107 protein-coding genes, 1 other RNA gene, 3 pseudogenes and 1 riboswitch are annotated in these 110,280 nt (G+C 71.5%); of the genes and pseudogenes, 60 read left to right on the top strand and 51 right to left on the bottom strand.

Going from position 1 to position 110,280, the window contains the following annotated elements; translation table 11 throughout:
* Window positions 1-940 (bottom strand): BTAD domain-containing putative transcriptional regulator (locus KUM49_RS33255; RefSeq protein WP_254402115.1); only part of this gene is annotated, 940 nt, incomplete at its 3' end.
* A 452-nt stretch (window positions 941-1,392) separates the two neighbouring features.
* A complete protein-coding gene (locus KUM49_RS33250; protein ID WP_217240670.1) occupies window positions 1,393-2,115 on the bottom strand; it encodes a DUF6578 domain-containing protein in 723 nt (240 codons plus the stop codon).
* 104 nt (window positions 2,116-2,219) lie between these two features.
* Here KUM49_RS33250 and KUM49_RS33245 point away from each other — a divergent pair, with 104 nt between their 5' ends.
* Window positions 2,220-3,020 carry a site-2 protease family protein gene (locus KUM49_RS33245; RefSeq protein WP_217240669.1) on the top strand — a complete coding sequence of 267 codons (801 nt, stop codon included), beginning with the start codon at window positions 2,220-2,222 and terminating at the stop codon, window positions 3,018-3,020.
* On the opposite strand, the gene KUM49_RS33240 is transcribed toward KUM49_RS33245, so the two are convergent.
* Both KUM49_RS33240 and npdG read right to left on the bottom strand, forming a co-directional pair.
* Window positions 3,010-3,189 carry a hypothetical protein gene (locus tag KUM49_RS33240; protein WP_217240668.1) on the bottom strand — a complete coding sequence of 60 codons (180 nt, stop codon included), beginning with the start codon at window positions 3,187-3,189 and terminating at the stop codon, window positions 3,010-3,012. The genes KUM49_RS33245 and KUM49_RS33240 overlap by 11 nt on opposite strands.
* Window positions 3,190-3,265: 76 nt before the next feature.
* A complete protein-coding gene (gene npdG, locus KUM49_RS33235; protein WP_217240667.1) occupies window positions 3,266-3,970 on the bottom strand; it encodes an NADPH-dependent F420 reductase in 705 nt (234 codons plus the stop codon).
* Window positions 3,971-4,168: 198 nt separating this feature from the next.
* Between npdG and KUM49_RS33230 the strand changes: the two genes are divergently transcribed.
* Complete coding sequence (locus tag KUM49_RS33230) at window positions 4,169-4,771, top strand: hypothetical protein (RefSeq protein ID WP_217240666.1); 603 nt, start codon at window positions 4,169-4,171, stop codon at window positions 4,769-4,771.
* A gap of 60 nt (window positions 4,772-4,831) precedes the next feature.
* On the opposite strand, the gene KUM49_RS33225 is transcribed toward KUM49_RS33230, so the two are convergent.
* Complete coding sequence (locus KUM49_RS33225) at window positions 4,832-5,062, bottom strand: hypothetical protein (RefSeq protein WP_217240665.1); 231 nt, start codon at window positions 5,060-5,062, stop codon at window positions 4,832-4,834.
* A gap of 58 nt (window positions 5,063-5,120) precedes the next feature.
* On the opposite strand from KUM49_RS33225, the gene map reads away from it, so the two are divergent.
* A complete protein-coding gene (gene map / locus KUM49_RS33220; protein ID WP_217240664.1) occupies window positions 5,121-5,978 on the top strand; it encodes a type I methionyl aminopeptidase in 858 nt (285 codons plus the stop codon).
* A gap of 183 nt (window positions 5,979-6,161) precedes the next feature.
* Entirely contained in the window at window positions 6,162-6,809 is a 648-nt protein-coding gene (locus KUM49_RS33215; protein ID WP_217240663.1) for a heme oxygenase (biliverdin-producing), read from the top strand.
* Window positions 6,810-6,812: 3 nt separating this feature from the next.
* Here KUM49_RS33215 and KUM49_RS33210 read toward each other — a convergent pair whose 3' ends face one another.
* Window positions 6,813-7,457 carry a PhzF family phenazine biosynthesis protein gene (locus KUM49_RS33210; protein WP_217240662.1) on the bottom strand — a complete coding sequence of 215 codons (645 nt, stop codon included), beginning with the start codon at window positions 7,455-7,457 and terminating at the stop codon, window positions 6,813-6,815.
* Between the two features lie 48 nt (window positions 7,458-7,505).
* Here KUM49_RS33210 and KUM49_RS33205 point away from each other — a divergent pair, with 48 nt between their 5' ends.
* The 6 genes from KUM49_RS33205 to KUM49_RS33180 all read left to right on the top strand — a co-directional run bounded on the left by KUM49_RS33205 (window position 7,506) and on the right by KUM49_RS33180 (window position 13,980).
* Window positions 7,506-8,591, top strand: a complete 1,086-nt coding sequence (locus KUM49_RS33205) for an iron ABC transporter permease (RefSeq protein ID WP_217240661.1) — start codon at window positions 7,506-7,508, stop codon at window positions 8,589-8,591.
* A 140-nt stretch (window positions 8,592-8,731) separates the two neighbouring features.
* Window positions 8,732-9,553 carry a heme ABC transporter ATP-binding protein gene (locus KUM49_RS33200; RefSeq protein WP_217240660.1) on the top strand — a complete coding sequence of 274 codons (822 nt, stop codon included), beginning with the start codon at window positions 8,732-8,734 and terminating at the stop codon, window positions 9,551-9,553.
* 187 nt (window positions 9,554-9,740) lie between these two features.
* A complete protein-coding gene (efeO, locus tag KUM49_RS33195; RefSeq protein ID WP_217240659.1) occupies window positions 9,741-10,880 on the top strand; it encodes an iron uptake system protein EfeO in 1,140 nt (379 codons plus the stop codon).
* Window positions 10,881-10,889: 9 nt separating this feature from the next.
* Window positions 10,890-12,143: an iron uptake transporter deferrochelatase/peroxidase subunit gene (efeB, locus tag KUM49_RS33190; RefSeq protein WP_217240658.1), complete on the top strand. Its 1,254-nt coding sequence runs from the start codon at window positions 10,890-10,892 to the stop codon at window positions 12,141-12,143.
* A gap of 3 nt (window positions 12,144-12,146) precedes the next feature.
* Window positions 12,147-13,019 carry an iron uptake transporter permease EfeU gene (gene efeU / locus KUM49_RS33185; protein WP_217240657.1) on the top strand — a complete coding sequence of 291 codons (873 nt, stop codon included), beginning with the start codon at window positions 12,147-12,149 and terminating at the stop codon, window positions 13,017-13,019.
* Complete coding sequence (locus KUM49_RS33180; protein WP_217240656.1) at window positions 12,979-13,980, top strand: hypothetical protein; 1,002 nt, start codon at window positions 12,979-12,981, stop codon at window positions 13,978-13,980. The genes efeU and KUM49_RS33180 overlap by 41 nt, the downstream gene beginning before the upstream one ends.
* Window positions 13,981-14,007: 27 nt before the next feature.
* Here the strand turns inward: KUM49_RS33180 and KUM49_RS48845 are convergent.
* Both KUM49_RS48845 and KUM49_RS33170 read right to left on the bottom strand, forming a co-directional pair.
* Window positions 14,008-14,253 (bottom strand): annotated as a pseudogene (locus KUM49_RS48845) (antibiotic acetyltransferase); the annotation flags it as partial.
* 86 nt (window positions 14,254-14,339) lie between these two features.
* Complete coding sequence (locus KUM49_RS33170; RefSeq protein ID WP_217240654.1) at window positions 14,340-15,074, bottom strand: bifunctional DNA primase/polymerase; 735 nt, start codon at window positions 15,072-15,074, stop codon at window positions 14,340-14,342.
* Between the two features lie 170 nt (window positions 15,075-15,244).
* On the opposite strand from KUM49_RS33170, the gene KUM49_RS33165 reads away from it, so the two are divergent.
* Entirely contained in the window at window positions 15,245-16,111 is an 867-nt protein-coding gene (locus KUM49_RS33165; protein ID WP_217240653.1) for a glycerophosphodiester phosphodiesterase, read from the top strand.
* Here the strand turns inward: KUM49_RS33165 and KUM49_RS33160 are convergent.
* From KUM49_RS33160 to KUM49_RS33135, 6 genes and pseudogenes are all read right to left on the bottom strand, one after another.
* Window positions 16,081-16,698 (bottom strand): TetR/AcrR family transcriptional regulator, encoded by a 618-nt coding sequence (locus KUM49_RS33160; protein WP_217240652.1) that lies wholly within the window; start codon window positions 16,696-16,698, stop codon window positions 16,081-16,083. The genes KUM49_RS33165 and KUM49_RS33160 overlap by 31 nt on opposite strands.
* Before the next feature lie 189 nt (window positions 16,699-16,887).
* Window positions 16,888-17,871, bottom strand: a complete 984-nt coding sequence (locus KUM49_RS33155) for a small ribosomal subunit Rsm22 family protein (RefSeq protein WP_217240651.1) — start codon at window positions 17,869-17,871, stop codon at window positions 16,888-16,890.
* Window positions 17,868-18,083, bottom strand: a complete 216-nt coding sequence (locus KUM49_RS33150) for a hypothetical protein (protein ID WP_374200223.1) — start codon at window positions 18,081-18,083, stop codon at window positions 17,868-17,870. Before KUM49_RS33150 ends, KUM49_RS33155 begins: the two co-directional genes overlap by 4 nt.
* A gap of 53 nt (window positions 18,084-18,136) precedes the next feature.
* Window positions 18,137-18,295: pseudogene (locus KUM49_RS33145) on the bottom strand (rRNA methyltransferase); the annotation flags it as partial.
* 101 nt (window positions 18,296-18,396) lie between these two features.
* On the bottom strand, window positions 18,397-19,608 hold the full coding sequence (locus KUM49_RS33140; RefSeq protein WP_374200222.1) for a serine hydrolase domain-containing protein: 1,212 nt from the start codon (window positions 19,606-19,608) through the stop codon (window positions 18,397-18,399).
* A complete protein-coding gene (locus KUM49_RS33135; RefSeq protein ID WP_217240650.1) occupies window positions 19,524-20,855 on the bottom strand; it encodes a multidrug effflux MFS transporter in 1,332 nt (443 codons plus the stop codon). The genes KUM49_RS33140 and KUM49_RS33135 overlap by 85 nt, the downstream gene beginning before the upstream one ends.
* 87 nt (window positions 20,856-20,942) lie before the next feature.
* Here KUM49_RS33135 and KUM49_RS33130 point away from each other — a divergent pair, with 87 nt between their 5' ends.
* Window positions 20,943-21,983: a Gfo/Idh/MocA family protein gene (locus KUM49_RS33130; protein WP_217240649.1), complete on the top strand. Its 1,041-nt coding sequence runs from the start codon at window positions 20,943-20,945 to the stop codon at window positions 21,981-21,983.
* Here the strand turns inward: KUM49_RS33130 and KUM49_RS33125 are convergent.
* Complete coding sequence (locus tag KUM49_RS33125; RefSeq protein ID WP_217240648.1) at window positions 21,970-23,610, bottom strand: alkaline phosphatase; 1,641 nt, start codon at window positions 23,608-23,610, stop codon at window positions 21,970-21,972. The genes KUM49_RS33130 and KUM49_RS33125 overlap by 14 nt on opposite strands.
* 145 nt (window positions 23,611-23,755) lie before the next feature.
* Here KUM49_RS33125 and KUM49_RS33120 point away from each other — a divergent pair, with 145 nt between their 5' ends.
* Window positions 23,756-24,607 carry an SDR family oxidoreductase gene (locus KUM49_RS33120; protein ID WP_217240647.1) on the top strand — a complete coding sequence of 284 codons (852 nt, stop codon included), beginning with the start codon at window positions 23,756-23,758 and terminating at the stop codon, window positions 24,605-24,607.
* 237 nt (window positions 24,608-24,844) lie between these two features.
* On the opposite strand, the gene KUM49_RS33115 is transcribed toward KUM49_RS33120, so the two are convergent.
* Together KUM49_RS33115 and KUM49_RS33110 are read right to left on the bottom strand one after the other, a co-directional pair.
* A complete protein-coding gene (locus KUM49_RS33115; protein ID WP_217240646.1) occupies window positions 24,845-25,870 on the bottom strand; it encodes an aldo/keto reductase in 1,026 nt (341 codons plus the stop codon).
* 83 nt (window positions 25,871-25,953) lie between these two features.
* Window positions 25,954-26,280 carry a nuclear transport factor 2 family protein gene (locus KUM49_RS33110; protein WP_217240645.1) on the bottom strand — a complete coding sequence of 109 codons (327 nt, stop codon included), beginning with the start codon at window positions 26,278-26,280 and terminating at the stop codon, window positions 25,954-25,956.
* Between the two features lie 142 nt (window positions 26,281-26,422).
* On the opposite strand from KUM49_RS33110, the gene KUM49_RS33105 reads away from it, so the two are divergent.
* Both KUM49_RS33105 and KUM49_RS33100 read left to right on the top strand, forming a co-directional pair.
* Entirely contained in the window at window positions 26,423-26,980 is a 558-nt protein-coding gene (locus KUM49_RS33105) for a DoxX family protein (protein WP_217240644.1), read from the top strand.
* Between the two features lie 53 nt (window positions 26,981-27,033).
* Window positions 27,034-27,417: a MazG-like family protein gene (locus tag KUM49_RS33100; protein ID WP_217240643.1), complete on the top strand. Its 384-nt coding sequence runs from the start codon at window positions 27,034-27,036 to the stop codon at window positions 27,415-27,417.
* On the opposite strand, the gene KUM49_RS33095 is transcribed toward KUM49_RS33100, so the two are convergent.
* Window positions 27,414-29,273 (bottom strand): NAD(P)/FAD-dependent oxidoreductase, encoded by a 1,860-nt coding sequence (locus tag KUM49_RS33095; RefSeq protein WP_217240642.1) that lies wholly within the window; start codon window positions 29,271-29,273, stop codon window positions 27,414-27,416. The genes KUM49_RS33100 and KUM49_RS33095 overlap by 4 nt on opposite strands.
* A 372-nt stretch (window positions 29,274-29,645) precedes the next feature.
* Here KUM49_RS33095 and KUM49_RS33090 point away from each other — a divergent pair, with 372 nt between their 5' ends.
* Both KUM49_RS33090 and KUM49_RS33085 read left to right on the top strand, forming a co-directional pair.
* The gene (locus KUM49_RS33090; protein WP_217240641.1) at window positions 29,646-30,059 is read left to right on the top strand and encodes a VOC family protein; all 414 of its coding nucleotides are present in this window, start codon (window positions 29,646-29,648) and stop codon (window positions 30,057-30,059) included.
* Between the two features lie 417 nt (window positions 30,060-30,476).
* Entirely contained in the window at window positions 30,477-31,538 is a 1,062-nt protein-coding gene (locus KUM49_RS33085) for a sugar ABC transporter substrate-binding protein (RefSeq protein ID WP_217240697.1), read from the top strand.
* 357 nt (window positions 31,539-31,895) lie between these two features.
* Here KUM49_RS33085 and KUM49_RS33080 read toward each other — a convergent pair whose 3' ends face one another.
* Window positions 31,896-32,903, bottom strand: a complete 1,008-nt coding sequence (locus KUM49_RS33080) for a helix-turn-helix domain-containing protein (RefSeq protein WP_217240640.1) — start codon at window positions 32,901-32,903, stop codon at window positions 31,896-31,898.
* Between the two features lie 442 nt (window positions 32,904-33,345).
* On the opposite strand from KUM49_RS33080, the gene KUM49_RS33075 reads away from it, so the two are divergent.
* The 3 genes from KUM49_RS33075 to KUM49_RS33065 are packed head-to-tail and all read left to right on the top strand — an operon-like array spanning window position 33,346 to window position 35,491.
* Window positions 33,346-33,795, top strand: a complete 450-nt coding sequence (locus KUM49_RS33075) for a hypothetical protein (RefSeq protein WP_254402113.1) — start codon at window positions 33,346-33,348, stop codon at window positions 33,793-33,795.
* The gene (locus KUM49_RS33070; RefSeq protein WP_217240639.1) at window positions 33,792-35,180 is read left to right on the top strand and encodes a hypothetical protein; all 1,389 of its coding nucleotides are present in this window, start codon (window positions 33,792-33,794) and stop codon (window positions 35,178-35,180) included. Before KUM49_RS33075 ends, KUM49_RS33070 begins: the two co-directional genes overlap by 4 nt.
* Window positions 35,180-35,491: a hypothetical protein gene (locus KUM49_RS33065; RefSeq protein ID WP_217240638.1), complete on the top strand. Its 312-nt coding sequence runs from the start codon at window positions 35,180-35,182 to the stop codon at window positions 35,489-35,491. Before KUM49_RS33070 ends, KUM49_RS33065 begins: the two co-directional genes overlap by 1 nt.
* A gap of 242 nt (window positions 35,492-35,733) precedes the next feature.
* On the opposite strand, the gene KUM49_RS33060 is transcribed toward KUM49_RS33065, so the two are convergent.
* Window positions 35,734-36,273, bottom strand: a complete 540-nt coding sequence (locus KUM49_RS33060; RefSeq protein WP_217240637.1) for an ATP-binding protein — start codon at window positions 36,271-36,273, stop codon at window positions 35,734-35,736.
* 147 nt (window positions 36,274-36,420) lie between these two features.
* Between KUM49_RS33060 and KUM49_RS33055 the strand changes: the two genes are divergently transcribed.
* The 5 genes from KUM49_RS33055 to KUM49_RS33035 all read left to right on the top strand — a co-directional run bounded on the left by KUM49_RS33055 (window position 36,421) and on the right by KUM49_RS33035 (window position 40,559).
* On the top strand, window positions 36,421-37,353 hold the full coding sequence (locus KUM49_RS33055) for a helix-turn-helix transcriptional regulator (RefSeq protein ID WP_217240636.1): 933 nt from the start codon (window positions 36,421-36,423) through the stop codon (window positions 37,351-37,353).
* Window positions 37,350-37,565: a DUF397 domain-containing protein gene (locus KUM49_RS33050; RefSeq protein ID WP_217240635.1), complete on the top strand. Its 216-nt coding sequence runs from the start codon at window positions 37,350-37,352 to the stop codon at window positions 37,563-37,565. Before KUM49_RS33055 ends, KUM49_RS33050 begins: the two co-directional genes overlap by 4 nt.
* Window positions 37,566-37,644: 79 nt before the next feature.
* A complete protein-coding gene (locus tag KUM49_RS33045) occupies window positions 37,645-37,791 on the top strand; it encodes a hypothetical protein (RefSeq protein WP_254402172.1) in 147 nt (48 codons plus the stop codon).
* Window positions 37,792-37,890: 99 nt separating this feature from the next.
* Entirely contained in the window at window positions 37,891-38,388 is a 498-nt protein-coding gene (locus tag KUM49_RS33040; protein WP_217240634.1) for an NUDIX domain-containing protein, read from the top strand.
* Window positions 38,389-38,666: 278 nt separating this feature from the next.
* On the top strand, window positions 38,667-40,559 hold the full coding sequence (locus KUM49_RS33035; protein ID WP_217240633.1) for a DUF2075 domain-containing protein: 1,893 nt from the start codon (window positions 38,667-38,669) through the stop codon (window positions 40,557-40,559).
* Between the two features lie 643 nt (window positions 40,560-41,202).
* Here the strand turns inward: KUM49_RS33035 and rnpB are convergent.
* The 4 genes from rnpB to KUM49_RS33015 all read right to left on the bottom strand — a co-directional run bounded on the left by rnpB (window position 41,203) and on the right by KUM49_RS33015 (window position 44,046).
* Window positions 41,203-41,606, bottom strand: an RNA gene (gene rnpB, locus KUM49_RS33030) — RNase P RNA component class A.
* An 18-nt stretch (window positions 41,607-41,624) separates the two neighbouring features.
* Window positions 41,625-42,593 (bottom strand): DMT family transporter, encoded by a 969-nt coding sequence (locus KUM49_RS33025; protein WP_217240632.1) that lies wholly within the window; start codon window positions 42,591-42,593, stop codon window positions 41,625-41,627.
* Between the two features lie 18 nt (window positions 42,594-42,611).
* A complete protein-coding gene (locus KUM49_RS33020; protein WP_217240631.1) occupies window positions 42,612-43,433 on the bottom strand; it encodes an AraC family transcriptional regulator in 822 nt (273 codons plus the stop codon).
* Between the two features lie 46 nt (window positions 43,434-43,479).
* Window positions 43,480-44,046: a Uma2 family endonuclease gene (locus KUM49_RS33015; RefSeq protein WP_374200221.1), complete on the bottom strand. Its 567-nt coding sequence runs from the start codon at window positions 44,044-44,046 to the stop codon at window positions 43,480-43,482.
* Window positions 44,047-44,167: 121 nt separating this feature from the next.
* Here KUM49_RS33015 and KUM49_RS33010 point away from each other — a divergent pair, with 121 nt between their 5' ends.
* Window positions 44,168-44,920, top strand: coding sequence for a MerR family transcriptional regulator (locus KUM49_RS33010; protein ID WP_217240629.1), 753 nt, complete (start codon window positions 44,168-44,170; stop codon window positions 44,918-44,920).
* Complete coding sequence (locus KUM49_RS33005) at window positions 44,917-45,531, top strand: hypothetical protein (protein ID WP_217240628.1); 615 nt, start codon at window positions 44,917-44,919, stop codon at window positions 45,529-45,531. Before KUM49_RS33010 ends, KUM49_RS33005 begins: the two co-directional genes overlap by 4 nt.
* Here KUM49_RS33005 and KUM49_RS33000 read toward each other — a convergent pair.
* Window positions 45,473-46,915, bottom strand: coding sequence for an RNB domain-containing ribonuclease (locus KUM49_RS33000; protein WP_217240627.1), 1,443 nt, complete (start codon window positions 46,913-46,915; stop codon window positions 45,473-45,475). The genes KUM49_RS33005 and KUM49_RS33000 overlap by 59 nt on opposite strands.
* Window positions 46,916-47,216: 301 nt before the next feature.
* Between KUM49_RS33000 and yaaA the strand changes: the two genes are divergently transcribed.
* Both yaaA and eda read left to right on the top strand, forming a co-directional pair.
* Window positions 47,217-48,020, top strand: coding sequence for a peroxide stress protein YaaA (gene yaaA / locus KUM49_RS32995; RefSeq protein WP_217240626.1), 804 nt, complete (start codon window positions 47,217-47,219; stop codon window positions 48,018-48,020).
* Window positions 48,021-48,122: 102 nt separating this feature from the next.
* Window positions 48,123-48,758: a bifunctional 4-hydroxy-2-oxoglutarate aldolase/2-dehydro-3-deoxy-phosphogluconate aldolase gene (gene eda / locus KUM49_RS32990; RefSeq protein ID WP_217240625.1), complete on the top strand. Its 636-nt coding sequence runs from the start codon at window positions 48,123-48,125 to the stop codon at window positions 48,756-48,758.
* On the opposite strand, the gene KUM49_RS32985 is transcribed toward eda, so the two are convergent.
* Genes KUM49_RS32985 through KUM49_RS32975 form a run of 3 tightly spaced genes read right to left on the bottom strand, consistent with a single transcriptional unit; the run spans window position 48,733 to window position 51,969 of the window.
* A complete protein-coding gene (locus tag KUM49_RS32985; RefSeq protein ID WP_217240624.1) occupies window positions 48,733-50,331 on the bottom strand; it encodes a bifunctional RNase H/acid phosphatase in 1,599 nt (532 codons plus the stop codon). The two genes, eda and KUM49_RS32985, sit on opposite strands and share 26 nt — an antisense overlap.
* A 31-nt stretch (window positions 50,332-50,362) precedes the next feature.
* Window positions 50,363-51,106, bottom strand: coding sequence for a zinc ribbon domain-containing protein (locus KUM49_RS50365; RefSeq protein ID WP_217240695.1), 744 nt, complete (start codon window positions 51,104-51,106; stop codon window positions 50,363-50,365).
* Complete coding sequence (locus KUM49_RS32975; RefSeq protein WP_217240623.1) at window positions 51,103-51,969, bottom strand: Nif3-like dinuclear metal center hexameric protein; 867 nt, start codon at window positions 51,967-51,969, stop codon at window positions 51,103-51,105. Before KUM49_RS32975 ends, KUM49_RS50365 begins: the two co-directional genes overlap by 4 nt.
* Window positions 51,970-52,156: 187 nt before the next feature.
* Between KUM49_RS32975 and KUM49_RS32970 the strand changes: the two genes are divergently transcribed.
* Window positions 52,157-53,401 (top strand): hypothetical protein, encoded by a 1,245-nt coding sequence (locus KUM49_RS32970; RefSeq protein WP_217240694.1) that lies wholly within the window; start codon window positions 52,157-52,159, stop codon window positions 53,399-53,401.
* 95 nt (window positions 53,402-53,496) lie between these two features.
* Complete coding sequence (locus KUM49_RS32965) at window positions 53,497-53,667, top strand: hypothetical protein (protein WP_217240622.1); 171 nt, start codon at window positions 53,497-53,499, stop codon at window positions 53,665-53,667.
* A 131-nt stretch (window positions 53,668-53,798) separates the two neighbouring features.
* Here KUM49_RS32965 and KUM49_RS32960 read toward each other — a convergent pair whose 3' ends face one another.
* The 5 genes from KUM49_RS32960 to KUM49_RS32940 all read right to left on the bottom strand — a co-directional run bounded on the left by KUM49_RS32960 (window position 53,799) and on the right by KUM49_RS32940 (window position 59,776).
* On the bottom strand, window positions 53,799-54,737 hold the full coding sequence (locus KUM49_RS32960) for a 3-oxoacyl-ACP reductase (RefSeq protein ID WP_217240621.1): 939 nt from the start codon (window positions 54,735-54,737) through the stop codon (window positions 53,799-53,801).
* Between the two features lie 9 nt (window positions 54,738-54,746).
* The gene (locus KUM49_RS32955; protein ID WP_217240620.1) at window positions 54,747-55,823 is read right to left on the bottom strand and encodes a Zn-dependent alcohol dehydrogenase; all 1,077 of its coding nucleotides are present in this window, start codon (window positions 55,821-55,823) and stop codon (window positions 54,747-54,749) included.
* Window positions 55,824-55,891: 68 nt separating this feature from the next.
* Entirely contained in the window at window positions 55,892-56,749 is an 858-nt protein-coding gene (locus KUM49_RS32950) for a MaoC/PaaZ C-terminal domain-containing protein (RefSeq protein ID WP_217240619.1), read from the bottom strand.
* A 301-nt stretch (window positions 56,750-57,050) separates the two neighbouring features.
* Window positions 57,051-58,175, bottom strand: a complete 1,125-nt coding sequence (locus tag KUM49_RS32945; protein ID WP_217240618.1) for a bifunctional 2-polyprenyl-6-hydroxyphenol methylase/3-demethylubiquinol 3-O-methyltransferase UbiG — start codon at window positions 58,173-58,175, stop codon at window positions 57,051-57,053.
* A 173-nt stretch (window positions 58,176-58,348) separates the two neighbouring features.
* A complete protein-coding gene (locus KUM49_RS32940; RefSeq protein WP_217240617.1) occupies window positions 58,349-59,776 on the bottom strand; it encodes an MFS transporter in 1,428 nt (475 codons plus the stop codon).
* A gap of 190 nt (window positions 59,777-59,966) precedes the next feature.
* Between KUM49_RS32940 and KUM49_RS32935 the strand changes: the two genes are divergently transcribed.
* From KUM49_RS32935 to KUM49_RS32915, 5 genes are all read left to right on the top strand, one after another.
* On the top strand, window positions 59,967-61,706 hold the full coding sequence (locus tag KUM49_RS32935; protein ID WP_217240616.1) for an MFS transporter: 1,740 nt from the start codon (window positions 59,967-59,969) through the stop codon (window positions 61,704-61,706).
* Between the two features lie 138 nt (window positions 61,707-61,844).
* Entirely contained in the window at window positions 61,845-62,495 is a 651-nt protein-coding gene (locus tag KUM49_RS32930) for a class I SAM-dependent methyltransferase (RefSeq protein WP_217240615.1), read from the top strand.
* A gap of 97 nt (window positions 62,496-62,592) precedes the next feature.
* Window positions 62,593-63,555 (top strand): N-acetylmuramoyl-L-alanine amidase, encoded by a 963-nt coding sequence (locus KUM49_RS32925; protein ID WP_217240614.1) that lies wholly within the window; start codon window positions 62,593-62,595, stop codon window positions 63,553-63,555.
* Between the two features lie 159 nt (window positions 63,556-63,714).
* Window positions 63,715-64,548: a DUF5336 domain-containing protein gene (locus KUM49_RS32920; RefSeq protein WP_217240613.1), complete on the top strand. Its 834-nt coding sequence runs from the start codon at window positions 63,715-63,717 to the stop codon at window positions 64,546-64,548.
* A 92-nt stretch (window positions 64,549-64,640) separates the two neighbouring features.
* A complete protein-coding gene (locus KUM49_RS32915) occupies window positions 64,641-65,651 on the top strand; it encodes an LLM class F420-dependent oxidoreductase (protein WP_217240612.1) in 1,011 nt (336 codons plus the stop codon).
* Between the two features lie 60 nt (window positions 65,652-65,711).
* Here KUM49_RS32915 and KUM49_RS32910 read toward each other — a convergent pair whose 3' ends face one another.
* Genes KUM49_RS32910 through KUM49_RS32900 form a run of 3 tightly spaced genes read right to left on the bottom strand, consistent with a single transcriptional unit; the run spans window position 65,712 to window position 69,221 of the window.
* Window positions 65,712-66,461, bottom strand: coding sequence for a hypothetical protein (locus KUM49_RS32910; RefSeq protein WP_217240611.1), 750 nt, complete (start codon window positions 66,459-66,461; stop codon window positions 65,712-65,714).
* Window positions 66,448-68,013 (bottom strand): substrate-binding domain-containing protein, encoded by a 1,566-nt coding sequence (locus tag KUM49_RS32905; protein WP_217240610.1) that lies wholly within the window; start codon window positions 68,011-68,013, stop codon window positions 66,448-66,450. The genes KUM49_RS32910 and KUM49_RS32905 overlap by 14 nt, the downstream gene beginning before the upstream one ends.
* Window positions 68,010-69,221, bottom strand: a complete 1,212-nt coding sequence (locus KUM49_RS32900) for a hypothetical protein (RefSeq protein WP_308406850.1) — start codon at window positions 69,219-69,221, stop codon at window positions 68,010-68,012. Before KUM49_RS32900 ends, KUM49_RS32905 begins: the two co-directional genes overlap by 4 nt.
* Window positions 69,222-69,391: 170 nt before the next feature.
* Here KUM49_RS32900 and KUM49_RS32895 point away from each other — a divergent pair, with 170 nt between their 5' ends.
* Window positions 69,392-69,685: a hypothetical protein gene (locus KUM49_RS32895; RefSeq protein WP_217240692.1), complete on the top strand. Its 294-nt coding sequence runs from the start codon at window positions 69,392-69,394 to the stop codon at window positions 69,683-69,685.
* An 18-nt stretch (window positions 69,686-69,703) separates the two neighbouring features.
* Here KUM49_RS32895 and KUM49_RS32890 read toward each other — a convergent pair whose 3' ends face one another.
* The 3 genes from KUM49_RS32890 to KUM49_RS32880 are packed head-to-tail and all read right to left on the bottom strand — an operon-like array spanning window position 69,704 to window position 72,914.
* Window positions 69,704-70,774: a prenyltransferase/squalene oxidase repeat-containing protein gene (locus tag KUM49_RS32890; RefSeq protein ID WP_217240609.1), complete on the bottom strand. Its 1,071-nt coding sequence runs from the start codon at window positions 70,772-70,774 to the stop codon at window positions 69,704-69,706.
* Window positions 70,771-71,520, bottom strand: coding sequence for a class I SAM-dependent methyltransferase (locus KUM49_RS32885; protein WP_217240608.1), 750 nt, complete (start codon window positions 71,518-71,520; stop codon window positions 70,771-70,773). The genes KUM49_RS32890 and KUM49_RS32885 overlap by 4 nt, the downstream gene beginning before the upstream one ends.
* Entirely contained in the window at window positions 71,514-72,914 is a 1,401-nt protein-coding gene (locus KUM49_RS32880; protein WP_217240607.1) for a glycosyltransferase family 4 protein, read from the bottom strand. Before KUM49_RS32880 ends, KUM49_RS32885 begins: the two co-directional genes overlap by 7 nt.
* Before the next feature lie 209 nt (window positions 72,915-73,123).
* Here KUM49_RS32880 and KUM49_RS32875 point away from each other — a divergent pair, with 209 nt between their 5' ends.
* Both KUM49_RS32875 and KUM49_RS32870 read left to right on the top strand, forming a co-directional pair.
* On the top strand, window positions 73,124-73,780 hold the full coding sequence (locus tag KUM49_RS32875) for a TetR family transcriptional regulator (protein ID WP_217240606.1): 657 nt from the start codon (window positions 73,124-73,126) through the stop codon (window positions 73,778-73,780).
* Window positions 73,781-73,895: 115 nt separating this feature from the next.
* A riboswitch (TPP riboswitch) is annotated at window positions 73,896-74,071 on the bottom strand.
* Window positions 74,072-74,389: 318 nt separating this feature from the next.
* Window positions 74,390-74,812: pseudogene (locus KUM49_RS32870) on the top strand (RNA-guided endonuclease TnpB family protein); the annotation flags it as partial.
* 56 nt (window positions 74,813-74,868) lie between these two features.
* On the opposite strand, the gene KUM49_RS32865 reads toward KUM49_RS32870, so the two are convergent.
* A complete protein-coding gene (locus KUM49_RS32865) occupies window positions 74,869-75,102 on the bottom strand; it encodes a ferredoxin (RefSeq protein WP_217240605.1) in 234 nt (77 codons plus the stop codon).
* Between the two features lie 6 nt (window positions 75,103-75,108).
* Complete coding sequence (locus KUM49_RS32860; protein WP_217240604.1) at window positions 75,109-76,566, bottom strand: aldehyde dehydrogenase; 1,458 nt, start codon at window positions 76,564-76,566, stop codon at window positions 75,109-75,111.
* Between the two features lie 171 nt (window positions 76,567-76,737).
* Between KUM49_RS32860 and KUM49_RS32855 the strand changes: the two genes are divergently transcribed.
* The 3 genes from KUM49_RS32855 to KUM49_RS32845 all read left to right on the top strand — a co-directional run bounded on the left by KUM49_RS32855 (window position 76,738) and on the right by KUM49_RS32845 (window position 79,027).
* Complete coding sequence (locus KUM49_RS32855; RefSeq protein WP_217240603.1) at window positions 76,738-77,763, top strand: MBL fold metallo-hydrolase; 1,026 nt, start codon at window positions 76,738-76,740, stop codon at window positions 77,761-77,763.
* A gap of 64 nt (window positions 77,764-77,827) precedes the next feature.
* Window positions 77,828-78,289 (top strand): nuclear transport factor 2 family protein, encoded by a 462-nt coding sequence (locus KUM49_RS32850; RefSeq protein WP_217240602.1) that lies wholly within the window; start codon window positions 77,828-77,830, stop codon window positions 78,287-78,289.
* Window positions 78,290-78,334: 45 nt separating this feature from the next.
* The gene (locus KUM49_RS32845; protein ID WP_217240601.1) at window positions 78,335-79,027 is read left to right on the top strand and encodes a hypothetical protein; all 693 of its coding nucleotides are present in this window, start codon (window positions 78,335-78,337) and stop codon (window positions 79,025-79,027) included.
* A 219-nt stretch (window positions 79,028-79,246) separates the two neighbouring features.
* Here the strand turns inward: KUM49_RS32845 and KUM49_RS32840 are convergent, their stop codons facing one another.
* Window positions 79,247-79,906: a phosphotransferase gene (locus KUM49_RS32840; RefSeq protein WP_217240600.1), complete on the bottom strand. Its 660-nt coding sequence runs from the start codon at window positions 79,904-79,906 to the stop codon at window positions 79,247-79,249.
* A 323-nt stretch (window positions 79,907-80,229) separates the two neighbouring features.
* On the opposite strand from KUM49_RS32840, the gene KUM49_RS32835 reads away from it, so the two are divergent.
* The 6 genes from KUM49_RS32835 to KUM49_RS32810 all read left to right on the top strand — a co-directional run bounded on the left by KUM49_RS32835 (window position 80,230) and on the right by KUM49_RS32810 (window position 86,597).
* The gene (locus KUM49_RS32835) at window positions 80,230-81,450 is read left to right on the top strand and encodes a prenyltransferase/squalene oxidase repeat-containing protein (protein ID WP_217240599.1); all 1,221 of its coding nucleotides are present in this window, start codon (window positions 80,230-80,232) and stop codon (window positions 81,448-81,450) included.
* Window positions 81,447-82,085 carry an SCO2322 family protein gene (locus KUM49_RS32830; protein WP_217240598.1) on the top strand — a complete coding sequence of 213 codons (639 nt, stop codon included), beginning with the start codon at window positions 81,447-81,449 and terminating at the stop codon, window positions 82,083-82,085. The genes KUM49_RS32835 and KUM49_RS32830 overlap by 4 nt, the downstream gene beginning before the upstream one ends.
* Window positions 82,086-82,236: 151 nt before the next feature.
* Window positions 82,237-83,331: an energy-coupling factor transporter transmembrane component T gene (locus tag KUM49_RS32825; protein ID WP_308406848.1), complete on the top strand. Its 1,095-nt coding sequence runs from the start codon at window positions 82,237-82,239 to the stop codon at window positions 83,329-83,331.
* Window positions 83,328-85,010, top strand: coding sequence for an ABC transporter ATP-binding protein (locus KUM49_RS32820; protein ID WP_217240596.1), 1,683 nt, complete (start codon window positions 83,328-83,330; stop codon window positions 85,008-85,010). Before KUM49_RS32825 ends, KUM49_RS32820 begins: the two co-directional genes overlap by 4 nt.
* Window positions 85,007-85,831 carry an ECF transporter S component gene (locus tag KUM49_RS32815; RefSeq protein WP_217240595.1) on the top strand — a complete coding sequence of 275 codons (825 nt, stop codon included), beginning with the start codon at window positions 85,007-85,009 and terminating at the stop codon, window positions 85,829-85,831. The genes KUM49_RS32820 and KUM49_RS32815 overlap by 4 nt, the downstream gene beginning before the upstream one ends.
* 346 nt (window positions 85,832-86,177) lie before the next feature.
* Window positions 86,178-86,597, top strand: a complete 420-nt coding sequence (locus KUM49_RS32810; RefSeq protein WP_217240594.1) for a transglycosylase SLT domain-containing protein — start codon at window positions 86,178-86,180, stop codon at window positions 86,595-86,597.
* A gap of 146 nt (window positions 86,598-86,743) precedes the next feature.
* Here KUM49_RS32810 and KUM49_RS32805 read toward each other — a convergent pair whose 3' ends face one another.
* Window positions 86,744-87,139 (bottom strand): RidA family protein, encoded by a 396-nt coding sequence (locus KUM49_RS32805; protein WP_217240593.1) that lies wholly within the window; start codon window positions 87,137-87,139, stop codon window positions 86,744-86,746.
* A 138-nt stretch (window positions 87,140-87,277) separates the two neighbouring features.
* Between KUM49_RS32805 and KUM49_RS32800 the strand changes: the two genes are divergently transcribed.
* Complete coding sequence (locus tag KUM49_RS32800) at window positions 87,278-88,252, top strand: YafY family protein (RefSeq protein ID WP_217240592.1); 975 nt, start codon at window positions 87,278-87,280, stop codon at window positions 88,250-88,252.
* Window positions 88,253-88,301: 49 nt separating this feature from the next.
* Here KUM49_RS32800 and KUM49_RS32795 read toward each other — a convergent pair whose 3' ends face one another.
* Window positions 88,302-89,471: a steroid 3-ketoacyl-CoA thiolase gene (locus tag KUM49_RS32795; protein WP_217240591.1), complete on the bottom strand. Its 1,170-nt coding sequence runs from the start codon at window positions 89,469-89,471 to the stop codon at window positions 88,302-88,304.
* Window positions 89,472-89,723: 252 nt separating this feature from the next.
* Here KUM49_RS32795 and KUM49_RS32790 point away from each other — a divergent pair, with 252 nt between their 5' ends.
* Window positions 89,724-90,959: a cytochrome P450 gene (locus tag KUM49_RS32790; RefSeq protein WP_217240590.1), complete on the top strand. Its 1,236-nt coding sequence runs from the start codon at window positions 89,724-89,726 to the stop codon at window positions 90,957-90,959.
* Between the two features lie 78 nt (window positions 90,960-91,037).
* Here KUM49_RS32790 and KUM49_RS32785 read toward each other — a convergent pair whose 3' ends face one another.
* Window positions 91,038-93,101 carry a bifunctional glycosyltransferase 87/phosphatase PAP2 family protein gene (locus KUM49_RS32785; RefSeq protein WP_217240589.1) on the bottom strand — a complete coding sequence of 688 codons (2,064 nt, stop codon included), beginning with the start codon at window positions 93,099-93,101 and terminating at the stop codon, window positions 91,038-91,040.
* A 386-nt stretch (window positions 93,102-93,487) separates the two neighbouring features.
* On the opposite strand from KUM49_RS32785, the gene proP reads away from it, so the two are divergent.
* Window positions 93,488-94,852: a glycine betaine/L-proline transporter ProP gene (proP, locus tag KUM49_RS32780; protein ID WP_217240588.1), complete on the top strand. Its 1,365-nt coding sequence runs from the start codon at window positions 93,488-93,490 to the stop codon at window positions 94,850-94,852.
* A 125-nt stretch (window positions 94,853-94,977) separates the two neighbouring features.
* Window positions 94,978-95,649, top strand: a complete 672-nt coding sequence (locus KUM49_RS32775) for an O-methyltransferase (RefSeq protein WP_217240587.1) — start codon at window positions 94,978-94,980, stop codon at window positions 95,647-95,649.
* Window positions 95,650-95,690: 41 nt separating this feature from the next.
* Here KUM49_RS32775 and KUM49_RS32770 read toward each other — a convergent pair whose 3' ends face one another.
* The 3 genes from KUM49_RS32770 to KUM49_RS32760 all read right to left on the bottom strand — a co-directional run bounded on the left by KUM49_RS32770 (window position 95,691) and on the right by KUM49_RS32760 (window position 97,766).
* Window positions 95,691-96,083 carry an FHA domain-containing protein gene (locus tag KUM49_RS32770; RefSeq protein WP_217240586.1) on the bottom strand — a complete coding sequence of 131 codons (393 nt, stop codon included), beginning with the start codon at window positions 96,081-96,083 and terminating at the stop codon, window positions 95,691-95,693.
* A 314-nt stretch (window positions 96,084-96,397) separates the two neighbouring features.
* Window positions 96,398-96,985, bottom strand: coding sequence for a hypothetical protein (locus tag KUM49_RS32765; protein WP_308406847.1), 588 nt, complete (start codon window positions 96,983-96,985; stop codon window positions 96,398-96,400).
* Between the two features lie 4 nt (window positions 96,986-96,989).
* The gene (locus KUM49_RS32760) at window positions 96,990-97,766 is read right to left on the bottom strand and encodes a hypothetical protein (protein WP_254402111.1); all 777 of its coding nucleotides are present in this window, start codon (window positions 97,764-97,766) and stop codon (window positions 96,990-96,992) included.
* Between the two features lie 176 nt (window positions 97,767-97,942).
* Here KUM49_RS32760 and KUM49_RS32755 point away from each other — a divergent pair, with 176 nt between their 5' ends.
* Both KUM49_RS32755 and KUM49_RS32750 read left to right on the top strand, forming a co-directional pair.
* The gene (locus KUM49_RS32755) at window positions 97,943-98,557 is read left to right on the top strand and encodes a dihydrofolate reductase family protein (RefSeq protein ID WP_217240584.1); all 615 of its coding nucleotides are present in this window, start codon (window positions 97,943-97,945) and stop codon (window positions 98,555-98,557) included.
* A gap of 23 nt (window positions 98,558-98,580) precedes the next feature.
* On the top strand, window positions 98,581-98,718 hold the full coding sequence (locus tag KUM49_RS32750; RefSeq protein WP_217240583.1) for a hypothetical protein: 138 nt from the start codon (window positions 98,581-98,583) through the stop codon (window positions 98,716-98,718).
* Here KUM49_RS32750 and KUM49_RS32745 read toward each other — a convergent pair.
* On the bottom strand, window positions 98,711-100,759 hold the full coding sequence (locus KUM49_RS32745; protein WP_217240691.1) for an MDR family MFS transporter: 2,049 nt from the start codon (window positions 100,757-100,759) through the stop codon (window positions 98,711-98,713). The genes KUM49_RS32750 and KUM49_RS32745 overlap by 8 nt on opposite strands.
* 171 nt (window positions 100,760-100,930) lie before the next feature.
* On the opposite strand from KUM49_RS32745, the gene KUM49_RS32740 reads away from it, so the two are divergent.
* On the top strand, window positions 100,931-102,052 hold the full coding sequence (locus KUM49_RS32740; RefSeq protein ID WP_217240582.1) for a peptidoglycan-binding protein: 1,122 nt from the start codon (window positions 100,931-100,933) through the stop codon (window positions 102,050-102,052).
* Between the two features lie 220 nt (window positions 102,053-102,272).
* Here the strand turns inward: KUM49_RS32740 and KUM49_RS32735 are convergent, their stop codons facing one another.
* The gene (locus KUM49_RS32735; RefSeq protein ID WP_217240581.1) at window positions 102,273-102,932 is read right to left on the bottom strand and encodes an HAD family hydrolase; all 660 of its coding nucleotides are present in this window, start codon (window positions 102,930-102,932) and stop codon (window positions 102,273-102,275) included.
* A 185-nt stretch (window positions 102,933-103,117) separates the two neighbouring features.
* Window positions 103,118-103,699 carry a TMEM165/GDT1 family protein gene (locus tag KUM49_RS32730; protein ID WP_217240580.1) on the bottom strand — a complete coding sequence of 194 codons (582 nt, stop codon included), beginning with the start codon at window positions 103,697-103,699 and terminating at the stop codon, window positions 103,118-103,120.
* Window positions 103,700-104,092: 393 nt separating this feature from the next.
* On the opposite strand from KUM49_RS32730, the gene KUM49_RS32725 reads away from it, so the two are divergent.
* The 5 genes from KUM49_RS32725 (at window position 104,093) to KUM49_RS32705 (ending at window position 109,951) form a co-directional block, all read left to right on the top strand.
* A complete protein-coding gene (locus tag KUM49_RS32725) occupies window positions 104,093-104,737 on the top strand; it encodes an HNH endonuclease family protein (RefSeq protein ID WP_217240579.1) in 645 nt (214 codons plus the stop codon).
* Between the two features lie 109 nt (window positions 104,738-104,846).
* Window positions 104,847-106,490: an alkaline phosphatase D family protein gene (locus KUM49_RS32720; protein WP_217240578.1), complete on the top strand. Its 1,644-nt coding sequence runs from the start codon at window positions 104,847-104,849 to the stop codon at window positions 106,488-106,490.
* A gap of 169 nt (window positions 106,491-106,659) precedes the next feature.
* The gene (locus KUM49_RS32715; RefSeq protein ID WP_217240577.1) at window positions 106,660-108,549 is read left to right on the top strand and encodes an FAD/NAD(P)-binding domain-containing protein; all 1,890 of its coding nucleotides are present in this window, start codon (window positions 106,660-106,662) and stop codon (window positions 108,547-108,549) included.
* Window positions 108,550-108,635: 86 nt separating this feature from the next.
* Window positions 108,636-109,088, top strand: coding sequence for a DoxX family protein (locus KUM49_RS32710; protein ID WP_217240576.1), 453 nt, complete (start codon window positions 108,636-108,638; stop codon window positions 109,086-109,088).
* Between the two features lie 236 nt (window positions 109,089-109,324).
* Window positions 109,325-109,951: a DedA family protein gene (locus KUM49_RS32705; RefSeq protein WP_217240690.1), complete on the top strand. Its 627-nt coding sequence runs from the start codon at window positions 109,325-109,327 to the stop codon at window positions 109,949-109,951.
* Window positions 109,952-110,280: the final 329 nt, after the last annotated feature.

Genomic DNA, 110,280 nt, shown 5'->3' with positions numbered 1-110,280 from the left:
GGTCGGCCGTTCCTGGCTGCGGGCCGTGTGCGTGCCGGTCGCCGCTGCCGGAAGGCGGGACAGGCGGGTGGCCCTCATCGCCCCCGTCACTCCCGTCACTCCCGTCACTTCCCTCAACACTCCCGGCCCGCCCGGCAGCCGCGCGGGACGGCCCGGTCGCCCGCACGCCGTACCCCGGCCGAGGCCCACTCGCCGGCCCTCCGGAGCCGTCCGGCCGCAGCAGCTCCCCGTGCAGGGCCCTCAGTTCCGGGCCCGGGCCGGTTCCGAGGCGGTCTGCCAGCAGGTGGCGTACGGCCTCGTAGGCGGCCAGTGCCTCCGCCCTGCGGCCCGCGTCGCGCAGGGCACGTAGGCGCAGGGACTGGAGGGGTTCGTCCAGGGGGTGGGTGTCACACAGGGCGGTCAGTTCGGGCAGGGACTGTTCGGCGTGGCCGAGGGCGAGCGCGGCGGTGTGGCGGGCGCGCAGGGCGTCGAGGTGGCGGGCCTGTCGGCGGGCCGCCTCGGCGGTGCGGTCGGGCAGATCGGCGAGTACGGGGCCGCGCCACAGAGTGAGGGCGTCGTCGAGGACGACGGCCGCCTTCGTGGGGTCGCCGTCGGACAGCGCCCGCATGCCCTCGCCGACCAGCCGCTCGAAACGGTGCAGGTCGATGTCGTCGGGCGCCGCTGTAAGGCGGTAACCGCCGTCCACCAAGGCGACCGCGTCCGCGCCGAGCGCCCGGCGCAGCCGTCCGACCAGCGCCTGCAACGCGCCCGTCGCGTCGGCGGGCGGATCGCCGTCGCCCCACACCTCGTCGACCAGGAGCCCGGCGGGCACGGCGCGGCCGGGCCGCAGCGCCAGCACGGTCAGCAGCGCACGCAGCCGCGCCCCGCCTACGGGGACGGGCGTGCCGTCGGGGCGGAGGGCCTGGGTGGTGCCGAGGATGCGGTAGCGCACGGGGTCCATTGTCTCCAGTGGCGTCGAGGCCGGTCACGGCGTTCCGGCGGTGCGGCGGAAAGGGGCGCCGACAGCCGGGGGAGGGAATCGCCCGCGGCCTGTGGAAATGGGGGCGCCCGTCGGGCAAGAGACCCGCCCTGAGCCTCCCTGGGTCCCAGCACTCCCTCGGACTCCCTCGGACCCGACCCTCCCGCGATCCCGGCCCTCGGTCGGGGCCTCCTACTGAAGGTGGCCGACAGGGCCGCCAGCACCTCCGCCGGTGCGGAAAGCAACCGCCCCGCAGGCCCACGCAAGGGAACGGCCGTCCGCCAAGAGGGCCACCTCAGCCCCTCTCGGTCCCGGACCCCCTGCCGAGCCGGCCAACAGGGCCGACCCCCAGCTCAAACGCCGGTGCGGAAAGCAACCGCCCCGCAGGCCCACGCACCCACGCAGGGGAACAGCCGTCGGATTAAAGGCCACCCTCAGCCCTCTTTCGGTCCCACACCCCTGCTGAAGGTGGCCAGCAGGGCCGCCAGCGCATCCGCCGGGATGCCCTCGGTCTCCGTGCCGAGGGCCGCGCCCTGGTGTGGGATCCCGCACGCCTCGCGGACCGCGTGCGGGATCCCACCGCACGCCTCGCGGACCGCGTGCGACAGCCACGAGTCCGTCCCCGGGACCTCCAGGGTCACCACGGCGCCCGCGTCCGAGCGGCTTCGGCCGCCGCTGAACCACTTGGGGCACGTGTCCACCGACCGCAGCGACCGCCCTTCGGGGACGGGCTCCCCGGCTCCCGAGCCGGGCGCGGGATCCGCGAAGCCCTGGGTCACCACCTGGATCGCCCGCACCCGGCCCCGGACCTCGGGCAGGTCGACGCTCCCGTGTGTCTCGACCGTGAGGAGACCGACCGCGCGGATCCGGTCCCCCGGCCGCACCTCACCCTCGCCGAACTCGTCCGCGCCGACGAGCTGCTCATGCAGGGCGACCAGCAGGCCCGTCTCCTCCCGCACCACCCGCACGGCACCCTCTTCGCCCCGTACGTCCGCCACCGGACCGACGATCTTGCTGAGCTGGTCGTGCCAGCCGCCGCCCAGCACCTCGTCGGCGTCGCTGAGCAGGAGCGGCCAGCTCACCTCCTCGCCCAGCGAGAACGGCGTACCGCAGCACTCCATCTGCCAGTCCGCGTAGAACACGTGCCAAAGCCCCATGGGTCCACCTTCCCCGGAACCCTCGGGGGACCGCGAGACGTTTTCCCGCTGCGCCCGGTACCGTCGGGCAGTCCCACCGCGTGCACGAGAGGCCAGGGAGCCCCATGACCACCGCCATGACCCGCCACAGCGACCGGCGGATCAGTCCCGTCTTCGTCGGGATCCTCGCCGTGACGGCGGTGACCGGCTGGGCCACCTGGACCGGGTTCGCCGAACAGCCCGGGTTCTCCGTGTTCCTGTTCGTGACGGCCGCGTGGATCGTCTCCCTGTGCCTGCACGAGTACGCGCACGCGCGCACCGCCCTGCACAGCGGCGACATCTCGGTCGGCGCGAAGGGCTATCTCACGCTGAACCCGCTGAAGTACACGCACGCCCTGCTGAGCATCGTGCTCCCCGTGATCTTCGTGATCATGGGCGGCATCGGTCTTCCCGGCGGTGCCGTCTTCATCGAGCGCGGCCGGATCCAGGGCCGCTGGCGGCACAGCCTGATCTCGGCGGCCGGTCCGCTGACGAACGTCCTGTTCGCGATCGTCTGCACGGCCCCGTTCTGGCTGGACGCCCTGGACGGCGTGCCGCGCGACTTCCGGTTCGCCCTCGCCTTCCTCGCCCTGCTCCAGGTCACCGCCGCGATCCTGAACTTCCTGCCGGTTCCGGGCCTGGACGGCTACGGCATCCTCGAGCCCTGGCTGTCGTACAACGTCAAGCGCCAGGTGGAGCCGTTCGCGCCCTTCGGCCTGCTGTTCGTGTTCGCGCTGCTGTGGCTGCCCGCGGTCAACGGCGTGTTCTTCGATGTGGTCGACTCGATCCTGAAGAGCCTCGGGATCAGCGACTTCGACAGCTACTGCGGGCAGGAGCTGTTCCGCTTCTGGCAGGGCACGAACGAGTTCTGCCAGGTCAGTCAGTGACGGACTTGCGGACCTGCGCGCGCTTCACGTAGTACCAGCACATGTTGGACGACAGTCCCGCCATGAGCACCCACACGATCCCCAGAAAGCTGCCCTGGGCGAAGGAGACGACCGCCGCGGCCACGGCGAGGACACAGACGGCGAGGGCGTAGAGGGCGAGGCGGGGCATGGGGTGAATCTCCTGTCCGGGGGCACTGCGCTGCTGTACCGAACAGTGTCCCCCATGCCCCCGTGCCCCCGTGCCCTCACACGTCGGTGATACGGAGTCCCGCGTGCGCCTTGTACCGGCGGTTCACGGAGATCAGGTTCGCGACCAGCGACTCCACCTGGTGGGCGTTGCGCAGCCGCCCGGCGAAGATGCCGCGCATGCCGGGGATACGGCCGGCCAGCGCCTGGACGATCTCCACGTCGGCCCGCACCTCGCCCAGCACCATCACGTCGGTGTCGATCTCGTCGACCTCCGGGTCCTGGAGCAGGACCGCCGACAGGTGGTGGAAGGCGGCCGTCACCCGTGAGTCCGGCAGCAGGGCGGCGGCCTGCTCGGCGGCACTGCCCTCCTCCGGCTTCAGCGCGTACGCGCCCTTCTTGTCGAAGCCGAGCGGGTTGACGCAGTCCACGACGAGCTTGCCCGCCAGTTCCTCGCGCAGCGACTCCAGGGTCTTGCCGTGGCCGTCCCACGGCACGGCGACGATCACGATGTCGCTGCGCCGGGCGGTCTCGGCGTTGTCGGCGCCCTCCACGCCGTGGCCGAGCTCATCGGCGGCGGCCTGGGCACGGTCCGCGGCCCGCGAGCCGATGATCACCTTCTGGCCGGCCTTGGCGAGCCGGTAGGCGAGGCCCTTGCCCTGCGGGCCGGTGCCGCCGAGCACGCCCACGACGAGTCCGGAGACGTCGGGCAGGTCCCAGGGGTCCTTGGCGGGGGCCTTCTGTGCACTGTCGGTAGAGGTCATGGCCCGACTTTACGTCCGCCTTGCCCACGGCGAAGGCTCAGGTGGGCGGCATCACGGGACGTACCAGTGGTACGAGGGGCCGCCCTGGCCGGAACCGGAACACGCCGACCGGACAGCGGGCCCACTTTGTGCCCGAGTAGGGCGAATTCGGGGTGAACCGGGTGCCGTACGGCGCTGGTTGCGGCAGGATGCGGTCGCATGGATGCCGTACGGGTCGCGTTGCTGCGCGAAGTGCTCGCCGGAACCGAGTGGTTGGGGGCCACGCGGCGGTTCGCGGGGGCGCTGCGGGGGTCCGTGGTGTCGCACGGGGGCGGGCTGCTGCTCGTGGGCACGGCGGAGTACGAGCCGTGGCATCTCGCGGCCCACCTGGTGGACGAGGCCGCGTGGTCGGGGACGCCGGAGCTGGCCCCGACTCTCGTCCGGCACGACGCGCGGGCGTCCGACCCCGCGCATCTGTCGGTCGGACCGGGGCGGTTGGCCGCGGCGCGGCGGGGCGAGACGTTGCTGGTCGTGTCTCCCGACGGGCCGGGCGCTCCGCTGCTGGAGCGGGTGCACGACGCGCGGCGGGCCGGGGCGACGGTGCTGGCGCTGGGCGACGGCGGGGGCGAGCTGACGGCGATGGCCCACGAGTCGCTGGCCGTGCCCGACGGGGCGGAACTGGACCTGGACAGCGTGCAGCACCTGGTGAGCGCGGCGGCCGGCGAGAACTCCCTGCCGACGCCGCGCGGTCACCGCCGCTTGCGCGACCGCCTCTCCAGGCTGGCGGACGAACTCACGGCACCGCCCCCCGCCCGCTGGTGACCTCCACCGGCCGGGCGGGGCACGGACCCGGCACAGGGCACGGACCCAGGCTCGATCCGCTCAGTCGTCGTCCCGGTTCGCCGCCGGGGCGTCGTGCCACTTGGGGTCGTTCTCCCATTCGAGGTTGCGCTCGCGGGCCGTCGCCATCGCGTGCTCGGCCTCCTTGCGGGTGGTGTAGGGCCCGAACCGGTCCTTGGCGGGGCACTCCGGCCCCTCCTCGACCTTCTGGTGCTGCAGGCAGTAGTACCACTCGCCCGGCTTGCCGACCGTCCGCTTCTTGAACAGGGCCATGACCAGCTCCTCTCGCCACCGACATGTTCCCCCATGACCGCTGGTTAGACTCGCTGGCATGTCTGGCCAGTCGCTGCTCGTCCCAGGGGAGCTGTCCCCCATCCGTTCCGTGCCCGGAAACATCCGCCGCCCCGAGTACGTCGGCAAGCCCGCCCCGACGCCGTACACCGGCCCGGAGGTGCAGACGCCCGAGACGATCGAGGCGATGCGCGTTGCCGGCCGGATCGCCGCGCGGGCGATGGCGGAGGCCGCGAAGCTGATCGCGCCGGGTGTCACCACCGACGAGCTGGACAAGGTGGCGCACGACTACATGTGCGACCACGGCGCCTACCCGTCGACGCTGGGCTACCGCGGCTTCCCCAAGTCCCTGTGCACGTCCGTCAACGAGGTCATCTGCCACGGCATCCCGGACTCGACGGTCCTGGCCGACGGCGACATCGTCAACCTGGACGTGACGGCGTACATCGGCGGGGTGCACGGCGACAACAACGCCACGTACCTGGTGGGGGACGTCGACGAGGAGAGCCGGCTGCTGGTGGAGCGGACCCGGGAGTCCCTCGAGCGCGCGATCAAGGCGGTCAAGCCGGGCCGGCAGATCAACATCATCGGGCGGGTCATCGAGTCGTACGCGAAGAGGTTCGGGTACGGGGTCGTGCGGGACTTCACCGGCCACGGGATCAACTCGTCGTTCCACTCCGGGCTGATCATCCCGCACTACGACAGCCCGCACGCGACGACCGTGATCCAGCCCGGCATGACGTTCACGATCGAGCCGATGCTCACCCTCGGGACCCACGAGTACGACATGTGGGACGACGGGTGGACGGTCGTGACGAAGGACCGCAAGCGCACGGCCCAGTTCGAGCACACGCTGGTGGTGACGGAGACGGGCGCGGAGGTCCTGACCCTGCCGTAGCCCCGTCGCAGGACTGCCGTAGCCCTGCGGCAGCCCTGCACAGCTCCGCCGCTCGCCCGAGCCCGCTCTCTTCGGAGGGCGGGCTTCCTGCATGTGAGCCCCGGATTTTCCGGGTACGGTTTTACCGACAGAGAGTCGGCAAAGCATTGACTTAGGTTAGCCTAACCATAGAAAATCGGGGCCATGGACTCCTTCTCGACACTCATCCGCACCGCCTCCCATGAGCAGCACGAAGAGGCGAACACCTCGACGTTCATCAGCGACCTGCTCGGCGGCGGACTCGGCGTCGACGCGTACGCGCGCTACACCGAGCAGCTGTGGTTCGTGTACGAGGCACTGGAGAGCGGGGCCGAGAAGCTGGCGTCGGACCCGGTGGCGGGGCCCTTCGTCCAGCCGGAGCTGTTCCGGCTGGCCGCGCTGGAGCGGGACCTGGCGCATCTGCGCGGCCCGGACTGGCGGGCGCGGATGTCCGCACTGCCGGCGACGGGGGCGTACGTCGAGCGGGTGCGGGAGTGCGTCGAGCAGTGGCCGGCCGGCTACATCGCCCACCACTACACGCGCTACCTCGGCGACCTGTCCGGCGGCCAGATCATCCGCGACAAGGCGGAGAAGACCTGGGGCTTCGCGAAGAAGGGGGACGGCGTCCGTTTCTACGTCTTCGAGGAGATCTCCAACCCGGCCGCGTTCAAGCGGGGTTACCGCGGGCTGCTGGACGCCGTCGACGCGGACGATCTGGAGAGGCAGCGGATCGTGGCGGAGTGCCGGAAGGCGTTCGCCCTGAACATCGACGTCCTCCGGGCACTCGGGGACGAGTTTCCGCTGAGCGCCTGACCGTCAGCGCTCCAGGAACACCCGCCCGCCGACCTCCACCCAGCCTCCCGGCTGCGGGGCCGTGAGGATCTGCGAGCCCGCGCCCTGCGTGATGTTCAGGGCGCGGCCCAGCCGGTCCGTGAGCAGGAGTGCCGCCGCGCCCGTCGCCTCGTCCTCCTCGATGCCGTCGTCCCGGCCGGGGAAGGCGCGGGCGCGGACGCGTCCGGCCGCCTCGTCCTCCCAGGCCCAGGCGTAGATCCACTCCCCCTTCGGCGGGACCGGCAGGTCGTCGACCTCCGCCGCCGTGGAGTACTGGCGCAGCGTGCGCGGCGGCACCCACTCCGCCAGCGCCTCGATCCAGCTGAACTCGCCGTCCAGGCGGGTGCCCACCACCCCGGCCGGGGTGACCAGTTCGGGCACGTCGAGCAGCCAGGCCGTGCCGACGCAGGGGTGCCCGGCGAAGGGCAGGCGCAGGGTGGGCGTGTAGATGTCGATGACGCCGCGCTCGGGGTCGTCGACGAACACGGTCTCGCTGAAGCCCAGCTTTCCGGCGAACGCCTGCCGTTCTTCCGGGTCGGGCAGCAGGGAGCCCTCGCGGACGACACCGAGTTCGTTGCCGTATCCGCCGTTCGCTCCGCAGAAGACACGGAGCACGTCGTAGTCAGTCACGCGGGGCATTGTGCCCTGAGTGGCTCGGCGATCCCACAGGAGAATGCCATGACCGTACTGGACAAGGCGGTTGACCAGGCGCCCGCCGCGACGCCGCCGCCGAGCCGGCACACCACCGCCTGGCTGCTGACCGTCGGGTTGGTCGCCGCCCTCCTCGTCCTCGTGCCGGTCGCGGCCGGCATCGGCGCCTACCCGGTGCCGATCGGGGACGTACTGGCCTCGGTGCAGCACAGAAGCGGGCTGGGCGGTGCTGAGTCGGACCGGGTCGCCGAGTCGGTGCTGTGGAGCGTCCGCTTCCCGCGGATCGTCCTCGCGCTGCTCATCGGGGCATCCCTGGGCTGTGCGGGCGCGCTGATGCAGGGCGTGTTCGGCAACCCGCTCGCCGAGCCGGGCGTGATCGGGATCTCCTCGGGCGCGGCGGTGGGCGCGGTCGGCGCGATCGCCCTGGGCCTCGAATTCTTCGGTACGTGGACGGTCTCCGTCTGCGCGTTCGTCGCCGGGCTCGGCACGGTCCTGGTCGTGTACGCGATGTCACGCGAGGGCGGCCGGACGGAGGTGGTGACGCTGATCCTCACCGGTATCGCGCTGAACGCGTTCGCGGGGGCGCTGATCGGGCTGTTCCTGTTCTTCGCGGACGCCGCGGCCATCCAGCAGATCACCTTCTGGCAGCTCGGCTCGCTCGCACAGGCGACCTGGCCCAAGGTGCTCGCGGTCCTGCCGTGCGCGGCGCTCGGGCTGGCCGTCGCGCCGCTGTACAGCCGCCGTCTCGACCTGCTGGCGCTCGGCGAGCGGCCCGCCCGGCATCTGGGCGTGGACGTGGAGCGGATGCGGATCGCCCTCATCGTCGTCATCGCGCTGCTGACCGCGGCGGCCGTGAGCGTCGCCGGGATCATCAGCTTCGTCGGCCTCGTCGTACCGCACCTGCTGCGCATGGCCGCGGGGCCCGGGCACCGGTTTCTGATCCCGGGCAGCGCCCTGCTCGGTGCGGTGGTGCTGCTCGCCGCGGACCTCGCGGCCCGCACGATCGCCGCCCCCGCCGAACTGCCGCTCGGTGTCCTGACCGCCCTGCTGGGCAGTCCGTTCTTCTTCTGGCTGCTGCGGAGGACTCGGCGCAGGCAAGGGGGCTGGGCCTGAAGGGTCGTATGTCGTCTGCGGGTGCGTGGGAGCTGGTCGCGCCCACGCGGCGGAGCCGCAAATCGAAACAGCCCCGCGCCCCTTCAGGGCGCTCTCGCCCCCTGACACCAGTTCAGCCCTCCGCCTCAAGGACCCCTCCCATGAGACTCCTCCGCCCCCGTCCCGCACCTCCCGTTCCCGCCTCGCCCGGAGACGTCCTCGCCGAGGCCGAGGACCTCCGCGTCCGCCTCGGCGCCCGGGACGTCCTCGACGGAGTGTCCGTCACGGTCCGCGCCGGCGAGGTGCTCGCCCTGGTCGGCCCCAACGGGGCGGGAAAGTCAACCCTGTTGGGCGCTCTGTCCGCCGATCTGCCGCCCGCCGCAGGGGTCGTACGCATCCACGGCCGCCCGGCGTCGCAGTGGTCCGCGCCCGAACTGGCCCTGCGCCGGGCGGTCCTCCCCCAGTCCGCCACGCTGTCCTTCCCCTTCAAGGTCGAGGAGGTCGTCCGCATGGGCCGCGCGCCCTGGGCCGCGCTCGCCATGGAGGACGACGACGCGGCCGTGGCCGAGGCGATGGCCGCGACCGAGGTGACCGCCTTCGCCCTGCGGCCGTTCTCCGCGCTCAGCGGTGGCGAGCGGGCCCGGGTCGCGCTCGCCAGGGTGCTCGCCCAGCGCGCGCCTCTCCTCCTGCTCGACGAGCCGACCGCGGCCCTCGACCTCAAGCACCAGGAGCTGGTGCTGCGGGTGTGCCGGGAGCGGGCGCGGGCCGGGGACGCCGTGGTGGTGGTCCTGCACGACCTGGGTCTCGCGGCGGCCTACGCGCACCGGGTGGCGATCCTGCACGCCGGCCGGGTGGCCGCCGAGGGGCCGCCCACCGAGGTGTTCTCCGACCGGCTGCTGACGGAGGTCTACGACCAGCCGGTCGAGGTACTTCCGCATCCACGCACCGGAGAGGTCCTGGTGACTCCGCGTCGGGACGCTTGACCGGTTCTTGACCTCTTCCTGAGATCCAGTTTTGGCCACCGTGACCAGGTCGTGCTCATACGGCGTCCATGAGAGCTGAATCACCGCTTGAGGGGGTCGAACACAGGAAAACCTTAGGTACGTTAGGCGAGCCTCACCTTATGTGAGACGCGTCACGCGTATTTTTCGGCCATTCCCTGGAGTCCGCATGCGAGCCGTCAGATTCTCCGCTCTCACCGCTGCCGCCACCGCGGCGGCCCTCGCCGCCGTCACCGGCTGCACCGAGAAGGGCAGTTCGGGGAGCGACCGGGTCCTCGAGGTGACGGCGACGGACGACAAGTGCGAAGTGTCGAAGACGGAGTTCCCGGCCGGCCACGTCGAGCTCGCCATCGAGAACAAGGGCTCCAAGGTCACCGAGGTCTACGTCCTGTTCCCGGACGACCGGATCGTGACCGAGCGCGAGAACATAGGCCCCGGCACGAAGCAGCGGGTCACCGCCGAGGTGAAGGCGGGCGACTACCAGATCGCCTGCAAGCCCGGCATGAAGGGCGACGGCATCCGCCAGGACGTCAAGGCCACCGGCGGCACGGTCGCCAAGCGCGACCCGCGCCTCGACAAGGCCGTCGCCTCCTACCGCGCGTACGTGCAGGCGCAGGCCGACGAGACGCTGCCGCTCGCCGAGACCTTCGCCAAGGCGGTCAAGGACGGCGACCTCGAGGCCGCCAAGAAGGCCTACGCGCCCTCCCGCATCGGCTGGGAGCGCACCGAGCCGGTCGCCGAGTCCTTCGGCGACATCGACCCGAAGGTCGACGTCCGCGCGGACGGCCTGGAGGAGGGCCAGGAGTTCACCGGCTGGCACCGCCTGGAGAAGGCGCTCTGGCAGGACAAGAAGATCGGCGCCGCGGAGAAGACCCTCGCCGACCAGCTGATCACCGACCTCAAGGACTGGCAGAAGCGGGTCGGCAAGGCCGACATCACTCCGACGTCCATGGCCAACGGCGCCAAGGAACTCCTCGACGAGGTCGCCACCGGCAAGGTCACCGGCGAGGAGGAGCGCTACTCGCACACCGACCTCGTCGACTTCAAGGCCAACGTCGAGGGCGCCGAGAAGTCGTACGCGCTGCTGAAGCCGGTGGCCAAGGAGAACGACGCCGCGCTGGTCACCGAGCTGGACCAGCAGTTCGCCGCGCTGAACACGCTGCTCGACAAGTACCGGACGGACCCGTCGTCGTACGACTTCACCTCCTACGACAAGGTCGGCGACGCCGACCGCAAGGAGCTGTCGGACGGCGTCAACGCGCTCGCGGAACCGCTGTCCAAGCTCGCCGCCGCCGTCGTCGTGAAGTAGGGGCGGGCCATGACCGACGACTCCGCAGAGGCCGCGGCTCCCTCCCGGCGCGCGCTGATCGGCTGGGGCGGCGCCGGGCTGGCGCTCGGTGCCGTCGCGGCCGGCGGCACGGTCGCGATGACGAACGTCGGCGACGACGCCGACCCGGCCGGCGCGTCGACGGGCGCCGCGATCGCCTTCCACGGCACCCATCAGGCGGGCATCTCGACACCCGTGCAGGACCGGCTGCACTTCGCCGCGTTCGACGTGACCACCGACGACCGCGCCGCCTTCGTGCAGATGCTGAAGGACTGGACCGAGGCCGCGCGGCAGCTGACCGCCGGGCACGCGGTCGGCGAGGGCGCGTACGGCGGTCTCCCCGAGGCCCCGCCGGACGACACCGGCGAGGCGCTGGGGCTGAAGCCGTCGCGGCTGACGCTGACGATCGGGTTCGGGCCGTCGCTGTTCGAGAGGTTCGGGCTTAAGGACAAGCGGCCCGAAGCCCTGATCGACCTGCCGAAGTTCGCCGGCGACAACCTCGACAGGAACCGCAGCGGCGGCGACCTGTGCATCCAGGCGTGCGCGGACGACCCCCAGGTCGCCGTGCACGCGATCCGCAACCTCGCAAGGATAGGCTTCGGCAAGGTCGTCATCCGCTGGTCGCAGCTCGGCTTCGGCAAGACCTCGTCCACCACGCCCGACGCGCAGACCCCGCGCAACCTGATGGGCTTCAAGGACGGCACCCGCAACATCGCGGGCACGGAGACCGACCGCCTGGAGAAGTTCGTCTGGGTGGACCGGAAGGACGGTCCCGACTGGATGGCCGGCGGCTCCTATCTCGTCGCCCGCCGCATCCGCATGCACATCGAGACCTGGGACCGCACCTCGCTGCAGGAGCAGGAGGACATCTTCGGCCGCGACAAGGGCGAGGGCGCCCCGGTCGGCAAGGCCAAGGAACGCGACGAGCCGTTCCTGAAGGCGATGCTGCCCGACGCGCACGTACGGCTCGCGCACCCCGACTCCAACCACGGGGCGACGATCCTGCGCCGCGGCTACTCCTTCACCGACGGCACGGACGGTCTCGGCCGTCTCGACGCCGGTCTGTTCTTCCTGGCCTATCAGCGGGACGTCCGCAAGGGCTTCGTCCAGATCCAGCGCAACCTGGCCACGGACACCCTCAACGAGTACATCCAGCACGTGGGTTCCGCGGTGTTCGCGGTCCCGCCCGGCGTCCGCGGCAAGGACGACTGGTGGGGCAGCACGCTGCTGACCGAGGAGGCCTGAGCCGTGTTCTCCAACTACCTGATCGGCCTGCGCGAGGGGCTGGAAGCCAGCCTCGTCGTCTGCATCCTCATCGCCTACCTGGTCAAGACGGACCGCCGGGACGCGCTGAAGCCCATCTGGATCGGCATCGGCGTCGCGGTCGCCCTCGCCCTGGGCTTCGGCTCCGCGCTCGAATTCGGCTCCCAGGAGCTGACCTTCGAGGCGCAGGAGGCGCTCGGCGGCACCCTGTCGATCCTCGCGGTCGGCCTGGTGACGTGGATGGTGTTCTGGATGCGGCGCACCGCCCGGCACCTCAGGTCCGAGCTGCACGGCAAACTGGACGCCGCCCTGCAGATGGGCACCGGCGCCCTGGTCGCCACGGCCTTCCTCGCGGTCGGCCGGGAGGGCCTGGAGACCGCCCTGTTCGTGTGGGCGTCGGTGCACGCGGCGAGCGACGGCACCCCGCGACCGCTGGTCGGCGTCGGTCTGGGCATCGCGACGGCGGTGTTCCTGGGCTGGCTGTTCTACCGGGGCGCGGTGCGCATCAACCTCGCCAAGTTCTTCACCTGGACCGGCGGCATGCTGGTCGTGGTGGCCGCCGGCGTGCTGGCGTACGGCTTCCACGACCTCCAGGAGGCCGACTGGCTGCCGGGCCTGACGAACAAGGCCTTCGACATCACCGGGACCATCCCCCCGGACAGCTGGTACGGCACTCTCCTCAAGGGCGTCTTCAACTTCCAGCCCGACCCGACGGTCCTTCAGGTCACGGTGTGGCTGCTGTACTTGGTCCCGACGCTCGCGCTTTTCCTCGCCCCGGTAGGGTTCGCCTCCGGGAAGGGGAAGGTGAAGGAACCTGATGAGCCAGGATCGCGGCCCTCGAAGGCTCCGCAGTCTTGACCGGAGCGCACTGATAGCAGCATCAGTGACCGCTTTGTCGCTGACGGCGAGCGGATGCATGGTGGTGCACGGGGAGCGGGAGGTGCTCCCCGCGGCCACGCAGGCGGAGGCCGCCAAGGCACTCCAGCAGTTCACGAACGCGTACAACGAGGCCGACAAGGAGTACGACAGTTCCCTGGACGCCGACTTCGTCACCGGCGCCCTGGAGGACATCGACCGGGCCAGGCTGAAGGCGGGCGCCGCGAACAACCCGGACGGCAACCCGACGCACACCCCGCTGACGCTGACGGACGCGAAGTACACGATCCCGAAGAAGGCGGGCTGGCCGCGCTGGTTCCTCGCCGACGCGGCCGGCAACAAGGGCGGCACCTCGCGCTGGCTGCTCGTGTTCACGCGGGGCGGCCTCGACGAGCCGTGGCAGGTGGCGTATCTGACGCTGGTCGCGCCGGAGAAGGTGCCGGAGTTCAAGACCGACGCGGACGGCTTCGCCGAGGCCGTGCCCGCGAACTCGACCGACGTGGCCGTGGCGCCCGGGAACCTGAGCAAGGACTACACGGCGTACCTCAAGACCGGCGGGGACGGCTTCACCGACGGCCTGAACACCGACCAGTGGCGTACGGCCCGCAAGAAGAACGCGAAGAAGCCGGGCCTGGTCACCCAGTACATCGACGAGCCCCTGACGAGCGGCGCCTACGCACCGCTGGCGCTGCGCACGAAGGACGGCGGGGCGCTGGTGTTCTTCACCACGCACCACTACGAGAAGCAGACGGCCGCGCAGGGCACGTCCGTGCCGACGCCCAACAAGGACGTCCTCGCCCTGACCACCGGTGAGATCAAGCAGTCGCTCACCATGCAGTTCGTCTCCAACGAGGTGGCCCTGGACCCGGCGAAGGGCTCGGGCGACCAGAAGGTGGCGGTGCTGGGCCGGATCCAGGGACTGACGTCGGCGCAGGGCGAGTAGGAGCGGCCGGGACGCCTGCGCCGGCTCGGGGGCGGCGGCTTCCAGGCCGTCGACGCTGCCCGACATGATCGTGCGCACATGCTCGGTGATGTGCTCGGCCGGCCAGTCCCACCAGGCCTCGGCCAGGAGCCGGGCGATATCCGGCTCGCCGAAGCGGGTGCGGATCAGGCGGGCCGGGTTGCCGCCGACGATGCCGTGGTCGGGCACGTCGGTGGTGACCACGGCGCCGGTGCCGATGATCGCGCCGTGTCCGATGCGTACGCCCGGCAATAGAGCACGTGCGGGCCTCGAACGCGGTGACCAGCGGCCTGAGCACGGCGGGCGGTCCCTTGCGCAGGATTCCTTGGCGGACGCGGGGCTCAGCGGCGCGTGGGCCAGGCCGAGTTGGCGTGGTCGGATTCCTCGCCGATGTAGCGGGCGCAGGCGTCGGTGAGGACTTCCAGGAGGGTCAGCGGGTCGGGCAGTGGGTGCTCCAGGCCGCGGATCCAGTACACGGACCGGTCGTCACCGGGCAGCCGGGCGGGCGGGACGAGGACGTAGGAGCCGCGGCAGTGCCAGCGCAGGCCCGGGTGCTCGTCCATCGTCTCGGGGTGGCAGTCCAGCTCGCACGGCCACCACTCGTCCTCGTCCTCGGGGGTGCCGCGGGTGAGGGTGAAGAAGAGCAGCCGGTCACCGCCGCTCTCGGCGACCGGGCCGACCTCGATGCCGGACTCGAGCAGCCGCTCCAGCGCTTCCCGTCCGACCTCCAGCGGCACGTCGAGGACGTCGTGCACCATGCCGGTCGCGGTGATGAAGTTGGCCTGCGGCTGGTGCCGGGCCCAGCGTTCGATCTGCCCGCGGTCGGTGGTCGACTGGGTCTGCCAGGCGAACGACACGGGGTGCCGGGCCGGGGTGGGACAGCCGACGCGGTCGCAGGAACAGCCGTAGCCGGGAGCGGGATACGCGGCGGGCGCCAACGGCAGCCCCACCTCGGCGGCGGCGAGCAGCAGGGCCTCACGGCCGTCGTCCCCGACGGCCTCCTTCGGGCGGCGTCCACGCAGCCATTGGGAGATTTTGCCCTGCCGGCCGGTGCGACCGCCGAACTCCGCGCTCATCTATCCCCTCGCCTCGCTGTCGTGCGGAACAGCATGCCCTATGGTCCCACTTTCCCGCGCTTCGGGGGGCCGGAGCCGACAACCGGGATGGCTGGGGCGAGACGGGCCCGTCACCTGAATCGAGTGTCATTGCACGCTTTGCCAGGATTTACCCCCCTACCGTGGTCGGCATGGTCACATGGATCACGTTGACCGGTCTGGCCTCCGCCGCTTCCGTGGTCTCGCTGACCCTCACGGGGCCGACGGCCCCGCTGGAGTGGGGCGCCGGGCCGCTGACCGTGGACTCGTTGCCCCGCGTGACGTACGTCGCGCATCGCGGCGGAGCCCGTGAGGTGCCCGAGAACAGCATGTCGGGGCTGATGGCGGCCTACCGGCGCGGTACGGCCCAGGTACTGGACCTCGACACGCAGATGCTGCGCGACGGCACGCTCGTCGTGCTGCACGACCCCACCCTGAACCGCACGACGTTCCTCGGCGGCGAGGTCCGCGGGCTGAGCGCGCCGGAGTGGCAGGGGGTGCGGCTGCGGCCGCGGGCCTCGCTGCCCGGGAGCTGGCGGTCGGAACGCCCGCCGACGGTGGCCGAGGTCCTGGACCGCCTCGGCGGACGGATCGTCCTGATGCTGGAGGCGAAGGACCCACGCAGCATCGAGGGGCTGGCCAGGCTGATCCGCACCCGGGGCCTGACCCGCTCCGTCTTCGTCAACTCCAACGATCCCGAGGTGGCCCGGCGGACCCATCGCCTGGGTCTGCTCTCCCAGCTGTGGCGCACGGCCGGGCAGCTGCGGCGGGACCATCCCGAGCGCTGGCGCCCCTTCGTCGACCTGCTCGACGTCGACCACCGGGCGCGGGACGCCGACATCGCGCGGGCGGTGCGCTCCGGCATCCCCCGCGTCTGGGCGCACACCGTGCTCACGCCCGCCCAGCGGGACCGGGCACTGGCGCTGGGCTGCGACGGGATCGTCACGGACGCGCCGGGGCGGCTGGCACGGCGGCCCGCCCGGGGGGCTCACCTGGGCGCGAGTCCGTGGAGGGCGTAGTCGACCAGGGTGTCGGTGTACTCGTACGAGATCGGGCCGGTGTACTGCAGCCAGCGCTGCGCCAGCGGGGAGACGAAGAGCTCGAGGGCGATGCGCGGGTCGATCTCCTGGCGGACCTGCCCTGCCTCCTGCGCGGCGCGCAGCCGGTCCACGTACAGCTGGAGCGACGGTTCGAGGAGCTTGCCGACCATGACCCGGCCGAGCTGCTCGTCGACCACGCCCTCGGCGGCCAGGGCGCGCGACGGGGCCTCGAACCGGGGGTCCTTGAGCTGGTCGACGGTGGCCCGCAGTACGGCCTTGAGGTCGGCGGCGAGGTCGCCGGTGTCCGGGATGACGTACACGTCCTGCGGGTCCGCCTCCCGCGCCGCCTGTTCGCTCAGATCGAGGAACGCCTCCAGCAGCACGTCCGCCTTCGACGACCACCACCGGTAGATCGTCTGCTTGCCGACGCCGGCGCGGGCGGCGATGCCCTCGATGGTGGTCCTGGGGTAGCCGACCTCGGCGACGAGCGCGATGGCGGCGTCGTAGATGGCGCGGCGGGACCTCTCGCTGCGGCGGGCGGTGTCGGGGGCGGGCTGCTTGACCATGTGCCGACGGTAGCAGGCAGATGAGACGGGCCGTCTCGTCGGGCGGCTTCATCTCGCTCCTCAAACGCCGGCGGGGCTGGATTTTTCAGCCCGTCCGGCGTTTGAGGACGAGCGCGAAGCGCGACATGGGGGTCTGGGGGCGCAGCCCCCAGGGACGGGACGGGAAGGGGCGGCGGGGGCGAGACAAGCTCACGGCGGCCAGGGGTCGCCCCAGTCCGTGTCGCGGGCCGCCTTGTACAGGTCGCCGTGGCGCTTGGTGATCGTGCGGCGGGACAGTTGCCCCTCGGGCTCGCACAGGTCGAGGAGCACCTGCCCCTTGCGGATCTGCGGCCGCCGCACGACGCGCGAGGGCGCCGGAGCAGCGGGAAAACGGGCAGCCGCGACGTACGCGAACTTCTCGTCCTCGTAGGGGAGGGAGCCGCCCTTGACCTGCCGGTGGAGGGAGGACCGGCTGACCCGGGCCGAGAAGTGGCACCAGTCCTCGCCCGGCACGATGGGGCAGGCCGCGCTGTGCGGACAGGGCGCCGCCACCCGGAATCCGGCGGCGATCAGACGGTCGCGGGCCTCGATGACGCGGGCGTAGCCGTCGGGGGTGCCGGGTTCGACGATGACGACGGCCTGGGCGGCGTGCGCGGCGGCGTCGACGAGGGCGACCCGGTCGGGGGCGGTGAGCTCGTTGAGGACGTACGACACGGTGACCAGGTCGGTGCTGTCGAGGGTGAGCGCCGAGCCGATGCGGGCGCGCTGCCAGTGCGCGGTGCGCAGCGCCGGGTTGGTGGCGGCGATCTCCCGGCCGAGGGCGAGCGCGGGTTCGGCCCAGTCGAGGACGGTGACGGGCCGCTCACCGGACCAGGTGGCACTGACGGCCCAGGTCGCGGCACCGGTGCCGCCGCCGACGTCGATGTGGCTGCCGGGTGTCCAGTCCGGGGCGGCCTGCGCGAACGCCTCCAGCGCGGAGCGCACGGCCTCGAAGGTGGCGGGCATCCGGTAGGCGGCGTAGGCGGCCACGTCGGCGCGGTCCCGGAGGATGGGGGCGTTGGTGGGAGTGGCGCCCCGGTAGTTGCTGATCAGCCGGTCGACGGCCTGCGCTGCCTGCCTGGGCGGGAGGCCGTCGAGCAGGGCGGCGAGGGCGGTGCGCAGGGTTTCGGCGGCCGGGGGCGCGGGGGCGTTCACCCGGCGATTCTAAGTGGGCCGGTGCGGGTGCGAACCCGGCTGGGGCTCCGCCGCCGGTCCCGGAGGATGGGGGCGTTGGTGGGAGTGGCGCCCCGGTAGTTGCTGATCAGCCGGTCGACGGCCTGCGCTGCCTGCCGGGGCGGGAGGCCGTCGAGCAGGGCGGCGAGGGCGGTGCGCAGGGTTTCGGCGGCCGGGGGTGCGGGGGCGTTCACCCGGCGATTCTCAGTGGGCCGGTGCGGGTGCGAACCCGGCTGGGGCTCCGCCGCCGGTCCCGGAGGATGGGGGCGTTGGTGGGAGTGGCGCCCCGGTAGTCGCTGATCAGCCGGTCGACGGCCTGCGCTGCCTGCCGGGGCGGGAGGCCGTCGAGCAGGGCGGCGAGGGCGGTGCGCAGGGTTTCGGCGGCCGGGGGTGCGGGGGCGTTCACCCGGCGATTCTCAGTGGGCCGCTGCGGGTGCGAACCCGGCTGGGGCTCCGCCGCCGGTCCTCGGGCCCCGACGCCCGGGCCACGCCCCCCACACCACCCGCCTACGTCTCCCGCACCGCCCGCGCCACCCACGTCGCCGCCCTCGCCCGCGGTCTGCTGTCCGGGGGCCGTCTTCGGGGATGGACCGTGTTCGCCAGCAGGACCAGGAACGTGTCCGTCGCCTGGTCCATCACCAGCGAGGTTCCCGTGAAGCCCGTGTGGCCCGCCGCTCCCCTGCCCGCCAGCTCCCCCATGAACCAGGGCTGGTCGAGGGCGAAGCCCAGGCCCGGCGGGGTCAGCATCAGTTCCACGAAGTCGGGGCCGAGGATGCGGGCGGGGCCGTACGCGCCGCCCGCGAGTAACGCGCGGCAGAAGACGGCGAGGTCCCGGCCGGTCGAGAACAGGCCCGCGTGGCCGGCCACGCCGCCCAGCGCCCAGGCGTTCTCGTCGTGGACCACGCCCCGCAGCATGCCCCGGTCCGCCTTGGCCCACGGCCGGCGCTGGTCCTCGGTGGCGGCCGCGCCTGGACTCGGTCCGAAGCCGGTGGACGTCATGCCGAGGGGGCGGGTGATGCCGTCGTGGACGAGGACGTCGAGGGTGCGGCCGGTGATGCGTTCCAGGACGTGCTGGAGCAGGAGCAGGTTCAGGTCGGAATAGGTGTAGGTGCCGGGCACGCTCATCGGGGGCTCCGCCCGCAGCATGGCCAGGCGTTCCGCGTCGTCGGCGCGCTCGTACAGGGGGAGGTCGGGCCGTAGGCCGGAGGTGTGGGTGAGCAGCTCTCGTACGGTGATGCCGTGTTCGGCGGCCGCCCGGAAGTCCGGGAGGTAGGCGCCGACGCGGGCGTCGATGCCAAGCGTGCCCCGCTCGATCTGCTGGACGGCCGCGACCGACGTGAACAGCTTGGTGAGGGAGGCCAGGTCGAAGGGGGTGTCGACGGTCATCGGGACGCGCGCCTTGCGCGGCAGTTCCACGCCCTGGTCGGTCGCGGGGTCGTAGGAGGCGTACCGGACGGCCCAGCCCGCCGCCTCCTCCACGGCGATCACCGGACCGCGCCCGGCGACCACGACGGCACCCGCCGCCCAGGGGCGCTCGCCGGCGGTGAGGTCGTGGACCTGCTGGACCAGGTGTCGGAGTTCCTCGGGGTCGAGCCCGGCCCGTTCCGGGGTGTCGCTGCGCAGTCTCGGCGCGCTCAGCTCTCCTCCCCCACTCTCGAATGCGCTCGAGCGGGGGGACCCCCACCCTCCGCGCTCGCACGTCTGTTCCAAGGACGGCACATAACCACGAAGCAGGCACCCGCCACCAGTACGGCACCCAGTTGGACGAGTGCCATCGGTACGGCGGTGTCCTCGCCGGCGATCCCGACCAGCGGTGCCGCGACCGCGCCGATGAGGAAGGACGAGGTGCCGAGCAGCGCGGAAGCGGCACCGGCCGAGTGCTCGACGCGCATCAGGGCCAGTGCCTGGGCGTTGGGCATGGTCAGGGCGATCGCGGACATCACCAGGAACAGCCCGGCGGCGATCGGGACGAGCCCCACCTCGCCGAAGACGCCCGCCGACATCAGCAGCAGGGCGGTCGCGGCGACCCCGAGCAGGACGAGGCCGACGGCGAGCACCTTGTCGAGGCTGACCCGGCCGACCAGCAGCTTTCCGTTGATCTGCCCGGTGATCACCAGCCCCACGGAGTTGACGCCGAACAGCAGGCTGAAGGTCTGCGGGGAGGCGCCGTAGATCTCCTGGACGACGAACGGCGACGCCGAGATGTAGGCGAAGACGACGACGAAGGCGAAGCTGCCGGTGAGGACGTAGCCCGAGAAGACCCGGTCGGCGAGCAGGGCGCGCATGGAGCGCACGGCCTCGCCGAAGCCGCCGTCGTGCCGGTCGGCCGGTGCCAGGGTCTCGGGCAGCCGCAGCCAGACGAGGACGGTGAGCGCGGCCCCGATGACCGTCAGCACCACGAACACCCCCCGCCAGTCCGTCACCCGCAGGATCTGCCCGCCGACGAGCGGCGCCACGATCGGGGCGACCCCGGAGATCAGCATGAGGTTGGAGAAGAAGCGGGCCATGGCCACGCCGTCGTACATGTCCCGTACGACGGCCCGCGCGATCACGATCCCGGCCGCGCCGGCGAGGCCCTGGGCCAGCCGGAAGGCGACCAGGAGCTCGACGGTGGGCGCGAAGGCGCAGACGGCGGTGGCGGCGACGTAGATGACCAGTCCGACGAGCAGGGGGCGTCTGCGGCCCCACTTGTCGCTCATCGGGCCGACCACTAGCTGTCCGAGCGCCATGCCGACCAGGCAGGCGGTGAGCGTGAGCTGGACGGTGGCGGCGGTCGCGTGCAGGGAGTCGGTGACCTCCGGGAGCGCGGGGAGGTACATGTCCATCGCCAGCGGGGGCGTGGCGGTGAGGCCGCCGAGGACGAAGGTGACGAGCAGGCCGGTGCGGCGCACCGCTCGGACCGGGATGTCCGTGCCGGGTGCCGCTGCCTGTGACGTGTCCGCTGCCGACGCCCCGTGCTCGGGCATGTGCCCCTCCCTCTCCGAGTGATCCGCCGCCTATGCTCTCAGCTCGTACAGAGTGCCGAGGTGTGGTGGAGCGAGGGTGGGGCCGGGATGACGGAGCAGAAGGTGCGCTGGGGGATCCTGGCGACGGGCGGGATCGCGGCGGCGTTCACCGCCGACCTGGTGGATCTGCCGGACGCGGAGGTCGTGGCGGTGGCCTCGCGGACCGAGGAGTCGGCGAAGGCGTTCGCGGAGCGGTTCGGGATCCCCCGGGCCTACGGCGGCTGGGACGCGCTCGCCCGGGACGAGGACGTCGACGTCGTGTACGTCGCCACCCCGCACTCGGCACACCGCGCGGCCGCGGGCCTGTGTCTGGAGGCCGGGCGGAACGTCCTGTGCGAGAAGGCGTTCACGCTGAACGCCCGCGAGGCCGAGGAGCTGGTCGCGCTGGCGAGGAAGCGCGGGAGCTTCCTCATGGAGGCCATGTGGATGTACTGCAACCCGCTCATCCGGCGCCTCGCCGACCTGGTGCGGGACGGCGCGATCGGCGAAGTACGCAATGTGCAGGCCGACTTCGGGCTTGCCGGTCCCTTCCCGCCCACCCACCGGCTGCGTGACCCGCAGCAGGGCGGCGGCGCGCTGCTCGACCTCGGCGTCTATCCGGTGTCCTTCGCCCACCTGCTGCTCGGGGAGCCGTCGGACATCGCGGCGCGCGCCACCCTGTCCGACGAGGGCGTCGACCTCCAGACGAGCGCGCTGCTCTCCTGGGACGGCGGCGCGCTCGCCTCGGTGCACTGTTCCGTCATCGGCGGCACGGCCACCACCGCGTCCGTCACGGGCTCGCTTGGCCGCATCGACATCCCGTACGGCTTCTTCCACACCGACCGGTTCGTGCTGCACCGCGACGGCCGCGACCCGCAGGAGTTCGCCGCCGACCCGGCGGACGGTCCCCGGGGCAGCCTTCGCCACGAGGCCCTGGAGGTCATGCGCGCCCTGCGGGCGGGCGAGACCGAGTCCCCGCTCGTCCCGCTGGACGGCACCCTCGCGGTGATGCGGACGCTCGACGCGATACGGGAGCGCGTCGGCGTCCGCTATCCGGGCGAGGACCCGGTGGAGCCGGTGGAGCCGGTGGCCGGGCTCACGCCGGCGTGAGCCCCTGCTCCCCCACCTGGGTCACGAAGGACGCGGCCGTCGCGATCGGCGCCCCGGGCCTGGTCACGTACGGCACGCTCCTGAAGTCGGCCCGGGCCCGCTCGCGGCCCAGCTCGACGGTCACGTAGCCGCGCAGCCCGTTGTAGAACTTCATGTGCGGGTTGGCCCGGGTGTACGTGTCCCAGGTCGCGGGCTTGTCGGCGCCGTCCCGGCCGCTGGAGATCGACGACCCGACGATCTCCGTGCCGAGGGTGCGGGAGGCGGGGTCGTCGAAGTCGTCCTTGATGTCGTAGGCGTACGCGACGTGCACGTCACCGGTGAGGACCATCAGGTTGTCGATGCCGGCCGCCTTGGCCCCGTCGAGGATCCGGCGGCGCGAGGCCCGGTAGCCGTCCCAGGCGTCCATCGACAGCCGTGCCGGGTCCGTGAGGTCGAGCTTGCGCTGCGAGAAGTTCACCTGCTGCGGTACGACGTTCCACAGGGCCCGTGAGTCGCGCCAGCCGTCGAGCAGCCACCGCTCCTGGGTCTCGCCGGTCATCGTGCGCGCCGGGTCGTCGATCTCGGGGCCGGGCAGGTCGAGGCCGTCGCCGTAGGCCTGGTCGGAGCGGTACTGACGGGTGTCGAGGACGTCGAACTGGGCGAGCCGGCCCCAGTGCAGACGCCGGTAGAGCCGCATGTCCGGTCCCGCGGGCTGCTGCGGGCGGCGCAGCGGCTGGTTCTCCCAGTAGGCGCGGTAGGCGGCGGCGCGGCGCAGCAGGAACTCCTCCGGCGGGACGCTGTTCTCGGGGATCTCGTCGGCGTAGTTGTTCTCGGTCTCGTGGTCGTCCCAGGTGACGACGAAGGGGTGCGCGGCGTGCGCGGCCATCAGGTCGGGGTCGGACTTGTAGAGGGCGTAGCGCAGGCGGTAGTCCTCCAGGGTGACCGTCTCGCGGTTGAACACCGCGGGGAGGGTGCGGTCGGTGTAGTTCCGGTAGCCGCCCACCGAGTTGACCGCGTACTCGTACAGGTAGTCCCCGAGGTGGAGGACCACGTCGACGTCCTCGGCGGCGAGATGGCCGTACGGGGTGAAGTAGCCGTCGGTGTACGCCTGGCAGGACACGGCGGCGAAGGTGAGCGCCGAGGTGCGGCTGCCGGGGGCCGGTGCGGTGCGGGTGCGGCCGACGGGGCTGATCCAACTGCCCGCGCGGAACCGGTAGTAGAAGACGCGGCCGGAGCCGAGGTGGGCGACCTCGGCGTGGACGGTGTGGTGGAACTCGGGGTGTGCCACGGCCGTGCCGCGTCTGGCGATCCGGCGGAATCTCTCGTCGTGGGCCACCTCCCAGTGGACCAGGACGCGTTCGGCCGGAAGGCCGCCGTCGGGCTGGTACGGGGCGGGGGCGAGCCGGGTCCACAGGAGCACGGAGTCGGGCAGCGGGTCGCCCGATCCGACGCCGAGGGTGAAGGGGTTCTCGGTGATCCTCGCGGCGTCGAGCTCGGCGGCGCTCGCCGTGCCGGCGGCGGGCAGGTTCACGGAGAACGCGAGCGCGGCGGCCGCGCCGGTGACGGTCAGGAAGCGGCGGCGGTTCACGTGGCGGGCGACGGCGCGAAGTTCGGGGGCGTGCTGTGACGGGCGGGTGTCGAGTGTCATCCGGTCCTCCCCTGACTGATGAGTGCAGGAGCAATTGGAGTGGCCGGGGACGACATCCGATTGGCACGTACACAACACTCAGATGGCGGACGGATGAGTTCCGTACGGCGGGCCCCGTCCGGCCCCTCCCGTACGCTGCGGGCCCATGAATGCCATGCGAACTGCGAAGGATTCGAGGATCGCGGTGGTGACCGGCGCCGGCTCCGGCATCGGCCGCGCGGTCGCCGTGGAGCTGCTGCGGGCGGGCTGGTCGGTGGCGCTGGCGGGCCGCCGGATGGAGACGCTGGAGGGGACGGCGGCGCTGGCGCCCGAAGGCGCCGACGGGACCGACGGGACCCATGGGACCGACGGCGCCTCGATCACCGGCTCCTCGATCACCGGCGTCTCAATCAGCGGCGCCTCGATCGCCGTGCGCACCGATGTGTCCCAACCGGAGGACGTGGCCGCGCTGTTCGCCGCCACCGCGGACCGCTTCGGGCGCGTGGACCTGCTCTTCAACAACGCGGGGACCTTCGGGCCGGGCGGGGTGCCCGTCGAGGAACTGCCGTACGACGCCTGGCGGCACGTGGTGGACACCAACCTCAACGGGGCGTTCCTGTGCGCGCAGGCGGCGTACCGGCAGATGAAGGAGCAGGACCCGCGGGGCGGCCGGATCATCAACAACGGCTCCATCTCCGCGCACACACCCCGGCCGCACTCCGTCGCCTACACCGCGACCAAGCACGCGCTGACGGGGCTGACCAAGGCGCTGTCCCTCGACGGGCGGCCGTACGGCATCGCGGTCGGGCAGATCGACATCGGCAACGCGGCGACCGACATGACCGACCGGATGCGGACCGGCGCCCTTCAGGCCAACGGGGAGATGGCGCCCGAGCCGGTGATGGACGTCGCCGACGTCGCGCGGACCGTGCGGCACATGGCGGAGCTGCCGCTGGAGGCGAACGTGCAGTTCGCGACGGTACTGGCGACGACGATGCCGTACGTGGGCCGCGGCTGAGCACAACCTGCACAACCGGAATCTAAAACTCCGCACCATACGTACCGGTGGAAGCCTTATGCTCTTGCTCTCCTCCACGAGAGCTTCACACTTGGAGGACCCGGCTTCCACAACCGCACCCGAGGGGGGTGGCGGCAGCCGTTCCACCGCGTCGGGTGGGGGTGGATCTCGCGAGGGGCTGCGGGGTACGCACCGATGCGCGGAACGGCTGCCGCGTCGATCCGCCGGAGTGGCAGCTCACCGCCCGAGAATGCGGTCGACCTCCGCCAACTGCTCCGCGGTGAGCGGCCCCTTCTCGATCGCGCCCGCGTTCTGCTCGGCCTGGGCGACCGAACGGAAGCCGGGAATCGGGACCGTGCGCGGGCTGCGCGCCCACAGCCAGGCGAGGGCACCCTGGGCGGGCGTACGGCCGCCGCTGGTGAGGACGTCCTTCAGCGCGTCGACGCGGGCGACCCAGTCGGGAGCGGCACCGGAGCCCTCCTCGAACCCCTGCAGCCACTCCGGCGGACGGCTCCGGATGTCACCGGCCTCCAGGGCCCCGCGCCGCTTCCCGGTCAGCAACCCCATGGCGAGCGGGCTGCGGTTGATGCTCGCCAGGTCCAACTCCTCGCACAGCGCGAGCATGTCGGGCGCGTCCTGCAGCACGTTGATCGCGTGCTGCACGGCCGCACAGTGCTCCCCCTCCGCGAAGACGGCGGCACGGGCCGGGTCGTCGGTGCTCCAGGCGTACGCCCGGATCAGCCCCTCGCGCACGAACTCCTCGCAGGTGTCGCGCAGTTCGGCGGCACGCTCCGGGTCGGCGTCCGAGAGGTGCAGCTGGTAGAGGTCGACGTGGTCGGTGCCCAGGCGGGTGAGGGATGCCGTCAGGGCGCGGCGGGCGTAGGCCGGGGTGTCGTCGCCGCCCGTGAGCGTGCGGGTGGCCTCGTCGAAGACGTTGCCCCACTTGGTGGCGAGGACCACGTCGTCCCGGCGCCTGCCGAGCGCCCGGCCGAGGACGCGCTCGCTGTGCCCGGCGCCGTAGGTGTCGGCGGTGTCGAAGAAGGTGACGCCCAGATCGAGGGCGCGCCGGACCGCCCGTACGGACTCCTCGTCGTCGACCTTGCCCCAGCCGAGCGGCTGCCCGTCCGCGTCCTGCCATTCGCCGCCGATCGCCCAGCAGCCGAAGCCGAGAGGGCTGACCTCGATGCCGGTGCGGCCCAGTGTCCGGGTGCTCTGCGTGGTCTGCGTGGACTGCGTGCTCTGCGTGGACTGCGTGGTCTCCATGGCGTTGCACGCTAGGAGTTGGAGTGCACTCTAGGGCAAGGGTTTTCTGCTAGGGGGTTTCTACGAGTTGCCGTACGGGGCTTTCAGGCCTGGCCGGTCTCGAAGCGGGAGATCCTGCCGTCGTCCTCCACCGTGAAGCTCCACCGGGTGCGCATCTCGCCCCAGGTGTCGTTGCTGTAGCGGGCGAGAATGGCACGGCCGCCCCAGGACTCGTTGTCGACCTCCATGTGGCCGTGCGAGGTGAAGATCTCCCGGTCGATCCACTCGTCGAGGTCGCGGTCGGCCCCGTCGTCCGCCATGGTCGCGCCAGGGGCGAGGAGCTTCACGAAGGCCTCGCGGTCGTGGGCGTTGACGGCGGTGACGAAGGCGCGGACGGCCGGGTCGCTCAGCTTGGCTGTCTGAATCGTCATGGCAGTCAGAGTCACACCGCCGTCGCAGGAGCGCCACCCGAACGGCACGGCGGGCGGAGCCGGGGGGTGTGAGCGGTGCGACGGTGGAAACGCGTGGGGTGTTCCTACCTCTTCACCTCTTCTGTCAGTACCGGGAGTCATCGTGAGCTCTTACGACCGACGTGATCTGGGCCTGCTGCTGCTCCGGCTGGGCGCCGGCGGAGTGCTGGCCGCGCACGGCACGCAGAAGCTGTTCGGGTGGTTCGGCGGACACGGACTGGAGGGCACCGGCCAGTTCTTCGAGTCCGTCGGCTACGCCCCCGGGAAGCCGAGCGCCGCGGCGGCCGGGCTGGCCGAGGCCGGCGGCGGCACCCTGCTGGCGCTGGGCCTGGCGACCCCGGCGGCCGGTGCGGCGGCGGCCGGCGCGATGGCGGGTGCGGCCGCGGTGCACACCCCGAACGGCTTCTTCAACCAGAGCGGCGGCTACGAGTACGCGGCGTCCCTGGGCCTGACCGCGGCGGGCCTCGCCGTCACCGGCCCCGGCCGGCTCTCCCTGGACCACTCGCTGCGGCACGCGGTCAACCGGGGCTGGATGGTCCCGGCGGCGTTCGCGGCGACCGGACTGGTGACGGCACTGGTCGTGGGCGCGCGGAACCGGCGGCTGCGGAAGACGGAGGAGGGCGAGCAGCAGGCGCTGTTCGAGGAGACGTTCGACGAGTGACGAGTAGGGGCATGGGGCCTGGTGTTCCGCGGGCAGCGTGACAGGCTGCCCGCATGACGAATCAGGCCACCTCTCCCCCGACGACTGCGGAAACGACCGCGGAGACGACCGCGGACCTGTGGAGCTCCATCGACGCGCTGTGGACGTGGCTGGAGGAGAACCGCCCGATCGACGGCGACCAGGGCGGCCTGTTGCTGCGCATACTGAAGCTCTCCGAGGAGGTCGGCGAGGTCGCCCAGGCGGTGATCGGGGCGACCGGCCAGAACCCGCGCAAGGGCGTCACCCACACCTGGGACGACGTGCAGGGTGAACTGTGCGACGTCGTGATCACGGCCCTGGTGGCCCTGCGCACGCTCACCCCGGACACCCGCGAGGTCTTCGCCCGCCATCTGGCCCGCGTGACGGAACGCTCCCTGGGAACGGCCCCGGCGCCCTAGGGGAGCCGCCCGCCCTGGTCGGCGTCGACGAGGACGTCCTCCGTACCGCCCTCCGCGCGCCAGCGGGCGAGCAGTTCGTGAAAGACGACGGGCCCGTCGCCGAACTGTTCGCTGCGCTGCCGCGGGCGCCCCTCGTTGTTGTAGTAGCCGGGGGTGCACTCGGCATGGAAGAGGTACTGGTCGGGTGCCTTCTCGCGGATCGTCGCCACCCAGGCCTCCTCGGCCTCGGCGCTGGGCTCGACGTACCGCGCCCCGCGTCTGCGCGCCTCGGCGACGACGGCGCCGATGTGGGTGGCCTGTTCGTCGAGGACGTGGACGAAGTTGACGGCGGCGGCGTTCTGCAGCGACCCGAGCTGGAAGAGGTTCGGGAAGCCGTGGGTGCACAAGCCGTGGAGGGTACGCGGGCCGCCCTCCTTCCACCGGTCCAGCAGGGCGACACCGCCGCGCCCGTACGCCGGCAGCTGCCCGGACACCAGCCCCGACACCCCGACCGCGAAGCCGGTGGCGAAGATGACGCAGTCGACGTCGTACTCCGTGCCACCGACGACGACGGAGGTCTCGGTGATCCGCTCCACGCCGTGGGTGTCGGCCGTGTCGACGAGGGTGACGTTGGGCCGGTTGAAGGTCTGGAGGTAGTGGTCGCTGAACGTGGGCCGCTTGCACATGTAGCGGTACCAGGGCTTGAGCTTCTCGGCGGTCTCCGGGTCCTCGACGATCGACTCCACCCGGGCCCGGATCTCGTTCATCTTCTGGAAGTCGGCAAGCTCGTACGCCCGTTCACGCTCCTCGGCCGGGATGTGCGCGTAGGCGTTGGTCGGGATCAGCTTCTCCTGCAACCGCGCGCTGCTGGTCCAGCCGTCGTTCACCAGGTCCTCCTCACCGCGCACGCCGGTGACGACCTTGAGGAAGTTGTCCCTGCGGTGCCGGTGCCAGCCGGGCCGCAGCGACCGGGCCCACTCCGGATCGGTCCGACGGTTTCCGCGCACGTCGACGGAGGAGGGCGTGCGCTGGAACACGTACAGGTGCCGCGCGTCGGCCCCGAGGTGCGGCACCACCTGGATGCCGGTGGCCCCGGTGCCGATGAGGGCGACCCGCTTGTCGGCGAGTCCGGTCAGGCCGCCGTCCGCGTCACCGCCGGTGTAGGCGTAGTCCCAGCGGCTGGTGTGGAACGTATGCCCCTTGAACGTCTCGATCCCCGGGATGCCGGGCAGCTTGGCCTGGCTGAGGGTGCCGCTGGAGACCACGACGTACCGCGCCCGGATCCGGTCACCACGGTCGGTGCCGACGACCCACTCCGCCCTCCCCTCATCCCAGCGGAGCTCGGTGGCCTGCGTCTGGAAGCAGGCGTCGTCGTAGAGACCGAAGTGCCGCGCGACGGCACGCGCGTGCTGCCGGATCTCCTCCCCCGGCGCGTACCGCCATCGGGGGACGTAACCGATCTCCTCCAGCAACGGCAGATAGACGTACGACTCGATGTCGCAGTGGATGCCGGGGTACCGGTTCCAGTACCAGGTGCCGCCGAAGTCCCCGCCCTTCTCGATCACCCGGACCGACGCGACCCCGGCCTGCCGCAGCCGAGCCCCGGCGAGCAGCCCACCGAACCCACCACCGACGACCACCGCCTCGACCCGGTCGTGCAACGGCTGCCGCGTGAACTCCTGGTCGGCGTACGGGTCTTCGTCGTACGAGCCGAACTCGCCGCTGGTGACGCGGTACTGGGCCCGGCCGTCGGGGCGGACGCGGCGGTCGCGTTCGGTGCGGTATCTGGCGCGGAGGGCTTCGGGGTCGAAGTCGAGGCGGGGTGGGGCGGGGGTGTGGGGGACGTTGGGAGTGTTGGGGGCGTGGGGGGTGGTCATGTCTCTTCTCTCCTCGGTCGGGGAGGCCGGGACAGGGGCAGCTGAGAGACAGTCAAGCGGACTGACCTGACGGTTCCCTGACAGCTTCAGGCCAATCGAGCGGTGGGCCGTACCGAGGCCGGCGTCTATCGACGGGCATCGACGGGTATCGACGGGACTCGGTCGAGCAGGTGATCGAAAGGCATGCCGCCGAGACGGAGGACACCATGCACGGCACGGCACGGCACGGCACGACGCGGCACGGCACGACGCGACGCGACGCGACGACGCTTGCCGCTCACGCGCCGGGCCGTTGTCAGTGGCCCGCGCTAGTCTGCGTCGGTCCGACAGTTCAGCCCATTTCGATCGTTTCGATCACTTCGGGAGGTATTGATGGCCTCACGCCTCAACCCGTATCTCAGCTTCGACGGCGACGCCCGGCAGGCGATGGAGTTCTACAAGGAGGTCTTTGGCGGCACCCTCAAGCTCAACACCTACGGGGAGTTCGGCCAGCCGGGCACCCCGGACGCGGACAAGATCATGCACGGCATGCTGGAGACGCCGAGCGGCTTCACCCTGATGGGCGCGGACAACCCGCCCGGCATGGAGCACACGCCGGGCAACACCTTCTCGGTGAGCCTCAGCGGCGACGACGAAACCGAACTGCGCGGCTACTGGGAGAAGCTGTCCGCCGGCGGTTCCGTCTCCGTCCCGCTGGACAAGCAGATGTGGGGCGACGTGTTCGGCATGTGCACGGACCGCTTCGGCATCCCGTGGATGGTCAACATCGTCCAGCCACAGGGCTGAGGGAACCCCACCGGGGTGACCGGGCACGCCTGAATCCCCGGGTTCCACCGACTGAACCGTCGACGGAACCCGGGACCGGATGACTTGGGTTGGTCGAGAGTCCGGCGCGGCGGCGACCGGACAACAAGACCGAGCTGTCGCCGACCGACAAGGCGGACCGGCAAGTGCACGTCATCCTTCTGAACTTGGAGGACGATCGCCGGCGGTCCTGACGCCGACGGATGTTACGCGTGATTGCTGTTGCTATCTCGTTAACTGGAACCCTTGACGCTGAACGCGCTTACGCGTTGGCTTTCATCACCTGGTCACCAGGCTGCTCTCTAGCCCCGGAAGGCACCTGCAGTGAACGCTTCACCCATCCTCCGCTCCGCCGCACGTCGTTTCCCCCTCGTCGTGGCCGTTTCCACCTCGACCCTGATGCTCGCCGCGTGCGGCGCCATCGAGGGCATCGCCGGGAGCAGCAGCTCCGTGAGCCCGAAGAAGGGCGACGACATCACGGTGGGTCTGCTCCTGCCCGACAAGGACACGAGACGCTTCGAGAAGTTCGACTACCCCCTCATCAAGGAAAAGGTTGCCTCCCTCACCAACAAGAAGGGCACGGTCCGCTACGCCAACGCCGGCGCGAGCGCGGCCAAGCAGAGCCAACAGTTCCAGGAGATGATCGACGCCAAGGTGGACGTGATCCTGGTGGACGCGGTCGACGCCAAGGCCATCGCGTCCGACGTCCAGAAGGCCAAGGACGCGGACATCCCCGTCATCGCCTACGACCGGCTCGCTCAGGGCCCGATCGACGCGTACGTCTCGCACGACAACGAGCTCGTCGGCCAGGTGCAGGGCCGCGCCATCGTCGGGGCACTCGGCGAGGACTCCAAGACCAGCAAGATCGTCATGATGAACGGCTCGCTCGCCGACCCGAACACGGCACTCTTCAAGCAGGGCGCGCTCAGCGAGTTGGACGGCAACGTCATCATCGCCAAGCAGTACGACACCAAGGAGTGGCTGCCTTCGGTCGCCAAGGCGAACATGGCGAAGGCCATCCAGGCCCTCGGCCTCGACAACATAGCCGCCGTCTACTCGGCGAACGACGGCATGGCGGGCGCCGTCATCGACGCGCTGAAGGAGGCAGGAGCGAGCAAGATCCCACCGGTGACCGGCCAGGACGCGGATCTGGCCGCGCTCCAGCGAATCGTCTCCGGCGAGCAGTACATGACCGTCTACAAGCCGTTCCTGCTGGAGGCGCACAACGCCGCGGAGCTGGCCGTGGCCAAGGTCCAGGGCCGCGCACTCGAGTTCGACGCGCTGACCCCCGACGCCGTCGACAGCCCGACGGAAAAGGACATCCGGTCCAACCTGGTCCCGGTGGTCGCCGTAACGAAGGACAACATCAAGGAAACGGTGATCCAGGACGGCGTCTACACCGTCAAGGACATCTGCACCCCGAAGTACGCGGCGGACTGCGCGGAGATCGGGCTGAAGTAGCGAGAAGCCGGGCGCGGGCGAGGCACTCCGGCGGAACCCCCGCCGGCGATGTCCTCGGGGCGGGCCGGGCAGCCCGTCAGACCTCCGGCTTTTCCAAGGCCCGGAAGACAGCTCCTCCGCAAAACGGCGTCCGCCTCGGCGAAGACGCCGAGGAGGACAGCCTGGTCGGAGGTAAGTCCCGCCTACCTCGCACAGGCGGCCGCGGCGCGCGGCCGCCTCCGGGGGCGAGAACTCGGCGTCGAAGTCGGCTCACCTCCACCGCCCGTACCGACCGACGCCCACGCTGGAAAGCACACGCCCACCACACCGCCGAACCTCGAAGGTTCACCCGCACAAGTCCTCACCGCCATTACCGGCTCAGGCGGCCGAGTCGCCGGGTTCGGCCTTGTGTCGGCCGTGGCGTTCCCCGCACTCCCGGCAGAGTGCGTGCGGATCCTGCGAGCGGAAGGCGCGTTCACAGCCGTCGCAGGTGACCAGCGGCACCGGTCGCAGCGGGGACGTCTCCGTCGCCGTACGGAGAGGCGCTGTTGGCAACGGCGGTGGGAGAAGGGTCGTCAGGCGGTATTCGAGGAGCCGGGCCGGATTACGGATGAGGTCGGCCTCGGACGGGAGGCCCGCGGTGAGCGTGCGGGTGATCTGGTCCGGCGTCGCGGCACGGGCGAGCCAGGTCTCGACAGCAGGCGCGAGCCGCTGAACGTCCCGTTCGGACAGCAGCAGCCGGGCGTCGGCGAGCCGCAGACGCGCGAGCAGGTCGGCCGCCGGTCCGTCGGGCACCGTAGCGGGTTCGGGCGCAGCACGCCTCGTACGGACGGAAGCCGGCCGCGAGTCAGGCCGCGAGCCCTCCGCCTGGCCCTGAAGAGCCACCGGCCCCGAAGTAGGAGGAGGTTCGGCCTCATCCCCGGCAGCAGAGGACAGAACAGGAGCGGCAGCCTCGAACCCCCCTCTGCCTCGCACAGAGGCTCGTACGACCACCCCCGGATGATCGAGAAAGAAGGTACGCGTGGCGATACGGCCACCCCCGAGCGGCACCCGGCGGCGGACGAGATACCCGGCCGCCTCCAGTTCCCGCAACGCCCTGCCGATCGTCACCTCACCCTCTGGGAAGCGCAGGGTGAGCGCCTTGATGGTGACCGAAGCACCATCCGGCAGGGACTGGATGTGGACGCCGATACCGATTGCCGTGGCGGAGAGGCTGGGGTGCTGGGCGAGGTGGTTGCCGACGACGGTGTAGCGCTCGGTGTGGCGGTGCCGTACGTGGAGGACTCCGGCGCGGGGTGCGTCCGGCGGGAGTTCCGGAGGCGCGGGCGGCGAGTGCTCGGGCGAGGGGTACGCGGGCAGGGCCGCGTTAGACTGCGGATCAGCCATCGGGAAGCTCTATTCTTCCTGGTTGGTCAGGCCCTCGCCGGGATTGCCGTCCTGCCGGGGGCCGTTCTCTGTTTGCGGTTGTGTGCGGCGACCGTACCCCACCCGCGCGACCCGCTGACGGTCCCATCACTCGAATGAGTGGCGCCCCAACTCGCGGTCGTGGAGGGCGGGTTCGGTGGGGTCGGTAGTTTCCCCAAGGCCTTTGAAGAACATTGCGCACCACCGAGTCACGGGTTCCCGCGTCCCGGTACCGAGCTGGGCGAATAACCCGTCACCGGGCCGTCAACGCTCCAACACCCCTGCACGCGACCCAGGTTGTGCGCAACTGGCCAAGACGGTGTGTGGACCAGCCCCCGGGCGGAGTGGCGAGGTTCCAGTACGCGCACCTCCAATGGCATGATCGATTGGCTGTTCGAGGTGACGGACTTGGAGGGGGAACAGGTTGTCTTTCGAAGAGGAGTGGGCCCAGTTGAAGGCCGCCGCCCTGGCGCGTCAGCAGACCGGTATGCAGATCGACCAGCTGCCGGCAGACAGCGGCGGCGGGGCCGTCGCCCCGGCTACCGGTTCCCTGGTCGCCAAGGCCGAGTCGATCAATGGCAACGCGAATCTGCTGATCGAGATCGCGGGCTTTCTCCATGAGGGTCGGCCCGATGCCGAACTGACCACCATGGCCCGCGAACCCCGGGCGTCCGCGGACGTGGCCAAGCAGGTGGCGCGGTTCGCGGGATTCGCCGGTGACCAGTACCTGGACGTGGTCGCCCTGTTCGCGGCGCTGTCCACTCGCCTCAGGACGACCGGCAGCGACTTCGTGAAGATCGAGGACGACACGGCCCGAGGCTTCCTGGACAACGTCCTGGAGTACGGCCAGTACGTCGCCCCGGAGGCGCGATGAGCAGCGGCATCAGCCACCGCAAGGACGTCGAGTTCCTGGAGGACTGCAACCCGCCCCTCGTCGAACGGAATGCGGACGAGTTCAAGCGCGTGCACGACATGCTCGTGGCGGTCGACCCTTCCGCCGAGCGTGCGGAGAAGCACACGCGGTGGAAGAGCGAGGGCAGTCAGCACTACGAAGCCCGGCTCGCCGAGGGGCGCAAGCTGCTGGCGGAACTCGCGGAAGGCTACGACAAGGCCGCCGGCGCTCTGCGCAGCTACGCGTTCGCGCTGGAGGTCGCCAAGGCCCACTACTCCAATGGCAAGGCGAACGAGCAGACCCTCGCGGAACTGATCCACACCAAGGGCACGGCGATCACCCGTGAGGCGCAGGAGGCGGAGCCGATGCGCCAGTGGGAGGACATGCGGGACACGACTGGTGTCATGGACTTCTTCGCCGAGCTGACCATGGATGTCGACGACATCCGCGACGACGCGAACCGGCTGCACGACGCCGCCGGCGGGGACTTCCACCTGGCGAAGATCACGGAGCACGAGGCGCGGGAGATCTGCGTGCACGAGCTCAAGCAGGCCTATGACCTGCTGCCGGACTTCCGGATGGGTTTCATCCAACGTGTCGATGTCGTCTCGGCGATCTCGGAGTTGCGGCGAGAGGCGGCCGAGGCGAGCGCGAACCCGCTGACGCGGCTGCCCGGCAGCGGCCCCAAGCAGGACTACTACCCTCTCGCCGGCGACGACATCGTCTCCCCGACCCTGCGGGACATCCGCCTCCAGGTCGCCAACCTCCCTGGCGCGCAGGACAGTTACTGGAGCCCGCCGTCCACCGCACAGGACAGGGCCGACTGGATAGCGGCGAACAAGGAGATCATCAAGGCCGCGGCACGGAATTCGGGGCTGCCGCCGGACATGGTGGCCGGTATCGCGTGGCAGGAGGTCGGCGGACAGCCCGGCATCCTGGACGACATGACCGACACCATCCGCGAGCAGGCGGACTCCCCCTTGAGCCCGATCGCTCCTGAGAGCCTGCCGTGGCGACTCGGCGGTGACCCGGACAACACGTCCATGGGCCCCATCGCCATCCAGGTGCGACGGGGCGCCGAGGTTCTCGGTTACGACCCCGAGCACCTCACCGACCAGCAGCGCGGCACGGTGGAAACGGCCCTGCAGGACCCCGCGCAGAACATCTTCATTGCCTCGGAGTACCTGGCCCAGCTCAAGGCGGAGAGCGAGTTCGCCGACGTGCCGGCCGAGGAGATGACACCGGCCCAGTACCAGGAACTCGCCGCGCGTTACAACGGCGGGCCGTACTGGGAGACCGACGACGCCCAGTCCTACGGGCGTGGGTTCGCGAACAATCTGGACGAGGCAAGGAACGCACTGCGCTGATGACCAGCCCTTCCCACGTGGACGACGACCGCGGCTGCCTCCGTGTGGTCCTCGCCGTACCCCTCACCCTGCTCACCCTCATCGCCGCGTACTTCTGCTGGACCGCACTGACCATCACGCCGTCCGGCACCTGGGACGACGACGCGTACGCCGGAATCGTGCTGTCGTGCGTCGTAACCATCGCGGCAGCCGGGGCCGCGGCGGCGCTGTGGCTGGTGCCTTCGGTGCGCAGGGCCATGCCGTGGTGGTGGATATCTCCCGCTCTGCTGTTGGGCGTGGTTGCAGGAGCGCGATGGGTGGTGGGCGGTTAGGCCCACCGCCACCGTGGCGTGTCGCATCCGCCCCGCGCCTTGCGATCAGGACATCCCGGACTACCGACGCCAGCAGCGGGACGAAGCACAGGAGAGGGCGCGGGCCGACGGGTTCACCGCCGGAAGACCACGACGCGTCCAACCAAGGCGACGCCATCTGGACGCGCTCCAACCGGACCGTCTGCTTCCAGCAGGTCTGCACATCGTCGGGCGGCACGAGGACGATCGGCTTCGGAGCCGTGCTAACCGGCGCTCATGCCGTTCGCCGCGGCAGCGGTTCTCCCAGGAAGGACGTACTCCGCCCAGACAGTCTTGCCCGGACCGTCGGAGCGCGAGTACCAGTCCCAGCGCGCAGCCAGATGCGATACGAGGAGCAGCCCGCGGCCCGTCTCTTCGCCACCAGCGATGTCGGTGACGGCGGGACGCCGAGGGACGCGTTCGGCGCGAGTGTCGGTGACCTCGACACGAACTGTGCGGCTGTCGGCCGGCGCGTGCACGCGGAGGTGGAAGTCGCGACCGGCAACGTGGCCGTGCCGCACGGCGTTCGCGGTCAACTCGGCCACGATCAGCACGATCTCGTCGTGGGGTGCTGCGTCGTACGGGATCCCCCACGCGTCCAGGCGTACGCCCGTCAGGCGGCGGGCGAGTCGGGCACCGCGGGGTGTGGAGGTGAAGCGCATCTCGAAGGTGCGGTCGCCGCGCGCTTCGAATTCAGAGATCAAGTACGGAGTGTGAGCGGTGAGTTGAGCCGGGGCGGTGGGGCGGTCGGGCTTGGTCGTCATGCCGATAACGGTCCCGTTGGTGGCGTAGCGTGACCAGTGGTGACGCACCGACGCTGACCGGCTGTACGCGCGGTGTCGGTACGAGTACGAGGCGCGCGGCGTTACGGCGTTCCCTGCAGGGGCGTTGGGCCGGGGAGGCGGTGGTCGATGACGGACGTTACGGCGAGTACGGCGGCGGGGACCGAGGTGGTAGCGGGCACCGGCGACGAGGCGGTCGTGAGCCTCGGGGACGGCTGGAAGAACGACGTCGGGGGCGGGGGCGGGCCGCGGCCGGAGGACGATGCCGGGCGAGGCATCGTCACGGCGTTCGGGCAGACCATGAAGACGCTGCGGGTGCGGGAGGGCATGGAGCGGGAGGAGTTCGGGAGGCAGCTCGGCTATTCGGCGTCCACGATCGCGTCGTTCGAGCAGGGGCGGAGGATTCCGTCGCCTCGGACGATCGAGCGGGCGGATGAGGTGCTGAGGGCGAGTGGGTTGCTGTGCCTGTGGAAGGAGGAGGTGGAGCGGGCGCAGTACCCGGTGTTCTTTCAGGGGATGGCGGCGCTGGAGAAGGAATGCCTTGAGCTGCTCATGTACGACACGCATCTCGTCAACGGACTCCTGCAGACCGAGGACTACATGAGGGCCCTGCTCGCTATGCGGCGTCCGCCCCTGGACCAGGAAACGATCGAGCAGCGCGTAACCGCGCGGCTGGCTCGACAGGACATCTTCGACCGGCGACCTGCACCGCTACTCGGTTTCGTGATGGACGAGGCGGTTTTGCGGCACCGGTACGGCGGCAAGGACGTCCTACGAGGACAGCTGGAGCATCTCCTCCTGATCGGCCAGAAGCGGAACGTCGAGATCCAGGTCATGCCGATCGACTGCGAGGACAACGCAGGAGTGAACGGGCCGTTCACAGTCGTCACGCGGAAGGACGGCAAAAAGTTCGTGTACGCCGAGACCCACGCAACCAGCACGCTCGAGACCGACCCGGAACAGACGGTTCTCGCCGCGGCCCGCTATGGGATTATCCGCTCACAGGCTCTCACTCCGCGAGAGTCACTGGAGTTCATGGAAGGGTTGCTGGGATCGCTATGAACAACGCTGAGTCCTCGACCGCCGCATCCGGCCTCGCCTGGTTCAAGAGCAGCTACAGCGGAACCGAGGGCGGCCAGTGTGTAGAGGTAGCGGCCGGTACGGCAGTTGTGCACGTCCGAGACTCCAAGGCCGACGCCGGCCCCATCGTCACGGTGTCGCGTACAGCGTGGGAGGGGTTCGTCGGGCCAGCCTCGTCGAGGCGCGAGGCCTAACGCTCGTACGATCGCGAGAGCCCTGCCGGTTCCTGTCGGACGGCAGGGCTCTCGGCGTAACGGCGCTGTGCCGACCGGCATGAAGGCTTACGAAGGTCCGTGGGCCACGTGGCAAGCTGCGAGCGCTGCCACCTACCGCTATGCCCTGATCCGTTGGGCCCCCGAGAAGTACAAGCGGGTCCACGCCCTCACCGACGCCGACCTCGGCTACGGCCTCGCCGCCTGAGCCCAGGCCCTGACTCTCATGGAGGGCATGACCTCCGACCGTACTCGGAAGGCGATCACATCGCTCCCTCCACGAACCGACCGATGAAGGGACGTAACCGTGGCTCAGCCACAGACCGACGACCAGCCCGACGCCCTGCCGCCCGCCCTCGAATCCATGACAGTGCTTGTCGCCGCCGTCATCGTCCACGACAAGGCCACCAACCGAGTCGTCCTCCTCCAGCGTGGCCAGAACGCCAAGTTCTCCCAGGGCATGTGGGACCTCCCCGTCGGCAAGAGCGAGCCCGGCGAGCCCATCACCGAAACGGCCGTACGCGAGCTGTACGAGGAAACCGGCCTGACCGTGAACCCAGAGTCCCTGAAAGTCGCCCACATCATCCACGGCGCCTTGGGCGTTGAAGCCCCCAACGGCTTCCTCACCGTCGTCTTCGCCGCCCACGAGTGGACCGGCGAACCCGAGAACAGGGAACCGCTCAAGCACGCCCAGGTCCGCTGGGTCGGTGCCGACTCCCTCCCCGAGGAGTTCGTAAAGACCAGCGCCGGCGCCCTCCGTCACTACCTCACCGACGGACCCCAACTCTCGCTCGCTGGCTGGTAAGAGAGGCGACCAACGCTTCATACAGCGCAGCGGTGCACTGTGCTATCTCGCCAACCGCCGGATCCCAGTCGCTGGACTGGCTGCGCGCGGCGCTCGGCAAGCGAGACTCCACCTCACCGAACCCTCCACCGTCCCCTCCACGTGATCGACACGCTCACCTAGGATGGCGAGCAACATCTCAGCGGCCCGACGGGCTTCCTGATCCGCCTACCCGGCGGACCTCGAAGGACATGCCCCCACCCGCACGAGTCTTCTTCGTGCTGCATGGGGGCGTTTTCTTGCTGTTCCGTGAGTCCGCGGCGTCCGTCGCCGCCCGCATCCTCGAAGGGTCGCTGTCGCTGCATCTGACCGAGAACTTCCGTCACCAGCACGGCCGGCGCCCCGCGCAGGCCGAGGTGCGGTCCTGGGAGCGCAGCCTCCCCGCTCTCGTCAACGCGCTCCTCGAGGCGGGGCTCGACGACGTGGAGGTCCTCGTCGAGTACAGCCTGCCCCTCACCAGCAAGCGCGCGGACGCCCTGCTCGCCGGCGTGCACCCGACCACAGGCGAGCCGTCGTACGTAGTCGTCGAACTCAAGCAGTGGAGCGCGGCCTACCCGGAGGAGGACGAGCCGCTGCTGTGCCGGATCGACGCGTACCCGCAGCCCGTCCTCAACCCGATCGAGCAGGTACGCGGCTACTGCGAGTATCTACAGTCGTTCAACGGTGCGTTGGAACGAATGCCCAACTCACTGGCCGGCGTGGCGTTCCTGCACAACGCGACCGAGTTCCAGATCGCGGGGCTCAGGACCGTCGAGGAGAACCAGTACGGTCGGATGTACACCGGGGAACAGCGCGGCGCCTTCCTCGACTTCCTGCGCTCGCGGCTCGCCGCGAAGCCGGGCGCACACGTGGCCGACGTACTGCTCGACGCCAAGGTTCGGCCGTCGAAGCAGCTGATGTCCGTCGCGGCAGCCGAGATCCGCGACCGGGAACAGTTCGTGCTCATCGCCGAGCAGAAGGTCGCGTACGAGAAGGTGATGTCCGCGGTCCGCAAGGCCAAGCGCGGCAACCACAAGCAGGTGATCGTGGTGACCGGCGGTCCCGGATCCGGCAAGAGCGTGATCGCTCTGTCGGTCCTGGGCGAGCTGTACCGCCGCGGAGTACCAGCGCTGCACGCGACAGGGTCGGCGTCGTTCACCAAGACGATGCGCAGGGTCGCGGGGCACAAGAAACGTGAAGTGCAGCAGTTGTTCATGTACTTCAACAGCTTCATGGACGCCGAGCCCAACGACCTCGACGTCCTGATCTGCGACGAGGCCCACCGCCTGCGGAAAACGTCCGCCAACCGCTACACCAAGGCGGCGCTCCGCACCGGACGCCCCCAGGTGGCGGAACTGATCGACGCGGCCCGGGTCCCCGTGTTCTTGCTCGACCAGCACCAGGTGGTGCGCCCCGGCGAGATGGGGACCCGGCAGGAGATCGAACGGGCCGCCGCCGAGCAGGGTCTCGACTGCACGGTGGTGGAACTGGACGGCCAGTTCCGGTGCGGCGGCAGCGACGCGTACGAGAAGTGGGTCATCGACCTGCTCGGCCTGGACGGCGGCACGCCCAGCCAATGGGAGCCCGACGGCAAGCTGCAACTACTGACCGCCGAGACCCCGCAGGAACTGGAGGACTTCCTCGTTGCACGCCGGGAGGAGGGCTACGGCGCCCGCATGTCGGCCGGCTACTGCTGGAAATGGACCACGAAGATCACGCCAGACATGACGACACTCCCCGAAGACGTCGTGATCGGCCAATGGTCCCGCCCCTGGAACCTCTACGGCGACCGCTCCGCCCTCGGCGCACCACCCGCCCCCCTCTGGGCCACCGACCCGGCCGGCTTCGGCCAAGTCGGGTGCGTCTACACGGCGCAGGGCTTCGAGTACGACTGGTCCGGCGTGATCATCGGCCCCGACCTGGTCTGGCGAACGGACTGCTGGGTGGTCGACCGCTCAGCCTCAAAGGACCCGTCGTTCACCAAGGCGACGCCGGACGACGACGTCGACCGCCTCATCCGCAACACGTACAAGGTGCTGCTGACGCGGGGAATGGTCGGGACGATCCTCTACTCGACGGACGCGGAGACTCGCGAGAAACTGCGGTCGCTGATTCATCCGGCATCGCGAGCCGAGGTGCCGGAACCCGTGTAGTTCGGTGTGCGCGAGAGGTCGTCAGCCTGGCCCCAACGTCGTGCTTTACCGGCAGGACCACACACCGCCCGACGCGACGGAAGCTTACGGGGCCATGATTGCGGGGAGTGAACACAGCAGGCTGCAGGTGGTGAAGAGTGGAAGTGCGGCACGCCTGCTCATACGCACCGGCAGCGATCACAACTCTTAGCTCATAACTGCTGAGCAGAGTCCGCATCGGCAAGCTGATCTTCGTGCTGATGCACATGCGGAACGCTTCTTGCGTTCCGATCTGAGGAGGGTGGGGTCGACGCATCAGCGCCAGCCTTCCGCGGCGGGTCGCGGACCTGGCCAGTGCTCGCCCTTCGGCACCCAATTGGTCATCGAATTCTTCGAGAATGTCCTCAAACGACATGCCGTCCTCGGCGAGCGACTGGATCAGTCGGTTGAACTGAGCCTCCGTCAACCACGGTGTGCTGGCAGCACCGACGCTCTACCAGCGTCGCCGACCGTCGCTTCCACGCATCTAGGTCGAAGCCTCGCCTCCCCGCCAGTCCCCTCTGCGAGCTTGGTGACCTCACTCAGCAAACCACCGCCACGCACCCACCAGGGACACGGCCAAGGGCCCCGACTAGGCCATAAGGCCAAGCCAGAGCCGTAGCGGCAGACGAGTCGGGCTGTACGCCGGGTTCTGTCGCCCGGTCGCCTCGCGGCGGCCGGGGAGACGGCCATCCATCTAGGGCCGGCGTTGCCGCCGGCCTCGTGCGGTCTACCCGCGGACTCGGGCGGGCAGCCCTCGAACGTCCGCGCAGAGCGCGTTTTACGGCGCTCCTTTTGACCTTGCTCCGGGTGGGGTTTACCTAGCTGCCCAGGTCGCCCTGGGCACTGGTGGTCTCTTACACCACCGTTTCACCCTTACCCAGCACCTAGGCGCTGGGCGGTTTCTTTTCTGTGGCACTTTCCCGCGGGTCACCCCGGGTGGCCGTTAGCCATCACCCTGCCCTGTGGAGCCCGGACGTTCCTCGGGAATTCCCCTGAGGGTCTTCACGCGGCCGTCCGCCCGGCTCGTCTGCCGTGTCGACCATGTTACCGGGCGCGGGCCTCGCCTCGGTCCGGTCGGGGGTCATGCCCTCGGCGTAGCCGCTGTGAGAGGCCGCGTCGACCTGGGTGACCTAGCACCGGGCCGGTGGCCGAGCCCGGGCCAGACGCCGTCGCCAGTACCGAGCCCGCCAGGATCAGCGTGAACGCCGCCACGACGCCCGCCGTCAGCGGTTCGTCCAGGAAGATCGCGCCCGCTGCCACCGCCACCGCCGGGTTGACGTACGTGAACACCGTCGCCCTGGTCGGGCCGACCTCCTTGATCAGTTCCAGGAAGGCCACGAAGGCGACCGCCGTGCAGATGACGCCCAGTGCCGCCAGTGCGGCCAGGACCTCGTTGGAGGGCAGCTCGGCGGGCCGGGTCAGGGCCGCCGCGGGGGCGTAGACCAGGGCCGCGAGGGCCAGGCAGGGGGCGATGAGCTGGAGGGTCGGGACGTTCTTCAGGTGGCGGGCCGCGATCAAGGGGGCCGCTGCGTAGCCGACCACCGTCACCAGGACCTCCGCGAGGGAGCGGGCGTCGCCGCCGGTCAGGTGCGGGACTGTGAGGACTCCTACGCCAGCCAGGCCCAGGCCGAGCCCGACGACGCGCCTCGCCCCCAGCCTCTCCGTGTCGCCGAAGAAGCGGGCCAACGCCACTCCTACGATCGGGACGCCGGCGATGAGGAGGCCTGCCGTGGAGCTGGACAGGTGGCGTTCGGCGTCGGTCAGGGTCCACCAGGGGCCGATGATCTCGATGCATGCGAAGGCCAGCATCGGGCGCCAGTGGGTCCGTACGGTGGCGGGCAGGCCGCCCTGGCGTAGGGCGAAGGGCAGGAGCAGGGCCGCGCCGAGCGCACAGCGGGTGAACACCACCATGGACGGGGACAGTGGGGCATCCACCGCCACCTTGATCAGCAGGTAGGGGATGCCCCAGACCACTCCCATCAGGGAGAACAGAAACCAGCCGCGTGCAGTCATGCGGCCATGTTCGCCGCGTCAGCGGCGGCCGTCTTGAACGCTGTTGCGGTACGCCGCCGGGGTTACCCCGAGGACCCGCCGGAACCAGCGGGTCAGGTGCGCCTGGTCGGCGAAGCCCACCAGGCCCGCGACCTCGGCCGGCTTCAGCCCGGACTCCAGTAGCCCGCGGGCCCGGTGCACCCGGTGCTGCGCCAGCCACGCGTACGGGGGTATCCCCATCGTCGTACGGAAGGCTCGGAGGAGTTGGTAGCGGGACAGGCCCAAGACGGCGGCGAGTTCGGCGAGGGAGGGGGGCTCCAGGAGCTCGTCGGCCAGGCGGTCGCGTACGGCGTGGGCGATGTGGGTGGCGCCGGGGACCGTGTCGCTCGTCGCGCGGGCCGTGGAGTGGCGGCGGGCCAGCGCCGTGAGGAGCCATGGGAGGCGGGACTCGGTCTCCAGCGGGTCGGGGCAGGCGCTGAGTTCGGTGTGGGCGCGGCGGAGGGCGGTCGCTAGTTCGGGGTCGTCGAGGAGGGGCTCGGGGAAGTGCGGGAGGCCGTCGCCGAGGGTGCCTTCGGTGAGGAGGGAGGGGTCGGGGTACAGGGCTCGGTAGGCGTAGCCGTCGGACGCTGCGGGGCGGCCCGTGTGCATTTCTCCGGGGGCCAGTACGACGATGGAGCCCGGGCCGGGGCGGAGGTGGTCGCCCCGGTAGTCGATGACCTCGGAGCCGTCGACGCAGATGCCGATGCTGAACTGCTCGTGCGTGTGCGCGGCGTAGGTGTGTCGGTCGAAGCGGGCGGTGAGCAGGTCGAGCGGGGGACCGCAGCTGCCTAGGCGTGCCCTGGTCCACCGTGCCTGCTCCATGCGCCGCCCCCTGGTCGTCGTCCTTGTGGGTGGAACGCCGGAGGGCTCAGAGAAAGTCCGACGTGTCCAGGTCGAAGGCGAAGGGGTCTGGGAGGGTTAGCGGCTTGCCGAATGCGGCGGCGTGGATCTCCCGGTAGTCGCCCGACGCCGGGTCGCTGAACAGCGTGGTCCACGAGGCCTCGCGGTCGACCAGCAGGTAGAGGGGGATGCCGCCGCGGGCGTAGCAGCGGCGTTTGGTCTCGCGGTCGGTCTGGGGTTTCGCGGACGTCACCTCCAGCACCAAGGCGACCCCTTCACCAGGCATCCAGGTATCGGCTCCTCGGTACAGCTGCAGCTCCTTCGAGGCGAAGGTGCCGTCCGGGATCATGTGGTCCTTCGGGCAGCCGTCCGCGCTCGGCAGCAGCAGACCCTTGTTCGCCGAGAACTCCATCTCCGCTGGGGACCGCCGATACACCTGGCGCGCGGTCCGGCTGATGCAGTGCTCGTGGTGCCCGTCCGGCACCAGGGTCACGACGAGCTCCCCCTCGATGAGTTCCGCTCGAAGGCCCGCTGGAGTGTCCAGGTCGGCGAACCAGTCCAGCAGGAGCTTCTGTGTGATCGGGTCCAGTGGCATGGCTTCCATGCAATGCCGAAGCCAGTCGCTCACCGGAAGGAACTGCGGAAGATCACCTGTACGAGAAGGCGCCGGCCCGCGTCCTTGACCCTGCCGCAGCGTCAGCGTTTGTACTGGTCCCATGCGGATCGGAGAACTTGCCGCCGCGGTCGGGGTCACGACCCGGGCCGTTCGGCACTACCACCATCTCGGCCTGTTGCCCGAGCCCCAGCGGCTCGGCAACGGCTATCGGGACTACACGCTGCGGCATGCCGTCGTGCTCGCCCGGATCCGGCGGCTCACCGAGCTCGGGCTGGGGCTCGCGGAGGTGCGGGACGTGCTCGCCGAGGATGCCGGGAAGGATCTCGTCGAGGTTCTCACCGAGCTCGACGAGGATCTGGCCCGGCAGGAGGCGGCGATCCGGGAGCAGCGTGCCCGGCTGCGCGGGCTCGTCGAGCAGGGTTCGCTGCCTGCCGAGGGGCCGGTCTCGCCGGAGCTCGCGGCGCTGCTCAGCGAGGTGGGGGACGTCTCCGACTCGCCCATGGCGGCCAAGGACCGCGAGATCCTCGCTCTCATCGACACCTCGGCGACACCGGAGGCCCGGGAGCAGCTGATCGGCCTGCTGGGCAGTACCTTCACCACCCCTGGGGGCGTGGAACGGGCCCGTGCCGCCTACGCGCTGCTCGACGCGCTCGCCGACGCCGACCCGTCCGACCCCCGCGTGGACGAGGCCGCCCGTGCCCTCGTCGACTGCCTGCCCGCCGAGTTGCTGCCGGAGGCCGACATCGATCACGACGACAGTTTTCTTCGGGCCCTTTACGCGGACTTCGCTCCCGCCCAGGCCGAGGCGATCCGCCGGACGCTGCGGATCCTGACCGAGGGCAGGGACCGATGAGGACCGTGGGCGTGCTCGTCCGGCACGAGCTGAGGATGCTGGTGAGTCTTGTCCTGTGGGCGGGCCGGAGGACCCACGGCACCGGCGACGGCGGGCGGGCCTTCGGGTACGCGCGCGGGCAGGGCGCGATGATGTTCGGCTTCGCGTTCGTGTGTGTGGTCGAGACGCTCACGATGTCCGTGCTGCTGCGCGACTATCCGGTCGTGCATCGGGTGTGGCTCGCCCTTGACCTGTACACCATTCTCTTCGTCGTCGGACTGCACGCGGCGAACGTGGTGCGGCCGCATGTGCTCGACGCCGGTTCGCTGCGGATCCGCCGGGGCGTCCACGTGGATCTGCGCGTTCCTCTGGAGACCATCGCGGACGTACGCCGTGAGCTGCGGGCCAGCCATCAGCGTGCCGACAGTCAACTCGACCTCGCCGTGGGCGCGCAGACCTCCGTCACTCTCGAACTCGCCGAGCCCATACAGCACTTGACGTCCCTCGGCCGTCGCCGGGACATCCACCTCGTGCGTTTCCACGCCGAGGACGCCGACGGTCTCGTACGCGCGATCAAGCAGGCGCGAACAGCACTTTCGACGGGGCGTCCGCTTCCGGATCGGCCTGCGTGAGGCGTACCCGCAGGCGTTCCCCCAGGGGAAGGTGTTCGCCCTCGATGCGGGCGATGATCGCCGGTGCCTCCAACTGCACCGTTCCGACCGTGGGTTGGCGCTCCTCCACGTCCACCACCCACCCGTCGAACTCCTCCCCCACCCGGCCCTTGAGCAGTGCGGCCTCCACGATGTCGACGCACCCGCGCTCGGCGGCCCCCGCGCGCCGGGTGCCGTCGGCCATCTCCTTGCGCAGTACGTCGAGCGAGGCGAGCACCCACTCGGGCGGGCCGTCGCCGGCGACGGCCGCCAGGCAGATCTCCGACGCGTAGCGGTCGACGAGGCGGCGGAGCGGGGCCGTGCAGTGGGCGTAGGGGGCGGCGACGGCGGCGTGCGTGGTGATGTCCGGCAGGGCACCGCCCCGGAAGGGGGTGTAGCCGGCTCCGCGCAGGAGGGTCGTGCACTCCTGGAGGAAGGCCGCGTGGTGCGGGCGGTGCGGGTCCAGGGAGCGGACCAGGTGGGCGTACGAGACGTGGTGCGGCCAGTCGATGTGCAGGGCGTGCGCGGTACGGCGGAGGCGGCCGACCGCGCCGTCGGGGGCGGCAGGGAGGGTGCGGAGTATGCCCGTGCCGTTCGCGGTCATCAGGTCGGCCGCCGCCATCCCGGTGAGCAGGGAGATCTGGGCGTTCCAGCCGTCGGCGGGGAGTGGGGCGCGGTATGTCAGCTCGTACGTGTGGTCCTGGTCGACGATCTCCTGCTCGGGGACGTTGAGTGAGATGCCGCCGCGTTCGGCCTCCAGCGCCTCGCGCCGCTCGCCGATCTCCTTGAGCAGCGCCAGCGGCTCCTCGGCGGTGCCGGAGTCGATCCGCTTCTGTACGGCCGCGTAGTCGAGCTTGGCCCGGCTGCGGACGAGGGCCCGGCGGACGTCGACGGCGAGCGTACGGCCGTCCGCGTCGAGGTCGATCGTCCACAGCGCGGCCGGGCGGACCTGGTCGGGGAGGAGGCTGGCGGCGCCCTCGCTGAGCACGGGCGGATGCAGGGGGACCCGCCCGTCGGGGAAGTAGAGCGTGGTCACCCGACGGTGGGCCTCCGTGTCCACGGCCCCGCCGGGCACGACGAAGGCGGCGACATCGGCGATGGCGTACCGGACGCGGTAGCCGGTGCCGTGCCGGGACAGGTGCATCGCCTGGTCCAGGTCGGTGGAGGCGGGCGGGTCGATGGTGAACAGGGGAAGGTCGGTGGCGTCGTACGCGGGGAGGGCGGGCGCCTTCGCCGATCGCTCGGCCTCGGCCAGCACCTCGGGCGGGAAGCTCTCGGGCACGCCGAGTTCTGAACGCAGTGCGGTGAGGGCGGCCCGGAGGGGGGCTTCGGGGGCACCGGACACGCGGATGTGGCGGCGGGGCATACAGCGAGCGTAGGGCCTGTCCGGCGGATCAGCTCGGGGGAAAGCCGCGATGCCTGATAAGCGCAGGCGAGCGGGGCTTGGTGCGTGCAGCTGCAAGGCGGAGGAAGGAGTCGACGCGATGGGGGTCCCCCCGCGCGAGGTTGTTCGAGCGTGGGGGAGTCGGCGACTGACGACAACGCGGCAGATGGGCGTGCCAAGCCCCGCGTCTTCGAGAGGATCCGCCGGGCAGGCCCTACGGGCGGGGGCGGCTCGGGGGCACGCCGTACGCTGTTGCGGAGCTCAACCGAAGGAGATCGATCCCGTGCTTGTCCTGCTGCCGCCCTCCGAAGGCAAGGCCTCTTCCGGCCGCGGCGCCCCGCTGAAGTTGGAGTCGCTGTCGCTGCCGGGGCTCACCGCCGCCCGTGAGGCCGTACTGGACGAGCTGGTCGAGCTGTGCGTGGGTGACGAGGACAAGGCGCGCGACGTGCTCGGACTGAGCGAAGGGCTGAAGGGCGAGGTCGCGAAGAACGCGGAGCTGCGGACGGCGGGGGCGCGGCCCGCCGGGGAGATCTACACGGGTGTGCTGTACGACGCCCTCGGCCTGGCGTCCCTGGACGCCGCCGCCAAGAGGCGCGCCGCCCGGTCGCTGCTCGTCTTCTCCGGGCTGTGGGGCGCGGTCCGGGTGACCGACCGCATCCCCTCCTACCGGTGCTCGATGGGCGTGAAGCTGCCCGGGACCGGGGCGCTGGGCGCGCACTGGCGCACGGCGATGGCGTCCGCGCTTCCGGAGGTGGCCGGGGCCGGGCTGGTGCTGGACCTGCGGTCCTCGGCGTACGCGGCCGCGTGGAAGCCGAAGGGTGAGGTCGCCGGGCGGACGGCGACGGTACGGGTGCTGCACGCGCCGACCCGGAAGGTCGTCAGCCACTTCAACAAGGCGACGAAGGGGCGGATCGTCCGGAGTCTGCTGTCGGCCGGGATCGCGCCCAGGGATCCGGCGGAGCTGGTGACGGTGCTTCGGGACCTCGGGTACGTGGTGGAGGCGGAAGCGCCCGCGAAGGCGAAAGCGGGGACGGGGACGGGGACGACGGCTTGGGCGCTCGATGTGCTGGTGGACGAGGTCCACTGAGCTGCCAGCCCAACTGCCAAGCCACAGCCACAGCCACAGCCACCCATTGCAGCATGCGCAACGACCTTTGCGCATGCTGCATGCCGAGGGCAGGATGACGCCATGGCCCCGTCACTCCTGGACCTCGCGCCCGTCGTGCCCGTCGTCGTCATCGACGACGCCTCCGACGCCGTGCCGCTCGCCCGGGCGCTGGTCGCCGGGGGGCTGCCCGCGATCGAGGTGACGCTGCGGACGCCCGCCGCGCTCGACGCGATCCGGGCGATCGCCGGGGACGTGCCCGGGGCGGTGGTCGGCGCGGGCACCGTGCTGACGCCGGCGCAGGTCACGCGGGCGGTGGGGGCCGGGGCGCGTTTTCTGGTGAGCCCGGGCTGGACGGACGTACTGCTGGAGGCGATGCGGGCGTCCGGGGTGCCGTTCCTGCCGGGGGTGTCGACGACGTCCGAGGTGGTCGCGCTGTTGGAGCGCGGGGTGCGGGAGATGAAGTTCTTCCCGGCGCAGGCGGCGGGCGGTACGGCCTATCTGCGGTCGCTGGCGGGGCCCTTGCCGCAGGCGCGGTTCTGTCCGACCGGCGGAATCGGGATCGAGTCGGCGCCGGAGTATCTGTCGTTGCCCAACGTCGGCTGTGTGGGCGGGAGTTGGATGCTTCCGGCGGACGCTGTGGCGGCGCGGGACTGGGGGCGGATCGAGGAGCTGGCCCGTGGGGCCGCCGGGCTCAGCGCAGGTGGGACGTGTCGTTGAGGAGCCGGACGCTGGCGTTGCCGTCCGCGTAGTACGCCACCGCCGACAGGGAGGCCGCCGAGAGTTCCATGCGGAAGAGGGACTCGGGCGGGGCGCCGAGGGCGAGTCGTACGAACGTCTTGATCGGCGTGACGTGGGTGACGAGCAGGACCGTGCGGCCCGCGTACGCCGCGACCAGCTTGTCGCGGGTGGCGGCGATCCGGGTGGCGGTGGCCGCGAAGCTCTCGCCGCCGCCGGTGGGTTCGGCCTCCGGGTCGGCCAGCCATTTGTTCAGGTCGTCCGGGAAGCGCTCGCGGACCTCTCCGAAGGTCAGGCCCTCCCAGGAACCGAAGTCGGTCTCGCGCAGGCCCTCGTCGACGCTCACCTCGAGACCGAGGCGGGCGGCGACGGCTGCGGCGGTCTCGCGGGTGCGGGCGAGGGGCGAGGCGACGATGTCCTGGATGGTGCCGCGCCGGGCGAGCGCCGCGGCGACCCGCTCCGCCTGGTCCCGCCCGATGTCGGAGAGGGAGGGGTCGCTCCCGCCGCTCCCGGAGAACCGCTTCTGAGGCGTGAGCGGCGTCTCCCCGTGCCGGAGCAGCACGAAGGTGGCAGGCGCCCCCATGTCGGCCGCACCCCACCCGGGCGAGGCCACGACCTGCGCGGCCCGCACATCGGCACCGGCCTTCGCGGCTCCACCGCCGGGTGACTCCGCTGCTCCGCGGCTGGAGGACAGGGCGGTGGCGAGGGGAGGACGCTCGGCCGAAGATGACACGTCCGCAGCTGCCGCAGGCCGGCCGCCGGCCTCGACACCGCCGTCGGCTACCTCCGTCCGACCGTCGACCGTCACGCCACCGCCACCTACCGCCACACCCCCGCCCCGCACATCGGCGTCTGCGTCACCCTCGGCCTTCGCGGCTCCGCGGCCGGGTGAGTCCGCCGCTCCGCGGCGGGAGGACAGGACGGGTGACGAGGCAGCGGCGGCGAAGGGAGGAGGCCCGGCCGGAGAGGACGCGCCGGCCATCGCGGCACGCGCACGCGCCGCGCCCGCAGCCGCGTCTCCGGGCGGCCCGGACGGCTCGGACGGCTCAAGGACCGCCGGGCGAGCCGCTGCCCGGTGAGCCGCGGCCGAGCGCGCATCGGCCGCGTCCAGCTCCGCCGTGGATGCCGACGCCACCCACTGCTCGCCCCGCTTGCCCGCGTCCATCGCCTCGTTGGCCAGCCGGTCCGCGTGCTTGTTCTGCTCGCGGGGGATCCACTCGTACGTCACCTGGGAGGCCGGAAGGACCCGCGCCGCCTCCGCCGCGAGTGGCTTCATGTCGGGGTGCTTGATCTTCCAGCGGCCCGACATCTGCTCGACGACGAGCTTGGAGTCCATGCGGACGTGGACCTTGGCCGTGGGGTCGAGTCCGTGCGCGGCGCGCAGGCCGGCCACCAGCCCCCGGTACTCGGCCACGTTGTTCGTGGTGACGCCGATGTACTCGGCCGCCTCGGCAAGGGTCTCCCCCGTCGCCGCGTCGATCACCACGGATCCGTAGCCCGCGGGCCCCGGGTTGCCCCGTGACCCGCCGTCGGCCTCGACGATGAACTCCCGCACGTCCCAAGCCCCTTACCGGATCACCGTGGTCCTAGAGACCCGACTCGGACGTACGCACCAGGATGCGGCGGCAGTTCTCGCAGCGGACGACCGTGTCGGGCGCCGCCGCGCGGACCTCGTTGAAGTCGGTGATCGCGAGCTCCTGGCGGCAGCCCTGGCAGGTGCGCTGGTAGAGCTTGGCCGCGCCGACGCCGCCCTGCTGGGCGCGCAGCTTGTCGTAGAGCTTGAGCAGGTCCGCGGGGATCGTGCCGGCGATGACCTCGCGCTCCTTCGTCGCCGTCGCCGCCTCGCCGTCGAGGGACTCGAAGGCGGCGTCCCGGCGGGCCGTCGCGTCCTCGATCTTCGACTCGACGGACGCGACCCGCTCGGTCAGCTCGGCGGCCCGCTCCTGCGCGGACTCGCGGCGCTCCATGATCTCGAGGACGACGTCCTCCAGGTCGCCCTGCCGCTTGGCGAGGGAGGCGATCTCGCGCTGCAGGTTCTCCAGGTCCTTGGGGGAGGTGGCCGCGCCGGAGTCGAGGCGCTGCTGGTCGCGGGCGGCGCGCTGGCGCACCTGGTCCACGTCCTGCTCGGCCTTGATCTGCTCGCGGGCGGTGTCGCTCTCCTCGGTCTGCGCGGCCACGAGGAGGTCGCGCAGCTGGGTCAGGTCCTTGGTCAGCGCCTCGATCTCGGCGTGCTCGGGCAGCGACCTGCGCTTGTGCGCGAGCTGCTGGAGACGGACGTCGAGGTCCTGGACGTCGAGAAGGCGGATCTGGTCGGCGGGCTCGGCGTTCAGTTGGGGGCTCCCAGGTTTTCATTGGTGGTGACGGACGCCGCGTGGGCGGTCCAAGGGTCGGTGACCGTCTTGGAGACGTGGACGCGAAGGCCCCATCCGTTGCGGTCGGAGATCTCGTCGAGCTGCGTGGCGGCCAGCTCGCACCAGGGCCACTCTGTGGCCCAGTGTGCCGCGTCGAGCAGCGCGAGGGGACTGTGGGTGTGCCCTGCCACGAACTCCGACGCCGGGTGGTGGCGCAGGTCCGCGGTGAGGAAGGCGTCGACGCCGGCCGCGCGGACGTCGTCGAACAGGCTGTCGCCCGAGCCGCCGCTCACGGCGACCGTGCGCACCACGGCCTCGGGGTCGCCCGCCACCCGGATGCCTTGCGCGGTGGCGGGCAGTCGCTCGGCGGCGCGGGCGGCGAAGTCCCTCAAGGACAGCGGGTGGTCCAGCTCGCAGATGCGGCCCAGGCCTCGGCGGCCGGACGGATCGGTCGGGTCCGGCACCAGGGGGCGTACGACGCGAAGGTCGAGCGCGCCGGCGAGGGCGTCGGAGACGCCCGGGTCCGCCTTGTCCGCGTTGGTGTGGGCGACGTGCAGCGCGATGTCGTTCTTGATCAGCGTGTGCACCACGCGGCCCTTGAAGGTGGAGGCCGCGACCGTGGTCGTACCGCGCAGGTAGAGGGGGTGGTGGGTGACCAGCAGGCCGGCGCCCAGCTTCACCGCCTCGTCGACGATCTCCTGGACCGGGTCGACGGCGAACAGGACCCGCGTGACCTCCTGGTCGGGGTCGCCCACGACGGTGCCGACCGCGTCCCAGGACTCGGCCCGCGCGGCGGGCCACAGGTTCTCCAGCGCGGTGATGACTTCAGACAGACGGGGCACGAGGAAAGGCTACCTGTCTGTTCTCCGCCACTGAACCGGCGCCGCCGCCGGTCCCCCCGCTCAGCACAGTCGCCCCGGGTTCCTCAGGCGAATCGTTCCTGGGCCACACCTTTGTGTGAAGTGACGGCTCGCCGGTCCCCCGTGTGTGCGTACGAAAACTAGCTTCGTGGCCGGAGGTGACCAGACGATGACGGCCTGTGCGATCGAGCCCCCGGCGGAAGACGCGGATGGTGCCACGCGGCCGGAGTGCGCCATCACGGCGGACGGTGCCTATGCCGCCCGTCTCACGCAGGACGGCGACTCCTGGTTCCCGGAGCGCTGGACGCTGGACGGCCCCGAGCCGTACGCGGTGCCGCTGCCGGGCAACCAGCCGGAGGAGCCCGGGACCGAGGTCCAGCCGATGGGCGACGGACGCGTCCTCATCCGGCGGCTCGCGGGCGGACGGCACACCTTCTCGCTCCTCTATCCGACCGGCCCCGACACCGGCGAGCTGCCGCTGGGCGCGGTCGAGTGCCCCGACGAGGGCACCCGGCTGCGGCTGCTGCCGCCGGCGCCGGGTGGCGAGAAGGCGTACGCCGTCGCCGTGGGCCGGAGCTCCAGCGCGGTGTGGCAGGTGGCGGGCGGCGCCTTCGGGCCGGAGCACCTCGCGGAGGTCCCGGGGCGTTGCTCGGGCGGGGCGTGGCTGGACCACGCCGGTCGGATGCTGGCCCTGGACCGGGAGGCCGACGGCCGTACGAAGGCCGTCGTGGTCGACCTGGAGCGCGGCGGCGAGGTCTCGCCGCTGCTCCAGATCGCGGCGGACAGCGACGACCGGCTGCTGCTCGCCGACCCGGACAGCGGACTGCTGCTGATCCGCTCGGACGCGCCGTCGCCGGGGCAGGGCCGGCTGGGCTGGGGGGTCCTGGGCAGCACCCTGCCGGTGCGCTTTCCGGAGTGCCTGCGGGTGCCCGACTGCACGGTCACGCCGTTCGCCATCCAGCCCGGGCAGGTGCTGATGCCGGAGAGCTGCGCGGTGGCGTTGCGGGTCGACGGCCCGGTCGGCAGCTGGGTCGGGGTGTGGAGGCCCGCGCAGCGCCGGATGTACCACCTGCCGCCGCCCCAGGGGTGGCTGGCGGGCGCGGGTCTCTGGACCGGGGACGGGGTGCTCCACCTGCCGTACGCGACGGCCGAGGCACCGTGCGGGGTGGCGCGGGTGGCGGCGCCCTCGGGGGACGAGGGGGACATGGGGGCGACGGGGGGAGCGGAGGGCTCGGGGGGTATGGGGGGCACGGGGGCGGAGGGTCCGGTCCGGGACGGTACGGCTTCGGAGGCGACGTCGGAGGGGTTCTCCGCGGCGTCCGGCGAGCCGTCGGAAGCGGACCCTCCGGCCCCCGCCGTACTGCGTCCTGTGCCCCTTCAGGAGGCGCCCCTTGGGCGTCTTGTAACGAAGTAGTGCCGGTTGGCGTGGCCGCCTGGATTCGGGGTGTGGGCCGCCGGTTAAACTCGCCCGGCTGTTTGAAAGATCATGTTGACGGGGTGAGTTTTCCGATGAGTGACGCCAGCACGAACCAGCACACTGCCGACGTCCAGGAGTCCACCGGCCACGGCCGGCACCGGGGTCCGGTTTCGGCGCAGCACGACGGCGAGGCGGGCCAGGCGGCCCCCCGCGGCCGTCACCGCAGGCCGGTCGAGCAGACGCAGACCGAACACGCGGCCTGACGAAGCCTCAGGCACTCGGCTTCTTTCGACAGTCCCCGGCATCGCCTGATGCCGGGGACTGTCGCGTTACATGACGACTGGGACATCGGGGCCTGAACGCCGGTGGACCGCCCAACGCGGCCCGCCCAGCGTCACGAGCGCCGCAGTCCCAGCACTTCCGCCGCCGCGAAGGTCTCCCCCTGTGGCCGTTGCGCGTAGTGCGGGGTGAGCAGCGCGTCCAGTTCGTCGTAGGTGAACGTGTCCTGCTTGCTGTCGAACCTGGCCTGTACGCGCGGCCGTTCGACGATCGCCACCATGCCGCCGTGTACGACGATCAGCTGGCCGTTGACCCGTGCGGCGGCGGGCGAGGCCAGGTAGCCGACGAGCGGGGCGACATGCTCGGGGGCGAGAGGGTCCAGGCCGTCGGCGGGCTGCTGGAACCCGGCGAAGACGTCCTCGGTCATCCGGGTGCGGGCGCGCGGGCAGATGGCGTTGGCGGTCACGCCGTACTTGGCGAGCGCGAGGGCCGTCGACGTGGTGAGCCCGACGATGCCTCCCTTCGCCGCCGCGTAGTTGGGCTGGCCGGCGGACCCGGCCAGGAACGCCTCCGACGACGTGTTCACGATCCGCCCGTACACCGGCCCGCCCACCGCCTTGGACCGCTCGCGCCAGTGCGCGGCCGCGAAGTGGGTGGTGTTGAAGTGGCCCTTGAGGTGGACGCGGATCACCGCGTCCCACTCGTCCTCGGTCATGGAGAACACCATGCGGTCGCGCAGGATGCCCGCGTTGTTGACCAGGATGTCCAGCCGGCCGAACTCGCCGGTCGCCGACTCGACCAGTTCACCGGCCTGTCGGAAGTCGGAGACGTCCCCGGTGTGGGCCAGCGCCCTTCCGCCCGCCGCTCGTATCTCGGCGGCGACCTGTTCGGCGGGGGCGGTGGAGGCTTCGCCCGAGCCGTCCCGGCCGGGCTGCCCGAAGTCGTTGACGACGACGGCCGCGCCGAGCCGGGCCAGTTCCAGCGCCTCGGCCCGGCCGAGGCCGCGGCCCGCGCCGGTGACGATGGCACAGAGCCCTTCGAGTGGCAGTGACATACCGGTCCCTCAGATCTCGATGCAGGTGCGCAGAGCCGTCCCCGTCCGCATCTGGTCGAGCGCTTCGTTGATCTCGCTCAGCGGCACCCGGTGGGTGATCAGGCCGTCCAGGTCGACGCGGCCGGCCCGCCACAGGGCGATGGTCCGCTCGTAGGAGCGCAGGACGTCCCCGCCGCCGTACATGGACGGCAGGATCCGCTTCTCGTCGAAGAACAGCTCGAACATGTTGAGCTGGAGGTAGTCGTCCATGGCGCCGGCGCCGACGACGACCAGGGTGCCGCCGCGCCGCGTGGTGTCGTACGCCGTGCGGGCGGTGGCGGAGCGGCCGACGACCTCGAAGACGTAGTCGAAGCCCTCACCGGCGGTGACCTGCTGCTTGGCGTCGGCCAGTTCGTCGGGCGAGACGGCCCTGGTGGCCCCGAACCGGAGCGCGGACTCGCGGCGCGAGCCGACCGGGTCGACCGCGACGATCTCTGCGGCACCCTTGAGGCGTGCGCCCTGGATCGCGGAGATGCCGACCCCGCCGCAGCCGATGACGGCGACCGACGAACCCGCCTCCACGTCGGCGGTGTTGAGCGCCGCCCCCAGTCCGGTGGTGACCCCGCAGCCGATGAGCGCGGCGATGTCGAAGGGCACGTCGTCGGGTATCGGCACCGCACAGCCGGCGTCGACCACGACCTCCTCGGCGAAGGTGCCGGTGCCGGCGAAGCCGAAGAGGTCACCGCCGGGGCGCCTGAAGTTGGGGGTGCCCGCGTTCATGAAACCGGCCAGGCACAGCTGGGTCTGGCCGCGCTTGCAGGCGGGACAGACACCACAGGCGGGCAGCCAGCAGACGACGACCCGGTCGCCGGGCTTCACGTGGCTGACGCCCTCCCCCACGTCAAGGACTTCCCCGGCGCCCTCGTGGCCGGGCACGAACGGCGCCGGCTGCGGAAGTACGCCGCCCATCGCGGACAGGTCCGAGTGGCACAGCCCGGTGGCCCGCACCCGGATCCTCGCCCTGCCGGGGCCGAAGCCCACCGCCTCGACGTCGTCGAGGACCTCCAGCTTGTCCTGGCCGATCTCGTGCAGTACGGCTGCGCGCATGGTGCGGCTCCCCTCGAGAGGCTGGTGGCTCGGTGACCCGTTGGCTCGGTGGCCGTTGGCTCGGTGGCTCAGGAGTGTTCGACGACGGTGTCGGCGAGGACCGGGGCGTCGTCCCGCTCGACCGCGTGCACGGCGACCCGCACGACCCCCTCCCGCCGCCACATGCGCACGCGCAGGGTCTCGCCCGGGTACACGACCCCGGCGAACCGGGTGGCGTACCCGCGCACCCGGGTCACGTCCCCGCCGAGCAGCGTGTCGACGACCGCCTTGAGCGTGATGCCGTACGTGCACAGCCCGTGCAGGATGGGCCGCTCGAACCCGGCGACCTTGGCGAACTCCGGGTCGGCGTGCAGCGGGTTCCGGTCGCCGGAGAGGCGGTAGAGCAGGGCCTGGTCCTCGCGGACGGGCCGCTCGACGACGCGGTCGGGCTCGGCGTCGATCGGTTCGAGGCGGGCCGAGGGGCCGCGGTCGCCGCCCCAGCCGCCTTCTCCGCGGACGAAGATCTGGGCGTCGTTGGTCCACAGCGGGCCGTCGGCGTCGGCGACCTCGGTGCGCATCACGAGGACGGCCGCCTTCCCCTTGTCGTACACGCCGGCGATGCGGGAGGTCGCGGTGGCCGTGCCCTCGACCGGCAGGGGGCGGTGGATCTCCAGGCTCTGGCCGCCGTGCAGGACGCGGGCCAGGTCGACGTCGACGCCGGGCATGGACAGACCGCTGATCACCCCGGGCGAGCCGGCGCCCGCGACGGTGGCGAAGCTCGGCAGGACGTGCAGCCGGGACTCCAGGGTGTAGCGCAGCTCGTCGGGGTCGGTGGCGGGGATGCCCGCGCCGATGCCCAGGTGATACAGCTGGACGTCCTTCGCGGTCCAGGCGATCTCGCCGGAACGGGGTTCGGCGGCCAGGGCCTTGGCTGCGTCGATGGGCATGGGGCTCCCTGCTCCTGAGGGCTCAGAGACCTCGGTGCGGCTGTCCGCACCGTCGGCCGCACCGAGGTCGACACGGGGCCGACCTAGAACGCGTTCCAGTCCGGCGACCCCTGTATAGCCCAGCGCCCCACAGTTGTGAAGGCTCCTGACGGGGTGTCAGGTGGGCCGGGTGGGCGCCTCCCCGGCGCCCGGATCGTCGTGCCTGCGCGTGAGTCGGCCCCCTGCCGCCACCGGTACGGCGGCCCCCTGCCATCACAGGTACGCCGACCCCTCCCCTCGACCGCCCCGGCACCCCGGCGCCTCACCCCCCGAGCCGGTAGAACCGCCACAGGTCATGGTCGACGTCCAGTACCTCGCAGTCGGCGTACCCGGCCTCGCGGGCGTACGCCGCCACCGTGTCGGCCCGCAGGACCGTGCCCGCCTCCACCCGCGCGTTCTCGGCGCGGGTCGCGGGCAGACAGTGCAGCACGCTGAAGGCGTAGTTGAACCGCTCCAGTTCCGGGCCGGGAGCGGCGAAGCGGTCCTCCACCTTCTCGTCGCCGATCAGCACGGCACCGCTCGGGCCCAGCAGCCCGCGGGCCGTCTTGAGGGCGGCCACCGGGTCGGCCATGTCGTGCAGCGCCTCGAAGACCGTCACCAGCTCCACCGCACCGGACGACTCCAGCAGGGCCGCGTCGCCGCAGGAGAACTCCACCTGCTCGGCGAGCCCCGCCTCTGCCGCGTTGCCCAGGGCCTGTTCGATCGAGGCCGGGTCCAGGTCGACCCCGGTGATGCGGGCGGCGGGGAACGCCTCCGCCATGGCGAGGGTCGACCAGCCGACCCCGCAGCCGAGGTCGACGATCCGGGCGCCGGGCACGGCGAGCCGCTCCAGCACGTCCGGCATCGCCCGCAGCCAGGACCGTACGAGGTCGTTGCGGAACATCGGCCGGTTCAGGCCGGCGATGCCCTCCCGGGTGTCGCGACCGTAGCGGGCGTAGGGCACGCCCTCACCCGTCCGGAACGCGGCCAGCAGATGCGGGACCGCCTCCGCGACGCCGAGCATGAACAGCGGCCCCGCCGCGAGGTAGAGGGGGTCGTCCGGCGAGGTCAGCACCCGGCGGTGCTCGGCCGGCAGCCGGAAGCGCCGGTGGTAGGAGTCGCTGCCCTGGCCCTCCTGGGCGTGGTCCGGCGCTTCCAGCACCCCGGCCACGGCCTGCTGCTCCAGCCATTCGCGGGCGTATCTCGGATGGATCGAGGCGGCCTCGGCCAGCTCGTCGGGGGTCAGTGTGTCGTGGGCCGCCAGCGCCTCGTAGAGCCCCGCGCGCACCCCGACGTACATGTTGAAGATCTCCAGCGTGGACAGCAGACCGCGGAAGATCTCCTCGGACAGTTCCTCGGCGCTCCAGGGCACTTCGCCGCCGCGCCGGTGGTCACCTGAGGTGGTCATGGGTCCGCCCTTCTGAGCGTCCTGCACGGTGGAACCGCGGTGATGGTGGCGATACTGGGCAATTCGTCCGGGTTTTTCAACGATCATCCGCTTATGCGGCAACGAGTTCCACCACCGCCGTGGAGGCCACGGCCCTCGCCGTTTCCACCCCACCCGGCCTCACCCACCCGGCCTCACTCCGCGGCGGCCCTCCGCGGCAGCCACAGCAGCATCAGCACCACCCCGCCGGCCAGCACCCCGGTCCCCACCCGGAACGCCAGCGCGTACCCCTCCGTCAGCGCCTCGGGAGAGCCGCGCCCGGCCGTGCGGGCCGCCGCGATCGTCGACATGACCGCGAGGCCCAGCGAACCGCCCATCGTGCGCGAGGTGTTGACCAGCCCCGACACCAGCCCGGCCTCCCCCGGTGCCGCCCCCGCCGTGGCCAGCGCGGCGAGCGGCGTCGCGGCCAGGCCCGCGCCCAGCATCATCAGGATGCCCGGGATCATGATGGTGGTGAGGTACGCCCCGTCCACGGTCATCGTCGACTGCCAGCCGAACCCGGCGACCGCGACCAGGGTCCCGAGCACCGCCACGGCACGCGCCCCGGCCCGCCGCATGAACCGCGGCGCGAGCTTGGAGCCGACGACCACGGCGAGGGAGCTCGGCACCAGCGCGAGACCGGCGTCCAGCGGCGAGTAGCCGAGCACGTTCTGCGCGTACAACGTCATGAAGAACCACATGCAGAACATGGCGGAGCCGCACAGGAACATCGCCACGTTGGCGGACGCCACGGCCCGCACCCTGAGCAGTGCGAGCGGCATCAGCGGTGCCGCCGTACGGGCCTCGACGGCGAGGAAGCACCCGATCAGCGCGAGCCCGGCCAGCAGCGGTACCAGGGCGGCCGCCGCCGTCCACCCCTCGGCCTCGGTCTGCGAGATGCCGTACGCCAGGGTGGCGAGCCCGGCCGTCACCAGCAGCGCGCCCGGCAGGTCGAGTCGCCGTCCGTCCCCCGCCCTTCCCTCGACCAGCCACACCACCGAGCCGAGGAGCACCACCACCCCCACCGGCACGTTGATCAGCAGCACCCACCGCCACGACAGGACGTCCACCAGGACCCCGCCGACCAGCCCGCCGGCAGCCCCGCCGACCGCGCCGACCGCCGTCCAGGTCGCGATGGCACGCGCGCGTGCGGCACCCTCCGGGACGGCGGACGTGAGGATCGTCAGCGTCGAGGGCGCGAGCACCGCCGCACCGAGCCCCTGCGCGGCGCGCGCCACCAGCAGCTGCCAGCCCTCCTGGGCGAGTCCGCCGGCCAGCGAGGCCACGGTGAACAGGCCGAGCCCGACCAGGAACATCCGCTTGCGGCCGTAGAGGTCACCGGCCCGCCCGCCGAGCAGCATGAACCCGGCGAAGGCGATGGCGTAGGCGTTGACCACCCACTGGAGCCCCTGCTGGCTCAGCCCCAGGTCGGCCCGCATCGACGGGAGTGCCACGTTCACGACGGACACGTCGAGCACGACCAGGAACTGTCCGGCACACGCGAGCGCGAGGACCAGCCAGGTCGGCGGCGCGGTACGGCGAGGGGACACGGTGACGTCAGCGGCTCCGAGCATGGCTGTCATGCTCTCAACCACCCGCTCCCCCTGCATCGGCATTTCGGCCTGGTCCCACCCAGTCCCCCCTAGTCCCAAGAGAAGACAAAGAAATCGTTAGGACGCCGAAGCACTGGAATAGTTGCCCAGGCGCACGGGGTTCACCCTGCACGCATCCCGCACGGGACCATCCGAACCACCGGCCTGGAGGCCCCACTCCATGACGCACACGTCGACCGACCAGCCCGTACGCAAAGCGAGCGGCGCCGTGGTCCCGGTGCTCGCCTTCGCGGGCATCGTGGTCGCGGTGATGCAGACCCTGCTCGTGCCGGTCATCAAGGACCTGCCGCAACTGCTGGACACCGAGCCGAGCAACGCCACCTGGGTGCTGACCTCGACCCTGCTCTCCGGCGCCGTCGCCACCCCGATCATGGGCCGCCTCGGCGACCTGTACGGCAAGCGGCGCATGCTGATCTTCAGCCTCTCGGTGATGGTCGTCGGCGCGCTGGTCAGCGCCCTCACCAGCGACCTGCTCACGATGATCGCGGGCCGTACCCTCCAGGGCTTCGCGATGGGCGCGATACCGCTCGGCATCGGCCTGATGCGCGACATGCTGCCCCGCGAGAAGCTCGGCTCGGCGATGGCCCTGATGAGCTCCTCGATCGGCGTCGGCGGCGGCCTCGCCCTGCCCGCCGCGGCCCTGGTCGCCCAGCACGCCGACTGGCACGCCCTCTTCTACGGTGCCGCCGGCCTCGGCGCCCTCGCCATCGCGCTCACCCTCCTCGTCGTGCCCGAGTCCCCGATGCGCGCCAAGGGCACCTTCGACGTCCTCGGCGCGATCGGCCTCTCCGCGGGCCTCGTCCTCTTCCTCCTGCCCATCACCAAGGGCAGCGACTGGGGCTGGACCTCGGCCACCACCCTCGGCCTGTTCGCCGCCTCGGCCGTCGTGCTCGTCCTGTGGGGCGTGATGGAGCTGCGCCTGAAGGCCCCCCTGGTGGACCTGCGCACCACGGCCCGCCCGGCGGTGCTCTTCACCAACCTCGCCTCGATCATGGTCGGCGTCTCGTTCTACGTCGTCTCGCTGGTCCTGCCCCAGCTCCTCCAGCTGCCCAAGTCCACCGGCTACGGCCTCGGCCAGTCGATGGTCGTGGCGGGCCTGCTCGTCGCACCCCTCGGCCTGACCATGATGGTCACGGCCCCCGTCTACGCCCGCCTGTCGGCCAAGTACGGCCCCAAGGTCACCCTGATCCTCGGCATGCTGATCATCGCGATCGGCTACGGCGCCGGCCTCGGCCTGATGAGCGCCCCCTGGCAGAGCCTCGTCATCGCCGTCATCCTGGGCGCGGGCATCGGCCTCGCCTACTCCTCGCTGCCCGCGCTGATCGTCGGCGCGGTCCCGGCGTCGGAGACGGGCGCCGCGAACGGCCTGAACACGCTGATGCGTTCCATCGGTACGTCGGTGTCGAGCGCCGTCATCGGCATGGTCCTCGCCAACACCGCGAACAACGTGAACGGCGTCGCGATCCCCACCATGCACGGCTTCCGCGTCTCCTTCCTGATCGCGACCGGCGCGGTGGCCGTCGGTCTCGTCATGGCGCTCCTCCTGCCCCGCAACCGCCCGGCGGCCAAGCCGCAGCTGCGCGCGAGCAGCGAGGAGGACGCGGTGCTCGAACGCGCCGAGGAAATGCTGCGCGGCTTCCGGGGCCGGGTCCTGGACGCCGCCGGCACCCCCGTCGCCCGAGCCAAGGTCACCCTGATCGACCGCCGCGGCCGCCAGGCCGGCGCGACCCTCTCCGCCGAGGACGGCAGTTACACCCTCGCCGTCCCGGCCCAGGGCCCGTACGTCCTGGCAGCCAAAGCCGCCGGACACGGCCCGCTCGCCTCCGCGGCGACCCACGCGGGCGACGAGCGCGCGGTCGCCCTGGACCTGTCGCTGCCGGGCGAGACCGTCTCCGCCTGACGATCCCCCCGCACGCCCCCCTCTCCTGATGAGGCACCACACCCCCCGTCGCCCACGAGACGGGGGGTGTGGTGCGTCAGGACGGGGGGCGTGGTGCACCATGGGCGCCCGGAAGGACGTACGACCGAAAGGACCCCCATGCCCGCGGCCCCCAAGCCCGAGATCCTGGCCGCCTTCGAGGCCGCGAAGGGGTTCATGCCCGCCGGTGAGGGGCTTGCCCTGTACGCGGCGGCCATGGCGGCCGGGCGGCTCGGCCTGCCGCTCCTCGAGGTGGGCACGTACTGCGGGCGGTCCGCGATCCTGCTCGCCGACGCGGCCCGCGAGGCCGGCGTCACGGCACTCACCGTCGACCACCACCGGGGCAGCGAGGAGCAGCAGCCGGGCTGGGAGTACCACGACCCGGAGACGGTCGACAGCGAGATCGGCCTGATGGACACCCTGCCGACCTTCCGCCGCACGCTGCACCGCGCCGGTCTTGAGGAGCACGTGGTGGCGCTGGTCGGCCGCTCCCCGCAGGTCGCCAAGGTCTGGGGCACCCCCCTTGGCCTGGTCTTCATCGACGGCGGCCACACCGACGAGCACGCGAACGCCGACTACGAGGGCTGGGCGCCCCATGTCGCCGAGGGCGGGCTGCTCGTCATCCACGACGTGTTCCCCGACCCGGTGGACGAGTTCACCGGCCAGGCCCCGTACCGCCTCTACCTCCGGGCCCTGGCGTCCGGTGCCTTCACCGAGGTCTCGGTGACGGACTCCCTGCGGGTGCTGAGGCGCACCGGGCCAGGACTCTGACCCCGGTCCACGAACGCCGCCGCACCGCTCCAAGGGCCCCTGCTCCGTCGCGTGCCAGGGTCAGCGGAGCAGGTGGCCGGCCCGTAAGGTGGCAGTCGTGTCGTACGTAGGCCCGGATTTCGAACCTCCCCGGCCCCGCCGCTCTCGGCGCGGCCCCCTGACCGTCGCGGTCGCCGCACTCGTGCCGGGCGCGCTGCTCGGCTGGCTGGTGTACGAGGCGGTGGGCGGATCCGACGCAGGAGCATCGGCGGGGGCGGTCGGGACACCCTCGTCGTCGAGCGCGTCGGCCTCCCCGAGGACGTCCGCGCCGACGTCCTCCGCCCCCGACGACGCCAAGCAGCCGGCCCCGAGCGCGGCCCCCACCACCTCCGCGCCCGCCGCCACCGGCCCCCTCAAGGGCAAGGTCGTCGTCATCGACCCGGGCCACAACCCGGGCAACTTCCGGCACACCGCCGAGATCAACCGCAAGGTGGACATCGGCACGAACACGAAGGAGTGCGACACCACCGGGACGGCCACCAACTCCGGTTACGCGGAAGCCGAGTTCACCCTCGACGTCGCCCACCGGATGCGCACGCTCCTCCAGGCTCAGGGCGCCACGGTGAAACTGACCCAGGACGGCGACCGGCCCTACGGCCCGTGCGTGGACGAGCGCGCCCGGATCGGCAACGCGGCGCACGCGGACGCCGTCGTCTCGGTCCACGCGGACGGCTCCGCGGCCGGCAACCGCGGCTTCCACGTCATCCTGCCGGGGAGCGTGCACGCGGGCGCCGCCGACACCCGTGCGATCGTGGGCCCTTCGCGCGGACTCGGCGAGCGCATCGCGGGCAACTTCGTACGCGCCACGGGCAGCGCGCCCTCCAACTACATCGGAGACGGCACCGGACTCGACACCCGCACAGACCTGGGCGGTCTCAATCTGTCAACGGTTCCCAAGGTGTTCGTCGAGTGCGGCAACATGCGCGATAACAAGGACGCGGCACTGCTGACCAGTGGTGCGTGGCGGCAGAAGGCGGCGCAAGGGATCTCTGAGGGAATCGTGAGTTTCCTGCGCGGGTAGTGATCGGTGCGCTGATCCGGGCGGACACCCTGTTCTGGCGGACGATAGTGTCGTCCCTACGATGAGGGGCCACCCCCGCGCTTCACACCAGGGCCTGACGGCGACATGGTGACAGCGACGCCTCTACCGACGACGAGACGACCTACGAAGGACCCTGAAGTGAATATCCGCTCCCTCACTCGAGGCGACGGCGTGGTGATCGGAGCAGCGGTGTTGCTGTTCATCGCGTCGTTCCTCGACACGTACTCCAGCGACAGCGGCGGCGGCGACATCCCCAACGCCTGGGAAAACCTCGGCCTGGTGATGAGCCTGTACATCGGTGGCATCATCGGGGCGGCCCTGATCGTCGTCTCCCGCGCACTCCCGCAGCCGCGCAAGGTCGTCGGGCTCGACCTGGGGCAGCTGGGTGTCGCACTGGCGATCTTCGCCGCATGGACCTCGTTCTGGACGATCATCGACCCGCTGGGCGCTTTCAGCGACGATCTCGGTGGAGCGGACATCAGCACCGGCAGCGGCCTCATCCTCGGCCTGATCGGCGCGCTGCTGCTGGCCGGCGCCGCCGTCGCCACCCCCCTGGTCCCCGCCCTGCAGGCCGCCCTCATCCCCGCCCCCAAGCCGGCCGCCCCCCAGCCCTACGGCGCCCAGCCCCCCGGTGGTTACGGCTACCCCGGCGCCCAGCCGCAGCAGCAGCAGCAGCAGCCGTACGGTGCCCAGCCGCAGCCCGGTCAGCCCTTCGGCGCGCAGCCGCAGCAGCCTCAGCCGCCGCAGCAGGCGCAGGCTCAGCCGCCGGCGCCGGAATTCTCGCCGTTCTGGTTCGCCGTGCCGGTGCCGCGGCCGCTGTTCGCGGAGGACGGCTCGTCGGCACCGATCGCCGAACTCGCCCCCGGTACCTGGTACCTGGCGGTCGAGCAGCGCGGCGGGGCGCTGGTCGCGCAGACCCAGGACGGTCGTCGTGGCGTGCTGCAGGACACCTCGGGGATCCAGCGCGGCTGATCCCGTTGTCGACGTGCGGCCCCTCGCCCTTCCGGGCGGGGGGCCGTTGTCGTACAGTCGCCCCTTGGCTGACGCCCCATCAGGAGGCAGCTATGCGGCTCGGTCTCACCCTCGGCTACTGGGGCCGCGGCCCCGACCCGGACCATGTTCCGCTCGTGCAGGAGGCGGAGCGGCTGGGGTACGACTCCGTGTGGACGGCCGAGTCGTGGGGCTCGGACGCGTTCACTCCGCTGACCTGGATCGCCGCGCAGACCTCCCGCATCAGGCTCGGTACGGCGGTGGCCCAGATGGCGGCCCGCTCCCCGACCACGACGGCCATGCACGCCCTCACCCTGGACCACCTCTCCGGGGGCCGCATGATGCTCGGGCTCGGGCTGTCCGGCCCGCAGGTCGTCGAGGGCTGGTACGGCCGCCCGTTCCCGAGGTCGCCGCTGACCGCGACCCGGGAGTACGTCGATGTCGTCCGCCAAGTCCTCGGGCGAAAGGGGCCGGTCGAGCTGGACGGCCGCTTCCACTCCCACCCCTACCGGGGCGCCGACGGCACCGGCCTCGGCAAGGCGCTCAAGTCCATCACCCACCCCCTCCGCCCCGGCCTCCCGGTCCTGCTCGGCGCCGAGGGGCCGAAGAACGTGGCGCAGACGATCCGGATCGCCGACGGCTGGCTGCCGCTGTACTGGTCGCCGAGCCGGCCCGAGGTGTACGGGGAGGCGGTGGCCGGCCTCCCCGAGGGCTTCCTCGTGGCGCCCATGGCGCAGGTGAGGGTCTGCGACGACGTCGCCCAAGGGCTGCTCCCCGTCAAGGCGATGCTCGGCTTCTACATCGGCGGGATGGGGCACGCGGCCCGCAACTTCCACGCCGACCTGATGGCGCGCATGGGGTACGAGGAGGAGGCCCGGCGGATCCAGGAGCTGTTCCTGTCCGGCCGCCGGGAGGAGGCCGTGCTCGCCGTGCCGGACGCGTTCGCGGACGAGATCTCCCTGGTCGGACCGCGCGAACGCATCGCGGAACGGCTGGAGTCGTGGCGCAAGGGGCCGGTGACGGACCTGCTGGCGATGAACCCGGACCGGCACACGCTGCGGGTGCTCGCCGAGCTCAACTCCTGACCGGTCGGCGGTCGGCGGCCAGCGATTGGCCGCCGCCGGTCACCCGACGCCCGTCGCCCGCTACCGGAAGATCGCGATCGCCTCCAGCGTCACCTCGCCGGTGTCCTGCCGCCAGCCGGTCATCTTGCCCAGGCAGCGGGCGGTGAAGGTGCCCTCCGGGATGGTCTCGCGCCGCAGGCCCTCGCGGGCGCCGACGACCCTGACGTACGGCGGCTCCTGCGGATCGCTGTACGCGGCGCGCAGGACGATGCCCTGCGAGGTGTCCGGGTCCATCAGGAAGCGGCCCCGCACCGAGACGAACTCGTCGATGTCGCTCAGCGCGATCCGGGTGTCGCCGTCGAGGGCGTCGGTGAGAGCCCGGTTGGGCCGTACGTTGCCCGTGCGCAGGTCGGCGTGGACGATGGCGTCGGCCCGGTCGAGGGCGTCCATCAACATCCCTATGACGTTGATGGGTTCGTTCTTCTGGACGTACTTGGTGAACTTCTCCTGGGTGACGTCCCGGCCGGCCTTGACGGTCCACGGCATGAGCTTGCCGAGGAAGCCGACGCTGGTGTTGACGTTGGTGCGGTGCTCCACCGCCTGTTCGAGCGCCTCGCTGTAGTGGCTGACCTGGTAGAGGTCCATGACGGACTTCCCGTCCAGGTAGAAGCAGATGCTGTACGCCGTCTGCCGGGCCGCCGCCCGTCGGCGGGCCTCGCGCGCGTGGATCAGCAGGACGACGGCGAGCACCACGAGGCCCGCTGCCGTCACCAGCCAGAGCGTCATCCACGGCCACCACACGCTCCACCACAGTCCATCAGTGACAGCCACGGATCTCCTTGAATGCCTCGGAAAGGGACGAGTCGTCGGCGTCCACCATCCGCCCGCCGGTCCTCGCCGCCGCGCGTCGCAGTTCGCCCGCGTCGGCTTCGCCGAAGTGGATGGAATAGGTGGGGACGTCGCGCGCCGCGTCGGGCAGCGCCTCGTAGTGGCGTACGAACTCCGGGTAGGACAGGCCCGCGTTGTTCTCGCCGTCCGTCATCAGGACCACGGAGACGGAACGTCCTGGGTCGGCGGCGACGGCGTCGGCGGCGGTGCGGTAGCCGTGGTCGAGGGCGGACCATACGGCGGTGCCGTCGCCGTAACCGCCGCGGGCGACGGTGTCGGAGAGGGCGTCCAGGTCCTCCGGGCCGTTGACGGTGACCGTCCTCTCCTCCAGGACACGACCGCCGAACCGTACGACGGTCAGGCGCTCACCCTGGTAGAAGCGGGTGAACTTCCCCGTCACCGAGGCGTCCGCCCCGCTGAGCCCGGCGAACGCCTCGCGCAGGGCGGCCATCCGGGGGCCGCGCATCGAGCCCGAGAAGTCGAGCAGGAAGACGACCTGGCCTGCGGTGCGGTGCTTCGGGTCGCCGTAGTCCGCCAGCAGACGGTCCAGTACGGCCGGCTGGTCGGGGAAGTACAGGGCGTTGCCGATCGGTGCGCGCAGGGGGGCGTCCCGGGGCACCGTGGCGCTGACCGGGCGGCGCTGGGTGCTGTGCATGATCTTCTCCTGCACGGCGTCGCGCCGCAGCCACTCGGTGACCTTGTCGTAGGCGGCGCGGCGGGACGGGTCGAGCAGGAGGAGGGGGAAGTCGGACAGGACCAAGCCGTCCTCGGGGCGGACGACTGTCAGTTTCTCCTTCAGCCGCCCCGAGGCGTTGAGGGCGAGCAGGTCGGACTCGTACGCGATCAGCGCGTCGGCCCGGTCCTGGTGGGTGACGTAGGAGTCGACGAGGTCGGGTGAGGTGGCCGCGGTGAGTGTCTGGCCGGAGCGGAAGCCGCGCAGCCGGTCGCAGGAGACGTCCTCGGTGCGCAGGGCGGCGCCGGTGCCGGCGGCGGCCGTGGCCACGCCGACCAGGGCGGCGAGCCCGCTGCCCGCGTTGCGGGGGTCGGCCATGCCGAAGCGGACCTCGCCCTGCGCGGCGGCGTCGGCGACGTCCGCCCAGGTGAGCCGGGAGCCGGGCACGCCCGCGGCCAGTGTGCGGGCGGTGCCGGGGGTGAGGCCGATGACGACGGGGGACGTCATGGTCGGCGTGCGCTGCATCCCCTGGGTGGACCGTTTGTCACGCAGCCGCAGATAGCGGTCGGAGGAGAGCCAGGCGAGGTCGTATCCGGTGCGGGACGCGGCGGGCCGGGTCTCCGCGTCGGCCAGGGGGTCGAGGTCGAGTTCGACGCCGGTCTCGTCCGCCAACTCTTCGAGGAGCGGGGCGAGTACGGCGAGATCGGGGCTGGCGAGGACGCGCAGCCGGACGCGTTCGCCGTCGCCGTCGCCGGTGCAGGCGGACAGCAGGGTGGCGACCAGGACCGTGCACACCGTCAGAAGTGCTGCGCTGCCCCTCACTCGGCGCCCTCGGCGGGCGGGCAGTCGCCGACGATCTGGATCATCCGCTCCAGCAGGGGCAGCCGGGGCAGTACGGCCTTGGTGTCGTCGGCGGAGGTGACGGGTGCGGGGATGTTCCGCTCGCCGAGGAAGCCGGCCAGCCCATCGCCGGTCGCGTCGCTGCCGGCGTCACGCACGCGGAATCCCAACTCCATGGCGCGGTGCTGGAGTTCGGGGTCGTTGGCGACGAGGTCGCCGAGCCGGTCACCGTCCCGGGTGAGGGCGACGAGCTGGGGCTCGGTGACGAAGCGGGTGGAGGGGTAGAGCAGGACGCGTTCGGTGTCCGGGGTGCCGTGCTCGGCCTCGTACTGGATCTGGTGGGCCAGGAACTGGTGCTCGTAGATCACCGCGATCGGTGAGATGCCCTTGCCGTCGGCGGACAGGTAGGTCTCGGCCTTCTCCGAGGAGGGCAGGCCCTGTTCGACGAGGAGGGGCTTGATACGGCCGGCGAGTTCCTCCGCTTCCGCCTCGGTGTCCGGGGCGTCGTTGTCGCCCTCCACGAAGGCGACCAGGCCGAGGTAGGTGGCGCCGGAGTTGGCCTCGCAGATGTCGGAGGTCTGGGCGAGGATCTTGTTGCCGTTGCGGACGCCCTGCCGGGAGATGCCGATGTCGTCCCAGCGTTTCCCGGACCTGGTCAGCTTGAGAAAATTTGCCATGTCCAGGGTGTAGTAGAGATGCCGGCCGCCCGGGCCGGGCAGGCGCTCGGCCACGCCCGCGCCTCGCAGGGCCTCCGCGTACCCCCGGTAGGTGGCCAGCACGATGGGGCTGACGAAGGGGCGGTAGTTCGTCACGGGGCGGTCGGCCGCCGCACGCTCGCGGGTGATCAGGTCGGCGGCGGGCTGGCCGGACGGGAAGACGACGTCGTAGCCCTTGATGTCCTGGTTGGCGATCTCCCGGGACCCCATGCGGGTGATGTGCACCCTGAAGCCGTGCTTCAGCAGCAGCCGTTCGACTTCGGGGTCCTCGAAGAAGTCCCGCTTGGAGGCCATCTTGGCCTCGATGGTGACGACGTTCTGCATCGGCAGTAACAGATGTCCCGACGTCATCAGCAGCACCAGGCCGAGGACCGGGACGGGCAGCGCGACCGCCATGGCTCTGCGCAGGCGGCCGCGCGCGGGTCTGGTGACGGCCAGACGAGGCTCCAGCGGAGCGGGTCTGTTCGCGGACACCGGCGTCCTCCCCCCAGGGTGGGCCAGGATCGTCGACGACGCCCCTTACCCCCGAACGACCATAGATCGAACGCCAGTTGAACGTAAGGAACCTGCACGATGAACGCCCACGACGTGCCCGGTCAGGCCGGTTGAGGTTTCATTCAGGGTTGAGCGGCAACCCGATGGGCATGTCCCCTCGATATCGCAACGGTTCCAACCAGGCCGGCACGATCATCGCCGTCGTCGCCGACATCATGGCCTTCATCCTGGGCCTGTGGATCCTGATGTATCTGATGGACGCGAACCGCGCGAACGACTTCGTGCAGTTCATCCACGACGCCGCCCGCTGGCTCGCCGGCTGGTCCCACGACCTCTTCACCTTCGACGAGGCCTGGGCCAGGGTCGTCGCCGGCTACGGCCTGGCCGCGGTCGTCTACCTCTTCGTCGGCCACGCCATCGCCAACCGCGTACACCGGCACTGAGCGGGCCCACGGACGTGCTCAGTCGCAGCAGTCCGGGTCCAGGCCCCTCGGCAGGCGGTCGCCGCTGAAGACCGAGCAGGTCGCCTCGTCGCCGCCCAGCGCGGCGACCGCGAGGAGCAGGGAGCCGGCCGTCCACGTGGTCAGTTCCCGCGGCCAGACGGCCTTGTCCTCGAAGACGAAACCCGTCCAGTACAGGCCGGACTCCGGGTCCCGCAGGTGCTGGATCCACTGGAGGATCTCCAGCGCGCGGTCGGACTCGCCCATCACCCACAGGGCGATGGCGAGTTCGGCCGACTCACCGCCCGTGACCCACGGGTTGGGCACGACACAGCGCACCCCGAGGCCGGGGACGACGAAGCGCTCCCAGTCCGCCTCCAGGCGGGACTTGGCCTCCGCGTCGGTGAGCGCGCCGCCCAGCACCGGGTAGTACCAGTCCATCGAGTAGCGGTCCTTGTCGAGGAACCGCTCCGGGTGGCGGCGGATCGCGTGCCGCAGCGCACCGACCGCCAACTCCCAGTCCGGCTGCGGCTCTTCGCGCTGCTCGGCGATGGCGAGCGCACACCGCAGCGCGTGGTGGATCGAGGATGAACCGGTCAGCAGCGCGTCCGCGGTCTGCGTGCCGTCGTCCTCGCGCTTCCAGCCGATCTGCCCGCCCGGCTGCTGGAGTTGCAGGACGAACTCGATGGCCGCGTAGACCGTCGGCCACATGCGGTCGAGGAACATGTCGTCGCCGGTGGACAGGTAGTGGTGCCAGATGCCCACGGCTATGTAGGCGACGAAGTTCGTCTCCCGGCCCTTGTCGGTGACGTCGTCGTGGGCCCCGTCGGCGTACGCCGCGTACCAGGAGCCGTCCTCGTTCTGGTGTCGCGCCAGCCACGTGTACGCCCGCTCGGCGGCCTCGTGTTCGCCCGCCGCGTCCAGGGCCATCGCGGCCTCGGTGTGGTCCCACGGGTCCAGGTGGTGTCCCCGGAACCACGGGATCGCCCCGTCCTCCCGCTGCACGGCGAGGATGCCGGCGACGGTCGCGGCGGCCTCCTCGGCGGTGAGGACCCCGGGCAGGACGAGGTGTTCTGTCCGGGGGGTGGTCACTTGGCGGCCACCTCGGTCCCGGCGAGACGCGGCAGGTGGGGCTTGGTCGCGTACGCCACGAAGCTCTTGCCGATCAGCGGGTTCAGCGCCTGCTCGGCGACCCGGGTCGCGAGCGGCTTCTTCATGATGTCCCAGACCAGCAGCTTGTGGTACGCCCGCACCGGCAGCGCCTTGTCGTTGTCGACGCCGAACGCGCACTTCAGCCACCAGTACGGCGAGTGCAGTGCGTGGGCGTGGTGGGAGCCGTACGGCTTGAGGCCCGCCTCGCGGATCTTCGCCAGCAGCTCGTCCGCCTTGTAGATGCGGATGTGGCCGCCCTCGACCTCGTGGTAGGCGTCGGACAGCGTCCAGCAGACCTTCTCGGGGCCGTAGCGCGGGACGGTGACGGCGATCCGGCCGCCGGGCCGCAACACCCGCACCATCTCGGCGAGTACACCCTTGTCGTCGGGGATGTGCTCCATCACCTCGGAGATGATGACGACGTCGAAGGACTCGTCGGGGAAGGGCAGCGCGAGGGCGTCACCCTCCATGGCCGTCGCGGTGGCGCCCTCCGGGGCCTCCCCCGCCTCCTTCATCGCCGCGAACCACTTGGCGACCTCGCGGATCTCCTCGGCGTTCTGGTCGAGCGCCACGACCTGGGCGCCGCGCCGGTAGCACTCGAACGCGTGCCGGCCAGCGCCGCAGCCGAGGTCCAGGACTCGGTCGCCCGGGGCGAGCGGGAACCGGGAGAAGTCGACGGTCAGCACGTGGCCCTGCTTTCGCGATCGGATACAACGTCGGCAACTTCGGGGGCCGCGGGGCGGCTCGGGGCGGGGACCGCGGGGGCGGCCTCGGCCGCGGAGCGGGCCATGGCCTCCCGGTAGCGGGCGACCGTGCCCTGGGCGGCGCGGGCCCAGGTGAAGCGGGCCAGTACGCGCTCACGGCCGGCCGCGCCCAGTCGTGCTCGTAGCTCCGGGTCGGCCAGCAGACGGCTCAGGCCCGCCGCCAACGCGCCGGAGTCTCCCGGCGGTACCGCGAGGCAGGTCTCGCCGTCCGGGCCGGCGACCTCGGGGATCGCGCCGCCGGTCGTGGCCAGCAGCGGTGTTCCGGTGGCCATGGCTTCCGCGGCCGGCAGGGAGAAGCCCTCGTACAGCGACGGGACGCACGCGACCTCCGCCGAGCGCACCAGGTCGACGAGTTCGGCGTCCGAGATGCCCTTGACGAACTCGACGGCGCCTTCGAGGCCGTACCGCTCGATCACCTGGGCGACGGGGCCCTCCGCGGGCCGCTTGCCGACGACGACGAGGTGGGCGTCGGGGCGCTCGGTGCGTACCTTCGCCAGCGCCTCGACGAGGAAGACGAGGCCCTTGAGCGGCACGTCGGCGCTGGACGTCGTCACGATCCGGCCCGGCACGACGGGCACCGAGGGGTCCGGGGCGAACAGGTCGGTGTCGGCGCCGATGTGGACGACGTGGATGCGGTCGTCGCGTACGCCGAGATGGTCGGCGATCTCCTGGCGGGAGGTGCCGGAGACGGTGAGCACGGAAGGCAGGCGGCGGGCCACGCGCCTCTGCATGCGCGTGAAGCCGTACCAGCGGCGTATGGAGTACTTGCGCCGCAGGCCCTCCGCCGCGTCCAGCTCCAGCCGACGGTCCACGGTGATGGGGTGGTGGATCGTGGTGACCAGCGGGGCGCCGACGTCGCCCAACAGGCCGTAGCCGAGCGTCTGGTTGTCGTGGACGACGTCGAACTCGCCGCGCCGGGCGCGCAGATGGCGGCGGGCGCGCAGCGAGAAGGTGAGCGGCTCGGGGAAGCCGCCGGTCCACATAGTGGCGACTTCGAGCGCGTCGATCCAGTCGCGGTACTCGCCGCGCTTCGGGGTGCGGAAGGGATCGGGATGCCGGTAGAGGTCGAGACTGGGCAGCTCGGTGAGGCTCAGGCGGTCGTCGTGGCCCTCGTCGAGGACCGGGTAGGGCTGGGAGCCGATGACCTCGACGGTGTGGCCGAGGCGGGCCAGCTCGCGCGCGAGGTGCCGTACGTAGACGCCTTGTCCCCCGCAGAACGGGTTCCCTTTGTATGTGAGGAGTGCGATGCGGAGCGGTCGCTCGCCGTCGGTGCCGGGTCCTTCGGAAGGCCCCGCCTGACTGGCCTCAGCGGTCACTCTGGGCCCCCTTCTGCCTGCACTGTCCCGCGAGATTACGCCGGGACGCTAATCTAGAACAAGTTTCAGACTTGATCGTTCAAGAGGCTCTGAATCTACCGGCAGGTAGGGGCACAGTGAGCGGTGGATCAGGTGATTCACGCCACGACCGGCGCCCCTGGCATGCTGTGCGATCACTCGCCCTCACCGACTGTCACGGAGCGGGACCCATGCCTGCGGAAGCCAAGGTGAACCAGATGGCCAAGGTGGATGCCAGTACCGCGCGGTCCGACTCTGCGCCGCTCACCGAACGGCAGGAGGCGCGTCGGCGGCGCATCCTGCACGCGAGCGCGCAGTTGGCCAGCCGGGGCGGTTTCGACGCGGTGCAGATGCGGGAGGTCGCGGAGTCCTCGCAGGTGGCGCTGGGCACGCTGTACCGCTACTTCCCGTCCAAGGTCCATCTGCTGGTCGCCACCATGCAGGACCAGTTGGAGCACATGCACGGCACGCTGCGGAAGAAGCCGCCGACGGGCGAGACGGCGGCGGAGCGGGTGGCGGAGACGCTGATGCGGGCCTTCCGGGCGCTGCAGCGTGAGCCGCATCTGGCGGACGCGATGGTCCGCGCGCTCACGTTCGCGGACCGCAGTGTGAGCCCGGAGGTCGACCAGGTCTCCCGGCAGACCACGGTGATCGTCCTGGACGCGATGGGTCTGGAGAATCCGACGCCGGAGCAGTTGTCCGCGGTCCGGGTCATCGAGCATACCTGGCACTCGGCCCTGATCACCTGGCTGTCGGGGCGTGCCTCCATCGCCCAGGTGAAGATCGACATCGAGACGGTGTGCCGACTGATCGACCTGACGGACCCGGCCAACGACAGCCGGCTCTAGGGGCCTGTCCGGCGGATCATGCCGCAGACGCGGGGCCTGGCACGCCGATCTGCGTCGATGAGGCGCCGCGGGTGTCCTGCGACCTGATCCGCCGGACAGGCCCTACGCACGCCAAGAACCTACGAGACGGGTTCCCTTCGCCGGTATTACCCGGATCAGGTGCTGGGGGTCGCCTTCCGGCCCGACTACTGCCTTCCGGCCTCTCAGCCCGACCGTCGACGTCGGCAACGGCGGATGCCGAAGCGTCTCGCCACAGTCGGCTACTCCGGTCGAACTCCCTCACTCGTCCCGTAGGCCTCTTCCAGAATAGAACTTTTCTTCGGGGACAAAACCCCCTGAATCATGATTTTTTATGCGGCCCTCTCAAGGAGACGGAGTCGCGGAGGCCGCACCGCAGTCCCGCCCGAGGCCGGAGAGATACAGGCCGCTGAACGCCTGAGGGACCAGCTCTCCTTCTCCCGCGTCCAGCCCGCCGTTCGGGATCCGCGTTCCGCATCAGCTCGTTCCCCCCGCGGCCCTCAGGTTGGCAACGAGTGCTGCGACGGCCTTCCGGTCCGGCTTCGCGCAGGTCCGCACCTCGGCGAACACCGAGCAGTGGCCCGTGCACCCACCAAGCTGATCCGCGACAACCAAGCGATCGGCGTGGAAGATCTGGCGGTCAAAGGACTCGCGCGCACCAGGCTGGCCAAGAGTGTTCACGATGCCGGATGGTCGGCGTTCGTGGACATGCTGGAGTACAAGGCCGCCCGGTACGGCCGGACCCTGGTCAAGATCGGCCGGTTCGAGCCGACCTCCCAGACCTGCTCGGCCTGCGGTATCAAAGACGGCCCCAAACCCCTGAAGGTCCGGGAATGGACCTGCACCGCCTGTGGCACCCTCCACGACCGGGACCACAACGCCGCGATCAACGTCAAGACGGCCGCCGGACTGGCGGTATCAGCCTGCGGAGCGCCGGTAAGACCAGGACTCGTCCCGGCACAGCGCGAAGAAACAGGAAGCCGCGGATTCCCGCCCGAAACCTGTGCCGCGTAGCGGCACAGCAACGGACGAGAAGACCAGAATCCTCGGGGTTCAGCCCGAGGAGCAAGTCAATCCTCCGGAGGGAACACCGGCTCCCCGCTCCCCAGCAGCGTGATCATGATCGCTTCGACCGGGCAGCTCTCCGCCGCCGCGAGGATCTTCTCGTTGGCGTCGGTCTCGGGGGCGACGGGGTGGGACTGGCGGCCCGTGTCGAGGCGGAAGCCGTCCGGGGCGTGGTGGAGGCACTGGGCCGAGCCGATGCACAGGGAGCGGTCGACCTCTATCTGCCAGCGGTCGCCCATGGTCTCTCAGCCCTCCCAGCCCGCCGGCAGGTGGATCATCTTGTGCTCGAGGTACTCGCCGTAGCCCTCCGGCCCGAACTCCCGCCCCAGTCCGGAGTTCTTGTAGCCGCCGAACGGGCCGAGCATGTCGAGGCTGAAGGTGTTCACCGAGTACGTGCCGGTGCGGACCTGGCGGGCGACCTCGACGCCGCGGGCGACGTCGGCCGTCCACACGCTGCCGCTGAGCCCGTAGTCGGAGTCGTTCGCGATCTTCACGGCCTCGGACTCGTCGCCGTACGGGAGCAGGCAGATGACCGGGCCGAAGATCTCCTCGCGGGCGATCCGCATGGAGTTGTCGACGTCGCCGAAGAGGGTCGGCTCGACGTACCAGCCGCGGTCCAGTCCGGGCGGGCGCCCGCCGCCGGTGAGGATCTTCGCGCCCTCCTCCTGGCCGATGCGGATGTAGTCGAGGTTGCGCTGCTGCTGCCGCCTCGCCACCAGCGGGCCCACCTGGGTCGCCGGGTCCAGCGGGTCGCCGACCACCAGCGCGCCCGCCGCCGCCGTGAAGGCCTCGGCGAACTCGTCGTAGCGCGCCCGCGGCAGCAGGATGCGGGTCTGGGCCACGCACGCCTGCCCGTTGTTCATCCAGGCCGCCGGGACGATCCCCGCGACCGCCGTCTGGACGTCGGCGTCCGGCAGGACCACCGCCGCCGACTTGCCGCCCAGCTCCAGTGTCACGCGCGTGAGGTTGCGCGCGGCGACCTCCATCACACGCCTGCCGGCCGCCACCGAGCCGGTGAAGGAGACCTTGTCGACACCGGGGTGTCCGACCAGGTACTCGCTGACCTCGCGGTCCGCCGGGAGGATGGACAGGACGCCCTCCGGCAGTCCGGCCTCGCGTGCGATGTCGGCGAGGATGTACGCGTCGAGGGGCGACTCCGGTGACGGCTTCAGCACCACCGTGCAGCCGGTGAGCAGCGCGGGCGCGAGTTTGGCGGCGGCCACGAACTGCGGCACGTTCCAGGGGGCCACGGCGGCGACGACCCCGACCGGCTCGCGCCGCACGAGGATGCGGCCGAGGACGCCGTCGCGCGTCTCCTCGTAGGTGAAGTTCCGCGCGACCGTGATCGCCGAGTCCCACACCATCATCGCGCCGAGGGCCTGCGCGAGGACGCTCCAGGAGTACGGCGACCCGTTCTCGGAGGAGATCACGCGGGCGATCTCCTCGTGCCGTACGGCGATCGCGTCCTTGATCCGCCCGACCACCTCGATCCGCTCGTCGAGGGTCGTGTGCGGCCAGGGCCCCTCGTCGAACGCCTTCCGCGCGGCGGCGACGGCCCGGTCCACGTCCGCCGTCGAGGCGTGCGGCACCCGCCCGATGACCTCCTCGGTGTGCGGCGAGACGACCTCGATGACGTCCTTGCCCAGGGGGTCGGTCAACTCCCCGCCGATGAACAGCTGTCCGTGTTCCACGAGCTCGGTCATGGCGACTGCCTCCCCGGAGCGACTGCTTCTCTGACGGTTCATCAGATAGGGCCACTGATACCAGTTCCCCCCGGAGGAGTCCACGGGCGGGACGTCGACGAGAAGGTCGACCGGGGCTCCCATCGAAACGCGCTCTAGTTATAGTGACCGGACACGGCGATTGGGGACCCCATGACGCAGGTGTACGACCACGGCGGCGGCGTCCGCTCCCTCAAGGTCCCCATCCCGGACAACCCCCTCGGCCACACCCTCGTGTACGTCGTCGACACCGACCGCGGACCGGTACTGATCGACACCGGCTGGGACGACCCGGCCTCCTGGGACACCCTCGCCGAGGGACTGACCGCCTGCGGCACCTCCCCCGCCGAGATCCACGGTGTGGTGATCACCCACCACCATCCCGACCACCACGGCCTGTCCGGCCGGGTGCGGGAGGCGTCCGGCGCGTGGATCGCGATGCACGAGGCGGACGGCGCGATCGTCCGGCGGACCCGCTCCACCCGCCCCGAACGCTGGCTCACCTACATGACCGCCAAACTCGAAGCCGCCGGCGCCCCCGAGGAACACCTGGCGCCTATGCGCACCGCCTGGCCCCGCTCCGTCCCCGGCCTGGCCCCCGTCCTGCCCGACCGTGAGATCGTCCCCGGCGAACTCCTCGCCCTCCCCGGCCGCCGGCTGCGCGCGATCTGGACGCCGGGCCACACCCCCGGCCACGTCTGCCTGCACCTTGAGGAGGAGCACCCCGCCCGACTCCCGGGCCACGGACGCCTGTTCTCCGGCGACCACCTGCTCCCCGAGATCACCCCGCACATCGGCCTGTACGAGGATCCCGACGACACCACCGTCACCGACCCCCTCGGCGACTACCTCGACTCCCTGGAACGTGTCGGCCGCCTCGCCCCGGCCGAGGTGCTTCCCGCCCACCAGCACGCGTTCACCGACGCGGCTTCCCGCGTACGGGAGTTGCTCACCCACCACGAGGACCGCCTCACCGGCCTGCTCGCCCTCCTGGCCGAGCCTCTGACCCCCTGGCAGCTCGCCGAGCGCATGGAGTGGAACCGTCCCTGGGCCCAGATCCCGTACGGCTCGCGGAACATCGCCGTCTCGGAGGCGGAGGCCCATCTGCGGCGGCTGGTGAAACTGGGGCGGGCGGAGGCGGTGGCGGGGAGCGAGCCGGTGACCTACCTGGTCGTGTAAAGGTGACCTCCTGGCCGTGTAAAACGGTCGCGCCACCTAGGTGGCCATTGATACCAACGACCCCATGGACCCCCTCGACCGTCTCCTCGCCGAGCGCGCCTGCGAGCGCCTGGTCATCGACTTCGTCCGGCGGCTCGACCTCGGCGAACCGGGCTCCGTCGCCGAGCTGTTCACCGAGGACGGCAGCTGGCAGTGGCCGGCCGGCGACCGCCCGGTCAAGGGCCGGGACGCCCTGCGCCGGTACTTCGCCGCCCGCCCCGCAGACCGTCTCTCCCGCCGCCTGATGTCCAACATCCTCGTCACGGTCGGCTCCCCGGACACGGCGACGGCGACCTCGTACTTCACGACGTACCGCGTCGACGGCCACGACGGCCGTACGGATCCCGTCCCGTCCGGCCCGCCGGTCCAGGTCGGCCACTACGAGGACTCCTTCCACCGCCGCCCCGACGGCACCTGGCTGCTCGCCGCCCGCGTCCTCCACCTCCCCTTCGGCGGACCCACCCCGCGCATGAGTTCGATAACCTGAGCCGGTCTTGATCAGGGGGGAATTGTGCGAAGAACGCTGACCGTGATGACGGTTGCGCTGGCTTGTGTGACGGCCGCGGGCGCGACGGCCGGCTGCTCAGGAGGTTCCTCCGCCAAAGAGCCGTCCGCCGAGCGGCTGCTGGAGGACGCGAACGACACGATGACGGCGCTCAGGTCGGTGACCGTGGTCGCCAAGACCACCACCGTGGCCACCGGCAAAGGCTTCACCAGCCGGCTGACGACCGACCTCGAGGACACGTGCCGGTCCAGTCGGACCTGGACCGACGGTGCCCGCCTCGAGCAGATCCGGATCGGCGGCGCGGACTACGTCCGGCCGAACCGCGCCTACCTGGAGCGGGCGGGCAAGGATGTGGCCGGCACGGGGGAACAGGAGCGCTGGGTCAAGTCCCCGGCCAAGGAGACGGCGTCGGGATCGGAGGAAGCCGGACTCTCCGACTGCACCCGGCCGTTCTCCTCCTTCGGCGAAGCGACGAAGGGCGAACCGACCGAGGTCGCGGGCAGGCCGGCGATCACGCTGGTCGTGACCGACGAGGCGGACAAGGGCGGCACCTACACGTTCTACGTCGCCACCCAGGGCAAGCCCCACCTCCTCCAGGTCGTCTACAAAGGCACCGACTACCGCAGCACCACCGCGTTCAGCGCCTTCGACGAGCCCCTGGGTGTGCGGCCTCCGGCCGAGAAGGACGTGCTGGACGCGACGGGACTGTCCGGCGACTAGGGCCTGTCCGGCGGATCAGGTCGCAGGACATGCGCGGCGCCTCGTCGACGCAGGTGAGCGGGGCCTGGTGCGTCGAGCTGCAAGGCGGAGGAGGGCGTCGACGCGATGGGGGTCCCCCCGCTCGAGCGAAGTCGAGAGTGGGGGAGTCGGCAACCGACGACAACGCGGCAGATCGGCGTGCCAGGCCCCGCGTCTGCGGCATGATCCGCCGGACAGGCCCTAGGACACGACCGAGCGGATCAAGTCCGTTGCCGCGCCGAGCAGTTCGACCTCCCGGCGGCTCATCGTCGGGTTGTCCGCGCGTCGCCTCCGGGCCTCGGTCAGGCCCGCCTCGGTGAGGTGGGACGGGTCGGTGAGCAGGGCGGTCAGTATCGTGCGGGCGGGCTCGGCGAGCGCTTCGTCGCCGACGGCGACCTGGGCGAGGATCATCGCGGAGACGCCCCAGTCCAGGCCCGGGTCGCCCTCCTCCGTGTTGGACCAGTCGATGACCCGGGGACCGTCGGCGGTGAGGACGACGTTGTCCGGGTGGAGGTCGAGGTGGAGGACGCGGCCCGAGGAGCGGCGGGGCGGGATCGCGTGCAGGTCGCGCAGCAGCCGGGCGAGGGTGGTGCCCGCCTCGTCGAGGGCCAGGGAGCCGGTCAGGACCGCCTCCAGCATGGTCGGGCCGTACAGCCGCTCCAGCACCAGGTCGGTGCGGGTGGAGTCGGCCGGGCGGACGCGCGGCACCGGGTAGCCGTGGCCGCGCACGTACTCCATCACCTCGCCCTCGGCGGCCGCGTCCCCGTGCCCCTGCCGGTCGCGGCGCACCACCCACGCCTCGTCGATCTCGTACACGTCGTTGGCCCGGCCGGAGCCGAGCAGTCTCCCCGTCGGCTGCATGGGCCGAACCTACCCGGGCGCACAGGCTGCCCTCAGGGGCTTCGTTACGCACCGGTAGAGTGGCCGGGTCGTATCACACCCGTACGGGGGGAAGCCGGTGCAATTCCGGCGCTGCCCCTCCCCCAGTGCCTTAAGGGCCTGGGAGGGACCCCCATCGTGAACCGTCCGTAGAAGGCGGTGAGCCGGACTGCCCCGGACGGTCGTGACCGGCTCACGTGCACCGGCAACCGGCCGGTGTGCGGCACCGTCGAGGTATACGGAGCCGAGCCGCCGGGGTGTCCCCTGCTGCCCGGCTCCCCATCAGGGAGAGGCACCCGCCGATCATGAACGTCCGCCGCAGCGCCGCGGTACTGGCCGCCGCCACCGCCGTGATCGGTGCCGCCGTGCCCGCCGTCGCCGCCGACCCGTCCCCCTCCACGTCGCAGGCGTTGCCCGCCGCGCTCTACGGAGGCACGGACCCGACGTACGACGGTGTCTGGCGCCAGTCCCTCGCCCTGCTCGCCCAGCACACGGTGGGGGTGAAGCCCGCCGCGAAGTCCGTCGGCTGGCTGACCGGGCAGCAGTGCGCGAACGGCGCCTTCGCCCCCTACCGCGCCGACCCCGCCACGGCCTGCGACCCGAAGCTCATGGTCGACACCAACAACACCGCCGCCGCCGTCCAGGCCCTCGCCGCGCTCGGCGGCCACGACGCCGTCACCGGCAAGGCCATCGCCTGGCTCAAGTCCGTGCAGAACAAGGACGGCGGCTGGGGCTACACCCCGGGCGGCGCCAGCGACACCAACTCGACGTCCGTCGTCGTCGGTGCGCTGACCGCCGCGGGAGAGAAGCCGCAGGACGTGCGCAAGGGTGAACAGGGGCCGTACGACGCCCTGGTGAAGCTCGCCCTGTCGTGCGAGGGCTCCGACGCCGGTGCCTTCGCCTTCCAGCCCGACAAGAAGGGCGAACTGGCCGCGAACGCGGACGCCACCGCGGCCGGTGTCGTCGGTGCCCTCGGCCAGGGACTCGTGGTCGAGCCCGCCAAGCAGGCGGAGGCCGCCACCTGCGCGGACTCCGGCTATCCGTCCCCGCAGCAGGCCGCCGCCAACGGCGCCGCCTACCTCACCGAGGCCCTCGCCAAGGACGGCCACCTCACCTCCGCCCTCCCCGGCTCCACCGACCAGCCCGACTACGGCAACACCGCGGACGCCGTCGTCGCCCTCGCCGCGCAGGGGCAGACCGCGGAGGCGAAGAAGTCGCTGGAGTGGCTGGAGAAGAACTCCGATAGCTGGGCGGCGCAGAGCGGTCCCGCCGCCTACGCCCAGTTGATCTTCGCGGCCCACGCGACCGGCACGGACCCGCGCGACTTCGGCGGGGCGGACCTGGTGAAGCAGCTCAACGCGACGGGGCCGGCTCCCGAGCCGGCGACCGCCAAGAGCGAGGCCGACGGCAAGGACGACTCCGGCAGCGGCTCCGGCGACGTCTGGTGGATGGTCGGCGCCGGCCTCGCCGCCGGAGCGGGCGTCGGGTTCCTGCTGAGCAGCCGCAGGAAGAGGCAGCAGCCGTGACCCGCCGTTGTGCCGCGGCCCTCGTGGTCCTGGTCGCGTCCCTGCTTCTCGGGAACGCGGGCCCGGCCCAGGCCGCCGGCTACCGCTACTGGTCCTTCTGGGAACGTGACGGCAACCAGTGGACGTACGCCACCCAGGGCCCCTCGACCACCCGGCCCTCCGACGGTGACGTCCAGGGTTTCCGTTTCGCGGTCAGCGAGGACTCCGGCGACGCGACCAAGCCGCGCGGCACGGCCGACTTCACGACGATCTGCGCGAAGACGCCGGCGCAGGACGGCAGGAAGCGCGTGGCCCTCGTCATCGACTTCGGTACGACGACGGACGCCCCGACCGGCGAGACCCCGCCGGCGGCCCGTACGGCCTGCGCGGTGACCGCTCCCGACGCGACGACGGCCGAGGCCCTGGCCGCCGTCGCCAAACCCCTGCGGTACAACACCAACGCCCTGCTGTGCGCGATCTCGGGCTACCCGCAGACGGGCTGCGGCGAGCCGGTGGGGCGTCGGCAACCGACGGCCGCGCCGAAGAAGGACACCGAGGACCACGGCCCGTCACTCGGCCTGTTCGCCGGCGCCGCGGCCGTGGCAGCACTGGGCGCGGCGGCGGTGTGGCAGGCAAGGCGGCGCAAGCATGCCTAGCGTGCCCGGCGGCACCCCCGCACAACCACCCGCAGCCCTCCGCCTCCTTCGCAGCTCCGGGCAGGCGTGGCGCTGGGGCGACGGGAGTCCTCCCGCTCGAGCGACGTCGAGGGTGGGGGAGGGTGGGCGCAGCGGCACCCGGCAGGCGCCGGTGAGCGTCCCCACCCCCCGGCGACGGCCCCGCGCAGCCCTGCACCCCGGCGCCTGGTGGCTCTGGTCCCTCGGCCTCGGCACCGCCGCCACCCGCACCACCAACCCCCTCCTCCTCGCCCTCCTCATCGCCACCTCCGCCTACGTCGTGGCCGCCCGCCGCCCCGACACCCCCACCGCCCGCTCCTACACCGCCTTCGTCAAACTCGCCCTGGCCGTCATCCTCATCCGCCTCGTCTTCGCGACAGCGCTCGGCTCGCCCGTCCCCGGCACGCACGTGATCGCCTCCCTCCCCGAAGTCCCCCTCCCCGACCGGGCGCAGGGCATCCGCCTGGGCGGCAAGGTCACCGCCGAAGGTCTCCTCTTCGCCTTCTACGACGGCCTGCACCTGGCCACCCTCCTCATCTGCGTCGGCGCCGCGAACGCCCTCGCCAACCCGGCCCGTCTCCTCAAGTCCCTCCCTGGCGCCCTGTACGAGATGGGCGTGGCCGTGGTCGTGGCCCTCACCTTCGCCCCGAACCTGATCCTCGACGTCCAGCGCCTGCGCGCCGCCCGCCGTCTGCGCGGCCGCCCCGACAAGGGCGTACGGGGTCTTCTCCAGGTCGCGCTCCCGGTCCTGGAGGGCGCACTCGAACGCTCCGTCGCCCTCGCCGCCGCGATGGACGCCCGCGGCTACGGCCGTACCGCCGACGTCCCCGCCCCCGTCCGCCGTACGACCACCGCCCTCACCCTCGGCGGTCTGCTCGGCGTCTGCGCGGGAACGTACGGGCTGCTGACCGCCGAGGGCGGCGCGTACGGGCTTCCCGTCCTCCTCCTCGGACTGGCCGCCGCCCTCGCGGGCCTCCGCCTGGGCGGCCGGCGTTCGCTGCGCACCCGTTACCGCCCGGACCGCTGGAATGTGCGCGCCTGGCTGGTCACCGGCTCCGGTGTGGCGGTGGCCGCGCTGTTCGTGCTGGCCTCCGTCCACGGCCCCGAGGCCCTGAACCCGGGCGTGATCCCCCTCGTCGCCCCCACCCTGCCCCTGTGGCCCGCGGCGGCCGTACTCCTCGGCCTGCTCCCGGCGTTCGCCGCCCCCGACCCCAAGGACCCGTCGTGATCCGCTTCGAGAACGTCTCCGTGACGTACGACGGCGCCGCCGAACCCACCGTCCAGCGCGTGGACTTCGAGGTGCCGGAGGGGGAACTGGTCCTGCTGGTGGGGCCGTCGGGAGTGGGCAAGTCCACCGTGCTGGGCGCGGTCAGCGGTCTCGTGCCGCATTTCACCGGCGGCACCCTGCGCGGAAGGGTCACGGTGGCGGGCCGGGACACCCGCACGCACAAGCCGCGGGAACTCGCCGACGTGGTCGGCACGGTGGGCCAGGACCCGCTCTCCCACTTCGTGACGGACACCGTCGAGGACGAACTCGCCTACGGCATGGAGTCGTTGGGCCTCGCCCCGGATGTGATGCGCCGCCGCGTGGAGGAGACCCTCGACCTTCTCGGCCTGGCCGACCTGCGCGACCGCCCCATCGCCACCCTCTCGGGCGGCCAGCAGCAGCGGGTCGCGATCGGCTCGGTCCTCACCCCGCACCCGAGGGTCCTCGTCCTCGACGAGCCGACCTCCGCGCTCGACCCGGCCGCCGCGGAGGAGGTCCTCGCGGTCCTCCAGCGCCTGGTCCACGACCTCGGGACGACGGTTCTCATGGCCGAGCACCGCCTGGAGCGCGTCGTCCAGTACGCCGACCAGGTCGCCCTCCTCCCCGCCCCCGGCTCGGCCCCCGTCCTGGGCACCCCCGCGGAGATCATGGCCGTATCGCCGGTGTACCCGCCGGTGGTGGACCTGGGCCGGCTCGCGGACTGGTCCCCGCTGCCGCTGACGGTCCGGGACGCGCGGCGACGGGCGGGCGGCCTGCGGGAGCGGCTGACCGGACGCGACGGGACCCGGGACACACCGTCCGTCCCCCCGGCGCCGCCCGAACCCGCCGCTCCCCTCGCGTCGTCCCGTTGGCGCCTCCGCAAGAGGCCCGCCCCCGCCCCGACTGCCGCGCCTCCGGCCGAAGTCCGCTCCCTCGCCGTCCGCCGCGGCCGCGTCCAGGCCCTGCGTCACGTCGACCTGACCGTCGCACCCGGCGAGACCGTGGCGCTCATGGGCCGCAACGGCGCCGGAAAGTCGACGCTGCTGTCCGCGCTGGTCGGCCTGGTGGAGCCGGCCGCCGGATCGGTGCGGGTCGGCGACGTCGTACCGCACCGCACGGCGCCACCCGAGCTGGTCAGCCGCGTGGGTCTCGTACCGCAGGAGCCACGCGACCTGCTGTACGCCGACACGGTCGCCGCCGAGTGCGAGGCCGCCGACCGGGACGCCGGCGCGGCGCCGGGCACCTGCCGGGCCCTGGTCACCGAGCTGCTTCCCGGTGTCACCGACGGCACCCATCCCCGCGACCTCTCCGAGGGCCAGCGGCTCGCCCTCGCGCTGGCCGTGGTCCTGACGGCCCGCCCTCCCCTCCTGCTCCTCGACGAGCCGACCCGGGGCCTGGACTACGCGGCGAAGGCCCGCCTGGTCGCCGTGCTGCGCGGGCTGGCGGCCGAGGGGCACGCGATCGTCCTGGCGACGCACGACGTGGAACTGGCCGCCGAGCTCGTGCACCGGGTGGTGCTCCTCGCCGACGGCGAGGTGATCGCGGACGGTCCGACGGCGGACGTGGTGGTGGCCTCTCCCTCCTTCGCCCCGCAGGTCACGAAGATCCTCGCGCCGCAGAAGTGGCTCACGGTCACACAGGTGAGGCGGGCGCTGGCATGACGGACACCCGCCAGGCCAAGGCCGTCCGGCTGGGCCCTCGTTCCCTCGCCGCCCTGGTCCTCGTGAGCGCGGTCGGCGTGGCCGCCCTGGGCTGGCCGTTCCTCGCCCCGCCGGCCTCCCGGGCCGGCGCGCACGCGCAGGATGCCCCGTGGCTCTTCGCGGGACTGCTGCTCCTCCTGGTGGCCGTCCTGGCGGCGACGATCTCCGAGTCCGGCCTCGGCCCGAAGGCGGTGGCGATGCTCGGCGTACTGGCCGCGACCGGTGCGGCCCTGCGGCCCATCGGCGCCGGGACGGCCGGCATCGAGCCGATGTTCTTCCTGATGGTGCTGAGCGGTCGCGTGCTCGGCCCTGGCTTCGGCTTCGTGCTGGGCTCGGTGACGATGTTCGCGTCGGCGCTGCTCACGGGCGGGGTGGGTCCGTGGATGCCGTTCCAGATGCTGGCGATGGGCTGGTTCACGATGGGCGCGGGCCTGCTGCCGGGCCCCGACCGCCTGCGCGGTCGCCCCGAACTGGCGCTCCTCGCCGTCTACGGCTTCCTGTCCGCCTTCGCCTACGGCACGATCACCAACCTCGCGGGCTGGACCTTCATGAGGGAGAACGCCTCGAACATCGCCTTCCAGCCGGACGGGGCGGTCGCCGCCAACCTGGCCCGCTTCGTCGCGTACTGCCTGGCCACGTCGCTCGGCTGGGACGGGGGCCGGGCGCTCGTCACGGTCGCCCTGACGGTGACGATCGGCCCGGCGATCCTCCGGGCCCTGCGCCGCGCCACCCGCCGGGCGGCCTTCGAGACACCGGTCACTTTCGGCTCCCACGCTGAGTGAACCGCCGTGCGCTCGCCGTGGCACGGCGGCGGGCACACGGTGAAGCACCCCACATGACGCAGGTCACCTACGAAGCCGGGCCGTAGCCGTGTGCGCGTGGCATGTACGCGCACGCAGCGCCTCTGACCTGCGCATCGAGAGCCAGGTCACATGGCGGACCAAACCCCTACGTGCGGCCACAACTAGTAAAAGCGGTCATTGCGGACGCAGCCCCGGCCTGTTTCTCTGGATGACGTCGCACGGCGCCGACGTGCCCCCAGGGCCGCGGCGCCGCGGCATGCCACCGCCGCCCGCACCGGCTGGTCACGGCAGGCCCGGCACCCCGTCCCCGAAGAAAAGGTTCTCCGTGTCCGTCGCCCGCATCGTTCGTCGCATCGCTTCCCCGAAGAAGGCCCTCACCGCCGTGGCGCTGGCCTCAGCCGCCGTCGGCATGGCCCTGACCGCGGCCCCCGCCCACGCGGCCACCACGGTCTCGGCCACCGAGGCGAAGTCGATCGCGCACAAACTGATCCCGGACACCGCGCAGTACAACGCCTTCAGCAAGATCGTCGAGCACGAGAGCGGCTGGGACGTCGACGCCACGAACGCCTCCTCCGGCGCCTACGGCCTGGTCCAGGCCCTGCCCGGCTCCAAGATGGCCTCCGCCGGCTCCGACTGGAAGACCAACGCCGAGACCCAGATCGAGTGGGGCCTCGACTACATGAACTCCCGCTACGGCAGCCCGACCGGCGCCTGGGCCTTCTGGCAGGCCAACGGCTGGTACTGATCCACCCCCGGTCAGCCCCCTCTACCGATCAGCCCCCTCTCCGCGAAGGCGGCGGCCCCCGATCCCCGGGGCCGCCGCCTTCGCCCGCCACAGGGCAAGTCGTGCCGGTTCCGACGGGCAGGAGCAGCGGAAGGGACGAGATCACCTCACGCGACGGCGGTGCCCTCGAGCTCGACCATCTGGCCGGGGATCGCCAGACGCGTCACCCCGAGCATCGTGGTGGCCGGCGCGACCCCGGCAGCGCCCAGCCGTCCGGCCAGCACGCCGTAGTGCTGGAAGAGCAGGTCGACGTCGGTCGTGTAGACGTTGAGCCGGACGAGATGCGAGAGGGACATGCCGGCCTCGGCGAGCACGGCCTCGACGTTGTCGACGCTCAGCGCCAGCTGCGCCGCCATGTCACCGTCGTGCTCGGGCTTTCCTTCGCTGCTCATCGCGGTCTGTCCCGAGATGTACAGGGTGCGCGAGTGCCCGGAGACGACCTCACCCTGGTTGAAGCCCATCTCCACCGACCACGACACCGGGTTGACCGCATTTCGTTCCATTGCAGCACTGGCTCCCTTCGATTCACGGACCGTACGTGGTCCATCGGCTCGGCAGTGCCGAGCCTTCTGACGTCGTGTGAGGGAGCCTCCCAACAAAACGTGACACCCTTGGTCATGTATTTTTGCTAGCTTTTCCGCGTGCGGGCCGACCGGTTGGTTTCCCTGGTGCTCCTCCTGCGTCAGCGCGGTCGGATGACCGCGGACATGCTGGCCAGTGAGCTGGAGGTGTCCACCCGCACGGTGCTGCGCGACATGGAGGCGCTGTCCGCGGCCGGTGTCCCGGTCTACGCCGAACGCGGCAGGCACGGCGGTTTCGCGTTGTTGCCCGATTTCCGGACGGCGCTCACCGGACTGAACCACGACGAGGCGCTGGCCCTGCTGGTCGTCGGATCACGGCGCGGCGCGCAGCTGTTCGGCCTCGGCTCGGCACTCGCCTCCGCCATGCTCAAACTGGTCGACGCACTGCCCGAAGGCCTTCGGGACACCGCGGCCGGCGCGGCGCAGCGCCTGCTCATCGACCCGGAGACCGACCTCCTCTCGCGCCGCGTGACCGCGGACGAGGTGTCCGACACCATCGCGGCCGAGGTCCGGCGCGCCGTGTTCGCCGGACACAGGCTGCGCATCCAGTACGCAGCTGTGGACCAGACCCCGAAGTGGCGCACGGTGGACCCGATCGGCCTGGTCACCGTCCGCGAGCAGGGCTACCTGCTGGCCACGAGGGGCGGCGCGGACCGCACGTACCGGCTGTCCCGGGTGCTGGCCGCCGAGGCGCTGGACGAACCCGCGCAGCGTCCGGGCACGGTCGACCTGGACCAGGCCTGGCAGGAACGCAGCGCGCGGTTCCGCACCGGAGGCGACCAACTCGCCGTGCTGGTACGGGTGGACCCGGCGCGGCGGGACCACCTGGTGGGCACCGCGCTGGCCGTCCGCGCCGAGGAATCCGACGCGGACGGCCGACTGCGACTGAACCTGGTCTTCCAGGATGCGCGGCACGCCGAGTGGGCGCTGTGGCAGCACGCCACGCACGCGGAGGTCCTGGCCCCGGAAGAACTGCGTGCCACCCTGCACCACCGTGCCGCCATGATCGTCGCCCGCTACGGAGCGTCATCCTGAGCGGCCACGGCGACGTGGACAGCTGCATGGACAGCTGCATGGACAGCGACTACAGCCGCTGAATGATCGTCCCGGTGGCCAGCCCGCCGCCCGCGCACATCGTCACCAGCGCGAACTCCTTGTCCACGCGCTCCAGTTCATGCAGCGCGGTCGTGATGAGCCGGACCCCGGACGCCCCGACGGGGTGCCCGAGCGCGATCGCGCCACCGTTGACGTTGACCTTCTCCAGGTCCTGCTCGAAGACCTGCGCCCAGCTCAGCACCACGGACGCGAACGCCTCGTTGATCTCGACGACGTCGATGTCCTTCATCGCCATGCCGGCCTTCCCCAGCACCGCCCGCGTCGCGTCGATCGGCCCGTCCAGGTGGAAATGCGGGTCGGCACCCACCAGCGCCTGGGCGACGATCCGTGCCCGGGGCCGCAGCTTCAGCGCGCGGGCCATCCGCTTGGACGCCCACATGATCGCCGCCGAACCGTCGCTGATCTGGGAGGAGTTGCCCGCCGTGTGCACGGCGGTCGGCATGATCGGCTTCAGCCTGGCCAGCGCCTCCATGGACGTGTCGCGCAGCCCCTCGTCCCGGTCGACCAGCCGCCACATACCCTGCCCGGCCCGCTGTTCCTCCTCGGTCGTCGGCACCTGTACGGCGAACGTCTCGCGCTTGAACCGCTCCTCGGCCCAGGCCACCGCGGCCCGCTCCTGCGAGAGAAGCCCCAGCGAGTCGACGTTCTCCCGGGTCAGGCCCCGGTGTCGGGCGATCCGCTCCGCCGCCTCGAACTGGTTCGGCAGATCCACGTTCCACTCGTCGGGGAACGGCTTGCCCGGCCCGTGCTTCGACCCGGACCCCAGCGGCACCCGTGACATCGACTCGACGCCACAGCTGATGCCCACGTCGATCACGCCCGCGGCGATCATGTTGGCCACCATGTGCGAGGCCTGCTGCGAGGATCCGCACTGCGCGTCGACGGTCGTCGCCGCCGTCTCGTACGGCAGCCCGACGGCCAGCCAGGCCGTGCGCGCGGGGTTCATGGACTGTTCGCCGGCGTGGGTGACGGTGCCGCCGACGATCTGTTCGACGCAGTCGGCGGGGATGCCGGTGCGGCCGAGGAGTTCACGGTAGGTCTCGCCCAGGAGATAGGCGGGATGCAGGTTGGCGAGCGCGCCGCCGCGCCTGCCGATGGGGGTGCGTACGGCCTCGACGATCACGGGTTCCGCGGCCATGGGGAGTTCCTCTCCTCCGGTACCCGCGCGGCGCGGGGGCGTCCCGGCCCGGCCCGCCACGCGGAACTAGTACGTGTTCTAGTTCCACCTGCAGTCTGCTGACCGGTCGCCCGCCACCGCAAGGGGCGTGCAGCCAATTCGAGGCGCCGCACCCCTTGCTACTTCTAGAACCCGTTACTACCTTCACGGCGACCTCATCCCTGATGGACCGTCAGGCAACACCACGGCCCAGACCCTCAGCTGGAGTCGCCCATGCCCTGTCCAGCTCTCCCCGACGGGTTCGACTTCTCCGACCCCGATCTGCTGCAACACCGCGTCCCGCTGCCGGAGTTCGCCGAGCTGCGCCGAGCCGAGCCGGTCTGCTGGATCCCCCAGACCTCGAACCTCGCCGGCTTCCAGGACGACGGGTACTGGGCCGTCACCCGGCACGCGGACGTCAAGTACGTCTCGACCCACCCGGAGCTCTTCTCCTCGTACCTCAACACGGCGATCATCCGCTTCAACGAGCACATCGAGCGCGACGCGATCGACGCCCAGCGGCTGATCCTGCTCAACATGGACCCGCCGGAACACACCCGCGTCCGCCAGATCGTGCAGCGCGTGTTCACCCCGCGGGCCATCCGCGCCCTGGAGGACACCCTGCGTGCCCGAGCCCACGCGATCGTCGCGGAGGCCCGCGCCCGCTCCGGCTCCTTCGACTTCGTCACCCAGGTCGCCTGCGAGCTGCCGCTCCAGGCGATCGCCGAGCTCATCGGGATCCCGCAGGACGACCGGGCCAAGATCTTCGACTGGTCCAACAAGATGATCTCGTACGACGATCCGGAGTACGCGATCACCGAGGAGGTCGGCCAGGAATCGGCCACCGAACTCATCGCCTACGCGATGAACATGGCCGCCGACCGCAAGCGGTGCCCGGCCAAGGACATCGTGACGACACTGGTGTCGGCCGAGGACGAGGGCACCCTCAACTCGGACGAGTTCGGGTTCTTCGTGCTGATGCTGGCCGTCGCGGGCAACGAGACCACGCGCAACGCCATCACCCACGGCATGCACGCCTTCCTCACCCACCCCGACCAGTGGGAGCTGTACAAGGCGGAGCGGCCGGCGACCGCCGCCGAGGAGATCGTCCGCTGGGCCACACCGGTCAACTCCTTCCAGCGCACCGCCACCCAGGACACCGAACTGGGCGGCAAGCAGATCAAGAAGGGCGACCGGGTCGGCCTCTTCTACGCCTCCGCCAACCACGACTCCGAGGTGTTCGAGAACCCGGACGCCTTCGACATCACCCGCGACCCGAACCCCCACCTCGGCTTCGGCGGCGGAGGCCCGCACTACTGCCTCGGCAAGTCCCTGGCCGTGCTGGAGATCGACCTCATCTTCAACGCGATCGCCGATGCGATGCCCGGCCTCAGGCCGACGGGAGACCCCCGGCGACTGCGCTCCGCGTGGATCAACGGCGTCAAGGAACTCCAGGTCAGCACCGGCTGACCGGCCGGCACTCGGGCCGACGGCTTCCCGGCGCCGTCGGCCCGTCCGACCTGCGCCCACGGCCCCGCCCGCACCGGTTCAGCTCGGAGCGGGATCCTTCAGATCCTTCACCCGGGCCGGCTCGCTGTCGGCGGCGACGGCCGTCGTCAGCCGTGCCCGCGGCCCCTGGAACAGATACGCCAGCCCGAAGCCCGCCACCACGACCAACGCACCGCCCGCCGCGTCCAGCACCCAGTGGTTGCCGGTCACCACGATCGCCGTGACCGTGAAGAGCGGGTGCAGCAGGCCCAGGGCCTTCATCCACCCTCTCGGCGCGATGATCGCGATGACGAGCCCGCACCACAGGGACCAGCCGAAGTGGAGGGAGGGCATCGCCGCGTACTGGTTGGTGAGGGCGGTCAGGGTGCCGTAGTCCGGCTTGGAGAAGTCCTGGACGCCGTGCACGGTGTCGATGATGCCGAGGTTCGGCATCAGGCGCGGCGGCGCGAGCGGGTAGAGCCAGAAGCCGACGAGGGCGAGCAGGGTGGTGAAGCCGAGGGAGGAGCGGGCCCAGCGGTAGTCGACGGGACGGCGCCAGTACAGGACGGCGAGGACGCTCAGCGGGACGACGAAGTGGAACGACGTGTAGTAGAAGTCGAAGAACTCGCGGATCCAGTCGACCTTGACGACCGCGTGGTTGGCCCAGTACTCGATGTCGATGTGGAGCCATCGCTCCATGTCGTGGATCTGGTGGCCGTGCTCCTCGGCCCTGGCCCGGCCGGCCGAGTTGGAGCCGCCGGTCGCCGCGAGGCGCACCTGCTGGTAGGCGGCGTACGTGACGCGGATGAGCAGCAGCTCCAGCAGGAGGTTGGGGCGGCTGAGGACCCGGCGCAGGAAGGGCAGGAGCGGGACGTGCCGCAGGCGTGCGGGGACGGGCGCGGCGTACTGCGTCGGGATCGGTGACTGGTAGTACGGCGAGGTGCGGGACAGGAACGGGATGACGGTGGCCGCCGCGACGGCCGCGAGCAGCACCGCGTTGTCCCGCAGGGCGTACAGCGCCGCCATGTTCGGCAGCATCATCTTCGCGGGCAGCGTCATCACCAGGACGACGGCGACCGGCCACACGTACCGGTCGGAGGCCCGCTTGCCGACCCGGCCGACGACCGCCAGCAGCACCCACAGCAGTTGGTGCTGCCAGGTGGTCGGCGAGACGGCGATCGCCGCGCAGCCGGTGGTCGCGACGGCGAGCAGGAGCTGTCCGTCGCGGGCGTAGCGCACGGCGCGGCCCAGGCCGAGGGCGGCGACCGCGGCGCCCAGCAGCAGGAAGAGGGCGATCTCCAGGGGGCCGGACAGACCCAGGCGGAGCAGGAACCCGTGCAGGGACTGGTTGGCGAGGTCGTCGGCCTTGCCGCCGAGGCCCACGCCGGCCATGTGGTGCACCCAGTAGGTGTACGAGTCGTGCGGCATCGCCGCCCAGGCGAGCGCCGTACATCCGGCGAAGGTGACGCCGGTGGACAGGGCGGCCTTGCGGCGGCCGGTGAACCACAGCAGCGGGGCGAAGAGCAGGACGGTGGGCTGCAGGGCGGCGGCGAAGCCGATGAGCAGGCCGCTGGCGCGCTGGCCACGTACGGCGAAGCAGCCGAGCAGTACAAGCAGGACCGGGATGACGCTGGTCTGGCCGAGCCAGAGCGTGTTGCGCACCGGCAGCGACAGCATCAGCAGGCTGATCGCGACCGGCGCGGCGAGCAGGGAGGCGCGGCGGCCGACGGGCTGGGGCAGGGCGCGGGCGGCGACCAGGCCGAGCGCGACGACCAGCAGCAGCGTGCCGAAGGTCCAGCCCCAGCCGAGGGCCTGTTCGGCGGCTCTGGTGAGCGGCTTCATCACCAGTCCACCGAAAGGAGTACCGGTGAAGCGCGTCGAGTCGTACAGCGAGCCCTTCACATGCAGGACGCCGTTCGGACCGACCCAGGTCTCCAGATCCGTCAGCCGGTCCCCCCGCGGGGTACTGAGGACGACGGCCACCTGTCTGACGGCGAGGACCACGGCGACCAGCCACAGGCCGAGCCGGGCCGCGCGGAGGCGGGCCCGGGCAGGCGTGGCCGGGCCGCCGGCTGCCGCCCCGAACGCTTCTGCCGGTCGCCCGCTGTGCTCCGCATTTGCCACGCCGCGTCGGCCTCCGCCCCGTCGTCCCACGCATCGCTGCGCCGGATCGCTCAGCGAACCCTCGGGGGCTCGCACCATCCCCCGGAGAGAGACGCGGGCAACCCCTGCTTCCCCTGACGTCCGCTCTCCTTTTGTCCGGATGACGATAGTCCGCCGGAGATTCGGTTGCCTGCGCAGGACGCGAGAAGGATCACAACGAGTCACCGGGACATCGACTCCGGGACCGGGGCACGGGCCTGCATACAGCGCATTTACGTGCACCCTGCAAGCAGTCGTGTACGGCACGTGAACAGGACAAGTACCCCTATGGTCGATTTTCTGCCTGCCCGCCGGCGCTGTCGCGCAGGACCGTCCCCCGTCGCCGTCGAAAGGAGGCGAGCGTCGTTTTGACGACTGCCACAGTCGCCGCGTCCCCGCCCCCCGTCCCCACCCCGGAGAACGCCACCGTCACGGACCCGGCTCTGGTGAAGCGTGCCGTCAGGGCCGCCGCGCTGGGCAACGCGATGGAGTGGTTCGACTTCGGTGTCTACAGCTACATCGCGGTCACGCTGGGCAAGGTCTTCTTCCCGTCCGGCAACCCCACCGCCCAGCTGCTCTCCACGTTCGGCGCCTTCGCCGCGGCCTTCCTGGTCCGCCCGCTCGGCGGCATGGTCTTCGGGCCGCTCGGTGACCGCGTCGGACGGCAGAAGGTCCTCGCCGTCACGATGATCATGATGGCCGCGGGCACCTTCGCCATCGGTCTCATCCCGTCGTACGCCACGATCGGCGTCGGCGCTCCGCTCCTCCTGCTGGCCGCCCGCCTGGTCCAGGGCTTCTCCACCGGCGGCGAGTACGCGGGCGCCTCCACCTTCATCGCCGAGTACGCCCCCGACAAGCGGCGCGGCTTCCTCGGCAGCTGGCTGGAGTTCGGCACGCTCGCCGGGTACGTCGGCGGCGCGGGCCTGGTCACGCTGATGACCGCCCTGCTGTCCAGCGACGACCTGCTGAGCTGGGGCTGGCGGATCCCGTTCCTGATCGCGGGCCCGATGGGCCTCATCGGCCTGTACCTGCGGCTGCGCCTGGAGGAGACCCCGGCGTTCGCGGCCGAGGTCGCGAAGGCCGAGGCGGACCGCCCGAAGGTGCCGCTGCGCGAGATGATCACCGGCCAGTGGCGGGCGCTGCTGCTGTGCGTCGGCCTCGTGCTGGTCTTCAACGTCACCGACTACATGCTGCTGTCGTACATGCCGAGCTATCTGACCAGTGAGCTCCGGTACGACGAGACGCACGGTCTGCTCGTCGTCCTGGGCGTGATGGCCCTGATGATGATCGTCCAGCCCTTCGCCGGTGCCCTGACCGACCGGATCGGCCGCCGTCCCGTCATCGCCGCGGGCTGCGCGGGCTTCCTGCTGCTGTCCGTCCCGGCCCTGCTGCTGATCCGCCAGGGCAGCCTGCTCGCGGTCGCGCTCGGCATGGGCGCTCTGGGCCTGCTGCTGGTCTGCTTCACGGCGGCGATGCCGTCCGCGCTGCCGGCGCTGTTCCCGACGAGGGTCCGCTACGGCTCCCTGTCCATCGGCTTCAACGTGTCGGTGTCGCTGTTCGGCGGAACGACCCCGCTGGTGGTGACGGCGCTGATCGGCGCGACCGGGAACATGATGATGCCCGCGTACTACATGATGGCCGCGGCCGTGATCGGCGGTGTGGCGGTGTGGTTCATGGCGGAGTCGGCCGGCCGGCCGCTGCCGGGCTCGGCGCCCTCGGTCGAGGGGCACTGACACCGTCTGGGCCGATCGGCTGAAACCCGCCCGTGGGAAGTCCCTGACAGGCATCCGGCACGCGACTATATTCGTTAGCGCAGCTAGTTAGCAATTCTAACTAGCCATACGAAAGGCACAGGTGCATGAGCGAGTCGCAGCGCTGGGACGACGTCGACGACTACTTCACCACCCACCTCGCGCGGGACGACGAGGCCCTGGAGGCGGCCCTGCGCGACAGCGAGGCGGCCGAACTGCCGCGCGTCAACGTCACGGCGCCCCAGGGCAAGCTCCTCCAGCTCCTCGCCGAGATCCAGGGCGCCCGCACCATCCTGGAGATCGGCACTCTCGGCGGCTACAGCACCATCTGGCTGGCCCGCGCGCTGCCCGCCGACGGCCGCCTGATCTCCCTGGAGTACAGCCCCCGGCACGCCGAGGTCGCCACCCGCAACATCGCCCGCGCGGGCCTGGACAAGCTGGTCGAGGTGCGGGTGGGCGCGGCCCTGGAGTCGCTGCCCAAGCTGGCCGACGAGAACCCGGCCCCCTTCGACCTGGTCTTCATCGACGCCGACAAGGCCAACAACCCGCACTACGTGGAGTGGGCGCTCCGGCTGACCAGCGTCGGCAGCCTGATCGTCGTCGACAACGTGGTGCGGGACGGCCGGGTCGCCGACGCCGACAGCACCGCCCCCGACGTCCAGGGCACCCGGACCGCCATCGAACTGATCGGCAAGCACCCGAGGCTGAGCGGTACCGCGATCCAGACGGTGGGCGGCAAGGGCTACGACGGCTTCGCGCTGGCGCGGGTCCTCGCGTAGCCCCTGCTCCCGCCTCCGTGGCCCCTGCTCCCGCCTCTCCCTCAGACCTCGTGGAAGAAGCCCACGTTGACGCTGCGCGGGGCGGTGCGGTCCTGGACGATGATCTCGCCGCTGCCGCCCCTGGGCAGCGGCACGGTCCCGCCGTAGGTGAGCGACTGCGCGTACTCGCCGACGGTGAGGCGGACCTCGGAGGACGGGTCGGGCTGGGAGCCCTGCAGCCAGGTCAGGTGCCAGGTGCCGTCCGGGCCGCAGAGGAACTCCAGATGGACCCTGGAGACGAACAGCCAGTCGTCCGGTGTCGCGAGACGGCACACGGACTTGTCCCGGCCCACCCGCAGCACGGCCCCCGGCTCGCTGGGTGAGTCGGCCATGAGCATGCCGGCCGTGGCACCCTCCTCCGCCGCGGAGACGGCGGCCATGGTGAGTTCGAGCACGTGCGCTCCTCCTGAAGTGTCCTTACACAGCCGCCGCATGATAGATCGCCCGGCCCGGAGCCGTCCGGCACAATCGGCTCACGACCGAGCGAACACCACCCGGAATTCCGTTCGAGACCGGGTTTCCCCTCGCGCTGCGCAAGGTCGACGTCAAGATCCACGACGTCACGTTCACACCTCCGCCGGCCCCCTCCGGACATGCGTACTGCCGTACGGCGTCGAGGACGCCGTACGGCAGTGGCGGGAGCGCCGGGCGACCCGGGCCTCGGACCCGAAGGCCCTCATGGTCCGAAGGCCCTCATGGCCCGGAGGCCTCAGATACGCAGCAGCCGCTCCGCCAGTTCGCGGTAGTCCCGCAGCGCCAGGCGGAGTTGCTCGGTGTCGGTGGACGTCGTCGGCTTGCCCTCGGTGCCGCTGTCCGTGGCCTGCCACGAGTTGCGCAGGGTACGGCGCCGCTGTGTCACCGCGTCGGTGAAGCGGGCGGCGGCCTCCTCCAGGACGTGGTCGGCCTCCTCGACCGCGGTCTTCGGCCCGTCCACGAATCCGGCGACCGCGTGCTGCAGCCGCTGGGTGAGCTTGTCGCTCTCGTCGTGCGGCAGCAGGCTCGAGCCGTGGGCGCCGTCGTGGCCGCCGGCACCGCGCTCGGAACCGTGGCTGCCGTGGCTCTGCTCGGAACCGGTGACCAGCGGCGCCGCGTCCCTCGAGGTCCCGGAGGGGCCGTGGCTGCCCGGGGTGCCCGCCGGGGCCGGGGCGCTGTCGCGGCCCGTGGCGGTCTCGCCGCCGAGCCCGCCGGTGGTGGCGCCGGACGCCCCGGGAGCCGCTGCGCCGCCCCGCTCCGTCTCACGGCCGCGTCCTGCGGTCGTGTCCGTCGGCACGTTGCCCGCGACCTTCTCGCCTGTCACCGGGTCACGGCCCGGGGTCGCCGGCGGAACCGTCGCCCGCCCCCGCGGCTTCCCGTCGCGCGGAGCGCCCTCGGCACCCGCACCGCTCGTCGCATCCGTCATGTTCGCTCAACTCCCCTTCGCGTGGTGGCGGCTGGTGGGCACGGCCGTCAGCGCGGCCCTGTGCCGTACCGCCGTCGGACCTTTCGACGGTCTTCCGGGACTCCTCCCGGTTCCGGGCCGGGCGCACCAGGTCCTCGAACAGGGCCCGTGCCTCGACCATGGCCTCGCGCATCTCCTCGGTGCCGGACCGGCCGTCGCCGTTCTGCGCCCCGCTTCCGCCCGCGGCGGCGACGCGGTGCAGGCGCCGGTAGCCGTGCACGTGGTGTGCGTGGTGCACGGACAGCGCGTCGAGCTGTTCGTCGTGCCGGGCGCCGTCCGGGAAGCCCCGGGCGCCGGCCAGTTCGGCGAGCAGCCGGTCCGCCTCGGCCACGGCCTCCCGGGGCGAGTCGACGAACCGCTCCTGGGCGGCCGTCCAGCGGGCTTCGTACTGCTCGCGCTGCGCGGGCTCCAGGGACCGCTCGCGCAGCGATCCGTGCCGCTCCACGCGTTCGGCCAGTTCCTGTTCGGCCGCCTTGGCGTCCCCGTCGTGCCGGGCCACTGCCCGGTCGTACTCGGGCCCGAAGCGCCGCTTCAGGTTCTGGCCGCCGGGCCCGCGCCGGGCCCGCGACATCAGGACGGCCGCGACGATCACGATGGCCGCCACGATCACGATCAGAGCGATGATCACGCCTGTGGACATGAGTGCCTTCCGGGTTCTCGACCCAACCGGCTCTCCGTACGGGCCGGTTTCCCCGACCGGGTAGCCCGGACGGCGGCACCCAAACGGTCTGCGTATTCGTGGTGACGGCGTGTCGATTCGGCACCGGCCCGATCGACGCACAGGTGTAGAGGGAGTCACCGACTGAGGAGATCGTGATGGGTGAGGTCATCGCACGGCTGGCCATGTCGCTCGACGGATACGTCGCCGGTCCCGATTCGGGACGCGAGCACCCGCTCGGCATCGGCGGGGAGCGGCTGCACCAGTGGCTGTACGGGCTGCGGACGTTCCGGAGGATGCAGGGGATGGAGGGCGGGGACACCGGCCCCGACGACCAGCTGATCGCTGCGTGGATCGAGCGGCCGGGGGCGGTGGTCATGGGTCACGGCATGTACATCAACGGTGAGCTCCCGTGGGGCGAGGACCCGCCCTTCCACATGCCGGTCCACGTCGTCACCCACCATGCGCGCGAGTCGCTGGTGAAGCAGGGCGGCACCACCTTCCACTTCGTCACCGAGGGCCCCGAACACGCCCTCGCCCTCGCCCGGAAGGCGGCCGGGGAGAAGGACGTCTCGCTGGCCGGCGGGGCGGACCTGGTGCAGCAGTTCATCCGGGCCGGATGGCTGGACGAGTTGCTGCTGCACGTCGTGCCCGTGCTCGCCTGCGGCGGCCGGCGGCTCTTCGACGGGCTCGGGGACCAGCACATCGAGTGGCGGAAGACGCAGGTGCTGGACTCGCCCGGGGTGACCCATGTCCGGTTGCGGGCGGCCTAGGCGCGCTGCCGGCAAGGGGCGCCATGACGACATGGACCGTCGGCGGCGACCGCTGGTACCTGCTCCACGAAGGGCACCGGACCGGCCCCGGCGAGCTGGAACGGAAGACCGTCGGCGGCCGCGCGGGCGTACTGGCATACGGCTGCGCGCACCTCAGTTGAGCCGGTTCACCGGGCGCCCGTTGTGCGGGCGTTCCGCCTCCGAGCCGCACAGCTCGCCGTTCAGCTCCTTGACCAGCTGGATCAGGTCCGTCGGCCGGTCCGGGCCCCACCAGTCGCCGAGGAGCTCGCCGAGGGACTCCTCGCGGGCCTGGGCGAGCCGTTCGGCGACCTCGTGACCCTCGGCGGACAGGACGAGGTCGAGGCCGCTGCGGAGGGCGAGGCGGCGCTCCTCGACCTGACGGGACGCCTCGATGACGACGGTCAGCGGGACGGTGGTGCGCTCGGCCAGCACACCCGGTTCCTGACTGCCGTACTTCCTGATCCGCAGCAGCAGCCAGCTCGCCGCGGGGAGCAGGTCGTACCCCGCCTTCGCGGTGATCTCCTGGTAGATCTCCCGCCGGCCCTCCCGGGTACCGAGCACGGACAGCGCACGGCAGACCTCGTCGTACGACGACCGCTCCACCGGGTTGCTGGCGAGCGTCTCCGTGACGTCCGGCGCCGTGACCGAGCCGCGCAGCCGGTCCTCCTTCAGGAACCAGGCGAGGACGAAGCCGACGAGGGCGACGGGAACGGCATACAGGAAGACGTCGGTGATGGACGAGGCGTACGCGTGCAGGGCCGGCGGGCGCAGGTCGGCCGGCAGGGCGGGGATGCCGCGCGGGTCGGCCTCCAGCCCGCCCACGGAGACGCCGGGCGGCAGCTGGGTGCCGGCGAAGGCGTCGGTGAGTTTGTCGCCGAGGCGGCTCGCGAAGACCGTGCCGAAGATGGCGACGCCGAAGGAGGCCCCGATGGAGCGGAAGAACGTCGCGCCGGAGGTGGCGACGCCCAGGTCCTCGTACGAGACGGCGTTCTGCACGATCAGGACCAGGACCTGCATGACCAGGCCGAGGCCCAGGCCGAAGACGAAGAAGAAGCCGCTCATCACGCCCGTCGAGCTGTTCTCGTCCAGCTGGTGGAGGAGGAGCAGGCCGAGGGCGGTGATGCCGGTGCCCGCGACCGGGAACACCTTCCAGCGGCCGGTGCGGCTGACGATCTGTCCGGAGAGGGTCGAGGACAGCAGCAGTCCGAGCACCATGGGCAGCATGTGCACGCCGGACATGGTCGGGCTGACGCCCTGGACGACCTGGAGGAACGTCGGCAGATAGGTCATCGCGCCGAACATCGCGAAACCGACGATGAAGCTGATGAGCGCGGAGAGGGTGAAGGTGCGGATGCGGAAGAGCTTGAGGGGCAGGACGGGTTCGGCGGCCCGCCGCTCGGCGGCCACGAACGCGACGGCGAGTACGACGCCCAGGACCGCGAGTCCCACGATCTGCGGCGAGCCCCAGCCCCACGTCGTCCCGCCCAGGGACGCCACCAGCACCAGGCAGGTGGCGACGGACGCGATGAGGAACGTACCGAGGTAGTCGATGACGTGCCGCGTGGACTTGCGCGGGATGCGCAGCACCGTCGCGATCACGGCGAGCGCGACGACACCGATAGGCAGGTTGATGTAGAACACCCAGCGCCAGCTCAGGTGCTCGGTGAACAGCCCGCCGAGCAGCGGGCCCAGCACGCTGGTGGCCCCGAAGACGGCACCGAACAGCCCTTGGTAGCGACCGCGTTCGCGGGGGGAGACGAGGTCGCCGACGATCGCCATCGACAGCACCATCAGCCCGCCGCCGCCGAGTCCCTGGAGCGCGCGGAACGCGATGAGCTGCGTCATGTCCTGCGCCGCGCCGCACAGTCCCGAGCCGACCAGGAAGATCACGATCGCGATCTGGAACAGCCTTTTCCGGCCGTACTGGTCGCCGAGCTTGCCCCACAGCGGGGTCGCCGCGGTCGAGGCCAGCAGGTACGCGGTGACCACCCAGGAGAGGTGGTCCATGCCGCCGAGTTCGCTGACGATCGTCGGCAGCGCCGTCGACACGATCGTCTGGTCGAGAGCCGCCAGCAGCATCCCGAGGAGCAGGGCACCGATCGAGACGAGGACGTTGCCGGACACGTGTCCGTCGCGTGCGTCCCGCCCCTGCTCCGTCGTCGCGTGCGCGTCCCCGGCCATGAAGACCTCCCGCGGTCTCGTTCCCATCCCATCGTGATCGGTGTGACCAGTTATGGCCTGTTGAGTCCTGTCCGGAAGCCTTTCTTCCGGGGGCTCGTGGCCAACGGTGTGGAGGAGGTCTGGATAATCTCTGGAGTTCGCGAGGGGAGACGCGAGGGGAGGAACGAACACGTGGACGAGTCAACGGGGCATCTGTGCCCGGAATGCGGTGCCCCCCGGGGCGCCGACAACACCCCGTCCTGCGCCTGCACCCAGCGGGCGTCCGACGCCCTGCGCGACGCCCGTACGGCGGAGGCGGCCGCGGCGGAGGACTTCGACCCGCTGCGGATACGGCCGTACGTCGAGCTCGACGGGGCGGCGGCGCAGGGGGCCGCGGCCGGGCGGTCGGACGAACAGGCATCCGCCGCGCCGACCATGCCGGACGCACCCCCGGCCGAGGCGACCATGCCGCTGCGTGCGGTCGGCCCCGCGGTGGACCCGACGGCCGCCCCAGCCGCCCGGCCCGTCGCCTCGCCCGACGCTGACGCCACCGTCGTGCTGCCCGCCGTGGACGCCACCGCCGCGCTCCCGACTTCCTTCGCACCCCCGGCCGCCGCTCCCGTCCCCGTCGACCCGCACCTGTTCGAGGGGGCCGACGGCCCGGGGCCCGCCTCGCCCGGCCACGGTGACGAGAGGCCGGGGCGCCGTCGTCGCCGTACCGTGCTGCTGGGCGTCTGCGCGGCCGTCGTCTCGGTCGTGGCGGCGGCCGGGATCGCGAGCGGGCTGTTCTCGTACGAGACGCCGTCGCGGGACGGCGCACCGCCGCAGGACGTACGGGCGGCCGTACCGGACGCCTCGACGAGCGCGGCGTCCGTGTCGCCCTCCGCGCCGCCCACCTCCGCGCCGCCGACGTCCGCCTCCCCGTCCGCGTCCGTCAGTGAGAGCCCGTCGCCCACCGCGTCGCCGTCGGCATCCGCGTCCAGCGCCTCGCCGAGCCCGTCCCGGTCGGCCGAGCCGACCCGGTCCCCGACGAGCAGCGAGGCCGCGGATGCAGGCTCCGCCGAGGGGGCGGACGAGGACCGGGCCGACGAACCGGTCCTGAGCCGGGGCGACCGGGGCCCCGAGGTCACCGAGCTCCAGCAGCGCCTGCGCCAGCTGCACCTCTACAACGACGAGATCGACGGGAACTTCACCGACAAGGTCGAGAACGCGCTGCGCAACTACCAGTGGTCGCGGGGCGTCGGCACGGACACCCTCGGCGTGTACGACGAGGAGACCCGCGCCAAGCTGGAGTCGGAGACGGCCGAGCCGTAGGGCCTGGCCGCCGGATCAGCACGCAGACGCGAGGTCCGGCACGCGCTCCCGGAGCAGGACAAGGGGGACACCCACCCGCGTTGCCGTCGTGCTCCCGACGGCCCGGCTTCGCGCCGCAACCATGCGCCCTGATCCGCCCGACGAGACCCTGGCGGCCCTCCGGCGCAGGACCCGCCCCACCCGGAAACAGCCGAAGCCAGCCGAAGACCGGGCCGCTCTCTCAGCCGACGTACAGCCTGATCGTCCCGTCCGCCACGGCCTCCACCCGTACCTCCGTCAGGTCCCGCACCAGCGCGTCCGGGGCGTGGAGGCCGGCCCGCGGTCCCACGCCGACGACCCGCATCCCGGCCGCGCGGCCGGCCTGGATCCCGGCGCCGGAGTCCTCGAAGACGACGCAGTCGGCCGGGGCGACGCCCAGTTCGGCGGCGCCCTTGAGGAAGCCCTCGGGGTCGGGCTTGCTCGCGCCGACGGACTCGGCGGTGATCCGGACGTCGGGCAGGCCGAGTCCCGCGGCGGCCATGCGCGCGGTGGACAGGGCGACGTCCGCGGAGGTGACCAGGGCGTGCGGAAGGCCGTGGAGTGCCTTGAGGAACGAGGCGGCGCCCGGGATCGCGACCACGCCGTCCATGTCGGCGGTCTCCTCGGCGAGCATCCGCGCGTTGTCGGCGTGGTTCTGCTCCATGGGGCGGCCGGGCAGCAGCAGCGCCATCGAGGCGTGCCCCTGGCGGCCGTGGACGACCTGCATGACCTCGTCCGCGTCGAGCCCGTGGCGGTCGGCCCAGCGCCGCCAGATGCGTTCGACGACGGCGTCGGAATTGACCAGGGTGCCGTCCATGTCCAACAGCAGGGCGCGGGCGGTGAGCACGGCGGTGGCCGTCATCGGCAGCTCCAAGGACGCGGGGCGGGCGGGGCGTGTGGGTGGGCCCCGGAGGAACAAGGTGACCCCGCCCGCCGGTCAGGGAAAACGGGCGGGAGCCACTTTGTTCCTCCACGGTACAAAACAGAACCGGCCGCCGCCACCGTCTCCCGAAATGATTCACCCGCCGTTCAGCTCGCCCGGCCGGTTCAGCCGGCCACGGCCTCCCACAGGGACCACAGTCCGAGCCCGAGCATCAACAGCGCCGCGACCTTGGTGATCAGCCGCAGCGGAACCCGCTTCATCAGGGCCTTTCCGCCGACGATGCCGAGTCCGGCGACCGCCCACAGCGCGAGCACCGCACCGAGGCCGACGGAGAGCGGATCGTCGTAACGGGCCGCGAGGTTCGCCGTCATGATCTGCGTGAGGTCACCGAACTCGGCGACCAGGATCAGCATGAAGCCCGCGCCGGAGACCTTCCAGAAGGACTGGTCCTCCGGCCTGCGGACCTCCGCTTCGTCCTCGTCCTTCTTCAGCAGCAGCACGGCGGCGCCGCCGAGGAAGAGCACCCCGGTCAGCGCCTGCACGATCTGCTGCGGCAGGAGCGTCAGCACGCTGCCGGCCGCGACGGCGAGCGCGGCATGGAGCGTGAAGGCGGCGGCGACGCCCGCGAAGACGTAGGAGGCTCGGTAGCGGGTGCCGAGGACGAGTCCGGCGAGCGCGGTCTTGTCCGGCAGCTCGGCGAGGAAGACGACGCCGAAGACGAGCGCCGTCACGGTGAAGCTGATCAAGGGTCCTCAATCGGTCGGGCTGCCCCACCGAGAGTGACGACCGCTCTTGCGACACCTCGGCACGGCAGCGCACTGGTCGCCCGTGCCGTGTGGCACAGGCGTGCACTGCTTGCCGAAGGTCTCGCTGGCCGATCACAAAGGATCCGCCTCCGGGCGCCGGCTCAGACGAGCTGAGCAGTATGTCGACGGTCCGGCGAAGAGCTACTCCCCTTCTGCGCCGTCCATGGTACGTGACCCATGAACCGACTCTCCGGGCCGAAAGTCCCGTCGCAGGCATAGACGTGTCATGAGCACGTCATTAGCTTCTTACCCGACGCTCATCCCCCCGCAACACGGCGCCGCGAGCATTCCCTCGCTCGCACTCCAACGCCCCCGCATCCCCTGGGAGTTCGCATGTCGAAGTTCTACGCGCGTCGACGCGTCAGCATACTCACGGCGCTCACCGGACTCATAGCCTCGGTCGCGCTCTTCAACAGCCCGACCGCGTCCGCCGCCCTCCCCACGCCGGTCAGCGCCACCACCGCCCGCACCTACCTCGCCTCGCTCACCGTGGCGACGGAGGACCGTACCGGCTACAGCCGCGACCTGTTCAACCACTGGATCACCATCAGCGGGACCTGCAACACCCGCGAGACGGTCCTCAAGCGCGACGGCTCGAACGTCGTCACCGACTCCGCCTGCGCCTCGACCAGCGGCCGCTGGTACTCCCCCTACGACGGCGCCACCTGGACCGTCGCCTCCGACCTGGACATCGACCACCTCGTACCGCTGGCCGAGGCCTGGGACTCCGGCGCCGACAGCTGGACCAGCACCAAGCGCCAGAACTTCGCCAACGACCTGACCCGCCCGCAGCTGATCGCCGTCACCGACAACGTGAACCAGTCGAAGAGCGACCAGGACCCGGCCACCTGGATGCCCTCGGTCACCTCGTACCGCTGCACCTACGTCCGCGCCTGGGTCCAGGTGAAGTACTACTACGGCCTCTCCGTCGACTCGGCCGAGAAGAGCGCGCTCACCAGCTACCTGTCGAGCTGCTGATCCCGCGATCCTGAAAGATCCACAAGGATCGACAAACCGTGACCCGCGGAATCTCCCCGTTCCCCTCCGTCGTTCCGTACCGTACGGGACGACGGAGGAGGGTGATCACGTGGCGGGACTGCGCCTGGGGCCACTGCTGAGGTATGCCGACGGCTCGTCCGCGACCGTGTGGGTCGAGGCAAGCCGTCCGTGCACCGCCGAGGTGCGCTGCGCGGAGGGCGGCGGGGGCGAGGCCCCCACGTTCCAGATCGAGGGGCACCACTACGCCCTGGTCCCGGTGACCGGCCTGACGCCGGGCACGACGCGGGCGTACGAGGTGTTCCTCGACGGCACGCGCGTGTGGCCGTTGCCCGACTCCCCGTTCCCGCCCTCGGTCATCCGCACCACCATGGAGGACGACGACGTCCGGGTCGCCTTCGGCTCCTGCCGCTGGGCCTCGCCCCCGACCGGCGAGAAGGACCCGGTCGGCCCGGACGCCCTGGACACCCTCGCGGCCCGGATGGTGGGCGAACCCGAGGGCGAACGTCCGGACGTGCTGCTGCTGTTGGGCGACCAGGTCTACGCCGACGAGACCACGGACGCGACCCGCCGCTGGCTGGCCGCCCGCCGCGACCTGAACGACCCGCCGGGCAACGAGGTCGCGGACTACGAGGAGTACACCCGCCTCTACTACGAGTCCTGGCTCGACCCCGAGGTGCGCTGGCTGCTGTCCACCGTGCCCAGCTGCATGATCTTCGACGACCACGACGTCATCGACGACTGGAACACCTCCGCCTCCTGGCTCGAGGACATGCGGGCCACCGGCTGGTGGCAGGAGCGGCTGATGAGCGGCCTGATGTCGTACTGGGTGTACCAGCACCTGGGGAACATGACGCCGGACGAACTGGCCGCCGACCCGGTGTACGCGGCCGTGCGCGACACGCCCGACGGCACCGACGTGCTGCGCGCCCTCGCCGCCCGGGCCGACACCGACTCCCCCTCGGTGCGCTGGAGCTACCGCCGCGACTTCGGCCGCGTCCGCCTGCTGATGGTGGACAGCCGGGCGGCCCGGGTCCTCGACGAGGAGCGGCGCTCGATGCTCGACCCGGGCGAGGCGAGGTGGGTGCGCGAACAGACGCTGGACACGCCGGGGTCGTACGACCACCTCCTCATCGGCACCTCCCTGCCCTGGCTGCTGCCGCAGCTGGTGCACGACGCCGAGGCGTGGAACGCGGCGTTGTGCCGGGGCGAGAAGGGCGCCCGCTGGGCCCGCTTCGGGGAGGACCTGCGGCGCAAGGCCGACCTGGAGCACTGGGCGGCCTTCCCGGAGTCCTTCGCCGCGCTGGCCGAGCTGATCGCCGAGGCCGGTTCGGGGCCCCAGGCGCCGGCGACGATCCTCGTCCTGTCCGGCGACGTGCACCACGCGTACGTGGCCGAGCCGAAGTGGCGTTCCGGGGCGCGGTCACCCCAGGCCCGCGTTCTCCAGCTGACCTGCTCCCCCGTCCACAACTCCATCCCCCTGTCGATAAGGCTCGGCTTCCGGTTCGGCTGGAGCTCCCTGGCCCGCGCCCTCGGCCGCCGCTTCGCCTGGCACGCCCGCTCGCCCCTCCCGCCGGTCAGCTGGCGCAAGAAGGGCGGCCCTTGGTTCGGCAACCAGCTCATGACCCTGACGCTGCGCGGCCGTTCGGCCCGGCTGCGGCTGGAGCAGGCACGGGCGGTGCGGGGCGCCAGGCCACGGCTGGAGACCGTCACGGAGTCCGAACTCGCCCGGTAATCAACCCCTTACGGACGTTTCCTGCACCCGTGGCCCGTGATGCTCGTGATGCGTCCCACAGTCCGTGCACCCTGGGCTCGGCTCCCCCGGCACCCGACGGCATGATGAGGCGGACCGTCCGCTTCCAGTGGTCGCCACCGCGCGCCCCACACGCCCGGGAGTCCCCCTCTTGCCCGCACCGACCGAGGACCACGTGCCCGTCTCCGTCGCCCTGGTCGGCGCCGGACCGCGCGGGACCAGCGTGCTGGAACGCCTGTGCGCCTCGGCGCCGGAACTCCTCCCGCCGGGCGCCCGGCTGACGGTCCACGTGGTCGATCCGGCGCCACCCGGCCCCGGCCGCGTCTGGCGGACCGCGCAGTCGCCGGAGCTGCTGATGAACACCGTGGCCTCGCAGGTGACCCTGTTCACCGACGACAGCGTGGACTGCGCGGGCCCGATCCGGCCGGGACCGAGCCTGTACGAGTGGGCGGGCGGTGCGCTCGGGCCCGACGAGTACCCGACCCGGGCCCGGTACGGCCGTTACCTGGAGTGGGTGTTCGCACGGGCGGTGCGCGAGGCGCCCCCCGGGGTACGGGTGGAGACGCACGCGGCACGGGCGGTACGGCTCGACGACGCCTGCGACGGCCTCCAGACCCTCACCCTCGACGACGGCCGCACCCTGTCCGGCCTGTCCGCCGTCGTCCTGGCGCAGGGTCATCTGCCGGTGGTCGCGGACACGGCCGTACGGCGGCTCACCGCGTACGCCGAACAGCACGGCCTGTGCCACCTACCGCCCGCCAACCCCGCCGACGTCGACCTGTCCTCCGTCTCCCCCGGTGAGCCGGTGCTGTTGCGCGGTCTGGGTCTCAACTTCTTCGATCACACGGCCCTGTTGACTACCGGCCGCGGCGGACGCTTCGTTCGCGGCCGTCGCGGCCTGCGGTACCTGCCCTCCGGCCGGGAGCCGCGCCTGTACGCCGGTTCGCGGCGCGGCATCCCGTACCAGGCCCGGGGCGACAACGCGAAGGGCCCCTACGGCCGTCACCTCCCGTTCGTCCTCACCGACGAGGTGATCGCCCGCTTCCGCAAGCGCGCCGACTCCGGCGAGTCACCGGACTTCCTCACGGAGATATGGCCGCTGGTGGCCAAGGAGGTGGAGACGGTCTACTACGAAGCCCTCCTGCGGGACCCGGAGTTCAGGGAGCGCTTCCTGGCCGCCGCGCACGGAAGCCCTCAAGAGGCGTCCGTACTGGACGAGTTCGGGGTGGCAGGGACCGACCGCTGGTCCTGGGACCGGATGTCCCGCCCGTACGCGGGACGCGCCTTCCCCGATCCCCGCGCCTGGCGGGACTGGCTGCTCGCCCACCTCCGCGAGGACGCCGACCAGGCCGCCCTCGGCAACGTGTCCGGCCCGTTGAAGGCCGCCCAGGACGTGCTGCGCGACCTGCGCAACGAGCTGCGGCAGATCGTCGACCACGGCGGACTCGCGGGCACGTCCCGCCGGGACCACCTGGACCGCTGGTACACCCCGCTCAACGCCTTCCTGTCCATCGGCCCGCCCCGGCGCCGCATCGAGGAGCTGGCCGCACTGGTGGAGGCGGGCGTGGTGGAGGTGCTCGGTCCGCGGCTGGAGGTCCGCGAGGAGGAAGGGGCATGGATGGCGCGCTCCCCCGAGGTGCCGGGGTCCGCCGTACGCGTGACAACTCTCATAGAGGCGCGGCTGCCGGAACCGGATCTGCGGCGCACGGCCGACGACCTGCTCGCCCGGCTGCTGAAAACCGGTCAGTGCCGGCCACACGCCGTGGACGGTTACGAAACGGGAGGACTCGACGTGACGCAGCGGCCGTACCACCTGAGGGACCGTCAAGGACGGGCCCACTCAAGGCGGTTGGCGTTCGGCGTACCCACGGAGGGCGTGCACTGGGTGACCGCGGCGGGGGCCCGTCCGGGTGTGGATTCGGTCACGCTTTCGGATGCGGATGCAGTGGCGAGAGCGGCTCTACGTGCAGCTGGGACCGAAAGGGAAGGGCAAACGGAAGTAAACCAATGGCCAAATGTTGAACTTGCAAGCATCGATTAGGCGCACCTAGCGTGGGTCACTCACTCGGTTCTGTCCCCCGACCGGTCCGCCCCACGGACCGGCCCGACCGAAGGAGCAACCCCCACATGACCGCACGTCTCAACAGCGCCCAGCCGTACGCGCTCGGCCTGTTCCGCATCGTCGTAGGCCTGCTCTTCGCCTGCCACGGCGCCTCCTCGCTCTTCGGCGTCCTCGGCGGCGCCGACGGCAGCGGCGGCACGGCCGAGACCGGCGCCTGGCCCAACTGGTACGCGGCCGTGATCGAGTTGGTCGGCGGCTCGCTCGTGCTGCTCGGCCTGGGCACGCGGGCCGCCGCGTTCATCTCCTCGGGCGCGATGGCCTACGCCTACTTCAAGGTGCACCAGCCGAACGGCCTGTGGCCGATGGAGAACAGCGGCGAGGGCGCGGCGATGTTCTGCTGGGCCTTCCTGCTGCTGGTCTTCACCGGGTCCGGCGCCTTCGGCCTGGACCGGCTGTTCGCCAACCGCTCCACGGCGGCGGACAAGTCGGCCACGGAACAGACGCCGGTCGCGGCCTGACCCCTCGGCCGCCCGCGAACGACGGCGCCCGTCCCCGCGCGCTCACGCCGGGACGGGCGCCGTCGCGTGTCAGCCGGGTGAACATACGGTGCCGAACACCCGGGCCCCCCGTGAATCTCCTGTCAGACCCGCGGCGTACGCTGTATGGCTGTTGAGGCCGCCCCTGCCGCTCCCCCGCGACATCGCGGCACGGTCTGGCCACGGGGGACCACGGGGAGTTCACGGTGCTGGAAAGCATGGAGAGTGTGGGGCTGCTGACCGGCAGTCCATGGATCTACGCGGTGATCGGCGCATCCGTCCTGCTGGACGTGTTCGTGCCGGTCCTGCCGAGCGGCGTCCTCGTCATCGCGGCCGCCACGGCGGCTGCCGCCGGCACCGGCGCGGCGACCGGCCAGGTCCCGGCGCACGAGGTTCCCGACATCCTGGCCCTCATCCTCTGCGCCGCGACCGCGTCCGTGCTGGGCGACCTGGTCGCGTACCGCCTGGCCTGGCGCGGCGGGGCCCGCCTGGACCGCGCGATCGCCCGCTCCCCCCGGCTGACCACCGCGCAGGAACGTCTCGGCGCGGCCCTCGCCCGCGGTGGCGGCATCCTGGTCGTCCTCGCCCGATTCGCCCCCGCCGGCCGCTCGGTCGTCTCCCTCGGCGCCGGCGCCGCCCACCACCGCGCCCGCGACTTCCTCCCCTGGTCCGCCCTCGCGGGCCTCTCCTGGGCCGCCTACAGCGTCGCCCTCGGCTACTTCGGCGCCCAGTGGCTGGGCACCACCTGGCTCGCGACGGGAGTCTCGGTCCTGGCGCTGTTCGGGGCGGGAGCGGGAGCGGCATACGTGATGAGACGCCGACCGGCCCCGGCGGAGGCACCGTAGCGCCGGGGCCCGATGCCTTGGCCCGGGCGGAGGCCCGTAAGGGCGGGGCCCGGACCTGCCGATCCGCGGATACCCACGGGGCCACCCCAGGCGTCCGGGGCCGCAGGTCCGCGGACGCCCACAGGGTCACCCCGGTCAGCTGAGCCCGACGAGCCACCTACGCCGCCACTCCGCGGATGCCAACCGGGGCCCCACGCAACTGAGCCCGACAGCCACGTGCCCTCGACATCGCCGCTCGCCACTAAGGGGGTCCTTTCACTATGAGCGTCCGATCAGGTCGCGTGGTCTGGTGCCGTGCATCGCAAGGCGCCGGAGCGGCCGCGATGGGA

Origin of the sequence: Streptomyces sp. AC555_RSS877 (genome assembly GCF_019049245.1) — a bacterium.
In the GTDB taxonomy this organism is placed as follows: domain Bacteria; phylum Actinomycetota; class Actinomycetes; order Streptomycetales; family Streptomycetaceae; genus Streptomyces.
Note: the sequence above shows the minus strand (reverse complement) of the source record. Positions and strands in the feature narration are given on the sequence as shown.

Coding starts and splice junctions, on each gene's coding strand:
- KUM49_RS32960 (WP_217240621.1), bottom strand. CDS start 54,737: ATGTCACTGCCACTCGAAGGGCTCTGTGCCATCGTCACCGGCGCGGGC.
- KUM49_RS32850 (WP_217240602.1), top strand. CDS start 77,828: ATGGACCCCCTCGACCGTCTCCTCGCCGAGCGCGCCTGCGAGCGCCTG.
- KUM49_RS32945 (WP_217240618.1), bottom strand. CDS start 58,175: ATGACCACCTCAGGTGACCACCGGCGCGGCGGCGAAGTGCCCTGGAGC.
- KUM49_RS32805 (WP_217240593.1), bottom strand. CDS start 87,139: ATGGAACGAAATGCGGTCAACCCGGTGTCGTGGTCGGTGGAGATGGGC.
- KUM49_RS33170 (WP_217240654.1), bottom strand. CDS start 15,074: ATGAGCGCGGAGTTCGGCGGTCGCACCGGCCGGCAGGGCAAAATCTCC.
- KUM49_RS33085 (WP_217240697.1), top strand. CDS start 30,477: ATGCTCGCCGCGTGCGGCGCCATCGAGGGCATCGCCGGGAGCAGCAGC.
- KUM49_RS33100 (WP_217240643.1), top strand. CDS start 27,034: ATGACGAATCAGGCCACCTCTCCCCCGACGACTGCGGAAACGACCGCG.
- KUM49_RS33055 (WP_217240636.1), top strand. CDS start 36,421: ATGACGGACGTTACGGCGAGTACGGCGGCGGGGACCGAGGTGGTAGCG.
- KUM49_RS33200 (WP_217240660.1), top strand. CDS start 8,732: ATGAGACTCCTCCGCCCCCGTCCCGCACCTCCCGTTCCCGCCTCGCCC.
- KUM49_RS33245 (WP_217240669.1), top strand. CDS start 2,220: ATGACCACCGCCATGACCCGCCACAGCGACCGGCGGATCAGTCCCGTC.
- KUM49_RS32930 (WP_217240615.1), top strand. CDS start 61,845: ATGCCCGCGGCCCCCAAGCCCGAGATCCTGGCCGCCTTCGAGGCCGCG.
- KUM49_RS32725 (WP_217240579.1), top strand. CDS start 104,093: ATGTCGAAGTTCTACGCGCGTCGACGCGTCAGCATACTCACGGCGCTC.
- KUM49_RS32735 (WP_217240581.1), bottom strand. CDS start 102,932: ATGACGGCCACCGCCGTGCTCACCGCCCGCGCCCTGCTGTTGGACATG.
- KUM49_RS32965 (WP_217240622.1), top strand. CDS start 53,497: ATGAGTGACGCCAGCACGAACCAGCACACTGCCGACGTCCAGGAGTCC.
- eda (WP_217240625.1), top strand. CDS start 48,123: ATGGCCCCGTCACTCCTGGACCTCGCGCCCGTCGTGCCCGTCGTCGTC.
- KUM49_RS33025 (WP_217240632.1), bottom strand. CDS start 42,593: ATGACTGCACGCGGCTGGTTTCTGTTCTCCCTGATGGGAGTGGTCTGG.
- map (WP_217240664.1), top strand. CDS start 5,121: ATGTCTGGCCAGTCGCTGCTCGTCCCAGGGGAGCTGTCCCCCATCCGT.
- KUM49_RS32860 (WP_217240604.1), bottom strand. CDS start 76,566: ATGACCGAGCTCGTGGAACACGGACAGCTGTTCATCGGCGGGGAGTTG.
- efeB (WP_217240658.1), top strand. CDS start 10,890: ATGACCGACGACTCCGCAGAGGCCGCGGCTCCCTCCCGGCGCGCGCTG.
- KUM49_RS32845 (WP_217240601.1), top strand. CDS start 78,335: ATGACGGTTGCGCTGGCTTGTGTGACGGCCGCGGGCGCGACGGCCGGC.
- KUM49_RS33065 (WP_217240638.1), top strand. CDS start 35,180: ATGACCAGCCCTTCCCACGTGGACGACGACCGCGGCTGCCTCCGTGTG.
- KUM49_RS33230 (WP_217240666.1), top strand. CDS start 4,169: ATGGATGCCGTACGGGTCGCGTTGCTGCGCGAAGTGCTCGCCGGAACC.
- KUM49_RS33165 (WP_217240653.1), top strand. CDS start 15,245: ATGGTCACATGGATCACGTTGACCGGTCTGGCCTCCGCCGCTTCCGTG.
- KUM49_RS33205 (WP_217240661.1), top strand. CDS start 7,506: ATGACCGTACTGGACAAGGCGGTTGACCAGGCGCCCGCCGCGACGCCG.
- KUM49_RS33120 (WP_217240647.1), top strand. CDS start 23,756: ATGAATGCCATGCGAACTGCGAAGGATTCGAGGATCGCGGTGGTGACC.
- KUM49_RS33080 (WP_217240640.1), bottom strand. CDS start 32,903: ATGGCTGATCCGCAGTCTAACGCGGCCCTGCCCGCGTACCCCTCGCCC.
- KUM49_RS32775 (WP_217240587.1), top strand. CDS start 94,978: ATGAGCGAGTCGCAGCGCTGGGACGACGTCGACGACTACTTCACCACC.
- KUM49_RS32705 (WP_217240690.1), top strand. CDS start 109,325: ATGGAGAGTGTGGGGCTGCTGACCGGCAGTCCATGGATCTACGCGGTG.
- KUM49_RS32755 (WP_217240584.1), top strand. CDS start 97,943: ATGGGTGAGGTCATCGCACGGCTGGCCATGTCGCTCGACGGATACGTC.
- KUM49_RS33070 (WP_217240639.1), top strand. CDS start 33,792: ATGAGCAGCGGCATCAGCCACCGCAAGGACGTCGAGTTCCTGGAGGAC.
- KUM49_RS32795 (WP_217240591.1), bottom strand. CDS start 89,471: ATGGCCGCGGAACCCGTGATCGTCGAGGCCGTACGCACCCCCATCGGC.
- KUM49_RS32970 (WP_217240694.1), top strand. CDS start 52,157: ATGACGGCCTGTGCGATCGAGCCCCCGGCGGAAGACGCGGATGGTGCC.
- KUM49_RS33250 (WP_217240670.1), bottom strand. CDS start 2,115: ATGGGGCTTTGGCACGTGTTCTACGCGGACTGGCAGATGGAGTGCTGC.
- KUM49_RS32840 (WP_217240600.1), bottom strand. CDS start 79,906: ATGCAGCCGACGGGGAGACTGCTCGGCTCCGGCCGGGCCAACGACGTG.
- KUM49_RS32875 (WP_217240606.1), top strand. CDS start 73,124: ATGCCTGCGGAAGCCAAGGTGAACCAGATGGCCAAGGTGGATGCCAGT.
- KUM49_RS32750 (WP_217240583.1), top strand. CDS start 98,581: ATGACGACATGGACCGTCGGCGGCGACCGCTGGTACCTGCTCCACGAA.
- npdG (WP_217240667.1), bottom strand. CDS start 3,970: ATGACCTCTACCGACAGTGCACAGAAGGCCCCCGCCAAGGACCCCTGG.
- KUM49_RS32745 (WP_217240691.1), bottom strand. CDS start 100,759: ATGGCCGGGGACGCGCACGCGACGACGGAGCAGGGGCGGGACGCACGC.
- KUM49_RS33050 (WP_217240635.1), top strand. CDS start 37,350: ATGAACAACGCTGAGTCCTCGACCGCCGCATCCGGCCTCGCCTGGTTC.
- KUM49_RS32955 (WP_217240620.1), bottom strand. CDS start 55,823: ATGCGCGCAGCCGTACTGCACGAGATCGGCCAGGACAAGCTGGAGGTC.
- KUM49_RS32935 (WP_217240616.1), top strand. CDS start 59,967: ATGACGCACACGTCGACCGACCAGCCCGTACGCAAAGCGAGCGGCGCC.
- KUM49_RS32790 (WP_217240590.1), top strand. CDS start 89,724: ATGCCCTGTCCAGCTCTCCCCGACGGGTTCGACTTCTCCGACCCCGAT.
- KUM49_RS32855 (WP_217240603.1), top strand. CDS start 76,738: ATGACGCAGGTGTACGACCACGGCGGCGGCGTCCGCTCCCTCAAGGTC.
- KUM49_RS33005 (WP_217240628.1), top strand. CDS start 44,917: ATGAGGACCGTGGGCGTGCTCGTCCGGCACGAGCTGAGGATGCTGGTG.
- KUM49_RS33180 (WP_217240656.1), top strand. CDS start 12,979: ATGAGCCAGGATCGCGGCCCTCGAAGGCTCCGCAGTCTTGACCGGAGC.
- KUM49_RS33060 (WP_217240637.1), bottom strand. CDS start 36,273: ATGACGACCAAGCCCGACCGCCCCACCGCCCCGGCTCAACTCACCGCT.
- KUM49_RS33095 (WP_217240642.1), bottom strand. CDS start 29,273: ATGACCACCCCCCACGCCCCCAACACTCCCAACGTCCCCCACACCCCC.
- KUM49_RS32710 (WP_217240576.1), top strand. CDS start 108,636: ATGACCGCACGTCTCAACAGCGCCCAGCCGTACGCGCTCGGCCTGTTC.
- KUM49_RS33160 (WP_217240652.1), bottom strand. CDS start 16,698: ATGGTCAAGCAGCCCGCCCCCGACACCGCCCGCCGCAGCGAGAGGTCC.
- KUM49_RS33130 (WP_217240649.1), top strand. CDS start 20,943: ATGACGGAGCAGAAGGTGCGCTGGGGGATCCTGGCGACGGGCGGGATC.
- KUM49_RS33225 (WP_217240665.1), bottom strand. CDS start 5,062: ATGGCCCTGTTCAAGAAGCGGACGGTCGGCAAGCCGGGCGAGTGGTAC.
- KUM49_RS33000 (WP_217240627.1), bottom strand. CDS start 46,915: ATGCCCCGCCGCCACATCCGCGTGTCCGGTGCCCCCGAAGCCCCCCTC.
- KUM49_RS32915 (WP_217240612.1), top strand. CDS start 64,641: ATGCGGCTCGGTCTCACCCTCGGCTACTGGGGCCGCGGCCCCGACCCG.
- KUM49_RS33015 (WP_374200221.1), bottom strand. CDS start 44,046: ATGCCACTGGACCCGATCACACAGAAGCTCCTGCTGGACTGGTTCGCC.
- KUM49_RS33020 (WP_217240631.1), bottom strand. CDS start 43,433: ATGGAGCAGGCACGGTGGACCAGGGCACGCCTAGGCAGCTGCGGTCCC.
- KUM49_RS32865 (WP_217240605.1), bottom strand. CDS start 75,102: ATGGGCGACCGCTGGCAGATAGAGGTCGACCGCTCCCTGTGCATCGGC.
- KUM49_RS32835 (WP_217240599.1), top strand. CDS start 80,230: ATGAACGTCCGCCGCAGCGCCGCGGTACTGGCCGCCGCCACCGCCGTG.
- KUM49_RS32895 (WP_217240692.1), top strand. CDS start 69,392: ATGTCCCCTCGATATCGCAACGGTTCCAACCAGGCCGGCACGATCATC.
- KUM49_RS33240 (WP_217240668.1), bottom strand. CDS start 3,189: ATGCCCCGCCTCGCCCTCTACGCCCTCGCCGTCTGTGTCCTCGCCGTG.
- KUM49_RS33115 (WP_217240646.1), bottom strand. CDS start 25,870: ATGGAGACCACGCAGTCCACGCAGAGCACGCAGTCCACGCAGACCACG.
- KUM49_RS33090 (WP_217240641.1), top strand. CDS start 29,646: ATGGCCTCACGCCTCAACCCGTATCTCAGCTTCGACGGCGACGCCCGG.
- KUM49_RS33125 (WP_217240648.1), bottom strand. CDS start 23,610: ATGACACTCGACACCCGCCCGTCACAGCACGCCCCCGAACTTCGCGCC.
- KUM49_RS32815 (WP_217240595.1), top strand. CDS start 85,007: ATGACGGACACCCGCCAGGCCAAGGCCGTCCGGCTGGGCCCTCGTTCC.
- KUM49_RS33215 (WP_217240663.1), top strand. CDS start 6,162: ATGGACTCCTTCTCGACACTCATCCGCACCGCCTCCCATGAGCAGCAC.
- efeO (WP_217240659.1), top strand. CDS start 9,741: ATGCGAGCCGTCAGATTCTCCGCTCTCACCGCTGCCGCCACCGCGGCG.
- KUM49_RS33010 (WP_217240629.1), top strand. CDS start 44,168: ATGCGGATCGGAGAACTTGCCGCCGCGGTCGGGGTCACGACCCGGGCC.
- KUM49_RS32760 (WP_254402111.1), bottom strand. CDS start 97,766: ATGTCCACAGGCGTGATCATCGCTCTGATCGTGATCGTGGCGGCCATC.
- KUM49_RS32940 (WP_217240617.1), bottom strand. CDS start 59,776: ATGACAGCCATGCTCGGAGCCGCTGACGTCACCGTGTCCCCTCGCCGT.
- KUM49_RS33110 (WP_217240645.1), bottom strand. CDS start 26,280: ATGACGATTCAGACAGCCAAGCTGAGCGACCCGGCCGTCCGCGCCTTC.
- KUM49_RS33045 (WP_254402172.1), top strand. CDS start 37,645: ATGAAGGCTTACGAAGGTCCGTGGGCCACGTGGCAAGCTGCGAGCGCT.
- KUM49_RS33135 (WP_217240650.1), bottom strand. CDS start 20,855: ATGCCCGAGCACGGGGCGTCGGCAGCGGACACGTCACAGGCAGCGGCA.
- KUM49_RS32950 (WP_217240619.1), bottom strand. CDS start 56,749: ATGCCCATCGACGCAGCCAAGGCCCTGGCCGCCGAACCCCGTTCCGGC.